Genomic DNA, 112,973 nt, shown 5'->3' with positions numbered 1-112,973 from the left:
ACGGGTTGTCACGGGGTCTCCCATCCGATGTGCTGGTCGTCCGGCAGGGTGAGCCGGACAGGGACACCCTCAGGGACGTCGGGCCGGTCGGCAACCGGAGGAGCGGACCCGTCGCGCGGGACCCGTCTCGGTCGCCCGCATCGACCCGTCCGGTCGTGGAATGTTGAATCGTCAACTATCGTTGGACCCGGTACCTCCGACCCGGAGGACGACCACCGAGGAGCGTGAGCACCATGCCTGCCGTCACCGTCGAGAACGTCCTGACCCTCCCGCGGGTCTCCGAGCCGCTGTCCACCGCGGTCCCGCGCCCGGTGCGGTCCGTGACGACCGCCCCGCAGGGCTTCGAGGGGGAGGGCTTCCCCGTCCGTCGCGCCTTCGCCGGCGTCGACCTCGCGGCCCTCGACCCGTTCATCCACATGGACCAGATGGGCGAGGTCGAGTACGCCCCGGGCGAGCCGAAGGGCACCGCCTGGCACCCGCACCGCGGCTTCGAGACCGTCACCTACATCATCGACGGCACCTTCGAGCACCGCGACAGCCACGGCGGTGGCGGCACGATCACGAACGGCGACACCCAGTGGATGACCGCCGGCTCCGGCCTGCTCCACATCGAGGTGCCGCCGGAGGAGCTCGTCGTGAGCGGTGGGCTCTTCCACGGCCTCCAGCTGTGGGTCAACCTGCCGCGGGCGCAGAAGATGTCCCCGCCGCGGTACCAGGACATCCGTGGCAACGACGTCCAGCTCCTCTCGAGCCCGGACGGTGGCGCCCTCGTGCGGGTCATCGCCGGCGAGCTCGACGGCCACGAGGGGCCCGGGATCACGCACACCCCGATCACCGTCCTCCACGTGACCGTGGCGCCCGGTGCCCGGGTGCGGCTGCCGTGGAACCCCGGCTACAACGCTCTCGTCTACGCGCTCAACGGACGTGGCACGGTCGGTCCCGACCGGCGGGCGCTCCGTACGGGTCAGCTCGCCGTGCTCGGCGGCGGCGACGTCGTCGAGGTCGGTGCGGACGAGTCGCAGGAGTCGCGCAGCCCGAGCCTGGACCTCTACATCCTCGGCGGGCGCCCCATCCGCGAGCCCATCGCCGCCTACGGGCCCTTCGTCATGAACACCCGCGACGAGCTCGTCACGGCGTTCGAGGACTTCCAGGCCGGTCGCCTCGGCACCATCCCGAGCGAGCCGCACCCGGGGCACGACGTCCTCTGACCCGGGCGTGCGCGAGGATGGCGGGATGAGCCCCGACCCCGCCGCCACCCCCACCGGTGCGCCCGCCGACGGGCCCGCCGTCGTGCGGGCCACCGGCGTCGGCTCCTGGCCGGGACGCTCGGTCCGCGAGGCCGTCCGCACCGTCCGGGACCTCCTCGTCGACGGCGACCGCCTCGGCCTGCCCTACCTGCCGGAGACGCCCGCCCGCGGTCCCGGCGCCGACATGGTCGGTCGCGCGGCGGGGATGCTCGTCGACCTCCCGGTCGACGTCCAGCCGTCCGGGTGGCGGCTCGTCGACCGTCCCGGGCGGGACGCGGGGCGGACCGCGTCCCTGCACCGCGAGGACCTCGACGAGCTCGCGGAGGCCTACGACGGGTACACCGGCCCCCTCAAGGTCCAGGTGTGTGGTCCGTGGACCCTCGCGGCCGGCCTCGAGCTGACCCGCGGCGAGCGGGTCGTCACCGACCGCGGCGCGACCGCCGACCTGCGGGCCTCGCTGGCCGAGGGCGTCCTCGCCTACGTCGCGGACGTGCGACGCCTCGTCCCCGGGGCGGAGGTCACCGTCCAGGTCGACGAGCCCTCGCTACCCGCCGTCCTCGAGGGCAGCCTGCCGACGGCGTCCGGGTACGGGCGGGTCCGCGCGGTCGACCCGCAGGTCGTCGCGTCGGGGCTGCGCGACCTCCTCGCGGCGCTCGACGGCCCCACCGTCCTGCACAGCTGTCACCCGCGGGCCCCGCTCCCGCTCCTGCGGGGTGTCGGCGCCTCGGCACTCGCCCTCGACCTCGTCGACGCGTCACCGACCCGCTGGGAGTCGGTCGCCGCCACCCTCGACGCCGGGATCGGCGTCGTCGCGGGGGTCCTCGCGACCGACGGTCCGGCGGACGGTGGCGCGGCCCGGGACCGGGTGCGGGAGGCGCTCGGTCGGGCCGGGCTGGAGCTCGGCGAGGTCCGCGGGCTCGCGGTCTCCCCGGCGTGCGGGCTCGCGGGGGCCGGGACGTCCCTCGCGCGGGACGTGCAACGGGCGAGCGTCGAGGCCGCCCGACGGCTCACCGACGACGCCCACGCCTGACCGGCACCGCACGCCCGGTGCCGCGTCGGGCCGTCAGACGACGTCGTCGTCGGCCGGCTCCCACGCGTCGGGTGGCACCGGGTCCACGACCGCCGCCGCCCGCCGCCAGGACCGCTGCGCGAGCATCCCGGCCGCCACCGAGACGACGCCGAGCACGCCGAGGGCGAGGACGCCCTCGCGCGGCGCCGCGTCGAGCCCGTCGATGAAGCGCCCCGGCGCCCACACGAGCAGCGCCACGGCGATGGCGAAGGCGCCCAGCACGACGAGCGGGTCGAAGCCGCCGGGCCGCCGCAGCAGCAGGCGCCAGACCCCGACGAGCGTCCACCCCGCGAGGACCGCCGCGACGAGGGCCACCGGGGCGAGGACGACGTCGTTCCACAGCGCGACCTCGTCGCCCGGCCGGGGGAAGAAGACGACCCGGACCCAGAACGTGACGACGAGGGCGAGGACCGTCGTCCACACGAGCGAGAAACCGATGCCGACGGCGCGCCAGACGTCGGCGACGGTGACCTGCCGCGCCGCGCGGGCGTCGAGCCGGGGACGGAGGTCCTGCTCGCTCATCCGGTCGGGGCGCTGACCTCGCGCCGGAGGATCTTGCCCGTCGGGCCCTTGGGCAGCGTGTCGACGACCCAGACCTTGCGCGGGTACTTGTAGGCGGCGATCCGCTCCTTCGTGAACGCGATGACGTCCTCCGGCGTGGCGCTCGAGCCCTCGCGCAGCGCGACGGCCGCCCCGACCTGCTCACCGAGCAGGTCGTCCGGCATCCCGACGACGGCCACCTCGAGGACGTCGGGGTGCTGGTAGATGACCTCCTCGACCTCCCGGGGGTACACGTTCATCCCACCGCGCAGGATCATGTCCTTCTTGCGGTCGACGATCGTGAAGTAGCCCTCGTCGTCCATCGTCGCGAGGTCGCCGGTGCGGAACCAGCCGTCCGGGATGGCCTCGGCGGTCGCCTCCGGCTTGTTCCAGTAGCCCTTCATGACGTTGTCGCCGCGGATCGCGATCTCGCCGACCTCGCCGACCGGCACCTCGGCGCCGTCCTCGTCGACGCAGCGCATCTCGCAGCCCGGGATGGCCAGGCCGATCGTGCCGGGCTTGCGCTCGCGGTCGGGCATGTTGAAGGAGGCGACGGGCGAGGTCTCGGACAGGCCGTAGCCCTCGAGGATGACGCAGCCGAACTTCTCCTCGAACGCCTTCATCACCTCGAGCGGCATCGCCGAGCCGCCGGAGGCGCAGGTGCGCAGCGACGAGGCGTCCATCCCGTCCGAGCTCGGGTGGTTGAGGATCGCGGCGTACATCGTCGGCACACCCTGCATGATCGTCACCCGCTCCTTCTCGATGACCTCGACGGCCGCCTCGGGGTCGAAGCGGGGGATGAGCGCGAGGGAGGCCCCGGCGATCGTCGCGGCGTTGAGGCCGACGACGAGCCCGAAGACGTGGAAGAGCGGCAGGCACCCCATCACGACGTCCTCGGCGGTCATCTGCTGGATGACATGCGCCGAGCGCATCGCGTTGAGGTGGATGTTGCTGTGGGTGAGCTCCGCACCCTTGGGGCGGCCCGTCGTGCCGGAGGTGTAGAGGATGATCGCCGTCTCGTCGTCCTCGCGGGAGGTCGGGTCGGCGATCGGCTCGCCGCCCTCGAAGTCCTCCGGGCCCATCGCGCCGGTCGTCACGACCCGGGTGCCGCTGTTCTGCGCCCCCTTCGTCGCCTCGTCGACGAAGTCCGGCCAGACGAAGGCGATCTTGGCGCCGGAGTCGGAGAAGAAGTAGTCGATCTCGCCGGCCTTGAGCAGCGGGTTCATCGGGACGACGACACCGCCGGCGAGGAGGATGCCCCAGTAGACGACGGGGAAGCTCGGGACGTTCGGGAGGATGACGGCGACGCGGTCACCCGGCTGCACCCCCTCGGCGCGCAGCGTGCCGGCGACCTTGGCGGCCATCCCGTGCAGCTGGGCGTACGTGACCCCCTGACCGCTGACCCGCAGGGCGTCCTGCTCGGGCTGCTCGGTCGCGGTGGTCGTGAGGTTCGTCGCGAGGTTGGTCATCGAGGACTCCTGTCCGGCTGCGGTGACGGACCCCCATCCTCGCCCGTCCGGCGCCGGGACGCCAGAGCCGGGGGCGGGTGTCGTCGGCCGTGCGCGCGACGGATGCGCCTGCGCGGGTGCGGGGCCGCCAGCGGTCACCGCGGTCGGCCCCCGGCGCACCCGGGTCAGCCGCCGGCGCCGGCCGAGTCGTCGACGGTGTGGGTGCCGGTCTCGACGACGTGCAGCCGGCCGACAGCCCCCTCGAGGACCTCCCGCGCCTCGCCCGGCAGCCCGGAGTCGGTGACGACGGTCTCGGCCTGCTCGAGGGTGGCCATCGAGCTGAGCCCGACGACGTCCCACTTGCTCGAGTCCGTGACGACGACGAGCCCGCCGGCCGCCGCGATCATCGTCCGGTTCGTCTCGGCCTCGAGGAGGTTGGGGGTCGTGAACCCCTTCTCCGGGTGGATCCCGTGGACGCCGAGGAAGCAGCGGTCGAGGTGGAAGGAGCGCAGCGCCGCGACGGCGAGCGGGCCGACGAGGGCGTGCGAGGGGGTGCGCTGGCCCCCGGTGAGGAGGACGGTCGTCGACTCGTGGCCGTCGTCGGCGAGCACGTTGGCGACCCACACCGAGTTCGTCACGACGGTGAGGTACGGCACCTGGGTGAGGTGACGGGCCAGCGCCAGCGTCGTCGTGCCCGCCGAGATCGCGATGGCGTCGCCCGGGCGGACGAGGTCGGCGGCCGCGGCGGCGATCGCCTCCTTCTGCGGCAGGCTGCGGCGCGACTTCACGGCGAAGCTCGGCTCGGCGGTCGAGAGCTGGTTCATCACCCGCGCCCCACCGTGGACCTTGACGAGCATCCCCTCGTCCTGGAGCGTCGTGAGGTCACGGCGGACCGTCATGTCGGAGACGCCGAGCTCCTCCGCGAGGTCGCTGACCCGCACGACGCCGTCGCGGTCGAGGGCGGCGACGATGAGCGCCTGGCGCTGGGCGGCGAGCACCGTCACTCCCGGACCACGGCGACACCACCGGCCGGGAGCGAGACGTCGGTGACGTCGGCGCCCGTGACGAGGTCGTGGCCGGAGACGGCGACCGTCGCCGGCTCGTCGCGGTGGTTGAGGACGAAGGCCCAGCGGCGGCCGTCCTCGGCCACCCGCCGCACCACCTCGACCCCCGGGTGGGGCTCCTCGGCGCGGGCCACCCCGGCGGCGTCGACGACGCGGGCGAGGAGGTCGCGCAGCGGGTCGGCGTCGAGGAAGGTCGCGAGGTACCAGGCGTGCCCGTCGCCGACCGCACGCCGGGTGAGCGCCGGGCCGCCGGGGACGGGGCCGTCGGTGAAGTGGTCGAGCACCTCGGCGTCGGTCGCCTCGAGGTCCTCGGCCCAGACCGTGCCGGTGGCACCGGAGCCGAGCCGGACCTCCTGCGCCTCGAGCAGCGGCGTGAACTCCGTCGCGCGGACGCCGAGGAGGTCGCGGAAGGCACCGGGGTAGCCGCCGAGCCGGACGTGGTCGTGCTCGTCGACGATGCCGCTGAAGTACGTGACGAGGACCTGCGCGCCCCGCCGGGCGAGCGCCTCGAGCCGCTCGGCGAGCCCGTCGCCGACGAGGTAGAGCGTCGGGACGACGACGACGTCGTAGGACTCGAGGTCGTGGTCGGGGTGGACGACGTCGATGCCGACGCCGAGGTCGGACAGGCCGGCGTGGACGGCCTCGGCCATCGCCCGGTACCGGACGTCGACGGACGGGTGGCTGTCGAGCTCGCAGGCCCACCACGCGTTCCAGTCGTAGAGGACGGCGACCCGGTTGTCCGCCCCGCTGCCCGCGACCTCGCCGACCGAGCGCAGCACGGCGCCCAGCTCGACGACCTCGCGCCAGAGCCGGGAGTCGGTGCCGGCGTGGGGGAGCAGCGCCGAGTGGTACTTCTCGGCGCCCGCCCGCGAGGCCCGCCACTGGAAGAACAGGACGGCGTCGGCGCCGCGGGCGACGTGCGACAGGCTGACCCGCAGCAGCTCGCCGGGACGCTTGGCGACGTTGCGCGGCTGCCAGTTGACGGCGCTGCTGGACTGCTCCATGAGGATCCACGGCTCGCCCCTGGCGACGCCGCGTACCAGGTCGGAGGAGAAGGCGAGCTCGCGGTGGTTCTCCGGCCGGGCCGCCTCGAGGTAGTGGTCGTTGGAGACGACGTCGAGGTCGTCGGCCCAGGAGAAGTAGTCCATCTCCTTCGTGTGCGCCATGACCATGAAGTTCGTCGTCACCGGCACGTCGGGGCAGACCTCGTCGAGCACGGCGCGCTCGTTGCGGTAGACCCCGAGCAGCTCGTCGGAGGAGAACCGGCGGAAGTCCAGCTGCTGCGTCGGGTTGGGGAAGGCGGGGGCCGAGCGCGGCGGCAGCACCTCGTCCCACTCCGCGTAGTGCTGGGACCAGAACGCGGTGCCCCACGCGTCGTTGAGCGCCTCGAGGGTGCCGTACCGGGCACGCAGCCAGTCCCGGAAGGCGGCGGCGGAGACGTCGCAGTAGCAGAGCGCGTTGTGGCAGCCGATCTCGTTGCTCACGTGCCACAGGACGACGGCGGGGTGCGAGCCGTAACGCTCGGCCATCATCCGGGTGAGCGCGGCGGCCCGCTCGCGGAAGACGGGGGAGCTGGGGCAGTACGCCTGGCGGCCACCGGGCCACAGCGTGGTGCCGTCGGCGGTGACCGGCAGCGACTCCGGGTGCGCCCGGGAGAGCCACGGCGGGGGAGAGGCGGTCGCCGTCGCGAGGTCCACGGAGATGCCGGCGGCGTGCAGCCGGTCCAGCACGTCGTCCAGCCACTCGGTGTCGTACTCACCGGGGCGGGGCTCGAGCCGGGCCCAGGAGAAGACGCCGACGGTGACGAGGTCGACGCCCGCCTCCGTCATGAGACGGATGTCCTCGTCCCAGACCTCACGGGGCCACTGCTCGGGGTTGTAGTCGCCGCCGTAGCCGATCCGCGGCCATCGAGGAGAGGTCATGGACGACACCCTTTGCCATGACGGCGGCAAAAGTCAACAGAAACCACCGGATTCGAACGGCACGGCGTGCGCTCGTGATGGATTCGTGATCGATTCGCCGCGGAACAGGGCTTGATTTTGGCGGGTCCATCGCCAATAGTGAGCGAACCTGTTCGGTTGTGTTGCTTTACGGATCGTCCGATGAGCGCACGACCGGCCGTCCGTACAGCGCCGTGCGCACCCAGGAGGAGCCCATGTCCGGCAGCCGCCCCACCCCCAGCACCACCATCCCGGCCTCGTTCGCCGCCACGAGGGGGTGGACCAGGCGGAACATGCTCATCGCGTCGGGTCTCGGGCTCGGCGGCGCGGCCCTCCTCGGTGGCTGCGGCGGTGGCGACTCCTCCGGCTCCGGCGCCTCGGCCGAGCCGGGAGCGGTCCGCTTCGGGGTCAACGAGGCCCGCGGCTCCGGCCCGGCCTTCCAGCGCAACGAGGCGATGGCGAACGCCTACGCCGCCGCGCAGGGCGTCGAGGTGACCCTCAACGCCGTCGACCACAACACGTTCCAGGAGAGCATCAACACCTACCTCCAGGGCACCCCGGACGACGTCTTCACGTGGTTCGCCGGCTACCGGATGTCCCAGTTCGCCGAAAACGGGCTCATCTCCGACGTCAGCGACCTGTGGCCGGTCGACGGCATGGGTGAGGCGTTCCAGCAGGCGTCGACGGCGCCCGACGGCAACCAGTACTTCATGCCGGCCGGCTACTACCCGTGGGCCGTCTTCTACCGCAAGTCGGTCTTCGAGGAGAACGGCTGGACCGCCCCCGAGTCCGCCGACGACTTCGACGCCCTGCTCCAGGACATGGACGGCAAGGGCATCACGCCGTTCGCGTTCGCGGCCAAGGACGCCTGGGCGCCGATGGGCACCTTCGACATCCTCAACATGCGGCTCAACGGCTACGACTTCCACATGCAGCTCACCAAGGGCGAGCAGGCGTGGGACAGCCCCGAGGTCCGCCAGGTCTTCGAGCGGTGGGCGCAGCTGCTGCCCTACCACCAGCAGAACGCCCTCGGCCGGACGTGGCAGGAGGCCGCGACCTCGATGGCCAACGGCGACTGCGGGATGTACCTGCTCGGCACGTTCGTCGTCGACGGCGTCGCCGACGTCGCGGACGACCTCGACTTCTTCACCTTCCCGGCCCTGGACGACACGATCGGCAACGACGCGCTCGACGCCCCCATCGACGGCTTCTGCGTCGCCGCCGGCTCGGACAACCAGGCCGCCGCGAAGGCGTTCCTCCAGTTCCTCGGCACCGCCGAGGCCGCCGACGCCGCGAACAGCGAGGCCGACGCCCCGATGATCGCGGCCAACTCGAACGCGAGCACCGAGGCCTACGGCGCGCTGCAGAAGAAGTCGGCGGAGGTCGTCCAGCAGGCGTCCTCGATCGCCCAGTTCCTCGACCGCGACACCAACGCCGACCTCGCGAACACGGTCATCACGGCCGCGCTCCAGGACTTCATCCGGACCCCGGACCGGATCGACGAGATCACGACGTCGATCCAGCAGCAGGCCCAGTCCATCCTCGGCACGAGCTGACCCCCGGGAGGCCCCCGTGTCGGTCGACACCGCACAGCCCACGAAGGACGACGCCAGGACGACGAGGAGGAAGCCGCGCCGGCGCAGCACGAAGGACCGGCTCGTCATCGCGACGATGATCGCGGTGCCGACGGCCCTCGTCGTCTGGCTCGTCTGGCTCCCGGCCCTGGCGTCGGTCGGCCTCTCCTTCACCCGGTGGAACGGCTTCCGCCTGGAGAACATCGAGTGGGTCGGCACCCAGAACTACCGGGACATCACGACGATCTACCCGCCGTTCTGGCCGGCCATCCAGCACAACCTCATCTGGCTGGTCTTCCTCTTCGTCTTCCCGACCGTGCTCGGCATGCTGCTCGCCGTCGTGCTCGACCGGGAGATGCGGGGCAGCCGGTTCTACCAGACGGCGTTCTACCTGCCGGTCGTGCTGTCGCTCGCCCTCGTCGGGTTCATCTGGCAGCTCTTCTACTCGACCGACCAGGGCCTCATCAACGAGGTCTTCGGCACCCGCATCGACTGGTACGGGGACCCGGACATCAACCTGTGGGCGGTGCTCGTCGCGACGGCGTGGCGGCACACCGGCTACATCATGCTCATCTACCTCGCCGGGCTGAAGGGCGTCGACGGCTCGCTGCGCGAGGCGGCGGCCGTCGACGGGGCGAACGAGGTGAAGACCTTCTTCAACATCATCTTCCCGGTGATGCGGCCCATCAACCTCATCGTCCTCGTCATCGTCGTCATCGAGTCGCTGCGCGCCTTCGACCTCGTCTGGATCGTCAACAAGGGCCGCAACGGGCTCGAGCTGATCTCGGCCCTGGTCTCGCAGAACGTCATCGGCGAGGCGACCCGCTTCGGCTTCGGGTCCGCGCTGGCGGTCATCATGATGGTCATCTCCTCGGTGTTCATCACGGTCTACCTGCGCATCGTCTTCACCCAGGACCAGGAGGAGAAGTGAGCACGAACACCGCCCCCGCCCCGGTCGAGCCGGAGACCCCGCCCACGAACAAGCACGCCGGCGGGACGGGGGTCCTCAACCGCAAGCGGGGGACGATCGCCACCGTCGTCATGGCCGTGCTGGCCTTCGTCTGGCTCTTCCCCCTGCTGTGGGCGGTCTACAACTCCTTCCGCGACTACTCCTACACGCAGGCGAACGGCTACCTGTCCTTCGGCGGGTGGACCCTCGGCAACTACGAGGAGGCCTGGACCCGCGGGCAGTTCAGCCGAACCCTGCTCAACTCGCTCTACATCACGGTCCCGGCCGTGCTGCTCACGCTGTTCCTGTCCTCGCTCGTGGCCTTCGTGCTCGCCCGCTTCTCGTACCGCTTCAACCTCACCCTCCTCGGGGTGTTCCTCGCCGCGAACCTCCTGCCGCCGCAGGCGCTGCTCATCCCCGTCTTCCGGATGTTCCGGGACATCCCGCTGCCGTCGTTCCTCAGCGACACCGGGACGATGCTCAACAGCTTCACGGCCCTCGTCCTGGTCAACACGGCGTTCCAGATGGGGTTCTGCGCGTTCGTCCTCAGCAACTACATGAAGACGATCCCGCACGACATCTACGAGTCGGCAGAGCTCGACGGCGCGAGCGTGTGGCGGCAGTACTGGCAGCTGACGATGCCGCTCGTGCGGCCGGCGCTCGCAGCGCTCGCCACGCTCCAGACGACGTGGATCTACAACGAGTTCTTCTGGGCCACGGTGCTCATCTCGCGGGGCGACAAGTTCCCGGTGACGAGCGCGCTCAACAACCTGCGCGGGCAGTTCTTCGCCGACACCAACCTCGTCGCCGCGGGGTCGGTCATCGTCGCGCTGCCGGTCATCATCGTGTTCTTCGTCCTCCAGAAGCAGTTCGTGTCCGGGCTGACGCTCGGCTCGACGAAGGGCTGACCGCGTGCCGCTCCAGACCTCGGTCCACCTCCGGTCCGGCGGTGTCTCCGTCGTGCTCGACGTCGACGGCGGCTGCCTGCCGACGCTCCTGCACTGGGGCGCCGACCTCGGCCCGCTCGACGCCGACGCCGTCGCGGACCTGCGCACGGCCGGGGTCTCCCCGGTGCTCAACAACGCCGTCGACGTTGCGCTCCGGCTCGCCCTCGTCCCCGAGACGTGGACGGGCTGGGCGGGGCGTCCCGGCCTGCTCGGCAGCCGGGGCGGGCGGGACTGGTCGCCCCGGTTCGAGGTGACCGGGGTGCGGGTCGACGGCGCGGAGGTCACCGGGCCGCTCACCGACGCCGGGACGGCGCTCGTCGAGGTCGAGGCACAGGACGTCGAGGCCGGGCTCGGGCTGCTCCTGCGGGTCGAGCTCCTCGTCGGTGGGCTGCTGCGGGTCGCGGCCGAGGTCGTCAACCACGGCGACGACGACTACGCCGTCCACGGGCTCGCGACGGCCCTGCCGGTGCCGACGGCGGCGCGCGAGGTCCTCGACCTCGCCGGCCGCTGGGCCCTGGAGCGGGTCCCGCAGCGTCGCGCGCTCACCGTCGGGACGCACCTGCGGGAGAGCCGCCGGGGCCGCACCGGGCCCGACGCGGCGACCGTCCTGCACGTCGGCGAGCCCGGCTTCTCCTTCGACCGCGGGGAGGTGTGGAGCCTGCACGTCGCGTGGAGCGGGAACCACGTCCACGCCGCCGAGCGAACGGCGTCCGGCGAGCAGGTCCTCTCCGGCGGCGAGCTCCTCCTGCCCGGCGAGGTCGTCCTCGCGCCGGGGGAGCGGTACGCCACCCCGTGGAGCTACGGCGCGTACGGGGTCGGGCTCGACGCCGTCGCCTCCCGGTTCCACACGTGGCTGCGCTCGCGGCCGCAGCACCCGACGTCGGTCCGCCCCGTCACGCTCAACGTGTGGGAGGCGGTGTACTTCGACCACCGGCTCGAGCCGCTCGTCGAGCTCGCCGACGTCGCCGCCGCCATCGGGGTCGAGCGCTTCGTCCTCGACGACGGCTGGTTCGGCGGGCGCCGCGACGACACCGCCGGGCTCGGCGACTGGATCGTGTCACCGGACGTCTGGCCGGACGGGCTGCACCCGCTCGTCGACCACGTGACCGGGCTCGGGATGCAGTTCGGGCTGTGGTTCGAGCCCGAGATGGTCAACCTCGACTCCGACGTCGCCCGGGCCCACCCCGAGTGGGTCATGGCACCGACGGCCGGACGGCTCCCCGAGGAGTCGCGCACCCAGCAGGTGCTCGACCTCGGGATCCCCGAGTGCTACGCGTACGTCCGCGACGCCGTCTCGGCGGTCCTCGCCGAGTACGACGTCTCGTACGTCAAGTGGGACCACAACCGCGACCTCGTCGAGGCCGGGGACGCGCGCACCGGGCTGCCGGGAGTGCACGCGCAGACCCTCGCGGTCTACCGGCTCCTCGACGAGCTGCGCGCCCGGCACCCCGGCGTCGAGATCGAGTCGTGCTCCTCGGGCGGTGCACGGGTCGACCTCGAGGTGCTCCAGCGCACCGAGCGGGTGTGGGCCTCGGACTGCATCGACCCGCTCGACCGGCAGGTCATCCAACGGTGGACGACCCAGCTCGTCCCGCCCGAGATGGTCGGCGCCCACGTCGCGAGCGAGCGCTCGCACACGACGGGGCGCCGGCACGACCTCGGCTTCCGGGCGGCCACGGCGGTCTTCGGCCACCTGGGGCTCGAGTGGGACCTGCGGGAGGCCTCGCCGGAGGACCGGGAGGAGCTCGCCGCCTGGATCGCGCTGCACAAGGAGCACCGCGACGTCCTGCACGGCGGCACCGTCGTCCGGGTCGACCACCCGGACGACTCCGTCGTCGTCGGCGGGGTCGTCGCGCCGGACGGGTCCAAGGCCCTCTACTCCGTCGCGACGGTGCGCCGGCCCACGACCGGTGCGCTCGGCCGGCTGCGGCTCCCGGGCCTCGACCCCGACCGCCGCTACCGGGTCCGTCCGGTCAACCCCTCCAACCCCGCGGGTCTCAAGCGACCAGCCTGGTGGGGCGACCCGGGACCGGACGGCAACGCGCCGGGTGTCGTCCTCGCCGGCCGCGCCCTCGCGGTCGCCGGGCTGGTTGCGGCGCCGACGTTCCCCGAGCAGGCCGTCGTCTACCTCGCCGAGGCGGTCGCGGACTAGCGTCGGGGCATGGTGACCCCCGAGGTGCTGCTGCGCTACTGCGACGAGGCCCTCGACGGGTACGCGCGCATCTGCCACGAGCTCGGCGACGAGCTCGTGTCCGCGCGGCTCGAGGACCTACGGGGCAGCAACAGCGCGTACGTCCTCGTCGCCCACGTGTGCGGCGTCATGGGCTTCTGGGGCGCACGACGAACCGGGGCCTGGTGGTGCCGCGGGACCGGGACGCCGAGTTCACCGCGACCGGCACGGTCGCCGAGGCGCTCGCCCTGCTCGAGGCGGCCCGGGCCCGTCTCCACGAGGACGTCCGGGCCTCGGCGCCGGACGCCCCGCCGGCGAACCCGCCCGTCGACGATCTCGACATCTGGTACGCCACCCAGGGCGACGTCCTCCTCCACGTGTACGAGGAGCTCGCCCAGCACCTCGGCCAGCTCGAGGTGACCCGTGACGTCCTGCTCGCCCGCGGGGGGACGACGTCGGGGTCCTGAGCCCTCCCGCTGTCGGTGCCGTGCGGCAGGATGAGGCCGTGAGCGAGACCCCCACCGACCCGGTCGCCGACGAGCCCGGCGACGCCGTCCCCGACGAGGTCCGGCGCGAGTGGAAGCAGCTCGCCGAGGAGGCCGGCGCCCACCAGTTCGCCTACCACGTCAAGGACGCCCCGACGGTCAGCGACGGCGAGTACGACCGGATGATCCGCCGCCTCCAGGACCTCGAGGCGGCCCACCCCTCGCTGCGTTCCCCGGACAGCCCCACCCAGCGGGTCGGCGGGGCCGTGTTCTCCACCGACTTCACCGCCGTCGACCACCTCGAGCGGATGCTCAGCCTCGACAACGCGTTCACTGCCGAGGAGCTCGCGGCGTGGGCGGCCCGGGTCGAGCGGGACGCCGGGGGAGCGAGCGTGCACTACCTCTGCGAGCTGAAGATCGACGGGCTCGCCGTCAACCTCCTCTACGAGGACGGCCGGCTCACGCGGGCGCTCACCCGGGGGGACGGCCGCACGGGGGAGGACGTGACGCTCAACGTCCGGACCATCGACGGGGTGCCGACCGCGCTCGCCGGCGACGACGTGCCGGCCCTCGTCGAGATCCGCGGCGAGGTCTTCTTCCCGCTCGAGGCCTTCGTCGACCTCAACGCGCGCCTCGTCGAGCAGGGAAAGCCCCCGTTCGCCAACCCGCGCAACGCCGCCGCCGGGTCACTGCGCCAGAAGAGCCCGAAGGTCACCGCGACCCGGCCACTGCGCATGCTCGTCCACGGCATCGGCGCCCGGGAGGGCTTCGACATCACCCGCCAGTCCCAGGCCTACGAGCTGCTCCACGGCTGGGGGCTGCCGACGAGCGAGCACTACCGGGTCCTCGACACGATCGAGGAGGTCCAGGCCTTCGTCGACGGCTACGGCGAGAACCGGCACAGCGTCGAGCACGAGATCGACGGCGTCGTCGTCAAGGTCGACGAGATCCCCGTGCAGCGTCAGCTGGGCTCGACGAGCCGGGCGCCCCGGTGGGCGATGGCCTACAAGTACCCGCCGGAAGAGGTCAACACGAAGCTCCTGCGGATCGAGGTCAACGTCGGCCGGACCGGCCGGGTCACCCCGTTCGGGGTCATGGAGCCGGTGACGGTCGCCGGGTCGACGGTGTCGATGGCGACGCTGCACAACAAGCACGAGGTCGCCCGCAAGGACGTCCGCCCCGGCGACACGGTCGTCCTGCGCAAGGCCGGCGACGTCATTCCCGAGATCCTCGCGCCGGTCGTCGAGCTGCGCCCGAAGGGGCTGCGCCGGTGGAAGATGCCGACGGTCTGCCCTTCCTGCGGCGCCGGGCTCGTCGAGGTCCGCGAGGGCGACAAGGACATCCGTTGTCCCAACACCCGCAGCTGCCCGAGCCAGCTGCGTGAGCGGCTCTTCTCGCTCGCGGGTCGGGGCGGCTTCGACATCGACGCCCTCGGCTGGGAGGGCGCGGTCGCGCTCCTGGACTCCGGCGTTCTCGACGACCCCGAGCTCGGGGGCCCGAGCGAGTCGATGCTCTTCTCGCTCACCGCCGCCGACATCGCCCGCGTCCCGCTCTACACGCGCAACCCGACGACCAAGGAGGCCAAGCACCCCGACGGCGTCCCCGCTCCCGGCATCGTCGACGGACGGGTCCTGTCGGCCAACGGGCAGCGGCTCGTCGACCACCTCGAGGCGGTCAAGAAGCAGCCGTTGTGGCGGGTGCTCGTCTCGCTGTCGGTCCGGCACGTCGGCCCGACGGCCGCCCGCGCGCTCGCCCAGCACTTCGGGTCGATGGACGCGATCCGGTCGGCGAGCACCGAGGACCTCGCGGCGACCGAGGGCGTCGGCCCCGTCATCGCCGAGTCCGTGCGTTCGTGGTTCGACGACGAGGGGTCGGACTGGCACGTGCGGATCGTCGAGCGGTGGGCCGCCGACGGGGTGCGGATGGAGGACGAGCGCGACGCGTCCGTCGACCGGACGCTCGAGGGCAGGACCGTCGTCGTCACCGGCTCCCTCGAGGGGTGGTCCCGCGACTCGGCGAAGGAGGCGATCCTCGCCCGCGGCGGCAAGGCGTCCGGCTCGGTGTCGAAGAAGACCGACTACGTCGTCGTCGGCGAGAACGCCGGCAGCAAGGAGACCAAGGCCCGCGAGCTCGGGCTCCCGATCCTCGACGAGGCCGGTTTCACCCGGCTGCTCGAGACCGGCAGCCCCGACTGACCGGCCGCGCTGTGTGGGGTCGTGGCGGTACGTCCGGGGGAAAGGACTCGACCATGACGCACGCCGCCGAGGGTGGAAAGGCCCTCCTCGTCGCGGATCTGCTCTCGCTCGTCCTCTTCGGGGCGGCGTTCCTCGTGTTCGCCGTCCCCTACGTCGGCGGGCTCCGACGAGCCCGACGGGCGGGGGACGCCTGGGCGGCCTTCGAGCAGCGGGACGACGGCCGCTGGACGGCGATGACGAGGGCTCGCGGCCTTGCACCGTTCCGCGCCCCGGCGCCGGAGCGTCGGACCTCGGCCGGTCTCGCGGTCCGCCGCGGTGCCTGGACGGTCGTCGTCCTCGGGCTGCTCGTCTACCCCGTCGTCGTCGTCGAGATCGCCGGGCTCGTCTGATGCCCGTCGTTCCGGAGCAGCCCCCAGGATGTGTCCCCGGTCCGGCCGCGAGCCGCCTCCGTGCCCACGAGCCTGCTTCCGACGGCTCGCGAGCGCACGACCGGCCTGCGAGCGCACGACCGGCCCGCGAGCGCAGTGTCGGCCCGCGATCGCACGGACGGCCCGAGAGCGCGGTGCAGGCTCGCACGCGCCGAGTCGGCTCGCGAAGCGTGGTGGCGGCGGTCAGGTCGGGGTGCGCAGCGCCCGGGGGGCGTTGAGGTCGAGCGTCACGGCGAGCACCCGGATGCCGAAGACCAGCGCCACCGCGAGCCACACCGTCACGGTCGACAGCAGGTCCAGGTGGTCGAGCAGGACGACGAAGGCCGCCCCCGCGAGCGCCGGCAGCGCGTAGAGCTCGCGCTGGAGCACCTCCGGCACCTGCCGGGCGAGCAGGTCGCGCAGGAGCCCGCCCCCGGTCGCGGTGATCCCGCCGATGATCGTCGCCGCGAGCGGCCCGGCGTCGACGTTCAGCGCGACGATCGCGCCGCTCACGGCGAACAGGGCGAGGCCCGCGGCGTCGAGCCAGCGGACGGCGCGCGTCGCGAGCCGGCGTGGCCGGGCCTCCGGGGCGCGCTCGGTGATGACGGACCAGCGCCCGTAGAAGAGGAAGACGAGCGTCCCAGCGAGCAGGGCGGCCGCGAGCAGCCGCCAGTCGCGCACCCCGACCGGGGGAGTGAGGCCGAGGAGGACGTCGCGGATGATGCCACCGCCGAGCCCCGCGACCCACGCGAGGACCATGATCCCGAAGAGGTCGAGACCCCGCCGCACCGCGACGAGCGCCCCGGACAGCGCGAAGACGAAGACCCCGCACACGTCGAGGACGACCTGCAGCGTCGCGGTGTCGGTGAGCACGCGAGGATCATGGCAGGACGCCGGTCCGGGCCGCCCGTCGGTCACCCATACACTGGCCGCCATGGCCGACCTGACCCGTGACGACGTCGCCCACCTCGCCGGGCTCGCCCGCATCGACCTCTCCGAGGCCGAGCTCGACCGGATGGTCGGCGAGCTCGGGGTCATCCTCGAGTCGGTGGCGACCGTGCAGCAGGCCCCGACCGACGGCGTCGAGCCGATGAGCCACCCGATGCCCCTCGTCAACGTGACCCGCCCGGACGTCGTCCGTCCGAGCCTGAGCCCGGACGCGGCCCTCGCCGGCGCCCCCGACGCCGAGCAGCAGCGCTTCAGCGTCCCCCGCATCCTGGACGAAGAGTGACCGCGGCCGCCCCCGCCGCCGCTCGCTCCCGCATCTCCCGAGGACACCTCCCGTGACGACCGACCTGACCCGCGCCACCGCCGCCGAGCTCGCCGACCTGCTGACCGCCGGCTCGGTGTCCTCCCGCGAGGTGACCCGCGCGCTCCTGGACCGCACCGCCGCCGTCGACGGCGCCGTGCACTCCTACCTCCACGTCGACGAGGAGGGGGCGCTCGCCGCCGCCGACGCCGTCGACCGTCGCCGCGCCGCGGGGGAGGGGCTGCACGCCCTCGCCGGGGTGCCGATCGCCGTCAAGGACGTCATGGCGACCCAGGGGCTGCCGACGACGTGCGGCTCGCGCATCCTCGAGGGCTGGGTGCCGCCGTACGACGCGACGCTCGTGGCCCGGCTGCGCGAGGCCGGCATGCCGATCCTCGGCAAGACGAACATGGACGAGTTTGCGATGGGCTCCTCGACCGAGCACAGCGCCTACGGCCCGAGCCGCAACCCGTGGGACCTCGACCGCATCCCCGGCGGGTCCGGCGGCGGGTCGTCCTCGGTCGTCGCCTCGTTCCAGGCCCCGCTCGCGATCGGCACCGACACCGGCGGGTCGATCCGCCAGCCCGCGGCCGTCACCGGGACCGTCGGCACCAAGCCGACGTACGGTGGGGTGTCCCGCTACGGGCTCGTCGCCCTCGCCTCCTCCCTCGACCAGGCCGGCCCGTGCACCCGGACCGTCCTCGACGCCGCCCTGCTCCACGAGGTCATCGGCGGTCACGACCCGATGGACTCGACCTCGATCGACGCGCCGGTCCCGCCGGTCGTCGAGGCCGCCCGCCGGGCCGACGTCTCCGGGATGCGGATCGGCATCGTCAAGGAGCTGACCGGCGAGGGCTTCCAGCCCGGGGTGCAGGCCCGCTTCGACGAGGCCGTCCAGCACCTCGTCGACGCCGGCGCCGAGGTCGTCGAGGTCTCCTGCCCGTCGTTCTCCTACGCCCTCGCCGCGTACTACCTCATCCTCCCGAGCGAGGCGAGCAGCAACCTCGCGAAGTTCGACGCGATGCGGTACGGCCTGCGGGTCAGCCCGGACGGCGTCGACGCCCCGAGCGCCGAGCAGGTCATGGCCGCCACCCGGGACGCGGGCTTCGGCGACGAGGTGAAGCGCCGGATCATCCTCGGCACGTACGCCCTCTCCAGCGGCTACTACGACGCGTACTACGGCTCGGCGCAGAAGGTCCGCCGGCTCATCGCCGACGACTTCACGCGCGCCTTCGGGTCCGCCGACGTCCTCGTCACCCCGACCGCGCCGACGACGGCGTTCCGGCTCGGCGACAAGCTCGACGACCCGATGGCCATGTACCTCAACGACATCGCGACGATCCCCGCGAACCTCGCCGGCATCCCCGGCCTGTCCCTGCCGAGCGGTCTCGCCGACGAGGACGGGCTCCCCGCGGGCTTCCAGGTCCTCGCCCCGGCGATGGCCGACGACCGCCTCTACAGCGTCGGCGCGGCGCTCGAGGCGCGGCTCACGGCGGCCTGGGGAGGCCCCCTCCTGGACCGCGCGCCCGAGATGGACGAGGTGACCCGATGAGCACGACGACCGGCGAGCGGACGCTCGGGTTCGACGAGGCGCTCGCGGCCTACGACCCGGCGATGGGCCTCGAGGTCCACGTCGAGCTCGGGACCGCGACGAAGATGTTCTGCGGCTGCCCGACGGAGTTCGGCGCCGAGCCGAACACGCAGGTCTGCCCGGTGTGCCTCGGCCTGCCGGGGGCGCTGCCCGTCGTCAACGCCGTCGCCGTCGAGTCGGCGATCCGGATCGGTCTGGCCCTCAACTGCTCGATCGCGTCGTGGTGCCGGTTCGCCCGGAAGAACTACTTCTACCCGGACATGCCGAAGAACTTCCAGACCTCGCAGTACGACGAGCCGATCGCGTTCGACGGGTACCTCGACGTCGAGCTCGAGGACGGCAGCGTGCACCGGGTCGAGATCGAGCGGGCGCACATGGAGGAGGACACCGGCAAGTCGCTCCACGTCGGCGGCTCGACCGGTCGCATCCACGGCGCGACGCACAGCCTCGTCGACTACAACCGCGCCGGCATCCCGCTCATCGAGATCGTCACGAAGCCGATCCTCGGCACCCGCGAGAAGGCCCCCGAGGTCGCGAAGGCATACGTCTCGGCCCTGCGCGACCTGCTCAAGGCGCTCGAGGTGTCCGACGTGAAGATGGAGCAGGGCTCGATGCGCTGCGACGTCAACCTCTCGCTCGCCCCGTCGGGCAGCGGCGCCCTCGGCACCCGCACCGAGACGAAGAACGTCAACTCGCTGCGCTCGGTCGAGCGGGCGGTCCGCTACGAGGTGGGCCGGCACGCCGCCGTCCTGTCCGGGGGCGGGTCGATCACCCAGGAGACCCGACACTGGCACGAGGACACCGGCATCACGACCTCCGGGCGGGTCAAGTCCGACGCCGAGGACTACCGGTACTTCCCCGAGCCCGACCTCGTCCCGGTCGCGCCGTCGGTGGAGACCGTCGAGGCGCTGCGGGCGACCCTGCCCGAGCCGCCCGCGGAGCGGCGCAAGCGGCTCCAGGCCGAGTGGGGCTACAGCGACCTCGAGATGCGCGACGTCCTGAACGCGGGCCTCGTGGACCTCATCGGCGAGACCGTCGCCGCAGGGGCCTCGCCCGCGGCCGCCCGCAAGTGGTGGTCCGGCGAGGTCGCCCGCCGCGCGAACACCGAGGGCGAGGACGTGCCGTCGTACGCCGCCCGCCTCGGGGTCACCCCGGCGCAGGTCGTCGAGCTTGAAGGACTCGTCACCGGCGGCCGACTCAACGACTCGATGGCCCGGCAGGCCTGGGAGGGTGTCCTCGACGGCGAGGGCACCCCGACCGAGGTCGCCGACGCCCGCGGGCTCGAGCTCGTCCAGGACACCGGTGCGCTGGAGGCCGCGGTCGACAGCGTCATCGCGGCGAACCCCGACGTCGCGGAGAAGATCCGCGGCGGCAAGGTCCAGGCCGTCGGCGCGCTCATCGGCCAGGTGATGAAGGAGATGCGCGGGCAGGCCGACGCGGCCACGGCCCGGCAGATCATCCTCGAGCGGCTCGGTCAGGGCTGACCAGGCGGGCCTGCCTGGTCACGGCCGAGCGGTCACCTCCGTCCTCGCGGGAGTGGGCTTCTTCGCGCCTTCGGGCAGGTCCAGCAGCTAGGGTCCGGATCGGGAACATTGGTCGGGCAGCGTGGGCGTACGGCCGCTCTGACGAGGGGATGAGGCGATGGGCGGACGCGAGCGTTTGACGGCGTACCTCTCGCCGACCATCACGATCATTCTGGTGACCAACCCGCTCTACTTCTTTCGGGATGAGCACTCGCTTCTTCACACCACTCTCAGAGGCGTGTGGTCGGCGCTGATCGTTCTGTGCCTCATCGAGATCGGTCGGAACGTCTCGAGAGACGTTCGTGGTCGACGTGAGCGCGCTGGCCGGTCGGGCCGGGCTGGTCCGCCGGGTGGAGCCACGAGCATCGCTCGGTTCGTCGCTCCGAACTCGGACCGGGACGCGGATGGCGGGGACACCGAGACGCCCGCGTCCGCTGCGGAGACCCGGCGCAGGGGCTGACGCGATCCCTCGACGGGGTGCATCATGGAGGATGACCCGCGCAGCCCGTGACCGCACCCTCGTCCTGCTCCGGCACGCGAAGACGGAGGAGTCGAACCCGGGGGGTGACCACGACCGCGAGCTGACGACCCGCGGCCGCCGCGACGCCGCGGAGGCGGGCCGCTGGCTGTGCCGGACCGGCATCGGCATCGACGAGGTCCTGTGCTCGACCGCCGAACGGGCGAAGCAGACGTGCGAGGCGGTGTGGGAGGCCGGCTGCAGCGAGGGCGAGGTGCACCACGACCGGCGCATCTACAACGCCTCGGCCGAGGGCATCGTCGACGTCATCCGGGAGGCCGACGACGACGCCGACGTCCTCATGGTCGTCGGCCACGCCCCGGGCATCCCGGCCCTCACCGAGCTGCTGGCCGACGGGGAGGGCAGCGACGAGGGGCACCGGTTGCTCGCCGAGGGCTTCCCGACGTGCGGCCTCGCCGTCCTGCACTACGCGGGCCGCTGGGGCGAGCTGGCGTTCGGGGACGCCCGGCTCGAGCGCTTCCACGTCGCCCGCGCCGACGGCTGACCGCACGGCGACGGCCGGCCCGCACCGGAAGGGGCCGGTTCGCTCAGCCGTCGAGACCGGTCGCGCCGAGCACCCACCGCAGGTGGTCCTCGACGTCCACGGGACGAGGTCGCGTCCGCCCGAGGACGTGCGTCGGCCGCGGCCGCCGGTCGTGCCAGAGCCGGCCACCGGGTGGTGTCGGCTCGGTCGCGACGACCCACACCGTGGTGTCGGCCCCGGCGGCGTCACTGCGCAGGACCGGGCGCAACGCACGGGAGAACGTCGGCAGGGACGCGTCGAGCCCGGCCGTGCGGGCCCACCCGGGATGTGTCGCGTGGACGGTGACGCCGTGCGGCGCCCAGCGCTCGGCGAGGGTGGGGAGCAGCTCGACCTGGCCGCGCTTGCTGCGTGCGTAGGCGACCGATCCGCTGTACTCGCCACGGACGTACTCGGGGTCGTGGGCGGCGAGCCGCTGGGTGTACATCCCCCCGGAGGTCACGAGCACGACGCGACCGGCCTCCGGGGCCAGGGCCGGCAGCAGCCGCTCGGTCATGAGGACCGGTCCGAGGACGTGGAGCGCCTGGGTCAGCTCGTGCCCCTGCGGTGACTCCGTGCGGGTCGGCGGCAGGGCGCCGGCGTTGTGGACGAGCGCCCGCAGCGGTGTCCCGTCGGCGACGAACGCGTCCGCGAACGCGCGGACCGCGTCGAGGTCGGCGACGTCGCATCGCCACACCCGGGCCTCGCTGCCCGCGGCCCGCACCTCGCTCGCGACCCGCTCGCCCTTCGCCATGTCGCGCACGACGAGGTGGACGGTGGCGCCGAGCGCGGCGAGGTCGAGGACGGTGCGCCGGCCGAGGCCGCCGGAGGCGCCCGTGACGGCGACGTGCCGTCCGGCGAGCACCCCGGGCCGGGGGTCGGCGGGCCAGCCGGGCAGGCGGCGCCGGACCCCGAGCCCGAGGGCGGTGAACCCCGGCGCGACGGTGCGGTCGAGGGCGACGTCGACGGCCCGGGAGAGCGTGGCCGCGGGGCCGCCGGTCACGTGAGGGACCGCATCGCGGCGGTCGCCCCGCGCAGGAAGCGCTCGACGACCTCGCGCTCGGCGGGGGAGAGGGCGGCGTCGGTGCGGGCCAGCCCCTCGAACATCGGGGCGAGCCGCCGGGCGACCTCGAGCCGACCCGCGTCGGTGATGACGACCTCGGTGCGGCGGCGGTCCTGCGGGTGCGGCCGGCGCTCGACGTGCCCGCGGCCCGCGAGCCGGTCGACGACCCCGGACGAGGCCGCGCTCGTCACCCCGAGCGCCCTCGCGAGGTCGACGGGCCCCATCGGGCTGCTCGAGAGATGCCGCAGCGCATGCAGCTCGGAGGTCGAGAGCCCGGCCTGCCGGGCGACCTCCTGGGGCAGTCGGCCGGCGACCTCGACGAGCTCCTGGAGCGCGTCGAGCGTGCTCGACCCCTCCCACGAGGGGACGACGCGAGCCATGGCCTCGCTTGCGGGACGGTGCTGACGGTCCGTAATATCACTCACCAACTTAGTCATCAGGTGAATCACCTGTTGTCTCGACTCTACCAACGGAGGCCCTCTCGTGGGACGCGTCGCCGACCTCGTCACCCGCCGGTGGGTGGCCGGCATCCTCGCCCTCGTCGCCCTGCTCGGCGCCGGCGCCGTCATCGGCGTCGTCGGCCAGCCGGAGACGCCCGACGACCCGCTGAGCGCGCTCCCGCTCGGCTCCGACAGCCGCGCCGCGGCGGAGCTGCGCCAGCAGCTGCCCGACGACCAGGGCTCGGCCGCCGTCGTCCTCTTCACCCGGGACGCCGGCCTCACCGACGCCGACGTCACCGCCGTGCAGGAGCGTGTGCGGGCCCTGCCGGGCGCCACCGGCATGCCGCCCCAGCGCAGCGACGACGGCACGGCGGCCGTCACCGTCGTCCCCGTCGAGGCCGGTGACTCGACCCGCACGGCGGAGACCGTCGCCGAGATCCGGGACGTCGCCGCGAGCGGCCTGCCGGACGGCCTCACCGCCCAGGTCACCGGCCCCGCGGCGATCCAGGCCGACCTCGCCGACGTCTTCGCCGGGGCCGACGTCCGGCTCCTCCTCGCGACGGCCTCGATCGTCGCGGTGCTGCTCGTCGTCACCTACCGCAGTCCCGTGCTGTGGCTCGTCCCGCTCACCGTCGTCGGTGTCGCCGACCAGCTCGCGGCCGTCGTCGCGATCCGCACCCTCGCCGCCATCGACGTCACGTGGGACGAGTCGACGGTCGGGATCCTCTCGGTCCTCGTCTTCGGTGCCGGGACCGACTACGCCCTCCTGCTCATCTCGCGCTACCGCGACGAGCTGCGCACGACGCAGGACCGCCGCGCCGCGATGGCCCACGCCGTCCGGCGCACGACCGAGGCGGTCGTCTCGAGCGCCTCGACCGTCGTCCTCGGGCTGCTCACCCTCCTGCTCTCGGCCTTCCCGACGACGCGCGGTCTCGGCCTCGCGTGCGCCGTCGGCGTCGTCGTCGCCGCCGTCTTCGCCCTCGTCGTCCTGCCGGCCGCCCTCGTCGTCTTCGGCCGGTGGGTCTTCTGGCCGAAGGTGCCGCGGGTCGGGCAGTCCGGGCTCGCCGACGCGCGCTCGCCGTGGCGTCGGGTCGGTGACGCGGTCGCGGCCCGGCCGGCCGGCGTCGTCACCGTCGTCGTGCTCGCGCTCGCCGTCGCCGCGGGCGGGATCACCCAGGTCCGTTCCGGGCTCTCGACCGAGGACCAGTTCCTCGACACCCCCGAGTCGATCACCGCCCTCGAGCGGTACACCGAGTCCTTCCCCGCCGGGTCGGTGGACCCGGCGGTCGTCATGACCCGGGGAGACGGCGAGGACCTCGCCGCCGCGGTCGCGGAGGTCCCCGGCGTCGAGTCGGCCCGGGTCGTCGCCGAGGGCGACGGCGTCGCGGAGGTCGACGCCGTCCTCGCGGGGGCGCCGGGCTCGGAGGAGGTCCGGCAGAACGTGCGCGACCTGCGGGCCGCCGTCGCGGACCGGCCGGACACCCACGTCGGGGGGACGGAGGCCGAGGCGGTCGACTCCGCCGACGCCTCCTCGTCCGACCGGCTGCTCATCCTGCCGCTCATCCTCGCGCTGGTGCTCGTCGCGCTCGGCGGGCTGCTGCGCAGCGTCGTCGCACCCCTGGTCCTCGTCGCGACCGTCGTCGGCACCTACCTCGCGAGCCTCGGCATCAGCTGGGTGCTCTTCACCCAGGTGCTCGGCTTCGACCGGCTCGACGAGAGCGTCCCGCTCCTCGCGTTCGTCTTCCTCGTCGCGCTCGGCGTCGACTACAACATCTTCCTCGTGACCCGCGCGGCCGAGGAGGCCCGTGAGCACGGCTCCCGCGAGGGCGTCCTCCGGGCGCTCGCCGCGACCGGCGGGGTCATCACGAGCGCGGGCGTCCTCCTCGCCGCCGTCTTCGCCGTCCTCGGGGTCCTGCCGCTCGTCGTCCTCGCCCAGCTCGGCGTCGTCATCTGCGTCGGCGTCCTGCTCGACACGCTCGTCGTGCGGACCCTCCTCGTCCCGGCGGCGGCCGTCATCCTCGGCGACCGGTTCTGGTGGCCGCGGCGGCTCGGCGGTCCGGACGTCCGCCCCTCGGTCGGTCCGCGGGACGTCCCGCAGGAGGCGGACGCCCGAACCTAGGATGACGGCCATGACCTCCACGCCGGACATCAAGCCCCGCAGCCGCGACGTTACGGACGGTCTCGAGCGCACCGCCGCCCGCGGGATGCTCCGCGCCGTCGGTCTCGGCGACGACGACTTCGCCAAGCCGCAGGTCGGTGTCGCGAGCTCGTGGAACGAGATCACCCCGTGCAACCTCTCGCTCGACCGGCTCGCCCAGGCCGTCAAGGACGGGGTGCACGCCGGCGGCGGCTACCCGCTGGAGTTCGGGACGATCTCGGTGTCCGACGGGATCTCGATGGGCCACGAGGGGATGCACTTCTCGCTCGTGAGCCGGGAGGTCATCGCCGACTCGGTCGAGACCGTCATGAACGCCGAGCGGCTCGACGGCTCGGTGCTGCTCGCCGGGTGCGACAAGTCGCTGCCCGGGATGCTCATGGCCGCAGCCCGGCTCGACCTGTCCTCGGTCTTCCTCTACGCGGGCTCGATCCTGCCCGGCATCGCCAAGCTGTCCGACGGGTCCGAGAAGACGGTGACGATCATCGACGCCTTCGAGGCCGTCGGTGCGTGCTCGCGCGGGCTCATGTCCCGCGAGGACGTCGACGCCATCGAGCGGGCGATCTGCCCCGGCGAGGGCGCCTGCGGCGGGATGTACACCGCGAACACGATGGCCTCGGTCGCCGAGGCGATCGGGATGTCGCTGCCCGGCTCCGCCGCCCCGCCCGCGACCGACCGGCGTCGCGACGGGTTCGCCCGCAAGTCCGGCGAGGCCGTCGTCGAGCTGCTGCGCCGCGGCATCACCGCGCGCGACATCATGACGAAGGAGGCGTTCGAGAACGCGATCGCCGTCGTCATGGCCTTCGGCGGGTCGACGAACGCCGTCCTCCACCTCCTCGCGATCGCGCACGAGGCCGAGGTCGACCTCACCCTCGAGGACTTCCGCCGGGTCGGCTCCCGCGTCCCGCACCTCGCGGACGTCAAGCCGTTCGGTGAGTACGTCATGACCGACGTCGACCGGGTCGGCGGCGTCCCCGTCGTCATGCGCGCCCTGCTCGACGCGGGCCTGCTCCACGGGGACTGCCTCACCGTCACCGGCCGCACGATGGCCGAGAACCTCGCCGACATCGCCCCGCCGGACGTCGACGGCAAGGTCGTGCGGGCGATGCGCGAGCCGATCCACGCCACCGGCGGCATCACGATCCTCCACGGCAGCCTCGCGCCCGAGGGTGCCGTCGTGAAGTCCGCGGGCTTCGACTCCGACGTCTTCGAGGGCACCGCCCGGGTCTTCGACGGCGAGCGCGGGGCGATGGACGCGGTCGCCGACGGCTCGCTGCAGGCCGGCGACGTCGTCGTCATCCGCTACGAGGGTCCCAAGGGCGGCCCGGGGATGCGCGAGATGCTCGCCGTCACCGGGGCGATCAAGGGCGCCGGACTCGGCAAGGACGTCCTGCTCCTCACCGACGGACGCTTCTCCGGCGGGACGACCGGGCTGTGCGTCGGCCACGTCGCGCCCGAGGCCGTCGACGAGGGTCCCATCGCGTTCGTCCGCGACGGCGACCCGATCCGCCTCGACGTCGCGCAGGGCACCCTCGACCTCCTCGTCGACGAGGCCGAGATGGAGCGCCGCCGCGCCGAGGGGGCCACCCACCCCGAGCCGAAGTACACCCGGGGGGTCCTCGCGAAGTACCGGCGGCTGGTCCGCAGCGCGAGCATCGGCGCCGTGTGTGACTGACCCCGGGGGAGCGGTCGGGTCCGGGGGGACGGGCGGTCCGGCACTCGAGCTCGACGGGCTCGTCAAGGAGTTCCGCGGCCGCCGGGTCGTCCACGGGCTCTCGCTCACCGTGCCGCGGGGGTCGCTCTTCGGGCTCGTCGGGCCCAACGGCGCCGGCAAGACGACGACGCTGTCGATGGCGACCGGTCTCCTGCGACCCACCGCGGGGGTCGCCCGCGTCCTCGGGCTCGACGTCTGGGCCGACCCCGCCGCGGCCAAGGCCGTCATGGGTGTCGCGCCCGACGGGATGCGGCTCTTCGAGCAGCTGTCCGGCCGCGAGCTGCTCCACTATGTCGGCGGGCTGCGCCGGATGCCGCACGAGGTGACGGCGGCGCGGGCGGAGGAGCTCCTCGGGGTGCTCGACCTGAGGACGGACGCCCGGACGGTCGTCGCCGACTACAGCGCCGGGATGGTGAAGAAGATCGGGCTCGCCGCGGCGCTCATCCACGCCCCACGGCTGCTCGTCCTCGACGAGCCGTTCGAGGCCGTCGACCCCGTCTCGAGCGAGACCGTCCGCACGATCCTGCGCCGCTACGTCGCGACCGGCGGCACGGTCGTCATGTCGAGCCACGTCATGGAGCTCGTCGAGGGCCTGTGCGACCGGGTCGCGGTCGTCGCCGACGGCCGGGTCCTCGCCGACGACACCGTCGCCGCACTCACCGCCGGCGGCAGCCTGCACCGGCGCTTCCTCGAGCTCGTCGGCGCCCGGGAGGGGGTCGGGGACGGTCTCGGCTGGCTCGGCACGGCGCCGGAGCCGTGAGGTGACCCTCCTCGTCGTCCGCCTCCGGCTCGCGATGTGGCGCTCTGCGATGACCCGCAGCGCCCTGCACCTCACCTCCTCCGTGCTCGGCGGGCTCGGCGCCCTCGCCGTCGTCGCGGTCCTCGGCCCGGCCATCGCCCTCCTCGTCCTCCAGCCGGAGCGGGTCGTGGCCCTCACGGTGCCCCTCTTCGCCTCGCTCACCCTGTTCTGGACCGTCCTCGCGCTCGCGGCGGCCGGGGTCGACAACGTCCTCGACCCCACGCGCTTCGCCGTGCTCCCGGTCCGCGCGTGGCCCCTGTCACGGAGCCTGCTCGCCGCGTCGTTCACCGGGATCCCCGCCGTGATGCTCGTCGTCCTGGCCCTCGCCCAGACGGTCGCCTGGACCCGCGGTCCGGGGACGGTGCTCGCCGCCCTGCTCGCCGCGGTCCTCGGCTGCCTCACCGCGGTCCTCGGGTCACGGGCGGCGACCTCGGTGCTGGCCGCCGTCATGGGCGGACGGACCGGCCGCCTCCTCGGCGCCGTCGTCGTCTCCCTCGTCACGGTGCTCCCGCTCGGCCTCAACCTCGTCGTGTCCCGCGGGGGCCTGGTCACCGACCTCGCCTCGTTCGACGCCCGGGGTGCCGCGGTCGCCGCCTCCTGGACCCCGGTCGGCTGGGCCTGGGCGCTGCCCTTCGACGTCGCGACGGGCCGCTGGGGGCCGGCGGCCGCCCACCTCGTCCTCGCCGTCCTCCTCGTCGCGGGCCTGTGGTGGGTCTGGGCGACCCGGCTGGCCCGGGTGCTCACCTCCCCGCTCACGACGAGCGGCGGCCAGCGCATCGGCCGGGGGCGGCTGCTGCCGGTCCTGCTCGGCCGCTCGCCCGTCGGGACGGTCGCGGCCCGCCGGGTGAGGGCCTGGTACCGGGACAGCCGGCTCGTGAGCATCGCCCTGCGCACCGCCGTGCTCCCCGTCTTCTTCGTCCTCCAGGCCGTCGTCACTGACCTCGGGGTCTTCGCGGGGATCGGGGTGGTGAGCCTCGGTGTGTTCGCCGGTCTCACCCTGATGAACGACCTCGCATTCGACGGCGAGGCCTGGTGGCTGCACGTGAGCACCGGTCTGCGCGGCCGGGACGACCGGCTCGGCCGCGTCGTCGCCTCCGTCGTCGTCTTCGGGCCCGTCGTCGCGCTGACGTTCGGCGTGTCCGCGGTCCTGGGCCTCGTCGACCCGGTCGTGCCGTGGCTCACCGTCACGGTGACGGCCTTCCTCGCCAGCCTCGCGCTCGCGACCCTCGTCGGCGCGGTGCTGCCCGGGACGGCGCCCCGGGTCGGGGGCAACCCGTTCGCAGCCTCCTCCGGCGGAGCCGCCCAGGGCTGCGCGCTCGCGCTGCTGTCCTTCGTCGGGCCCGCCGTCCTCGTCCTGCCCGTCCTCGTCCCCGCCGTGCTGACCCGCGGGACGGCGGGGGAGTGGGTGGTCCTCGTGGTCGGGGTCCTCTACGGGCTCGTCCTGCTCGCCGGCGCCGTCGTCCTCGGCGGCCGGTGGCTCGAGCACCGGGCCCCGGAGATGCTCGGACGCCTCGCGCACGCCCAGCTCTGACCTGCCGATCCCTCCGGGCCGGTCGGAGGCGGCGTCGTCGGTGTCGCCGTCAGCGGGCCTGCCGCAGGCCGGCCGGGTCCGCAAGCCGTCGCACGGCCGCCACCGGCGCCCACCGGTCGTGGAGGGTGACGAGGAGGGAGAGCAGGGTGAGGAAGAACAACGCGTCCCCCAGCGGGATCGACCCCGCCCCGAGGAGCATCCGGGCGAGGAGCACGAGCCCGACGTTGACGGCGAGCCGGGCGCCGAAGGCAGCGACGACCCCCTCGCGGCTGCCGATCCGCCGGACCGCGGCGAGGGTGACGGCGGTGTTCACGACGGTGTAGAAGCCGGTGAAGAGCAGGACCTCGAGGGGGGTGGCGTCGAGGTCGGGGAGGATCTGGCCGTAGATGACGCAGAGCAGACCGACGAGGAGCACCTGCTCGACGGTCGCCCAGGACCGCACGCGACGGTTGGCGATGATCCAGGAATCGCGCTCGTGCGCCTCGTCCATCTCCTCGGGGACCGGCTCCGCCGTCAGCCGCAGTGTGTGGTCCGGGGCGGTCAGCCGGGGGCGGACGAGGAGCAGGTACCCGCCGAGCAGCGCCGCGAGGAGCAGGACGAGGGCCGGGGTGAACCACGGGACGTCGCGCATCGTGTCCGTGAGGTCGAGCTGCGCGATGTGGATCCAGTACTCCTGCGGGATCTTGACGACGACCCACACGAGCGCGGCCGCGGCGAGCCACCACCGGGGGGAGTGCCGCTGCGGGTCCCACCGGGTCCGGACCGCCTCGTAGACGATGAAGAAGTACTCGAACGCGTTGGGGAAGAGCAGCAGCAGTGGGCGCCATCCGGTGAGCTCGAAGGCGACGACGCCGACCATCCGGTAGAGGAAGAGGAACCGGGCGATGTCGGCGGCGGCCGAGCGGGTCCAGTTGCGCATCGAGGCGAGGAAGGCGATGGCGAGGTAGTAGACGTCCATCGCCTTGTCGTAGCCCTGGTAGCCGGGCGGGTCGAAGCCGAAGGTCTGGAAGACCGTCTGGTCGACCCCGTCGACGACGAGGCAGCCGAGGATCGCCGGCAGCGGGTAGCGGGGGATCGCGAGCGGCAGGAGGAAGCGGACGGCCACGACGACGAGGAAGACGACGGTCTCGGTGGTCACCGGAGCCACCTCCGCTCGGGCCGGTGCGGACGGCACCGAGGCTAGACCCCGGGAGCGGACCCGCGCAGTCGCCCGACCGGCCGAGCCCGGACGAGGCGTCGGTCGGGCGTCCAGGGGTGCCCGACGGCACGGTCCCGGATCGTGGGACCGGGTGTCTCGCCGGTTGACACGGGGGCGGTCGGGGGAGACAGTGATCGCGTGGCTCGAGTCCTCGTACTTCGACAGCGCGCCTGACCGCACCACCAGGCGCGCTCCCTCCGACGTCCCCGCGCGGGACGGGAGGGTTTTTTTGTGCGCGGACCCGGACCCACCCCATCGGCGAGAGAGAACGGTGAGATCGTGAGCGACACCCGACCGGTGACCCCGGCAGCCCTGCACCCGGCCCCCACCCCGGCGCAGGTCGCGCAGCAGGCGCGCGCCCGCACCCCCGTCGAGGTCACCGGAGCGCAGAGCCTCGTCCTCTCGCTCGAGGCGATGGAGGTCGACACCGTCTTCGGCATCCCCGGCGGCGCGATCCTGCCGGCGTACGACCCGCTGCTCGACTCGGTCAAGGTCCGGCACGTCCTCGTCCGGCACGAGCAGGGCGCCGGGCACGCCGCCGAGGGCTACGCGTCGGCCACCGGTCGGGTCGGGGTGTGCATGGCGACCTCCGGCCCCGGGGCGACGAACCTCGTCACCGCCCTGGCCGACGCCTACATGGACTCCGTCCCCGTCGTGGCCATCACCGGGCAGGTCGCCTCGTCCGCGATCGGCACCGACGCCTTCCAGGAGGCGGACATCCGGGGCATCACGATGCCGGTCACGAAGCACAACTACCTCGTCACCGACCCCGCCGAGATCCCGCGGGTCATCGCCGAGGCCTTCCACATCGCGAGCACCGGCCGGCCCGGCCCGGTCCTCGTCGACATCTCCAAGGACGCCCTCCAGGCCCGGACCTCCTTCGCCTGGCCGCCGCGGATCTCCCTCCCCGGCTACCACCCGGTGACCCGGCCGCACGGCAAGCAGATCCGCGAGGCCGCCCGGCTCATCGCGGCCGCGAAGCGGCCCGTCCTCTACGTCGGCGGCGGCGTGATCCGCGCCGAGGCGTCCGAGGAGCTGCGCCGCTTCGTCGAGCTGTCGCAGATCCCGGTCGTCACGACGCTCATGGCCCGCGGCGCCCTGCCGGACAGCCACGAGCTGCACCTCGGCATGCCCGGCATGCACGGGTCGGTCTCGGCGGTCACCGGCCTCCAGAAGTCCGACCTGCTCATCGCGCTCGGCGCCCGGTTCGACGACCGCGTCACCGGCCAGCTGTCGACGTTCGCGCCGGACGCCAAGGTGATCCACGCCGACATCGACCCGGCGGAGATCAGCAAGAACCGCAAGGCCGACGTCCCGATCGTCGGGGACTGCAAGGCCGTCCTCACCGACCTCGCCGAGGCCGTCGAGAACGACATGGACGCCGGCACCGCCGGCGACTACTCGGCGTGGCGCTCCCGCGTCGCCGGCTGGAAGCGCACCTTCCCGGTCGGCTACACCGAACCGGCCGAGGAGGGCGCGCTCGCCCCGCAGTACGTCATCGAGCGGCTCGGGGCGATCGCCGGGCCCGAGGCGGTCTACGTCGCCGGGGTCGGCCAGCACCAGATGTGGGCCGCCCAGTTCGTGCAGTACGAGCGCCCCAACTCCTGGCTCAACTCCGGCGGGCTCGGGACGATGGGCTACTCCGTCCCCGCCGCGATGGGTGCCAAGGTCGGCGAGCCCGACCGCACGGTGTGGGCCATCGACGGCGACGGCTGCTTCCAGATGACGAACCAGGAGCTCGCGACCTGCGTCATCAACAACATCCCGATCAAGGTCGCCGTCATCAACAACAGCAGCCTCGGCATGGTCCGGCAGTGGCAGACCCTCTTCTACAACGAGCGGTACTCCAACACCGACCTGCACACCTCCGTCGGCTCCCGCGTCCCCGATTTCGTCAAGCTCGCCGACGCCTACGGCTGCGCCGGGCTGCGCTGCGAGCGGCCCGAGGACGTCGACGAGACGATCCGGCAGGCGATGGCCATCGACGACCGGCCGGTCGTCGTCGACTTCGTCGTCGAGCGGGACGCGATGGTGTGGCCGATGGTCCCCGCCGGGGTGAGCAACGACCTCATCCAGGTCGCCCGCGACACCGCCCCGCAGTGGGACCGCGAGGAGTCCGAGGCGGTCCCGCAGCCCACCGACGCCGACCACGACGGTCGCTGACCCGACGAGCCAGGAGCACCCCATGTCGAAGCACACCCTCTCCGTCCTCGTCGAGAACAAGCCCGGCGTCCTCGCCCGGATCGCGGCGCTCTTCTCCCGACGCGGCTTCAACATCGACAGCCTCGCGGTCGGCGAGACCGAGCACCCCGAGGTGTCCCGGATGACCGTCGTCGTCGACGTCGAGGACCTGCCGCTCGAGCAGGTGACCAAGCAGCTCAACAAGCTCGTCGAGGTGCTCAAGGTCGTCGAGCTCGAGGCCGACTCCGCGGTCCAGCGCCAGGTCATGCTCATCAAGGTCCGTGCCGACGCGGCCACCCGCAGCCAGGTCCTCGAGTTCGTCCAGATGTTCCGCGCCAAGGTCGTCGACGTCGCGACCGACTCGCTGACGATCGAGGCGACGGGGACGAGCGACAAGCTCACCGCGCTCCTCGAGGTGCTCGAGCCCTTCGGCGTCCGCGAGCTCGTCCAGTCCGGCATGGTCGCCATCGGCCGCGGACCCCGGTCGATCACGGACCGGGCACTGCGGACCGCCTGAGCGCCGAGCACCTAGAGTCCCCACCAGACCCCTCAGCACCATCCCCGAGATCGAAGGAGAGGCCGCTCCGATGGCCGAGATGTTCTACGACGACGACGCCGACCTGTCGGTGATCCAGGGCCGCAAGGTCGCGGTCATCGGCTACGGCAGCCAGGGCCACGCCCACGCCCTCAACCTGCGCGACTCCGGCGTCGACGTCCGGGTCGGGCTCGCCGAGGGCTCGCGCTCGCGGGCCAAGGCCGAGGCCGAGGGGCTCACCGTCACCTCCGTGGCGGACGCCGTCGCCGAGGCCGACCTCGTCGTCGTCCTCGTCCCGGACCAGGTCCAGCGTGGGCTCTACACCGCCGAGATCGAGCCGAACCTCAAGGAGGGCGCCGCGCTGCTCTTCGGCCACGGGTTCAACATCCGCTTCGGCTACATCCAGGCGCCCGCCGGCTCCGACGTCCTCATGGTCGCCCCGAAGGGCCCCGGCCACATCGTCCGTCGCGAGTACGTCGACGGCCGGGGTGTCCCGGTGCTCCTCGCCGTCGAGCAGGACGCCTCCGGCTCGGCCTGGGACCTCGCCGCCTCGTACGGCAAGGCGATCGGTGGCCTGCGCGCCGGCGGCATCCGCACGACCTTCACCGAGGAGACCGAGACCGACCTCTTCGGCGAGCAGGCCGTCCTCTGCGGAGGGGCGAGCCAGCTCGTCATGTACGGGTTCGAGACCCTCGTCGAGGCGGGCTACCAGCCCGAGGTCGCCTACTTCGAGTGCCTCCACGAGCTGAAGCTCATCGTCGACCTCATGATCGAGGGCGGCATCGCCAAGCAGCGCTGGTCGGTCTCCGACACCGCGGAGTACGGCGACTACGTCTCCGGCCCGCGCGTCATCGACCCGAGCGTGAAGCAGAACATGGCCGCGGTGCTCGAGGACATCCGCAACGGGGCCTTCGCGAAGCGGTTCATCGACGACCAGGACGCGGGCGCCCCGGAGTTCCAGCGCCTGCGCGCCGAGGGCGCCGCCCACCCGATCGAGAAGACCGGCCGCGAGCTGCGCGGCCTCATGGCCTGGATCGACACCGACCAGGACAGCGACTACGTGGAGGGCTCCGCCGCGCGCTGACCCGTGCGCCACCACGACGGTGGCCGGACACGAGGGGTGACGCCCCGCCGAGGACCGCACGGTCCGTGGCGGGGCGTCACGCCTTTCCGGTGCGCTGAGAGGGGCCTCAGGACCGCTCGGGCGGACTTTCCCGGGTTCCGCGGGCGGAATTGGATGCGCATTCCTACGGTGTGCGGCACAGGGGCCAGAGAGGGCTCCCGGGGTGCCGCAGGGGCGACGGCGGGCACCCGTCCCACGACGTGACAGGAACAGTCATGAACGCATCCACCAAGGGGATCCTCGCGGCCGGCGCGGGGGTCCTGCTCCTCGCCGGGGGCGGCGGCTCCCTCGCCTACTGGAACGCAGAGGGGACGGTCCCCGGCGGCAGCGTCACGAGCGGCCGCCTCGCCCTCACCGACCCGAGCGGCGGCTCCTGGACCCTCAACGGAACGCCGGCGGCCGGCACCGTCGTCATCGTCCCCGGCGACGAGCTGCGTTACGCGGGCTCGTACACCGTCGTCGCCGAGGGGGACACCCTCGAGGCGACGATCGGCCTGAGCGGCGGCGCCGGGTCCGGGACGCTCGCCGACGCCGTGACGACCGACGTCGACGCGACGATCGACGGCACCCCCGTGACGACGATCAGCAGCGCCGACGACGGCAGCACGCTCGAGGTCGGTGTCGACATCGACTTCCCGTTCGGGGACACGGTCGACAACACGACACAGGGTCTGACGCTCGACCTGTCGGCCGTCGTCGTCACGGCGACCCAGACCGACGCGACCCCCTGACGGACTCCTCGATGACCTCGTCCCGGGGTCCCCGACGCGTGACGACATGGCTCTCCTGGGCCGTGACGGCGGTGGGGGCCCTCGTCCTCGTCGTGCTCGTCGCCGTCCCCCGGGCGACGGGCTCGACGCCCTACGTCGTCCTCACCGGGTCGATGGAGCCGGCGATCTCGCCCGGCGACGTCGTCGTCGTGCGCCCGACACCGGCGGAGGACCTCGGCGTCGGCAGCGTCGTCACGTACCAGCTGCGCTCCGGGCGACCCGAGGTCGTGACGCACCGCGTCGTCGGCCAGGGCGTCGCGGACGACGGCGAGGTGTCGCTGTGGACCCGGGGGGACGCGAACGACGCCACCGACCGTGAGGTCGTACGCGAGGTCCAGGTGCGTGGCGAGGTCTGGTACGTCGTGCCGTGGGTCGGCCACGTGACGACGGTCCTGGACCGAGGGCTGCGGCGGGCGCTCACCGTCGCGGCGGCACTCGCGCTGTTCGGCTACGCCGCCGTCATGCTGCGGCGGGGGGCCCGGACCGCCGCCCACCGTCGCCGGGGCCGCCACCGCGAGGGGGTGGCCCGCCCGTGACGACCGTCCGGGACGACCCGGCGTCCGGCGAGGAGCGGCGTCCACGCGTCCGCGTCCCCGCCGGGACGGTCGCGGCGTGGGTCGTCCTCGCCCTCGTCCTGCTGCTCGCCGCCTCGCCGACCCACGCCCGGTGGCAGGCGGAGAGCACGTCGGTCGTCCCCTCCGTCGGGTCGGGGGTTCTCGACCTGCGCGTCGACGGTGCGCTCGCCGGGGCGGGCGGCACGGTCGACCTGGCGGGTGCGGCGCTGGACCCGGGCGCGGTCCCGGGGGAGTCGGTGGCCGTCGCGGTGAGCGTCGCGAACGCCGGTGACGCGCCCTTCGCGTGGACCGCGACCGGGACCTCGGGGGGTGCCCTCGCCCCGTGGCTGCTCGTCGCCGTTCACCCCGGAGGCGCGGCGTCGAACACCGTGGCCCCGGCGACGGGGATGCGCCAGGGCGCGTGCACCGGGACGGCGACCTTCGGCCCGGCGGCGCTCACGGCCACGGCCACCGACGTCTCGGGAGGCGGCCGCCGCCTCGATCCCGGCACGTCCGGCTCGCTGTGCCTCGTCGTCGCCCTCGCGACCACGGCCCCGACGTCGGTGCAGGGGACGACGGGGCGCCCGACGCTGGTCCTCACCGGTCGCCAGGTCGCCCGATGAGCACGCGCCGCGCCCTCGCCGTCCTCGGCGGCGTCGTCCTCGCGGGCCTCCTCGCGCCGCCCGCCTCCGGCGTCTGGGACGACGTGGCCGGGGTCCGGGCCGGCGTGTCGTCCGCGGTGGTGCTCACGCCCCCACCGACGACGCGGTGCACCTCGACCCTCACGACGGCGACGGTCTCGTGGGACGCCGTCGACCCCCGGTACCGCTACACCGTGACGCTCTACCGCACCGGCACCCCGCGGACCGTCGTCGAGGCTGCGACCCTCCTCCCCGCCGGGCAGACCTCGGTGACCTACGGCTCGCTCCTCAGCCTCGGCAACCCCTTCGAGGTGGAGGTGCGATCGGCCGTGGCGGGCACGGCGTGGACGTCGGCCGCGGCCACGACGTCGGGCCGGTTCAACACCGGTCTGCTCGGCGGCTGCCGCTGACGTCTCGCTGACGGGTCTCCTTCCGCGCGAGGTGCCCTCGGGACCCGGCGTAGGCTGGGAGCGTGCAGGACCTGGTCTCGGGGTGGCCCTTCTGGGTCGTGCTGCTCGCCTTCTGGGCGGGCGCCGTCGCCCGGGGCTCGGCGACATACGCGATCGGTCGGGCAGCGCGTGCCGGCGGGGCGCGTTCGCGCTGGTCCCGCCACCTCGAGCGGCCCGCCGTGCGGCGGGCCGAGCGGTGGGTCGGCCGGATCGGTCCGCCGGCGGTGACCCTCGGCTTCCTCACCGTGGGCCTCCAGTCCGCCGTCAACGCCTCCGCCGGTGCGCTGCGCATGCCGCTGCGCCGGTTCGTCCCCGCGGTGGTCCTCGGGGGCCTGCTCTGGGCGGTCCTCTACACGACGGTCGGGCTCGCCGTCGTCGACGCCTGGCTCGGCCGGCTCTCCTGGGGGTGGGTGCTCGCGGCGGTGGGCGTCCTGGGGGTCGCGACGATCGTCGGCCGGCGCCTCACGCCGCCGGGGGTGCCCGACGAGGTCGAGCGCCGGAGCGCGTCGGATCCCCGCTGACCGACCGCATCGTGGTCACCGCCGTCCACATGGTGGCGCGCCCCTACGATGGTGGGCGCCCCGGGCCCGGCGCCGTGCCCCGGCACCGTCCGGCCCCTCGGGCCCCCTCCACCCACACGAAAGCAGGCATCTGACGTGACCAAGCCCGTCGTGCTCATCGCCGAGGAGCTCTCGCCCGCGACCGTCGACGCCCTCGGACCCGACTTCGAGGTCCGGACCACCGACGGCGCGGACCGCTCCCGGCTGATCCCCGACCTCGCGGACGTCGACGCGGTCCTCATCCGCTCCGCCACGAAGATGGACGCCGAGGCGATCGCGGCCGCGAGGAGCCTCAAGGTCATCGCCCGGGCCGGTGTCGGACTGGACAACGTCGACGTGGACGCCGCGACGAAGGCCGGCGTCATGGTCGTCAACGCGCCGACGTCGAACATCACCTCGGCGGCCGAGCTGGCGATCGGCCTGCTCCTGGCGTGCGCCCGCAACATCGCGCCCGCGAACGAGGCGCTCAAGGGTGGAACCTGGGCGCGCAGCCGCTACGGGGGCGTGGAGCTGCTCGAGAAGAAGGTCGGGATCGTCGGCTTCGGCCGCATCGGCCAGCTCGTCGCCGAGCGGCTCAAGGGGTTCGGCGTCGAGATCCTCGCCTACGACCCCTACGTGTCGGTCCAGCGCGCGGGTCAGCTCGGCGCGCGTCTCGTGACGCTCGACGAGCTGCTCGCGGAGTCCGACTTCATCACGATCCACCTGCCGAAGACGCCCGAGACCCTCGGCCTCATCGGGACCGAGGCCCTCGCCAAGGTCAAGCCGTCGGTGCGGATCGTCAACGCCGCCCGGGGCGGGGTCCTCGACGAGGAGGCGCTCGCCACCGCCATCGCCGAGGGCCGCGTCGCGGGGGCCGGACTCGACGTCTACGCGAAGGAGCCGTGCACCGACAGCCCGTTGTTCGCCCACGAGTCCGTCGTCGTCACCCCGCACCTCGGCGCCTCGACCGAGGAGGCCCAGGAGAAGGCGGGCGTCGCCGTCGCGAAGTCGGTCCGGCTCGCCCTCGGGGGCGACCTCGTGCCCGACGCGGTGAACGTCTCCGGCGGGGCCGTCGCCGAGGAGGTCCGCCCCGGCATCGACCTCGTGGAGAAGCTCGGCCGGGTGTTCTCCGCCGTCGCCGGCGCCGTGCCGGTCCAGCTCGACGTCGAGGTCAAGGGCGAGATCACCCAGCACGACGTGTCGATCTGGGAGCTGTCCGCCCTCAAGGGCGTCTTCACCGACGTGACCGAGGACCCGGTGACCTACGTCAACGCGCCGCTGCTCGCGAAGGAGCGCGGCCTGGAGTCCCGTCTGGTCACCGACGCCGCCTCCGAGGAGTTCCGCAACGTCACCACACTGCGCGGGACGCTCGGGGACGGGACCGTCGTGTCCGTCGCGGGCACGCTCACCGGACCGAAGATGGTCCAGAAGGTCATCGGCGTCAACGGCTACGACCTGGAGGTCCCGCTGAGCCGGCACATGGCCTTCTTCAGCTACGCCGACCGCCCCGGCGTCGTCGGGGCCCTCGGCCGGCTCCTCGGGGAGGCCGACGTCAACATCGCCGCGATGCAGGTCTCGCGCCAGGACGAGGGGGGCGACGCCCTCGTCGCGCTCACGGTCGACAGCGCGATCCCGGACTCCGTCGTCGCAGCCATCGGCGCCGAGATCGGGGCCGCGACCGTGCGGGTCGTCGACCTGGCCTGACGCAGGGCCCACGACGGCGGGTCCCCGGCCACCCCCGGGGGCCCGCCGTCCTGCGTGTCGCGGACGGCTCCACGCGATCCTCCGTCCAGGCGGTCCACATCGCGGAAGGGCGCTCCCGGATGCTAGGACGTCCTCGTATCGTCGACGGCATGCGGCAGGTACTCCTCATTCCCGGCCGCGGCGGGGCCCGACAGGTCAGCACCCTCGCCGCGGAGACCCCGCGACGTCGCTGACGGCTCGCCGGCCCGACCGCCGGCTCGAGCACGACGACCCCCAGGACACACCGGACCACCGACGGCGGAGCCGTCGAGGATGCGAGACAAGCATGAACACGGACAGCGGCACCGAGTACGACGAGGCGACGGCGGCGCGCCAGGCGCTCCAGGAGTCGATGGACCTGCGCGACCAGGGCCACACCGACTGAGCCCCCCGACGGTACGGGCCGTCCCGCACCTTCCAGGGTGTGGGACGGCCCGTCCGCATCTCGGACGACGTTCGTACAGTGACGGCATGACCGACGCCTCGCACACCGCCGCGCCGACCTCCCTCGACCTCGCCGTCATCGCCGGCGACGGGATCGGCCCCGAGGTGGTCGGCGAGGGACTCAAGGTCCTCGAGGCCGCGCTCGGTGAGGGCGGTCCGTCCGTCACGACGACCGAGTACGACCTCGGCGCCCGCCGCTGGCACGCCAGCGGCGAGACGCTGCCGGACTCGGTGCTCGCGGAGGTCACGGAGCACGACGCGATCCTCCTCGGTGCCATCGGCGACCCGGGGGTCCCGAGCGGGGTCCTCGAGCGCGGGGTGCTGCTCCCGCTGCGGTTCGCCCTCGAGCACTACGTCAACCTCCGCCCGGCGAAGCTCTACCCCGGCGTCGAGTCCCCGCTCGCCGTCGAGCGCGTCGCCCCCGAGGGGATCGACTTCGTGGTCGTCCGGGAGGGCACCGAGGGGCCGTACGCCGGCAACGGCGGGACGCTGCGGACCGGCACCCCGCACGAGATCGCGACCGAGGTGAGCCTCAACACCCGCTTCGGCGTCGAGCGCGTCGTCCGCGACGCCTTCGCCCGCGCCCAGGCGCGTCCCCGCAAGCACCTGACGCTCGTCCACAAGCACAACGTGCTCACCCACGCCGGGCACCTGTGGCGTCGCACCGTCGAGGAGGTCGGCGCCGAGTTCCCCGACGTCGAGACCGCCTACCAGCACGTCGACGCCGCGACGATCTTCCTCACGACCGACCCCGGCCGGTTCGACGTCGTCGTCACCGACAACCTCTTCGGCGACATCATCACCGACATCGCGGCCGCCATCGCCGGCGGCATCGGTCTCGCCGCGAGCGGCAACATCAACCCCGAGCGGCGGTTCCCGAGCATGTTCGAGCCGGTCCACGGCTCGGCCCCGGACATCGCGGGCCAGGGCCTCGCCGACCCCACCGCGACCGTGCTGTCGGTCGCGATGCTCCTCGCCCACGTCGGCCTCGACGACGCCGCCGGGCGAGTAGAACGGGCGGTGGCCGCCGACCTCGCCGAGCGCGGGAGTGCCCCGCGCTCGACGAGCGCCGTCGGCGACGCCATCGCCGCCCGTCTCTGACGCCTTCCTCCGCGCGCCCGGCGCGCCTCCGGCGGTCCGCCGCCGCCCCCTTCCTCGCCGCCACCACGCGGCTCACGGTGCCGCTCCGCCGCGCCGTGGGACGCCCGTGCCGTGGCGGGTACCCTCACGGGACGCACCGTCGCTCCCCGTGGAAAGGACTGACCCGTCCCATGAGTCTCACCTTCGACATCCACCGCCGCCCCGACCCGGCGACCGACGAGCGACGTGCCGAGATCCTCGCGAACCCCGGCTTCGGTCAGCACTTCAGCGACCACATGGCCACTGCGACGTGGACCAAGGGCGAGGGCTGGCACGACGCCGTCGTCGAGCCGTACGGGCCGATCAGCCTCATGCCGAGCGCCGCCGTCCTGCACTACGCCCAGGAGGTCTTCGAGGGCCTCAAGGCCTACCGCCACGAGGACGGCTCGGTCTGGTCCTTCCGGCCCGAGGCCAACGCCGAGCGCATGCAGCGCAGCGCCCGCCGCCTCGCCCTGCCCGAGCTGCCGACCGACGACTTCATGGCCTCGCTCAAGGCCCTCGTCGAGACGGACGTCGCGTGGGTCCCCGCCTTCGGGACCGGCGAGACGAGCCTGTACCTGCGGCCGTTCATGTACGCCTCCGAGCCCTTCCTCGGGGTGCGGCCCGCGAACGAGGTGACGTACTCGGTCATCGCCTCGCCGGCCGGCGCGTACTTCCCGCGCGGCCTGGAGCCGGTCACGCTGTGGATCTCCGAGGGCTACGCCCGGGCCGGCCGCGGCGGCACCGGCGCCGCGAAGACCGGGGGCAACTACGCCTCCTCGCTCGCGGGCCAGCTCGAGGGCATCGAGCACGGCTGCGACCAGGCCGTCTTCCTCGACTCCGCGACGCACACCGCCATCGAGGAGCTCGGCGGGATGAACCTCTTCTTCGTCACCGACGACGGGCGCCTGCTGACGCCCGAGCTCACCGGGACGATCCTCGAGGGCGTGACCCGCAGCTCCATCCTCGAGCTCGCGAAGGACCTCGGCCTGGAGCCGGAGGAGCGGCGGATCGAGATCGAGGAGTGGAAGCAGGGGGTGCGCGACGGCAGCATCCGCGAGATCTTCGCCTGCGGGACGGCCGCGGTCGTCACGCCCGTCGGTGAGCTGCGCTGGGAGGGCGGCTCCGCGCCCTCGACCGCCGGGGACGAGGGTGGCGAGGTGACGCGGTCCATCCGCAAGGCCCTGCTCGACGTCCAGTACGGCCTCGCCGAGGACACCCGCGGCTGGCTGACCCGGCTCGCCTGAGCAGCCGGACCGAGGCCCCGCACCGACCGGTGCGGGGCCTCGCCGGTGGTTGACGCGGGCCCGGACCGGGTAGCCGACGGGGCAGACGGGCGATCGCCCGTCGTCGTCGCCCCTCAGGAGCACCCATGGGTACCGGAACCGTCGTCGCGATCGTCGTCGTCGCACTCGTCCTCCTCGTCGTCGTCGGCGTGATCCTGCGCCAGGGCGGGTCCCGCAAGGAGGCCGCGGAGCGGGACACCGCCGCCGACCTGCGCGAGGAGGCCGTCGCCCACGACCGGGAGCTGCGCGAGCGGGAGGCCGAGGCCGCCGAGGCGCGGGCGCAGTCCGAGCTGGCTGCCGCGGAGGCCGAGAAGCAGCGCCTCGAGGCCGAGCGGCTGCAGGACGAGGCGCAGCAGCGGACCACCGCGGCCGGGGGAATGCGCGAGGAGCGCGAGGAGACGCTGCGCGAGGCCGACCGCCACGACCCGGACGTCCGGACCGACGACGAGGGGCACCGCGTCGACGAGCAGGGCAACCGCATCGCGATGCCCGGCGGTCCCGACCCCGTCGAGGGAGGGGCCCGGCCCCTCGAGGGCGAGCGTGCGCACCAGGCCGAGGACCCCTCGCAGGAGCGCCCGCCGCGGAGCTGACCGCAGCGTGGGAGCGGCGCCCGTGGCGCTCCGTCCCGCGGGCATACTCGCGCCCATGACCGACCTCCGCAGCGCCCGACCCCACGGCCCGGCGCCCCTCGTCGGGGTGACCTGCCTCGTCGCGAGCGTCGACCGGGCGCTGTGGGTCGGGCAGCACAGCGTGGCCCTGCCCTACCGGTACGTCGCCCACGTCGAGTCCGCGGGTGGGGTCGCCGCCCTGCTCCCGCCCCGCGAGGACGTCGACGACGTCCTCGCCGCCGACGTCGTGTCCCGCCTGGACGCCCTCGTCGTCGCGGGCGGGGTCGACGTCGACCCGGGGCTGTACGGCGAGGCCGCGCACCCCGAGACCGAGCCGCCGGAACCCGCGCGTGACGCCTGGGAGTCCGCCCTCGTGCGCGCGGCGGTCGCCGCCGACCTGCCGCTGCTCGGGATCTGCCGCGGGATGCAGGTCATGGCCGTCGTGGCCGGCGCCGGCCTCGAGCAGCACCTGCCGGACCGGGTGGGGCACGACGCCCACAACCCGACCCCCGGCCGCTACGCGACGCACCCCGTCGTCGTCGACCCGGGGACGCTGCTCGCGGAGGTCGTCGGCGACGGTGTCCTCGACGTCCCGACCCATCATCACCAGGCGGTGCTCGAGGACGGGCTGCACGGGACGGGGTGGCGCGCGTCCGCCCGGCACGCCGACGGCACCCTCGAGGCGATGGAGTGGCCCGGCGCGGCCTTCCGGCTCGCGGTCCAGTGGCACACCGAGGAGGGCACCGACACCTCGCTCGTCGCCGCGCTCGTCGGCGCCGCCCGGGAGCGGCGTGCCGCAGGGGTCGCCGCAGGACCCTGACGCCGTCACCCAGGCGTCGAGATCGGGCAACACGCAGACGGGAACGGCGTGTGCCCTGCGTATTGCCCGACCTCGACGGGTGTCGGGCAGCTGGTGCGCCTCGGGACGGGCGGCCGTCAGCGGTGGCCGCGGGCGACGCGTCGCCGCCGGCGCGGGGTCCGCACGACGTCCGGCCAGCGCAGCACCCCCGCGGGGTGGGAGACGAGTCCGGCGTCGACGGCCATCCCGCGGTCCGCGATGGCGCCCTTGACCTCGAGCCGGTGGTCGGGGGAGGCCGCGAACCGCGCGGCGATGGCGGCGGGCTCGACCTCGTCGGTGTGCGGCATCCCCTCCGCGTGGAGGGCTCCGAGCACCTCGTGCTGCGGGAGGAACCGGCGCCCGGTCCCGGGCAGCCCGAGGACGCCCTCGCTCGCGGCGTAGACGTGGAAGCGGGTGGGCCGGACGCCGCCGGTGAGGACGAGCGGGTAGTGACCGGCGCGCAGCTCCACCCGGTCGTACCCGCCCTCGGTCGCGTCGATGGCCGCGAGCTGCTCGTCGTCGACGAGCTGGAGGACCACGGGGGTGCGCGCCCGCGAGCGGTGGACCGGCGCCGCGGGGACGTAGCCGCCCCGCGAGACGTATGCGGTGTGGCCGATCGCGAGGTTGCGCACGACACCGGTGAGGAGCGGGACGACGCTGGAGACACCGACGCGGGTCAGCTTGTGGCGGATGACGGACGCGGCGGCGTTCGAGCCGACGGCGAGCAGCGGGGTGCGCTCGGCGAGCGGGGCCGCCCCGAGCCGGTGGAGGGTCCGGTCCAGGGAGTCCGCGCCGGAGCCGACGGGAACCTCGCAGCGACGACAGCCGCCGGAGCGGGCCGAGCCGAGCCCGCGGGACCGCCGCGGTCGGACGGTGTGGGCGCAGTCCCCGACGACGAGCCGGGGTCCCGCGACGGGCACCCCCGGGTACTCCAGGGGTGCGCGGGTGAGGTCGCCGCCGTGCTCGTCCATCGTCCTCTCCGGGTCGGGGGCGGTGCCCCTCCACGATATGGGGTTCGGGTCGGCCGACGCCGGGGGTGACAATGGGGAGGTGACGACGTTCAACCGGCTCGCGGTCGCCGCGGGCGCCGCCGGAGCCCTCGGTGCGCTCGCCGTCGCCGGCCGGGGCGTGCCCGCAGCCCTCGGGGCCCGGGCGACCGGCCCGAGGCTCGCGCGGATGCAGCGCTCGCCCCACTACCGGGACGGGGCCTTCCACAACCGGCTCGCGTCCGCCCGCGCGATGCCGGCGGGCCAGCGGGAGTTCGTCGACCGCTTCCGCGAGACCGCCGAGACCCGGCGGCCCCCCGGCGCCGTCCCCGTCGTCAGCGCCCTGCGCGAGCCGGCGACCACCGGCCTGCACGTCACGTGGTTCGGGCACGCGAGCGCACTCGTCGAGCTCGACGGGGTGCGCCTGCTCCTCGACCCGGTGTGGAGCGAGCGCTGCTCACCCAGCCGTCACGTGGGCCCCCGGCGGTTGCACGCCGTGCCCGTCCCGCTCGAGCGGATCGGGCCCGTCGACGCCGTCGTCGTCTCGCACGACCACTACGACCACCTCGACATGGACACCGTGCAGGCGCTCGCGACGGCCACGGACGCGGTCTTCGTCGTCCCGCTCGGTGTCGGGGCTCACCTCGAGGCGTGGGACGTGCCCGCCCACCGGGTGCTCGAGTGCGACTGGGGCGAGGGCCACGAGGTGTCCGGGGTGCGCGTCACGGCCGTCGAGTCCCAGCACTTCTCGGGACGGGGCGTGCGGCGCGACGGCACCCTGTGGGCCTCGTGGGTCGTCGCCGGCGAGGCCGGCCGGGTGTTCTTCAGCGGCGACACGGGCTGGTTCCCGGGCTACGACGCGATCGGGGCGGAGCACGGCCCCTTCGACGTCGCCCTCATGGCCGTCGGGGCGTACGACGACTCGTGGCGCGACATCCACCTCGACCCGGAGGAGGCCGTCGCGGCGGTCCGTGAGATGGGCGGGGGACTGCTCCTGCCGATCCACTGGTGCACGTTCGTCCTCGCTCCGCACCCGTGGGCCGAGCCCGTGGAGCGGCTGCTCGTCGCCGCCGCGACCCAGGGCGTCGAGGTCTGCGTGCCCCGCGTCGGTGACAGGGTCGACGTCTCGGCGCCTCCGCCGCTCGAGGCGTGGTGGGAGGCCGCGGTGCAGCCTGCGGGGTCCGCCTGAGCCGTGCGGCGACGTCTCGTCGTGGTCACGATGTGGACGGACCCTGCGGGGAGGGGCCCCGGGCGTGCGATGCTGACGCCGTGACGTTCCGTGACGCGGCCACCACCGCGATCATTATCGGCTAGCGCGACGAGACCTTCCTCGTCGCGCAGACCTCCCGTACCCGGGGGGTCTTTTCGTTTGGTCGGGGTCGTCACCACGCGTGGAGGGCGACACCGGCCGGCGACGGCGGGCCGCCCCCCACCCCTCGGGCGGCCCGGGCAGCGCCGGTCGATGACGGAGAACGGAACGACACGCGTCGACGCCCCGGCCCGCACGGGCCGGGGCCCGGACGCCGGGTGACCGGCACGACCGAGGATGGACCGATGACCGACCTGCACGTGTACGACACGACCCTGCGCGACGGCGCGCAGCAGGAGGGGCTCAACCTCTCGGTGGCCGACAAGCTGGCCATCGCGTCCCACCTCGACGAGCTGGGCGTCGGCTACATCGAGGGCGGCTGGCCGGGGGCGAACCCGAAGGACACCGAGTTCTTCGCCCGGGCCGCGCGGGACCTGCGGCTGCGGAACGCCACGCTCGCGGCGTTCGGCGCGACCCGCCGCGCCGGGGGCCGCGCCGACGCCGACCCCCTCGTGCGGGCGCTGCTCGACAGCCAGGCCCAGGTCGTCACCCTCGTCGCGAAGTCGCACACCGGCCACGTCGAGCGCGCCCTGCGCACGACCCTGGCGGAGAACCTGGCGATGATCCGCGACACCGTCTCGTTCCTGCGGGCCGAGGGCCGCCGGGTGTTCCTCGACGCCGAGCACTTCTTCGACGGATACCGCACCGACCGCGACTACGCCCTCGAGGCGGTCCGGGCCGCGGTCGAGTCCGGTGCCGAGGTCGTGGCCCTCTGCGACACGAACGGCGGGCTGCTGCCCGGCGAGGTAGGGGCCGTCGTCGACGACGTCGTCTCGAGCACCGGGGCCCGGGTCGGCATCCACTGCCACAACGACACCGGGTGCGCCGTCGCGAACTCGATGGCGGCGGTGGAGGCGGGGGCCAGCCACGTCCAGGGAACGATCAACGGCTACGGCGAGCGGACCGGCAACGCCGACCTGCTGACCGTCGTCGCGAACCTCCAGCTCAAGCAGGGCCGCGACCTGCTCGACCCGCACCGCCTCCAGGACGCGACCCGGATCGCGCACGCCATCGCCGAGGTGACGAACGTCCCGGCGTACTCGCGGCAGCCGTACGTCGGCTCGAGCGCCTTCGCGCACAAGGCCGGGCTGCACGCGAGCGCGATCAAGGTCGACCCGGACCTCTACCAGCACCTGGACCCCAAGCACGTCGGCAACGACATGCGGATGCTCGTCTCGGACATGGCCGGCCGGGCGTCCATCGAGCTGAAGTCGCGCGAGCTCGGGCTCGGCCTCGACGCGTCCGACGAGGGCGACGCCGCCACGCTGCAGCGGGTGCTGGCGGCGGTGAAGGAGCGGGAGCTGCGCGGGTACACCTTCGACGCCGCCGACGCCAGCTTCGAGCTGCTCCTGCGCCGCGAGATCGAGGGCACGCTGCCGGCGTACTTCGAGGTCGAGTCCTGGCGGGTCATCACCGACGCCCGTGGCGACGCCGACGCCCTGTCCGAGGCGACCGTGAAGGTCCGGGCGGCGGGGGAGCGGCACGTCGAGACCGGCGAGGGCAACGGCCCGGTCAACGCCCTCGACCACGCCCTGCGGACCGCCATCGCGACGACGTACCCGGAGGTCGCCGGGCTCGAGCTCATCGACTACAAGGTCCGCATCCTCGACGCGGCGCACGGCACGGACGCGGTGACCCGGGTCCTCATCGAGACCTCGGACGGGACGACGTCGTGGACGACGATCGGTGTCGCGGCGAACATCCTCGAGGCGAGCTGGGACGCGCTGCTGGAGTCGGTGACCTACGGTCTCGTCAAGGCGGGCGTCGACCCACGCTGACCCGAGCCCGGACCGCGGCGACGGCCCGGCCCATCAGGCGAGCGCACCCGGTCGGAGCAGGGCCGCGAGGTGCATGGCGATGCGGTCCCGCTCGTCCTCGGGGACCTGCTCGCCGGCGGCGTCCGGCCCGAGGAACCGGAGGACGCCGGGACCGCGGGAGTCGTCGGGCAGGTCGGCCGGGCGTGGCACGAGGTGGACGTGGAGGTGCCCGAAGCCCTCGGCCTCGGAGAACTGCATGACGTAGGTCTTCGCGCAGCCGGTGTGGGCCCGCAGCGCGGCGGTGAGCCGGCCGAGCAGGTCACCGAGCTCGGCGTGGGCAGCGGGCGGCAGCTCGTCGAGGGCGGTGACGTGCTCACGGGCGTCGAGCACGAGCCATCCCGGCAGCGAGGTGTCGAAGGCGTGCGCGACCCGCCAGTGGTCGGTGACGACGACCCGGTCCCGGGGCGGCAGGTCGGGGCGGGCGTTCTCGGTGCACACGAAGCAGTCGGCCATGGACCTCGACGCTAGCGGCCGTGACGGGGTACGGGCGGACCGGCCGCCGGATCAGCGCACGCGGTAGCTCCTGCGGGCGAGGAGGACGGTGACGAGGGAGACGATCGCGATGCCGACGAAGTAGATGCTCGGGGCGGTCGGTGACCCCGTCACCTCGATGAGGAAGGTGAAGATCGCACCGGTGAACCCGCCGAAGACGAGGACACCGAGGTTGTAGCCGACCGCCATCCCCGTGGTGCGGACGTTGGTGGGGAAGAGGTCCGCGTAGAGCCCGGGGAGCGGACCGAAGTACGCGGCCATGAGCGCACCGAACACGACCTGGACGACGGTGAGGACCGCCACGGTCGGCACGGCCACGACGAGCTGGAACAGCGGCCAGGCGAGGACCGCCGCCGCCACGGCGGCGACGACCATGACCCGGCCCGGACCCACCCGGTCGGCGAGGCGTCCGACGAACGGCGTGCCGACGAGCGTCACGACCCCGGCGATGATCCCGCCGAGGAAGCCGGCGTAGGCCGGCAGGCCGAGACTGTCGACGGCGAAGGTCGGCATGTAGAGGATGAGGTAGACCGACAGCGACGCGAGGGCCACGGCCCCTGCCGCCGCGAGGACCCGGACCAGGTGCGTCGAGAGGGCCGTGCCGATGGGCGACGACACCTTCTCGGCGGTCTCGAAGTCGTGCGTCTCGCTCATCCGGCGGCGGATGTACCACCCCACGGGGCCGATGAGCATCCCGAAGAGGAACGGGACGCGCCAGCCCCACGAGTAGAGGTCCTCCCGGGAGAGCGTCGTCGTGAGCCCGAGCCCGAAGGCTGATGCGAGGACGAGGGCGGCGCCCTGGGTGGCGACCTGCCAGCTGCCGTAGAAGGCCTTGCGGTCCGGGGCGCTCTCGATGAGGAACGTCGTCGCCGAACCGAACTCCCCGCCGGCCGAGAAGCCCTGGACGAGCCGGCTGCCGAGCAGCCACAGTCCGGCGGCGACAGGTCCGACGACGGCCGCCGTGGGGGCGGCGGCCATGAGACCGGTGCCGAGGGTCATGAGGAGGATCGTGAAGGACAGCGCACGCTTGCGCCCGTGCCGGTCGGCCCAGTTCCCGATGACCGCCGCGCCGAGAGGGCGCACGAGGTAGGACACCGCGAACGTGAGGAAGGTGAACATCAGGGCGGCGAACCCCGACACCTCGGGGAAGAACAGCTCGCTGATGACGACGGCGAAGCTCGAGTAGACGATGATGTCGAACCACTCGAGGGCGTTGCCGACGGAGGAGGCGATGACCGCCTTGCGGGCGGTGCGCACCTCCTCGGGGGTCGGGGGGGACGCTCGGGCCTTCGGCTGTGTCGTGTCCGGTCACGGTCATGACCTCCACGCTCGCACCGGCGTGGGCGTTCAGGGGGCGCAGGTGCGTACCGATCCCTCGAGGACGTCGAGGAGCCGGCGCCGGAGGGCGTTCGAGCGGTCGGTGAAGGCGCGCTGTCGTTCGAGGTACTCGGCCTTGCCCTCGGCCGTCTCGACCATGACCGGCTCGTAGCCGAGGTCGCGCAGGTCGTACGGCGAGGCCCGCATGTCGAGCACCCGGATCTCGTGGGCGAGCTCGAAGGCGTCCGCGGTGAGGTCGCTCGGGACGAGAGGGGCGAGCTTGAACGCCCATTTGTAGACGTCCATCCCCGCATGGAGGCACCCGGGCTGCTCCAGCGCGGTCTGGCGCTCGCGGGTGGGGGTGACGGTGTTGCGCGGGGCCGCGCTGTCGGTGAAGAACCGGTGGGCGTCGAAGTGCGTGCAGCGGACCGTGTGCCGTTCGAGCACGTCGTCGGTGGCCTCCGGACCGAGCCGCAGCGGCCAGCCGGGGTGGCGGACGTCGTCCTGCGGGAGCCGGTGCACCATCGCCCACTCGTGGAGCCCGAAGCAGCCGAGGTGCGGCGGCCGCGAGAGGGTCGCGGTCAGCAGCTCCCGGACGAACGCCACCGCCGGACCGCGCTCGGCGAGGAAGCCCTGGACGTCGACGGACACCTCGTCCCCGTCGACCCGGTAGTGCCGCCACCCGGCGTGCTCGGTCCCCGCCGCGTCGGCGAGGACGATCCCGGCGCCGGGGTGCCACCGCCGCAGCTTGGCGGGGGAGTGTCGGTAGTAGCGGAAGAGGAAGTCCTCGACGGGGTGGGCACGCCCGTCGGCGCGGCGCTCCCGGTGCCCGGCCGTGGCGGCATCGACCCGGGCCGCGTGGGCGGCCGCCCGGGCGGTCCACGTGGCGCGGTCGAGGCAGGTCATCGGCGCCACGGTACGACCCCGCGGACCGGGGCCGGAAACGCGGCGCGGACCTCGTACGTTGAGGTCGGACGACGCCCGACATCCCGGAGGACCCCCGTGACCCGCCTGCTCACCGCATCCGCCGCCGTCGCCGCGCTCCTCCTCGCGGGGTGCAGCGGCGAGGCGGAGGACGACAGCGCCGCCCCGTCGACGCCGACGACGACGGCCGCGAGCCCGAGCCCGTCCGCCACCGAGACCGAGGCGGGTGGTCCCACCTACCTCGCGCTGGGCGACTCGCTGGCCGCCGGGTACCAGCCGGGCGGGACCGAGCTGCGGGACAGTGCCTACCCGGCGCTCGCGGCGAACCTGCTCGACGGGGCCGACCTCGAGGTCGAGAACCTGTCGTGCAGCGGGGAGTCGACGCAGACCCTGCTCGACGGAGGGCTGTGCGACTACGAGGCGGGGAGCCAGCTCGAGCAGGCCGAGCGGCTGCTCCGAGAGCGGGACGACGTGGCGCTCGTGACGATCGACATCGGCGGCAACGACCTGCTGGGCTGCGTGGGCCCGGAGCTCAGCGTGGACGGGCCGTGCGTCACCGACGGGGTCGCGACCGTCGAGGAGAACCTCCCGGCCATCCTCGAGCGGCTCAGCGCGGCGGCCGGGCCCGGCGTGCCGGTCCTCGTCGTCGGGTACTACAACCCCTTCCTCGCGGCCGGCTACCTCGGCGAGGGCGCCGCGCAGCTCGACGCGGCGACCGAGGGTTTCGACGCCCTCGACGCGGCCGTCGAGGCGGCCGCGGGCGGGTCCGGGGCGCGGTACGTCCCGCTCGCCGACGCCTTCGCCCTCGACGACGAGACCCCGACGCAGCTCGGGGGACAGGAGGTGCCGACGAACGTCGCGCAGGTCTGCACGCTCACCTTCATCTGCTCCGACCGGGACATCCACCTCACGGGTGAGGGGGCCGCCGTCGTCGCCGGCGAGGTCGCCACCGCCGCGGAGGCGGCGGGAGTCGGGGGCTGACGCGGCCGTAGGCTGCTCGTATGCGCATCGCGAGGTTCACCACCGGGGACGACCCCGTCTACGGCCTGGTCGACGGCACGGGGGAGAAGATCGCCGAGGTCACGGGCGATCCGCTGTACCAGCGGATCGAGCTGACGGGCGCCACCCACCTCGTCGAGGACGTCCGGCTGCTCGCCCCCGTCATCCCGCGGAGCAAGGTCATCGGTATCGGCCGCAACTACGCCGACCACGCCGCCGAGATGGGCACCGAGGTCCCGGAGGAGCCGCTGATGTTCCTCGTCCCGAACACCTCGGTCGTCGGGCCCGGGGACCCGGTCGTCCTGCCCCCGCAGACCTCCGAGGTCAGCTACGAGGCCGAGCTGGCCGTCGTCATCGGCCGCATGTGCAAGGACGTCGAGCCCGACGACGCACTCGGGGTCGTCTTCGGCTACACGTGCGCCAACGACGTGACGGCCCGCGACCTGCAGCGGACCGACGGCCAGTGGGCCCGTGCCAAGGGCTTCGACACCTTCACCCCGCTGGGTCCGTGGGTCGAGACGGACCTCGACGTGAGCGACCTCGGTGTCATGGCCCGGCTGGACGGCGAGACCGTCCAGGACGGCACGACGGCCGACATGGTGCACGGCGTGGGGGCGCTGGTCTCCTACGCGTCCAAGGCGTTCACCCTCCTGCCCGGGGACGTCATCCTCACCGGGACCCCCGCGGGCGTCGGGCCGATGGTCGCGGGCCAGCGGGTGGAGGTCGAGGTCGAGCAGATCGGCGTGCTCGCCAACCCCGTCGTCCGACACTGAGGGCCCCGGTCCGCCCCTCCCGCGCACACCCCCTCTGACCTGTGCCTACGGTGGAGGCGACCGCCCGCACCGGCGGGCCCCGCACCGAGGAGGAACCGTGAGCGAGCACGCCGACACCCCGCAGGAGCAGGACGCCGCCGCCGAGGCCGCCCAGAACGTCGTCGACGAGGCGACGTCGTGGGAGTACAGCGCCGAGAAGGACACGATCGACGAGGCCGTCGACGAGGGTCTCGACGAGGCCGGGGTCGAGATGGACCCGTCCGAGAGGCAGCGGGTCGTCGACGAGATCGACGACGTCAAGGACGGCGAGGACGAGGGGTCCCCGACCGTCGACCCCGACGCCGTGACGCCCGCCGACGACGAGCGCTGAGCGCCCCGACCGGACCCGACCTCCCGGGTCGGACGGGGTCGCTCGCGCAGGACGGGGACACGAGCCCGTCCCGCCGCGAGCAACCCCGGCACCGGCGTGACCGCCGCGTCACTACGCTGGGCGCATCATGACCGAGCACACCCCCACGAGCCCCGCCGGCGACCTGCCCGGCACCGTCCGCCTCCGCGTCGCGCCCTCGCCGACCGGCGACCCGCACGTCGGGACGGCGTACATGTCGCTGTTCAACCTCGCCTTCGCACGCCAGCAGGGCGGACGGTTCGTCCTCCGCATCGAGGACACCGACCGCAGCCGGTTCCGTGAGGACTCCGAGCAGCAGGTCTTCGACACCCTGCGCTGGCTCGGCCTCGGCTGGGACGAGGGGCCGGACGTCGGGGGGCCGGCGGCGCCGTACCGGCAGAGCGAGCGCCTCACGACGTACCGCCCGTACGTCGAGCGCCTCCTCGCCGACGGGCACGCCTACCACTGCTGGTGCTCGACCGAGCGCCTCGCCGAGATGCGCGCCGAGCAGCAGCGGCTCAAGGAGCCGACCGGCTACGACCGGCTCTGCCACGGCAGGACCGAGGAGGAGCGGCGGGCCCTGCCGGGCTTCAGCGAGCAGCCCGTCGTGCGGATGCTCGTACCCGACGACGTCGAGCTGCACTTCGACGACCTCGTCCGGGGGCGGATGTCCGCCCCGCGGCCCGACGACCAGGTGATCCTCAAGGCCGACGGCTTCCCGACGTACCACCTCGCCGTCGTCGTCGACGACACCGAGATGGGCATCACCCACGTCGTCCGCGGCGAGGAGTGGGTCAGCTCCACCCCGAAGCACCTCCTGCTCTACCGCTGGTTCGGCGTCGAGCCGCCCCGCTTCGCGCACATGCCGCTGCTGCGCAACGAGAACAAGAGCAAGATCAGCAAGCGCAAGAACCCCGAGGCCAGGCTCACCTGGTTCCAGGAGGAGGGCTACCTGCCCGAGGCGCTCGTGAACTTCCTCGGCCTGCTCGCCTACCCGCCGGCCCAGGACGCCGAGGGAAACGACGTCGAGGTGTTCACCTTCGACGAGTTCTCGCAGCGCTTCGACTGGTCCGAGGTCAACCCGGTCGGCCCGATCTTCGACCTCAAGAAGCTCGACTGGATCAACGGCGTCCACATCCGCGCCCTCGACCTCCAGGACTTCGCCTCCCGCCTCCTGCCGTTCCTCCAGACCGACGGGGTCCTCGGTGACACCCCGACGCTCGAGGAGCTCGACCGGCTGGAGAAGGTCGCCGACCTCGTCCAGACCCGGATCGCCCACCTCACCGAGGCGAGCGACCTCGTCGGGCCGTTCTACGTCGCCGACGACCGGGTCGAGGTCGCCGACGACGCCCGCGCGCAGCTCAAGGACGACGCGGGTGACGTCCTCGACGCCGCGACGGCCGCCCTCACCGGCATCGGCGACGACGCGTGGACGGCGGAGGCCGTCGAGGGCGCCCTGCGCGAGGCGGTCGTCGACGGGCTCGGCATCAAGCCGAAGTTCGCGTTCGGGCCGCTGCGCACGGCGGTGTCCGGGCGGCGGGTCAGTCCGCCGCTCTTCGAGTCGATGGAGATCCTCGGTAAGGCGTCCACGCTGACCCGGCTCGCCGTGCTCCGGGCGTCGCTGTGAGCGCCGTCCCGGGACCGGAGGTCCAGGCCGTCCTCCTCGACGCCGACGACACGGTCTACGACACCCGGTCGGCGATGCACGCGGCCGGCGCCGCCGCGGCCGCCGCGCTCTGGCCGGACGCCGACCCGGACCGCCTCGCCGACGCGGGCGTCCGCTTCCGCAGCGACCCCGAGGGCCACTTCACGGCCTACACCCGCGGCGAGATCGAGTTCGACGAGATGCGTCGCGCCCGCGTCACCGAGCTCGCGCACTGGCTCGACCAGCCGGTCGACCGGGACTGGTGGGACGCGTTCGAGGAGCACTACGAGCACCGCTTCCTCGGGGGCCTGCGGGCCTTCGACGACGTCCGACCGACGGTGACGGCCCTCCGTGGGCAGGGCGTCGCGGTCGGCGTCCTCACGAACTCCTCCGCGGAGTACACGGGACGCAAGATGCGGGCGTGCGGGCTCGGTGACCTCTTCGACGTCGTGTGCACCCGGGACACCCTCGGCTACGGCAAGCCCGACGAGCGGGCCTACGTCGAGGCGTGCCACCGCCTGGGCGCCGACCCGGCGCGCACCCTGTACGTCGGGGACGAGCTCTCGAACGACCCGCTCGGGGCGAGCGACGCCGGCCTGCGCGCCGCGTGGCTCGTGCGCGACGGGGCGCCGGACGAGCGCGGGCTGCGGCTCGTGCGGGCCCGGGGGATCCCGGTCGTCACGGGCCTGGAGGGCGTCGTCGACCTCGTCGCCGGCCCGTCCGGTCTCGCCTCCTGACGATTTGGGCGGCCCGGTCGGGCCCGGTAGTATCGCGTCTCGGTTCGCCGCCCGGCCTGGTCACAGGAACCGGCGGTATACCCCTTGGGGTATGGTGTAATTGGCAACACAGGTGATTCTGGTTCATCCGTTCTAGGTTCGAGTCCTGGTACCCCAGCCATCGCCCCCGGCCCGCCGGGGACGATTCGGAGAAATCCCCGCCGTTCGGTAAGGTTCTCTCCCGTTGCCCGGCACGTCAGCGTGACCGGACGACACCCTGGCCCCGTTGTGTAGTGGCCTAGCACGCCGCCCTCTCAGGGGGGAGGCGGGGGTTCCAACCCGGGGGGGGAAACAGCGGTCCCCGCCCGGGCCCCCCCGCCCGGGCCCTTCGACGTGTCCGTGTGGCCCGTGCTCAGCGCTCGCGGCTCACGGCCTCCTGGGCGACGCGGCGGAGCGCGATGAGCACCGGGTCGAGCAGCGCCGTGCCGAGCACCACCGTGCGCACGGCCGCCGCCGCGTCCTCGGCGTCCTCCGTGAGGTCGAGGTCCACCTCGGCGACGTCCCGGGCCGCGTGCGCGTACTCCACGAGCCGCCGGTGCTCGAGGTGCAGGCCCGCCGCGCGCGCCGCGCCGACGGTGGCGGTGAGCGAGCGCATCCACGGTCCGTCCGGCTCGACCGTCCAGCCGAGGTCCGCGACGAGCTCGCGGACCTCGTCGGAGACCTCGGCGTCCCCACCGGTCGCAGGGACGGTGCGCTGGGCCACGCCGAGCAGCTCCGCGCGCGTCCCGGGCGGGTCCTCCAGGGCGGCGACGACCCGGCGGGCGCCGTCGATGCCGACGCCGGCGTGCTCCACGAGCGCCCGGAGGAGGTGCACGCGGCGGACGTGGTCCTCGTCGTACTCCGCCCGGGTGCGGCTCGTCGCGACGCCCGGCATGAGCAGGCCCTCGCGGAGGTAGTACTTCAGCGTGTGGACCGGGACGTCGGTCCGCTCGGCGAGCTGGGAGATCCGCATCGGCGACCCCTTGACATCGGATAGTGCCACTCTCCATCATGGCCATGACAGATAGCGACACTATCCGACGGAGTGGACGATGGACCGCGTGACCCACGCCTACGACGGGCCCCTGGCCCTCTTCCTCATCGGCCTGCGGGTGCACAAGCCGTGGCACGTGCGCACCGTCCGAGCGGCCGGAGCCCCCATGGGCCGGATGATCGCCGAGCTCGAGCGCAACCGGGTGGCCGCGGCCCGTGGCGAGGCCGAGGACCTCGGCTACCTCGGCAGTCGCACGACGCTCGGACTCTCCGGCGTCACGATGATCCAGTGGTGGCGCTCGACGGAACAGATCTACGCCTACGCGAACGCCGTGCAGCGCGAGCACCGGCCGGCGTGGCTCGCCTTCTACCGGGCGGCGGCCGACGACCCGGACGCGGTGACGCTGTGGCACGAGACGTACGACCTCGCCGACCAGGGCGTCGAGAGCCTCTACGCCGGACCGCGACCGTTCGGGCTCGCCGACCTCGCCGGGGTGGTGCCGGCTCGGCGCCGGGGGGAGACCGCGCGCGAGCGGCTCGGGGGCCGGGTCGGGCGCTGAGGCCTCAGGCGGGACCCGCCCGGCGGGTGCGGACGGAGGCGGCGAGGTCGCAGATCCGGGCATCGACGGCGGGGTCGCCGCTCGCCGCGTGGAGGAGCCAGGCGTCACGCAGGTCCGCGGCGGTCGGCCAGCGGTCCTCCCAGCTCACGAGGTGCTCGACGAGCAGGTCGAACACGTCGTCGCACAGCCGGGGGGCGTAGACGGTCACGGGGGTGCGGGACCGGGTGAGGGCGGCCGCGCGCCGGGCGGCCACCTGTCCTCCGCCGACGACCACCGCCCTCCGGTCCGGCCGGGGCAATGCCAGCAGGCGGGTGCGGTCGAGGGTGGGCGGGCTGAGGGTCGGTGGCACGGTCCCCTCCTTCGGGCGGTCGAGTCGACGTGCCGAGGGTGCCGGACCGATGTTGCCACGACGTGCCTCCGTCGTGACGGACGTGTGTCGTGAGCCGGGCCACGCCGTCGAACCGGTCGAGGGGTCACGACCCGCGCCAGGGTCGGTGCTCGTCACGGCGTGTCACGCCCCCTCGACACCGAGGACGGACCAGCCCGTCAGACGGTGTTCTGGGCCTCCTGCTGCGCCGCGTGCCGCGTGAGGACCTCGGTGAGCTTGTTCGCGCCCGCCATGACGGTCGCCGCGTGCAGTCGGCCGGGCTGCTTCGACAGCCGCTCGATGGGCCCGGAGATCGAGACCGCGGCGATGACCCGGCCGCTGGGGGAGCGGACCGGCGCGGAGACGGACGCGACACCCGGCTCGCGCTCGCCGACGCTCTGTGCCCAGCCGCGCCGGCGCACCCCCGACAGGGCCGTCGCCGTGAACGCGGCGCCCTGGAGCCCGCGGTGCAGCCGGTCCGGCTCCTCCCAGGCGAGCAGCACCTGGGCGGCGGAGCCCGCACGCATCGAGAGGGTGGCGCCGATCGGGATCGAGTCACGCAGGCCCACGGGACGCTCGGCCGCGGAGACGCAGACCCGGTAGTCGCCCTGGCGGCGGAAGAGCTGGGCCGACTCGTTCGTGTGGTCCCGCAGGGCGCCGAGGACCGGGCCGGCGGCCGCGAGGAGGCGGTCCTCCCCGGCCGCAGCGGCGAGCTCGGCGAGGCGGGGGCCGAGGACGAACCGCCCCTGGAGGTCACGCGTCACGAGCCGGTGGTGCTCGAGCGCGACGGCCAGGCGGTGGGCCGTGGGCCGTGCGAGCCCGGTGGCCGTGACGAGCTGGGCGAGCGTCGACGGGCCCGCCTCGAGGGCGGAGAGCACGACCGCCGCCTTGTCGAGAACGCCGACCCCACTGGTGTTGTCCATGTCTTGATATTGACGTCTCATTGCCTGAGACGCAAGTTCGCACGCCGTGGGGCCGTGCGAATCTCGGGAGACACGCAGAGGCGCACCCAGCCCGCGCGACCGTGCAACCGTCCGGACCGCGTCATCCCGGTCCGTCACTGGAGGTGTCGACCATGGCCGGAACCCTGGCCGAGAAGGTGTGGGGCTCCCACGTCGTCCGACGAGACGAGGGCGAGCCCGACCTGCTGTACATCGACCTCCACCTGCTCCACGAGGTGACGAGCCCCCAGGCCTTCGACGGACTCCGCGAGGCGGGCCGCCCCGTCCGGCGCCCCGACCTCACCCTCGCCACCGAGGACCACAACGTGCCGACGACCCCCGGGCCGATCACCGACCCGGTGAGCCGGACCCAGGTCGAGACGCTGCGCCGCAACTGCGACGAGTTCGGCGTGACGATCTACCCGATGGGCGACGCCGAGCAGGGCATCGTCCACGTCGTCGGTCCGCAGCTCGGTCTCACCCAGCCCGGCATGACGATCGTCTGCGGCGACAGCCACACCTCGACCCACGGCGCCTTCGGCGCACTCGCCTTCGGCATCGGCACGAGCGAGGTCGAGCACGTCCTCGCGACGCAGACCCTGCCGCTCTCGCCGTTCCGCACGATGGCCGTGACCGTCGAGGGCGAGCTGGCCGACGGCGTCACCGCCAAGGACATCGTCCTCGCCGTCATCGCGAGGATCGGGACCGGCGGGGGCCAGGGCTACGTCATCGAGTACCGCGGCAGCGCCATCCGGGCGCTGTCGATGGAGGCCCGGATGACGGTGTGCAACATGTCGATCGAGGCCGGGGCGCGTGCGGGGATGATCGCCCCCGACGAGACGACCTTCGAGTACGTCCGCGGCCGCGACCACGCCCCGACCGGGGCCGACTGGGACGCCGCCGTCGAGGCGTGGAAGGACCTGCGCAGCGACGACGACGCGACCTTCGACGCCGAGGTGGTCCTGGACGCCGCCACCCTCACCCCCTTCGTCACGTGGGGGACCAACCCCGGCCAGGGCAGCCCGCTCGGCGAGGCCGTCCCCGACCCCGAGCACATGGGTGACGACAACGACAAGATCGCCGCCCGGCGGGCGCTGGAGTACATGGGGCTCACCGCCGGGACCCCCCTGCGCGAGATCCACGTCGACACCGTCTTCGTCGGCTCGTGCACGAACGGTCGCATCGAGGACCTGCGGGCCGCCGCGGCCGTCATCGAGGGCCGCCGGGTCGCCGAGGGCGTCCGGATGCTCGTCGTGCCCGGCTCGGCCCGGGTCCGCCTCCAGGCCGAGGAGGAGGGGCTCGACGCGGTTTTCACCGCCGCCGGTGCCGAGTGGCGCCTGCCCGGGTGCTCGATGTGCCTCGGGATGAACCCCGACCAGCTCGCCCCCGGCGAGCGCAGCGCCTCGACGTCGAACCGCAACTTCGAGGGCCGGCAGGGCAAGGGCGGTCGTACCCACCTCGTGAGCCCGCTCGTCGCGGCCGCGACCGCCGTCCGGGGCACGCTGTCCAGCCCCGCCGATCTCGAGCCCGTGGAGGCGATGGCCTGATGGAGAAGTTCTCGACGCACACCGGCATCGGGGTCCCGCTGCGCCGCAGCAACGTCGACACCGACCAGATCATCCCGGCGGTCTACCTCAAGCGGGTCACCAAGTCCGGGTTCGAGGACGGGCTGTTCGCCGCCTGGCGCGGGGACGAGACCTTCGTCCTCAACGACCCGAGCTACACGGCCGGCTCGGTCCTCGTCGCCGGACCGGACTTCGGCACCGGGTCCTCGCGCGAGCACGCGGTGTGGGCGCTGATGAACTACGGCTTCCGGGTCGTCATCTCCTCGCGGTTCGCCGACATCTTCCGCGGCAACAGCGGCAAGCAGGGACTGCTCACGGCGCAGTGCAGCCAGGACGACGTCGAGCTGCTCTGGAAGCTGCTGGAGAACGAGCCCGGCACGTCCGTCACGGTCGACCTCGTCTCGCGCACCGTGACGGCGGGTGACCTCGTCGCACCCTTCCAGGTCGACGACTACACCCGCTGGCGGCTCCTCGAGGGGCTGGACGACATCAGCCTGTCGCTGCGCCACGCCGAGGACATCGACGCCTTCGAAGGCGGGCGACCGGCCTGGAAGCCCCGGGTCCGCGTCTGACCGAAGGGCATTGCCCAGGGCCCTGACCGGCGCACACGTCCGTGTCGGGGTTTACCCGGGGTTCTCCGTGGGCATAGCGTCGGCGGGTGGCCGGTGCACGGCCGACCACGCCGACCAAGGCCGCCGGTGACCCATCGGCGGCCCAGCGATGGAGGCAGACGTGAACAAGGCAGACCTCGTCCGGGAGCTCGAGAAGACGCTCGGCAGCAGGCAGGCGGCCGTGCAGGCCCTCGACACCGTGTGCGACACGATCGTCCGCGAGGTCGTCCGGGGCGGGAAGGTCGCCATCACCGGGTTCGGCACCTTCGACCGCGTCGAGCGGGCCCCGCGCACCGGACGCAACCCCCGGACCGGGGACGCCGTCCGCATCTCGAAGACGACCTCACCGCGCTTCCGCCCGGGCACGGCCTTCAAGGACTACGTCCGTACCCCGAGCACGCTGCCGAGGACCGGGACGGCCACGGGGCGGGCGCCGGCCGGGTCGGCCGCCACGGGGACGACGAAGAAGGCCGCCGGCACGAGGAAGGCGGCCACGACGACGAGCGGCACGAAGAAGGCCGCGACGACGAAGAAGGCCGCGACGACGAAGAAGGCCGCCGGCACGAAGAAGACCGCCGCGAGGAAGGCGGCCGGGAGCTAGGCGACCAGGACCGGCGACCGGGTCCTGCGGACGGACGGCGACGAGGCCGTCGTGGCCCTCAGCCGACCGGCCGGCCGGGCCCGATCCCCGCGATCCACGCGCGGCGGCAGGTGCGGCCGTCGTCGTCGAGCTCGACGGTGACCCGTTGCCCGACCCGCAGGTGCAGCAGCCCGCTGTCGGCGAGGCTCTCGCGCGGGACAGCCACCTGCGTCCCGTCGTCGAGCAGCGCGCTCCCGCCGTGTCCCTGCTCGTCCGGAGCCCGGTGGATCGTCGCCTGCACGCCCGGCAGCGTAACGCGGCGCAGGGCGGCCCGGGTGGCGTCGCCGACACCGAGGCGCAGGGCCCGGTGCAGCGACGGCGCGTCGTCGACGTCGGTCCGCAGCCCCGGCAGGTCGAGGTCCACGCGGCGGTGGCCCAGGGCCTCGTGCGCCGCCGCGCTGCCCGGCCCGAAGGCCGTGACCGGCAAGCCCGCGTCGAGCGCCACGAGCAGCAGCGCCGTGCCGGTACCGTCCGCGTCCGGGACCACGGCAGGGCCGGGGTGGCCCACCGCCTCGGCGAGCTCGCCGGGGCGCAGCGCCGGGTGGTCGCCGAGCAGGACCGCGGCGCGCCGGTGACCCCGCGAGCGCGCGTACCCGAGGCCGGAGCGGACGGCGGCGTCCAGACCTCCGCCGGGGTCCCCGACGACCTCGGCGAGGTCCCCGCACCACGCCGCCGTGCGGGCGTCGCCGGTGACGACGACGAGCAGGGCGTCCGGCAGGTCCGCGACGACGGCCGCGAGGGTGTCGCGCGCGAACGCCTCGGCGAGCCGGACCCGGACGCCCGCGGGCAGGTCGAGGCGCGACTTCGCGAGCGGGCCGCCCTTGAGCGGCACGACGACGGCGAGGCTGCCCGACCCGGTCACGGGGCCGATCCTGCCAACCCGCGCCGACGTCCTCGACATCGCCCACCGCGCGGACCACAATGCGGTGACCCCGACCACGGAAGGCCCGAGGTGAGCACGCCCACGGACTCCTCACGTCCCTTCGGATACCGGCTCGCCGTCCGGCTCCTCCGCCCGCTCCTCGTCCTGCTCGCGCGGAGGGAGTGGTCCGGCACCGAGCACCTGCCCCGCGAGGGCGGCTGGGTCGTCTGCCCCAACCACGTCTCGCACCTCGACCCGCTCGTCTTCGCGCACTTCATGGTCGACCAGGGACTCGCGCCACGCTTCCTCGGCAAGCGGGAGGTCTTCGACGTGCCGCTCGTCGGGGCGGTCCTGCGCTCCGCGGACCAGATCCCCGTCGAGCGCGAGTCCGGCCGCGCCGGAAGCGCCTACCACGCCGCGGTCGCCGCCGTCCGTGCCGACAAGTGCGTCGCGATCTACCCCGAGGGCACCCTCACCCGGGACCCCGACCTGTGGCCGATGCGGGGCAAGACCGGGGCCGCCCGGGTCGCCCTCGAGACGCGCTGCCCCGTCGTCCCGGTCGCGATGTGGGGGCCGCAGGAGGTGCTCCCGCCGTACGCGCACCGACCGCGGCTGCGCCGACGCCGCACGATGCGGGTGCGTGCCGGTGCGCCCGTCGCGCTCGAGGACCTCTACGGTGCTCCCGTGACGACCGAGCTGCTCACCGAGGCCACCCGACGGATCATGGACGCCGTGACCGCCGAGCTCGAGGTGCTGCGGGGCGGGACCGCCCCGGCCGAGCGCTTCGACCCGCGCCGCGCCGGGGTCAGCGTGACCGGCCGGCCGCGCCCGCTGCGGGACGCCTCGTGAGCCGCGCGGCCGTCTACGGCACGGGCAGCTGGGGCACCGCCTTCGCGGCCGTCCTCGCCGACGCCGGGACCGAGGTGACGATGTGGGGCCGCCGGGCCGAGGTCGTCGAGCAGGTCAACGCCGGTGTCAACGAGGCCTACCTGCCCGAGCTGCACCTGCCGGACCGCGTCCGGGCCACGACCGACCCCGCCGAGGCCTGCGACGGGGCGGACGTCGTCGTGCTCGCCGTCCCGTCCCAGACGTTGCGCGACAACCTCGCGGCGTGGGGCGGGGTGCTGCCCCGCGAGGCCGCCGTCGTCTCGCTCATGAAGGGCGTCGAGCTCGGCACGACGAAGCGGATGTCCGAGGTCGTCACCGAGGTCGGCGGGGTCGAGGAGGAGCGCGTCGTCGTCGTCTCCGGACCGAACCTCGCCCGCGAGATCGCCGCCAAGCAGCCGGCCGCCTCGGTGGTCGCCTGCCGCGACCACGCGATGGCCGAGCGGGTCGCGGCCGCGTGCGCCGCGCCCTACTTCCGTCCGTACACCGGGACCGACGTCGTCGGCACCGAGATCGCCGGGGCGGTGAAGAACGTCATCGCGCTCGCGGTCGGCATGGCCGAGGGGCTCGGGATGGGGGACAACTCCAAGGCCTCGATCATCACCCGCGGGCTCGCCGAGACGATGCGCCTCGGGACGGCGCTCGGCGGGGAGGCGGTGACCTTCGCCGGGCTCGCCGGCGTCGGCGACCTCATCGCCACGTGCATGTCGCCCTTGTCGCGCAACCACTCCTTCGGCGTCCGGCTCGGCCAGGGCATGACCGTCGACGAGGTCGTCGCCGTGACGCGGCAGACGGCCGAGGGCGTCAAGTCGTGCACCTCGATCCTCGAGCTCGCCCGCAAGCACGACGTCGAGGTACCGATCATCGAGCAGGTCGACGCCCTCATCGAGCACGGACGGACCATCCCCGAGGTCGTCTCGACCCTCCTGGCCCGGCCCCGCAAGGCCGAGACCGGCTGAGGCCGGAGGCGGCCGAGGTCAGGCCCGGTCGAGCGCGGCGGACAGGTCCCGCCACAGGTCCTCGACGTCCTCGACGCCGAGGGAGAGGCGGACGAGGTCCTCCGGGACGGTCGCGGGCTCGTCGGGGTGCCGACGCCGACGCTCGAGCATGCTCTCGACCCCGCCGAGGCTCGTCGCGTGGACCCACACCCGGGTGGAGGCGCACACCCGCTCCGCCGCGGCGGCCCCGCCGGCGACCTCGAGCGAGACGATCGCGCCGGTGCCCGGGTAGCGCACCCGGGTCACCGCGGGGTGCCCGGCGGCCCGCTCGGCGACGACCGCCGCGTTCGCGCAGGCCCGCTCCAGGCGCAGGTGCAGCGTGCGCAGGCCGCGCAGGGCGAGCCACGTCTCGACCGGTCCGGCGATGCCTCCGTGCAGCTGGCGGTGCCGCGCGAGCCGGGCACGGCGGGCGGTGCCCTCTTCGCTCGCGGGGGTGACGAGGACACCGAGGAGCAGGTCGCTGTGCCCCGAGAGGTACTTCGTCGCCGAGTGCACGACGACGTCGGCCCCGGACTCCAGGGGCCGCTGGAGGAGGGGGGTGGAGAAGGTGTTGTCCACGGCGGTGAGGACGCCGCGGGACCGGGCGGCGGCGGTGAGGGCGGGCAGGTCCGCGACCTCGAGCAGCGGGTTGGTCGGGGACTCCAGCCACAGCAGCTCCGCGCCGTCGAGCGCGGCGACGACCGCGGCGGTGTCGGTGACGTCGACGCGGCGCACGGTGGCGGCGCCGTCCGCCTCGAGGGCGGCGACGGTCGCCATGACGCCGTTGTACGCGGCGTCCGGGACGACGACCGTGCCGCCGTGGGGCAGGAGGGAGAAGACGGCGGCGACGGCCGCCATCCCGGAGGACACGACGAGGGCGTCGCCCCCCTCGAGCGACCCCACGGCCTCCTCGAACGCGGTCCACGTCGGGTTGCCCCCGCGGGCGTAGGACACCGGGCCGTCGGCGTGGTAGGTCGAGGTGAGCACGAGCGGCGCGCCGACCTGGGCGCCGGGTGCGACCGGCTCCCGGCCGAGCGTCACGAGGCGGGTCTGCGGCGTGAGGTCGTCGGCGGGGGAGGAGGGCTCGTCGGTCACGGTGGCCCAGCCTACGGCCGCTAGAGTCGTCCGGGATGAGCCAGTCCACCCCGCCGATCCGCATCGCCGTCGTCTTCGGCGGCCGCTCCTCGGAGCACGCCGTCTCCTGCGCCACGGCCGCGAGCGTCCTCGAGGCGCTCGACCGGGACCGGTACGACGTCGTCCCCGTCGGGATCGCCAAGGACGGCCGCTGGGTCCTGGCCGCCGACGACCCGGCGCCGCTGCGGCTCACGGCCGACCGGACCCCCGAGGTCGACGGGGACGGCCCCGGCGTCGTCGTCCCGACGAGCACGAGCGACCGCACCCTCGTCGTCCAGGAGCCCGGCCGGCCGCCGCGCACCCTCGGCGAGGTCGACGTGGTGCTCCCACTGCTCCACGGACCCTTCGGCGAGGACGGCACGCTCCAGGGCCTGCTCGACCTCGCCGACGTGCGCTACGTCGGGTCCGGTGTCGCGGCGTCGGCGGTCATGATGGACAAGGCGCTCATGAAGAGCGTGCTCGCGGCGGCCGGGATGCCGGTCGGTCCGTACACCGTCGTCACCGACCGCGAGTGGCGCCGCGACAAGGCGGCCGCGATGGACGCCGTGCACGCCCTCGGGTGGCCGGTGTTCGTCAAGCCGGCCCGCGCCGGGTCGAGCATCGGCATCACGAAGGTCTCCCGCGCCGAGGACCTCGAGGCTGCCGTCGAGGCGGCGCGCGAGCACGACCCGAAGGTCGTCGTCGAGGCCGCCGTCGTCGGACGCGAGATCGAGTGCGGCGTCCTCGAGGGGCGCGGCACCGAGCCCCCGCGCACGAGCGAGCTCGGCGAGTGCGTCGTCCTCTCGGGCCACGACTTCTACGACTTCGAGGCCAAGTACATCTCCGGCGACGACGTCCGGCTCACGACCCCCGCCGACGTCCCCACCGAGGCGGCCGCGCGGATCCGCGAGCTCGCCGCGCAGGCCTTCGAGGTCGCGGGGTGCGAGGGGCTGGCCCGGGTCGACTTCTTCCTCACCGACGACGGCCGCGTCGTCGTCAACGAGGTGAACACGATGCCGGGGTTCACCCCGAGCTCGATGTTCCCCCGGATGTGGGCCGCGAGCGGCATCGCCTACCCGCAGCTCATCGACGAGCTCGTCGAGCTGGCGCTGGAGCGGCGCACCGGGCTGCGCTGACCGGCCGGTCGCCGCCTATCCTGGACGGCATGTGGCTGTTCCGGCTCCTCGTCATCATCGCGGTGGTCGTCGCCGTCTGGTACGTCGTGCGCGCCGTCCGGGCCGGGGGTGGCATCGGCGCGATCACCGGGACCTCCGACCTCAGCTTCACCCCCGTCGAGGAGCTGCCGCGACCGGAGCGTCTCCTGCTCGACGACAAGCTCGAGCAGGGTGACGTCGGGGCGGCGATGAAGCACTACCGGGCCGCGACGGGAGCCACGCAGGCGCAGGCCAAGGCGGCCGTCGACACCTATCGCTGGAAGATCGGGGAGGGCGGCGAGCAGTGACCCGCCTGCCGCTGTACGGCACCCAGGGGAAGCTCACCTTCCGGTTGCTCGCGATGACCCTCGTCGGCCAGGCGGTCCTGCTGTCCTTCTTCGCGCTCGTCGCCCGCGGTCTGGCCATCGCCGACGGCCGCGAGGGCGACGCCGACCTCCTCCTGTGGGCCGGTCTCGGGCTGGCCCTGCTGTCCCTCGTCGCGGGAGGCCTCATGCGCCGCCCGTACGGCATCACCCTGGGCTGGCTCGTCCAGGTCCTCACGTGGGCGAGCGCCGTCGTCGTGCCCGCGATGGTCGGGGTCGCGCTCGTCTTCACCGCCGTGTGGCTGCTGCTGCTCGTCCAGGGGCTGAAGGCCGACGAGCTCGTCGCCGGCCGTGCGGCGGGGAGCACGGCGGGGAGCGACGCGGGACCCGCCGCCGGCGCCGACTAGGGTGTCGGCGTGACCACCGAACGCTCTCTCGTCCTCGTCAAGCCCGACGGCTACGCCCGCGGCCTCACCGGGGAGGTGCTGCGGCGGATCGAGGCCAAGGGGTACCGGCTCGCGGCCCTCAAGGTCGTCTCCGCCGACACCGACATGCTGCACCGGCACTACGCCGAGCACGAGGGCAAGCCTTTCTTCGAGCCTCTCGTCGCCTTCATGTCCTCCGGCCCCGTGTGCGCGGCCGTCGTCGAGGGCGACCGGTGCATCGAGGGCTTCCGCACGCTCGCCGGCTCGACCGACCCGACCGGCGCCGCGCCCGGCAGCATCCGCGGCGACCTCGGCCGGGACTGGGGCAAGAAGGTCCAGAAGAACATCGTCCACGGCTCGGACTCCCCGGAGTCGGCCGAGCGCGAGATCGGGATCTGGTTCCCCGAGCTCTGAGCCGCCGGCCGGCGGCTCAGCCGGCGCGGAGGCGGGCGTCGACGCCCTGGGCCAGGGTGCCCAGCGCCTCGAGCGGGGGCAGCCCCGCCGGGTTGAACCCGACGAGCGCGACGAGCGTCCCGCCCCGGCGGAACACCGTCACCTGGGACACCGCGCCCGCGTCGGCGACGAAGGCCACCGACACCGAGGCGTCACCGACGGTGGGGGCCTGCTTCGCGGCGAACACCCGCCCCTCGGCGTCCCGTCCCTCGGCGACGCAGCGCTCGACGGCGGCGGCGAGGTCGGTGACGACCTCCTCGGCGACCCCGTCGGGGAGCACGTAGGTGTACTGGAGGACGTAGGGACCGGCGTCGGACTGCTCGTAGAGGTGCAGCGACGCGCCGGGCGCGGTCTCGCGCTCGAGGGCGACGCCGCAGTACTCGGGGTCGCCGGGGTACTGCGGCAGCTCGGCGGTGGGGTCCACCTGCGTCCAGCCCTCGGGCAGCGCCTCCGGGGCGGGGAAGGCGCCGGTGGCGACGCGCTGGGCGGCCGGGTCGTACGGCTCGGGCGGGCTCGGGACCGGGTCGGTCGACGGGGTGGGGTCGGGCGAGGGGTCCGGGGCGGCGGGGGTGCTCGTCACGGGGGTCTCCTCCGGGGTGGACGGTGCGCAGCCGGCGAGCAGGACGCCGACGAGCGCGAGCGTGGTGAGGCGTGCGACGCGCACGGTCATCCCCCGTTCCGGATCCGGTCGGCGATCAGGTCCGCGATCCTACGGTGACCCTCGTCGTTCGGGTGGAAGCTGCCGTTGCTCACCGGCCGGCCGCTGTCGAAGTCGTCCCCGAAGCCGACCCGCAGGCCGTTCATGCACGAGTCGGCGGTGCCGATCTCGCACCCGGCGAAGGCGTCCCGCGGGTCGACGAACTCGAACCCGGCGTCGGGTCCGCCGGCGTCCTCGACGGCCTCGGCCAGGGCGTCGTTGAGCGCCTCGACCCCACCGTTGATCCAGCGCTGGTCGTCCGCCTGGATCATCGAGCTCACCCCGCTGGGGTCCGCGGGGAAGAACTTGGGGTAGCCGACGACGATGATCCGCGCGCCGGGGGCGCGCTCCCGCGCGTCGGCGAGGAGCTGCGTGAGCCGTTCGGCGGTGTCGGGGATGCGGCCCCGGGCCTCGGCCGCGACGTCGGAGTCGGCGCACGAGGAGGGCGGTGCGCCGCTGATGCCGTCGTAGAAGGAGATCGCGGTGGCCTTGACGCACTCGGTGAGCACGTCGGCGAACCCCACGTCGTTGCCGCCGATCGAGAAGGTCACGAGGCTCGTGTCCTCGGTGAGCGAGTCGAGCTGGGCGGGTTCGTCCTCGTTCTGCCGGTTGGGACTGTCCGCGTTGTGGTTCTCGTGGTTCGGCCGGTAGAAGTCGTCGATGACGGCGCCGCTGCACGCGGCGAACCCGAAGCCCTTGAAGGTCAGGCCCTGGTCGGCGTTCACCCGCTGCGAGTACGCCGCGGTCGAGCGGTGGCACATGTTCTGCCGGACCTCACCGGGCCAGAGGCCGTGCTGGTCCCACCACTTCTTCCACTGGTTGTCCTCGTCCGTGCCCGGCTCGTAGGCGCTGCCGCCCTCCCCGGACGAGTAGCTGTCGCCGAGCCCGACGTAGCGGCCGGCGGTGGCGCGCTCCTCAGGGGTGAGCGCGGGGTCGGCGAACCACGGGAGGTCCTCACCGGCCGCCGCGGCGGACCCGGTCCCGCCCCCGGAGCAGTCCGACCCCGAGTCGCCGGTGACGAGGCACCAGGCGCGCGCGACCTCCGGCTCGAGGCGCGGCCCCAGGAAGACCCCGACGGCGGCGACGAGCGCCGCGACCGCCAGGGCGATCCCGATGTACTCGAGGCCGGACGACCCCCGCTCCCGCCCCGTCCGGACTCCCATGGGCCGACAGCACACCGCACCGGCGACCGGGTGGCATGGGCCCTCGGGCCCGATCCCGGGCCCAACGGGACGGGCGGTCAGCGGGTGGCGAGGAAGAGGCCCCAGCCGAGGGCGAGGACGACGAGGCGGACGACCGCGCCCGTCCGCGGGGCCCGCCGGCGCAGGACGAGGCCGGCGACGAGCGCCACGACGACGGCGGGCGACAGGGTGAGGAAGAGCCGTTCGCCCGTGCTGCTGCCGGCCTCCGGGTCGAGGAAGCCGGTGCCCCAGTACGTGACGAGCCCGCCGAGGCACGCCACGAGGGTCAGCCACGTGAGCACCGTCGCGGACACCCGCAGCGGCCGGCCGTCGTCGGTGTCGGTCACCTCGTCCCTCCCCTCGTCGGACCCCACGCTAGCGCGGTGGGAGGCCCGGTCTCGCGTCCCACACGTCACATCAGTCCCGTCCGTCACGGGATCGACCGCCCCGCGTCGCTCCGCGGCGTTGCCTCCCGGGGCCGGGGACGCCGCGGACCTACCCTTCCCGGCATGAGCGGCTGGGCGGCGGGATGGCTCCGGGGGAGGGACCTCGCCGTCGACCTCGGCACCGCCAACACGGTCGTGTACGAGCGGGGCCGCGGTGTCGTCCTCGACGAGCCCTCCGTCGTCGCCGTGCGGGCCGGCACGAGCGACCTCCTCGCGGCGGGCACCCGCGCCAAGGACATGCTCGGTCGCACCCCGGACACCGTGACGGCCGTCCGGCCGCTGCGCGACGGGGTCATCTCCGACGCCGACGTCACCGAGCGCATGGTCCGCTGGTTCGTCGACCGGGTCGCCCCCTCGCGCCTCGTCCGTCCCCGGGTCGTCGTGTGCGTCCCGAGCGACATCACGAGCGTCGAGCGCCGGGCGCTCGAGGACGCCACGCTGCGCTCCGGGGCCCGCCGGGTCTACGTCATCGAGGAGACGATGGCGGCGGCCATCGGGGCCGGGCTGCCGGTCGAGGAGACCCGGGCGTCGATGGTCGTCGACATCGGCGGCGGTACGACCGACGTCGGCGTCATCAGCCTCGGCGGCATCGTCACCTCCCGGACCGTGCGCATCGGGGGCGACGAGATCGACGACGCCCTCGTGAGCCACGTCAAGGCCGAGTACTCCCTCCTCCTCGGCGAGTCCAGCGCGGAACGGCTCAAGATCGCCGCGGGCTCGGCCTTCCCCCTGCGGGAGGAGCTCGCCGAGCGGGTCCGGGGCCGCGACCTCGTCACCGGGCTGCCGCGGACGGTGACGATCGGCTCCGCCGAGGTGCGCCGGGCCATCGAGACCCCGGTCGCCTCGATCGTCGACCTCGTCCGGTCCGTCCTCGACGTGTGTCCTCCTGAGCTGGCCGGCGACGTCGTCGACCGCGGTGTCGTCCTCACGGGGGGTGGGGCCCTGCTGCGCGGCCTCGACGAGCGGCTGCACCACGAGCTCGGCGTGCCGGTCCGGGTCGCCGAGGACCCCCTGCGGGCGGTGGCCCGGGGCGCCGGTCGCTGCGTCGAGGAGTTCGGGACGCTCGAGCGCGTGCTCGTCACGAGGTCATGAGGCGGCGCGCGGTCCTCGCCGCGGTGGTGCTCACCGTCCTCGCCGTGCTGCTCGACGTCTCCGGCGCCGTCGACCTCGCCCCGGTCCGGCACGTCGCGGCCGCCGCCCTCGGTCCCCTCGAGCGCGCGGTGGGGCCGGGCGCCGACCCCGCTGCCGAGCGGGCGGCCCGGTCGGCGGCCGACGCCGTCCTCGCCCCCGCCGTGGGTGACCCGGAGGTCGCCGCCCTCCTGGGATCACCGGGGATCGATGGCGCCCGTGTCGTCCTCGCCCGCGTCGTCGGCGTCGGTCCGCCCGGGCCCTCCGGTCCGGGCCGGGTCACCCTCGGCGTCGGGTATCGGGACGGCGTTGAGGCGGGCGGCACCGTCCTCGCCGCGGACGGTCTCGTCGGCCGGGTCGTCGACGTCGCGCGGTGGACGAGCGACGTCGAGCTGCTCGGGGCGCCCGAGGTCACCGTGGCGGTCCGGGTCGGGGAGCGCGGCGTCCTCGGGCACGCGGGTGCGGCGGCCGCGCCGGGGGCCTCCACGCCCGGTCCCGGCGAGCTCTCGCTCGCGCTCGTCGAGCAGGGCACGACGCACGCGGGGGACGCCGTCGTCACGCTCGGGTCGCCCGGGGGACGTCCCTTCGTCCCCGGCGTCCTCGTCGGCACCGTGACCGCGGTCGACGACGTCGCCGGCCGGCTGGCGCCGACCGCGACGGTGCGCCCGGCCGTCGACCCGAGCACGCTCGACGTCGTCGCCGTCGTCGTCGGGGGCGCACGCACCACGCCCCGACCGGTCGTCACCGGGGGGCCCGGCTGATGCCCGGGGCGATGCTGGTGCGCGGCCTGGCGCTCGTGCTCGCGGCGCTCGCCGCCGCGACCCTCGGCGCCCGCGGGGTGGCCGTCGGCCCCGACCTCGTCGTCGTCCTCGTCGTCGCCTGGGGCCTGTTCCGGGGCCCGTGGGCGGGAGCGGCCGCCGGGCTCGCCGGCGGCTGGGTCGTCGACCTCGTCCCGCCGGGCGCCGAGCCGCTCGGTGCCCACGCGCTCGCCTACGCCGTCGCGGGACTGCTCGCCGGGCGCCTGCGTCATGCGGGGCCGACCCCGGCGCCCCGGGTGGCCGGGGTGACCCTGCTCGGCGCCGCGGTCGTCGAGGCGGTCGAGGTGCTGCGGGCCCTGACCCTCGGGGCCCCGGTCGACCTCGCCCCGCTCGCGGTGCGGGTGCTCCTCACGGCGACGGTCGCGGCCGTCCTCGTCCCCGTCGTGGTCGGGGCGGAACGGGCCGCGGTGCGGCGGCGGTACGGATGAGGTCCGCGTCGTGAGCGGGGCGCACCGGGTCCACGGGCGGCTGCTCGCCGTGCTCGTCCTCGTCCTGCTCGCCTTCGGCGGGCTCGTCGGACGGCTCGGCCAGGTCCAGCTCGCCGGGGCGGAGGGGTTCACCGACGGCGGCGCCGACGCGACGGCGCTCGACACCCGCACCCTCGTCGTCCCGGCCCTGCGGGGTCGGATCCTCGACCGCGGTGGCCGGGTCCTCGCGGAGAACCGGACGAGCACGGTCGTGACCCTGGAGCGGCGGGTCGTCGCCGACGACCGCGCCCGCGCCGAGGCCCAGGTCCGGGACGTCGCGCGCGTGCTCGGGGTCGACGCCGGGCCGCTGCTCGGGCGGACCTGGCTCTGTGGCGAGGAGGGTGCCCCGCCGGCCCCGACGTGCTGGTCGGGCTCCCCGCAGGTGCCGGTCCCGCTCGTGGAGGGGGTCGACGCCGCACGGGCCCTGTCCCTCGTGGAGCAGCCGGGACGGTTCCCCGGCGTCGCGGTCACCTCGCGCCCGGTGCGGCACTACCCGCGTCCCGACGGCGTGTCGGCCGCCCAGCTCGTCGGCTACCTCGGACCCGTGACCGCCGAGGAGGTCGAGGCCTCGGACACGCTCGTCGGCGACGACCTCGTGGGGCGGGCGGGGCTGGAGCAGCAGTACGACGCGGCACTGCGCGGGGTACCCGGACGGACGGTCGTCGCCGTCGACGCCCGGGGGCTCGTCACGCACGTCGTCTCGCGGACGCCCCCCGTGCCGGGCCGGGACCTCGTCACCTCGCTCGACGTCCGCGTCCAGGCGTCGGCGGAGCGGGCGCTGCGCCGCGAGATGCGCCGCGCGCGGGCCCGCGGCTGGGCCGCCGACTCCGGGGCCGTCGTCGTCCTGGACCCCCGCGACGGCGCCGTCGCCGCGCTGGCGAGCGCCCCCACGTACGACCCGAACGTGTGGACCGGCGGGATCTCGCAGGCGGACTACGCACGGCTCACGGACCCGGACCGGGGGACGCCCCTGCTCTCGCGGGCCACGGACGTCGGGTTCGCCCCCGCGAGCACGATGAAGGTCGCCTCGGTCGCCGCCGCGGTGGCCGACGGGCGGTCCCTCACCGCCGACTACGACTGCCCGTCCCGGTACCGCATCGGCGACCGCTGGTTCCGCAACTACGAGACCCGCGAGCACGGGGCGATCAGCCTCGCGACGGCGCTGGAGATCTCGTGCGACACGGTCTTCTACGACCTCGCGTACGCGTCGTGGCTGCGGCAGGGCGGGCTCGGTGCCGCCGCGGACGTGCGCGACCCGTTCGCGGCGACGGCCCGGCGCCTCGGGCTCGGCCGCCCGACCGGCGTCGACCTGCCGCACGAGGACGCCGGCCGGGTGCCGGACCGCTCCTGGCGCCGCGCGACGTGGGAGGACCAGCGCGAGCAGCTGTGCCGCCGCGCGGACACCGGCTACCCCGAGGTCCGGGACCGGGAGCGCCGCCGGTTCCTGCGGGCGGTCGCCGAGGAGAACTGCGCCTCGGGCTGGCAGCTGCGGGCCGGTGACGCCGCGAACTTCTCCGTCGGGCAGGGTGACGTCCTCGCGACCCCACTGCAGATGGCGGTCGTGTACGGGGCCGTCGCCAACGGCGGCTCGGTCCTGACGCCGCGGGTCGGGACGGCCCTCGTGGACCCCGCGGGCGGGGCGGAGCAGGCAGTCGAGGGCGGCCGGACGCGGCGCGCACCGATGAGCCGCTCGACGGTCCGGTACGTGCAGGACGCGCTGGCGCGGGTGCCGGTGACCGGGACGGCCGCCGGGGTCTTCGCGGACATGCCGCGGGACTGGCCGGTCGCCGGGAAGACGGGCACGGCCGAGGTCGTCGGCAAGCGGGACACCTCGTGGTTCGTGTCCTACGCGCCTGCCGGCGCGCCGCGGTGGGTCGTCGCGGCCGTCGTCGGTCAGGGAGGGACCGGGTCCTCGACGGCGGCCCCGGTCGCCGAGTCCGTGCACCGCACCCTGCGCGCGCTGGGCTGACACCGCCGGGGCCGGCGGGCACCGATAGGCTTTCCGCCATGGCTGACTTCGACGTCGTGGTGCTCGGTGCTGGTCCTGGTGGTTACGTCGCGGCGATCCGCGCGGCGCAGCTGGGGAAGAAGGTCGCGGTCGTCGAGAAGAAGTACTGGGGCGGGGTCTGCCTCAACGTCGGCTGCATCCCGAGCAAGGCGCTCATCAAGAACGCCGAGCTCGCCCACACGCTCGCTCACGACAAGGAGCTCTTCGGCATCGAGGGCGAGGTGTCGATGAAGTACGGCGCCACCCACGCCCGCTCCCGGAAGGTCTCGGCGGGCATCGTCAAGGGCGTCCACTTCCTCATGAAGAAGAACAAGATCGAGGAGATCGACGGCTGGGGGACCCTCACCGGCTCGACCTCGATGGACGTCGAGCTGAACGACGGCGAGTCCCGCAGCCTCACCTTCGACCACCTGATCGTCGCCACCGGCGCCGTCACCCGGATGCTGCCCGGCGTGGAGGTGTCGCAGAACGTCGTGACGTACGAGGAGCAGATCCTCGACGAGAACCTGCCGGGCTCGATCGTCATCGCCGGCTCCGGCGCCATCGGCGTCGAGTTCGCCTACGTCATGACGAACTTCGGCGTCGACGTGACGATCGTCGAGTTCCTCGACCGGATGGTCCCGACCGAGGACGAGGAGGTCTCCAAGGAGCTCCTCAAGCAGTACAAGAAGCTCGGCGTGAAGGTCATGCTCGGCACGAAGGTCGAGTCCGTCGAGGACACCGGGTCCGGGGTCAAGGTGACCGTGTCCAAGGACGGCGAGCAGGACGTCCTCGAGGCCGACAAGCTCATGTCCGCCATCGGGTTCGCCCCGCGCGTCGAGGGCTTCGGGCTCGAGGCGGCCGGGGTGCAGCTCACCGAGCGCGGCGCCGTCGCCATCGACGAGTACTGCCGCACGAACGTCGAGAACGTCTACGCCATCGGCGACTGCACGGCCAAGCTCATGCTCGCCCACGTCGCCGAGGCCCAGGGCGTCGTCGCCGCCGAGCACCTCGCCGGCGCCGACACGATGCCCGTCGAGTACGACTTCGTCCCGCGCGCGACGTACTGCCACCCGCAGATCGGCTCGTTCGGCTACTCCGAGGCCCAGGCCAAGGAGAAGGGCTACGACGTCAAGACGGCGAAGTTCCCGTTCAGCGCCAACGGCAAGGCGATGGGCCTCGGCGACGGGGTCGGGTTCGTCAAGGTCGTCGCCGACGCCGAGCACAACGAGATCCTCGGCGCGCACATGATCGGCCCCGACGTCACCGAGCTGCTCCCCGTCCTCACCCTCGCCCAGAAGTGGGACCTCACCGCGGACGAGGTCGCCCGCAACGTCTTCGCCCACCCGACCCTGTCGGAGTCGGTCAAGGAGGCCATCGAGGGCATCGCGGGGCACATGATCAACCTCTGACCGGGCCGTCGGCGGCGTCGTCCCTGTCCTGACCTGCAGCGACGGGGATAGGGTCGAGCATGGCCCTCACGCTCTACGCCGGCATCCCCGTCTCCGACCTCGCGCGAGCGCTCGACTGGTACGGACGGCTGCTCGGCGACGACGACCCGTACGTCATCGAGGACGACGAGGCCGTGTGGGACCTGGCACCCGGCCGCAGCGTCTACGTCGTGCGTGCGCCCGACGAGGCGGGCCGGGCCCTCGTCTCGATGTACATGGACCGCCCGCAGGAGCTCGCCGACTGGCTGACCCGGGTGGCGTCCGAGGGCCTGGAGCCGGTCGACGACGAGACCTACCCGAGCGGGGTGCGCCGGGTCGCGTTCCACGACCCCGACGGCAACGAGATCGTCCTCGGCGGGATGCCCGGCCCCGGTTGAGGACGACGGTCCACAATGGCGGCATGACCCCCGATGAGTTCCGCGCCGCCGGCCACGCCCTCGTCGACTGGATCGCCGACCACCGTGAGCGGGTGCCCGACCTGCCCGTCGCCGCGCAGGTGCGGCCGGGCGAGGTGCGGGACGCCCTGCCGCCCTCCGCGCCGGAGGTGCCGGAGCCGTTCGCGGCGGTGCTCGCCGACCTCGACCGGGTCGTCGTCCCCGGCGTCGTGCAGACCCAGCACCCCGGCTTCCACGGCTGGTTCCCGAGCAACGCCTCCCTCGCGTCGGTGCTCGGCGACATCGCCTCCGGCGGGGTGGGCGCGCTGGGCATCACGTGGCAGTCCGCGCCGGCGCTCACCGAGGTCGAGCAGGTCGTCACCGACTGGCTGCGTGACCTCTGCGGGCTGTCCGGCGAGTGGCGGGGCGCCATCCAGGACACCGCCTCGACGGGGTGCCTCGTCGCCCTGCTCGCGGCTCGTGAGCGGGCCAGCGACGGGTCGGAGCACCGGGGCGGGCTCCAGGGGCACGACCGCCCGCTCGTCGTCTACAGCTCGCCCCAGGCGCACTCGTCGGTCGTGAAGTCGGCCCTGCTCGCGGGGTTCGGCGCCGACAACGTCCGCGAGGTCGCGGTCGACCCGGTGACCTACGCGATGGACCCTGCGGCGCTCGCGGCGGCGATGGAGCAGGACGTCGCGGCGGGGCGGACCCCGGCGGTCGTCGTCGCGTCGGTCGGGACGACGGGCACGACGGCGATGGACCCCGTCGACGCCGTCGTCGACGTCGCCGCCCGGCACGGCGCCTGGGTGCACGTCGACGCGGCGATGGCCGGGGCGGCGATGCTGCTGCCGGAGATGCGACACCTCTTCGAGGGGGTCGACCGCGCGGACTCGCTCGCGTGGAACCCGCACAAGTGGATGGGCACGATCCTCGACTGCTCGCTGCTCTACGTCCGCGACGTCGACCACCTCGTGTCGGTCATGTCGACGACGCCGAGCTACCTGCGCGCCGCGACCGACGGCGAGGTCGTCCAGTACAAGGACTGGGGGATCCCGCTCGGCCGTCGGTTCCGGGCCCTCAAGCTGTGGTTCCACCTGCGGCTCGACGGGGTCGAGGCGATCCGGTCGCGGCTGCGTCGGGACCTCGACAACGCCCGGTGGCTCGCCGCGCAGGTGGAGGCCGAGCCGGACTGGCGGGTCGTCGCGCCGGTCGCCCTGCAGACGGTGTGCGTCGTCCACGAGCCCGACGGGGTCACCGGGGAGGACCTCGACGCCCACACCCTGGCCTGGGTGGACGCCGTCAACGCGAGCGGTCGGGCGTTCCTCGGCGCGAGCCGGCTCGACGGGCGCTGGATGGTCCGGGTGTCCATCGGGGCCGAGGCGACGGAGCGGGCCGACGTCGAGTCGCTGTGGGACCTGCTGCGGGAGAAGGTCGCGCGATGAGGGGGAACCGAGGGCTTGCGGTGGCTCTCTCGCTCCTCGTGCTCCTCGCGGCGGGCGCGGTGCTCGCGCTGTGGCTCTGGTGGCTCACCCGGGTGGACGGTCTGACCCGGGTCCTGTGGCTCGTCCTCGGTGGCGTCGTCCTCTGGGGGGTGCTGCCCCGGTCGGAGCGGGCGCCGAAGCACGCCCGGCTCCTCGCGGTCGACGAGGCCGCCGACCTGCACCGGCTGGTGGGCTCTGTCGCGACGGCGGTGGGGGCCCGCACCCCGCGACGGATCGTCGTCGACATCGGCTACCGGATCCAGGTCCTCCCGACCGGCTACGTCGGTGGGAGCACGCTCGTCGTCGGCCTTCCGCAGTGGAGCGTGCTCACCCCGGACGAGCGGGTCGCCGCCCTCGCGCACGAGCTCGCCTGCGCCGAGACCCGTCGCCGTCCTCCCGGGCTCCTGGGTCGGCTCGCGAACGACGTGCTCGTCGGCCTCGTCTCCGTCCTCGCACCGGTTCCCAACCCGCTGAGCACCGCGTCGACGGACCGCCTCGACCTCCTCGTCGGGAAGCACGGCGGGGGCGACACGATGATGGAGGGACGGATCGGTCGCGGTCTCGCCCGGGGTGCCGGCAACGCCGGCCTGGCGCTGGTGGGGGCCCCGGTCCGCGGCGTCCTCGGCCTGCACACCCGGCTGTGGCGGCCCGTGCTGCAGCAGTCGGCTCTCGACGCCGACCGCGCCGCCGCGGACGTCGCCGGGGCCAAGCCCCTGCGGTCGGTGCTGCTCAGCACGGTCGGCGTGCCCTTCGGGGTGTCCGCGGCCGAGAACGCCGCCCGCACCGGGCACGACCCCCTCGTCGCGCTCGAGGCGGCGGAGCGGCCGGACCGCTCCGAGCTCGACCGCCGGGTCACCGTGGCGGGGGACGCCGCGGTCGACGCCCTCCACCCCCCGACCGCGCGGCGGCTCGAGGCCCTCGCCGGCCACGCGGGCGTCGCCTCGGGACGTGTCGACCGCGCCGCGGACCTGGGGGCCGACGCCGACGTGCGACGGGTCCACGACGACCTGCGGGACTGGCTCGCCGACAAGCTGCGCGGCGGTCGCTGAAGCAGGGGCGTCAGCCCGAGAACGTGGCGCCAGACTCGATGACCGAACGGAGACGGTTGAGGAACGTTTGGATCTCCGACTCCATGTCGTGGCGCACCTCATCCTCCTTGCCTATGAGCAAGTTCAGGGACACTCGGAGCTGCAGTGTGGTGGGACCATCGGGCGGGCCCGAGAGTGCGAGTTCCTGCCGGATGTCCATGGGTCCTGTCCGGAGTACCGACTCGATAAAATCGAGACGGTCAAATCCTGTCGTCTCATCGATGTGTGCATGCAGGCGGTTTGCATCCCGGGTCACCGTGCACGTCTGACTTCCCACCCCCTCCGTTGGGGTCCCAGGGACGACGAACGCGCGAACGACGTCATCACGAATCAGATGAGCGGCCGCGGGGTTAGTCACCACAGACCAGACGCGCTCACGATCCGCGGCCACCACGACGCACGCCGTGAACGCGCTGTCGACAGTGACCCCTTCGCGTCGATCCCATCGACGCCCCATCCACTTCAGCAGTGCCACAGATTCATTCTGCGGACGCGAGGTGCTGGTCGTGAGCGATTTCAAAGACCGCTTCGCCGTCGCCGTGCGAGGCCAGTCTGCGATAACCCCGTTCCGTCAGTCCGCGAGCGGACCGGGCAGCGGGTCGGTGTGCACGACCGTCAGACCGGTCACCGCACGGGTCAGCACGACGTAGAGCCGGCGCAGCCCGGTGCGCTCGTCGGGCTCGGCCGCGGCGATGGCGGCGGGCTCGACGACGACGACGCGGTCGAACTCCAGGCCCTTCGCGACGCTCGCGGGGACGAGCTCGACCTGGCGGTCCTCGTCGTCGCCGTGCCCCTCGTCGAGCCGGCCGTGCGGGACCTCGGCCCGGGTCAGCGCCGCGGACATCGCCGTGACGAAGGCGTCCGGGACGATGACGCCGACCGACCCCTCCTGCGCGCTCGCCTCCCGGACGGCGTCGACGACGGCGGCGGACCGCCGGTCGGGCTCGACCCGCAGGACGTCGAGGCGGCCCGGGTCGTCGCGGACCGACCGGGGGGCCCCGAGCCCGGGCGCCATCGAGGGCAGCAGCCGCGCCGCGAAGTCGATGACGAGCCCGGGGACGCGGAAGCCCCGGTCGAGGACGACGAGCTCGTGGTCCTCGCGGGCGAGGTGGCCCATCGCGGTGTCCCACGAGTCCGTCGCCCACGACGTCGTGCCCTGTGCGATGTCGCCGAGCACCGTGAGGCTGCCGGTCGACGCACGGCGCCCCACCGCCCGCAGCTGCATCGGGGAGAGGTCCTGGGCCTCGTCGAGGACGACGTGCCCGAGCGAAGGGGTCCGCTCGAGGAGGTCGGCGGCCTCGTCGAGGAGCGCGAGGTCGGCGCGGGTCCACCGGGCCGCGCCCTTCGTCCGCGGCGGGCTCGACCAGCGCAGGACGGCCTGCTCGTCGTCGGTGAGGATCCCGGCGGCGGCTTCGGCGAGCGCGTCGGCGTCGGACAGCAGCCCGAAGAGCACCGCGGCGGGGTCGAGGGCGGGCCACAGGCCCTTGGCATAGGCCTTGACCGGAGCCGAGCGGGCGATGGAGTCCTGCACCCGGTCGCCGGGGAAGTCGCCGGAGCGCTCGATCCGGAGCATGACGAGGTGGGCGATGCGCTGGGGCAGCAGCTCGCGGGCAGCCTCGTAGCGGACCCCACGGGCGACGAGGGCGTCGACCTCGTCCTGCACGTCGTAGCCGGGGACCCGCCACTTCCGCGAGCCGCGGGGCACGACGAGGGCGTCCTCCGCCCGTCCGACCCGCGACCACACGGCCCGGCGCAGCACCTCCGCCATCCGGGCGTCGCCCTTGAGCATCGCGGCGTCGGGGGAGTCCTCCGCGCGGACCCGGCCGTGGTCGAGGAGGGTGTCGACGGTCGCGTGCGAGACACGCACCTCGCCGAGCGAGGGCAGGACGGCACCGATGTGGTCGAGGAAGGCCCGGTTCGGTCCGACGACGAGGACACCGGACCGGTCGAGCCGGCTGCGGAAGGAGAAGAGGAGCCAGGCGGCCCGGTGGAGGCCGACGGCCGTCTTGCCGGTGCCCGGCGCACCCTGGACGCAGATCGTCGTCGCGAGGTCGGAGCGGACGATCTCGTCCTGCTCCGGCTGGATCGTCGAGACGATGTCGCGCATCGGCCCCGAGCGCGGGCGCTCGATCTCGGCGGCGAGGATGGCGCTGCGGTCGGTGACGTCGCCGCGGTCGAGCCGCTCGTCCTCGTACGCCGTGAGCCGGCCTCGGTCGACCCCGAACCGCCGGCGCAGGCGCACGCCCATCGGCTCGGTGGGGGAGGCGCGGTAGAAGGCGGTGCTCATCGGGGCGCGCCAGTCGACGACGACGGGGTCGCCGTGCTCGTCGCCGACGTGCCGCCGGCCGATGTGCAGGACCTCGCGGCCGGCGTCCTCGGTGTGGTCGATGCGTCCGAAGAAGAGGGTCGTGCGGGGGTCGTCCCGCAGGGACGCGACCCGGCGGGCGAGGGCGCCCTCGAGGTAGGCGGCGTTGAAGGCGTCGGCGGCGGTGCCGGCGTCGAGGCTCTCGGCCGACTCGCGCATCCGGCGCAGCTGGTCGCGGGCGTGCTCGAGGTGGGCCTGCTCGGCCGCGAGGGTGGGGTCGGCCGTGTCGGGCGTGGGGGCGGGCACGGCGGGACCATCCTCCGTCGGTCGTGGGGTTCGGGGGTGGCCGGGGACTCGTGGGGAGCTCATACCGGCGAATCGAGGATGCTAGCACCGGGAGACCTGTCCGAGCCACGCCGATCCGGTCGCCAGGTCCGCACGCGAGGGGTGGCTCTGGGTCGCCCAGGGAACCCGTTCCCACCACTCCTCAGTGCTGTCGTATGCGCAGCACTGACGTCACTGCTGGCGAGCGTTCAGCACTGACGTCCCTGCTGGTGTGGGCGCAGCACTGACGTCCCTGCTGGTGGGGGCGCAGCACTGACGTCACTGCTGCGTGGGGTGCAGCACTGAAGAGGTGCGGGACAGCGGAGGGGACCGGGAGCGGCCACGGCCGGACCTGCCCGTGCGGGTTCCGGGGTGGCATGTCCCCACGGAGAGCGGGTAGACCGGAGGGACGCCCGCACGAGCGAAGGAGGACCGATGACCGTGACCCCCGACCCCGACGACGCCCCCGTGGTCCCCGACGAGGACGTCCTGCTCGAGCAGGATCCGGCCGGGGTGCCCGTCGAGGCGAACGAGGCCAACGTCGCCGACCAGCGTCGGCCCGTCCCGCCCGAGGACGACGAGCAGGACGCGCAGGCGTGACCCGGTCCGAGGACGTCCGCGCCCTCCTCGACGAGCACGGACGGACGTTCGCCGCCGAGGCGGGGATCACCCTGCGGGACAAGCCGTCCCCGCTGTTCCGGCTGCTCGTGCTCAGTCTGCTGGCCTCGACCCGGATCTCCGCCGACATCGCCGTCGCGACGTCTCGCGAGCTGTCGCGGGCCGGCTGGCGCACCCCGCAGCGGATGCTCGACACGACGTGGCAGCAGCGGGTCGACGCTCTCGGTCGCGGTGGCTACCGGCGGTACGACGAGAGCACGGCCACCAGGCTCGAGGGGCTGTGTCGCCGTCTGCTCGAGGAGTACCACGGGGACCTGCGGGCGCTGCGCCCCGGCGACGACGGCGACCTCACCGCCCTGCGCGAGGGCGTCACCGGGTTCACCGGGATCGGCCCGACGGGCGCCGACATCTTCTGCCGCGAGGTCCAGGCGGTGTGGCCGCAGGTCGCGCCGTTCTTCGACGCCCGCTCGCTCGCCGGGGCCGAGGCGTCCGGGCTGCCGACCGATCCCGCCCGGCTGGCGCGGCTCGCGCCTGACGGGCGCGTCGCCGAGCTCGCCGCGGCGTTGACCCGCGTGGCGTGACCGCCTCCGGCGCCCGCGGCGCCTTCGCGCAGGACCTTCACATGTCGCGCACACGCCCGCCCTCGTGCAGGCCCTAGCGTCGCTCCCATGATCAGCGTCCGTGGGCTCACGAAGGACTTCGGCCCGGTCCGGGCCGTCGACGACCTGACCTTCGACGTCGGGGCCGGTTCCGTCACCGGCTTCCTCGGGCCGAACGGGGCCGGGAAGTCGACGACGATGCGCATGCTCCTCGGTCTCGACCGCCCGACGGCCGGGACGGCGACCGTCGGCGGCCGTGACTACCGGGAGCACCCTGCTCCGCTGCGGGAGGTCGGGGCGCTGCTCGACGCGGGTGCCGTCCATCCCGGGCGCACGGGCCGGACGCACCTGCGGATCGCGGCCCGGAGCAACGGCATCCCGATCGCCCGGGTCGAGGAGGTCGTCGAACGGGTGGGCCTGGGAGCGGCCTCCCGGCGGCGGATCGCCGGCTACTCCCTCGGCATGCGCCAGCGTCTCGGCATCGCGACCGCGCTGCTCGGCGACCCGCCGGTCCTCGTGTTCGACGAGCCGGTCAACGGCCTCGACCTCGAGGGCGTGCGCTGGATCCGCTCGCTCTTCCGCGAGTGCGCCGAGGAGGGGCGCACGGTCTTCGTCTCGAGCCACCTCATGAGCGAGGTGCAGCTCGTCGCCGACCGGGTCGTCATCATCGGCAGGGGCCGGCTCGTCGCCGACGCCGAGGTCGGGGAGATCGTCGGGTCCCGGGGCAGCCGGGTGCTCGTCCGCAGCCCCGACGTCGACCGGCTGGCGGCGGCCCTCGCCGGCGAGGCGGAGGTCCGGCGCCGCGGCCCGGGCGAGGTCGAGGTCGTCGGGCTCCCCGAGGCGCGGGTGGGCGACGCCGCGCACGCCGCGGGGGTCGCGGTCCACCACCTCGCGACCGTCGAGGAGTCGCTCGAGGCCGCCTACTGGTCGCTCACCGAGGACGCGGTGGAGTTCCGCGGCGGCCACGAGCGGGCGGGGGAGGCGTCATGACGACCGGCTCGACGCTCGCCCGGACGGTGCGGGCGGAGTGGCTCCGGCTGTGGAGCGTGCGGTCCACGTGGGTCCTCGTCACGCTCCTCGCCCTGTTCGTCGCCGGTCTCGGCGCGGTCGCCGGCTGGGACGCCGCCGGCGGCGGCGGGTTCGACGCCCCGTCCCGCACGGCGTGGGAGGACGCGCGGTTCACGATGCTCTTCCTCCTCTTCGGGCTCGTCGCCCTCGCGTGCGTCGCGACGGCCGCCGACTACGGCACCGGGGGCATCGTCCCGACGCTGCAGTGGACACCTCGGCGGGGCGTCCTCCTCGCCGCCCGCGCCGTCGTCGTCGTCGGTGCGGCCGTCCTCGTCGCGGCGGTGCTCCTCACGGTCGCGGCGGCGCTCGTCGCGGTGCAGGTGCCCGGCCTCGCGATGCCGCCGGGTGCCGGAGCGTCCACGCTCGGCGACGCCGCGCTCGTCGTCGGATCCGGGGCGCTGCTCGGCGTCGGCCTCGGTTTCCTCACCCGCAGCACCGCCGGGTCGCTCGTCACCGCCGTGGGCCTGCTCGTCGTCCTGCCCCTCGTCCTCGGCAACCTGCCCTACGCCTCGCTGAAGGCGGTGGCGGAACACCTTCCCGGGGCGGGAGCGATCTTCGTCGTGTTCGGGCAGGGGATGAGCGAGGACATGACCCTCGCCTCCGCCCGGGTCACCCTCCTCGCGTGGGGCGTGGGTGCGGTGACGCTCGGCGGGCTGCGGCTGCTGCGCTCCGACGCCGGCCGGTGACCCGCTCCGGCGCCGGCCGGTGACCGGGGCCGGGGCGGGGTTCCGGTCGATTACGCCGCGGGGCGTCGCCGCTGGTAACCTTGCTCACTGCCGTCACGACGGCCGCGGACCCAGAGAGCCCCGGTGAACCAGCCCGGGAGCGCCGCGCAGCAGATCACGAGAAGGAGAGTCGTCGCCCCATGCCGCTGAGCACCGACGTCAAGAAGCAGATCATCGACGAGTACGGCACGACCGAGGGCGACACCGGCTCGCCGGAGGTCCAGATCGCGTTGCTCACGCAGCGCATCCGTGACCTCACGGAGCACAGCCGCCAGCACGCGCACGACCACCACTCCCGTCGTGGCCTGCTGCTCCTCGTCGGCCGCCGCCGCCGGCTCCTCCGCTACCTGGAGAGCATCGACGTCGAGCGCTACCGCTCGCTCATCAAGCGGCTCGGCCTGCGTCGTTGAGACTTCCGAGAGGGCGGTCCTCACACCCCGTGTGAGGACCGCCCTTCTCGCGTGAGCGGGCCCCGCGCCCGCCCCGAAGAACCCACAACTGAACATCGCATCACGACCCGGTGGCCCCACGCCCCGGGTGAACGACACGCCCGTGCACAACGACGATGCACGCGGTGGCACTGACACGAGAGAAGGAGGGCCCATGGAGGGTCCCGAGATCACCGCGACCGAGGCCGTCATCGACAACGGCAGCTTCGGCACCCGTACCGTCCGGTTCGAGACCGGACGCCTGGCCAAGCAGGCCGGAGGCGCCGTGAGCGCCTACCTGGACGAGGACACGATGCTCCTGTCCACCACCACCGCGGGCAAGCACCCGCGCGAGGGGTTCGACTTCTTCCCCCTCACCGTCGACGTCGAGGAGCGGATGTACGCCGCGGGCAAGATCCCCGGCTCGTTCTTCCGCCGTGAGGGCCGCCCCTCGACCGACGCCATCCTCACCTGCCGGCTCATCGACCGGCCGCTGCGCCCGACCTTCAAGAAGGGCCTGCGCAACGAGGTCCAGGTCGTCATCTCCGTCCTGTCCCTCAACCCCGACCACCAGTACGACGTCGTCGCGATCAACGCCGCCAGCGCCTCGACCCAGATCTCCGGTCTGCCGTTCTCCGGCCCGATCGGCGCCGTCCGGGTCAGCCTCATCGACGGCCAGTGGGTCGCGTTCCCGAACTTCTCGGACATCGAGCGCTCGACGTTCGACATGGTCGTCGCGGGCCGCGTCGCCGGTGACGACGTCGCGATCATGATGGTCGAGGCCGAGTCGACCGAGTCCACCTGGGACCTCGTGAAGACCGCCGGCAAGACCGCCCCCACCGAGGAGGTCGTCGCCGAGGGCCTCGAGGCCTCGAAGGCGTTCATCCGCGTCCTGTGCGAGGCGCAGGCGGAGCTCGCCGAGAAGGCCGCGAAGCCGGTCGAGGAGTTCCCGATCTTCCTCGACTACGAGGACGACGCCTACGCCGCGGTCGAGGAGGCCACGACGGCCGACCTCACGAGCGCCCTCCAGATCGGCGGCAAGGCCGAGCGCGAGGACCGCATCGACGAGATCAAGGAGTCGATGAAGGCATCCCTCGCCGACCGCTTCGAGGGCCGGGAGAAGGAGCTGTCCGCCGCGTACCGCTCCGTGCAGAAGGCCCTGGTCCGCCAGCGCATCCTGCGCGACAAGGTCCGCATCGACGGCCGTGGCCTCAAGGACATCCGCGCCCTCTCGGCCGAGGTCGAGGTCCTGCCGCGCACGCACGGCTCGGCGATCTTCGAGCGGGGCGAGACCCAGATCATGGGGGTCACGACGCTCAACATGCTCCGGATGGAGCAGCAGCTCGACACGCTGTCGCCGGTGACGCGCAAGCGCTACATGCACAACTACAACTTCCCGCCCTACTCGACCGGTGAGACCGGCCGCGTGGGCTCCCCGAAGCGCCGCGAGATCGGCCACGGGGCGCTCGCCGAGCGGGCCCTCATGCCGGTCCTGCCGACGCGCGAGGAGTTCCCGTACGCGATCCGCCAGGTCTCCGAGGCGCTCGGGTCCAACGGCTCGACGTCGATGGGCTCGGTCTGCGCCTCGACCCTGTCGATGCTCAACGCCGGTGTGCCGCTGCGCGCGCCGGTCGCCGGCATCGCGATGGGCCTGGTCTCGGCCGAGGTCGACGGCAAGACCGAGTACGCGGCCCTCACCGACATCCTCGGTGCGGAGGACGCGTTCGGCGACATGGACTTCAAGGTCGCCGGAACCCGGGAGTTCGTCACGGCCATCCAGCTCGACACCAAGCTCGACGGCATCCCCGCCGACGTGCTGGCCGGCGCGCTGACCCAGGCCCGCGAGGCCCGGTTCCACATCCTCGACGTCATGAACGAGGCGATCGACGCCCCGGACGAGATGTCGCCGTACGCCCCGCGGGTCATCTCCGTGCGGGTCCCGGTCGACAAGATCGGTGAGGTCATCGGCCCGAAGGGCAAGATGATCAACCAGATCCAGGAGGACACCGGCGCCGACATCTCCATCGAGGACGACGGCACGGTCTACATCGGCGCGACCGACGGCCCGTCCGCCGAGGCGGCCCGCGCGGCGGTCAACGCCATCGCGAACCCGCAGATGCCGGAGGTCGGCGAGCGCTTCCTCGGGACCGTCGTGAAGACGACGACCTTCGGGGCGTTCATCTCCCTCCTGCCGGGCAAGGACGGCCTGCTGCACATCTCCGAGGTGCGCAAGCTCGTCGGTGGCAAGCGGATCGACGCGGTCGAGGACGTGCTGTCCATCGGTCAGAAGATCCAGGTCGAGCTCAAGGAGATCGACCCGCGCGGCAAGCTGAGCCTCGCCGCGGTCCTCGCCGAGGGCGAGGGCGGCTCGGACGCTCCGGCAGCGCAGGCCCCGACGCAGGACGCGCCGGCCGTCGACGCCGGGTCCGACGACGCCGGTGACGAGGACGACGAGGGTGACGAGGGCGGCGAGCGCTCCGAGCGCGGCGACCGTCCCCGTCGCAACCGTCGCCGCCGTGGCGGCCGCGGTCGGGGCGAGCGCTCCGACGAGGGCGCCGGCAGCGACGCCTGACGAAGATCACGCCCACGACGAGGGCCCCGCACCGTTCGGTGCGGGGCCCTCGTCAGTGCGTGGCTCAGGCGGCGGCGCGCGGCCGCAGCTGGTGCGGTGCGCTCCAGCGCATCTCCATCCGCGTGCGTCCCGAGGTGTCGACGACCGGGACCCAGCGCATGGCCAGACCGGTTCGCGTCGTCGTCGTGGCGACCTTCTTCATGGGAGCCCCCTTCCGGCTCGTTCACCTTCTGTTCACCTCCAGGTTAGCAGGTGGGCGAACGGAAGGTGAACGAACGGTGAACCGACGCGTCACGGACGCCGTCGGAGACCACCGTCGCGCGTGGCTAGAGTGACGGAATGAGCTCGACGAGGGTGGCCGTCATCGGTGCTGCGGGACGTATGGGCGGGGCCGTGTGCGGCGCGGTCGAGGCCGCCGACGGCCTCGAGCTCGTCGGCCGGTTCGACGCCGGGGACGACCTCGGCGACCTCGGCGGGGCCGACGTCGTCGTCGAGTTCTCCGTCCCCGACGCCTCGCCCGGGAACGTCGCCCACTGCGTCGAGCGTGGGGTCCACGTCGTCGTCGGGACGACGGGATGGGACGAGGCCCGGCTCGCCGACCTGCGCGACCGGCTCGCCGGTCATCCGGAGGTCGGGGTGCTCGTCGCCCCGAACTTCGCGGTCGGCGCGGTCCTCATGATGGAGCTCGCCCGCCGCGCCGCCCCCTTCTTCGAGTCGGCCGAGGTCGTCGAGCTGCACCACCCCGACAAGGTCGACGCGCCGTCGGGGACCGCCGCCCGGACCGCCGACCTCGTCGGCGCCGCCCGGGCGGAGGCGGGCTGCGACCCGGTCCCGGACGCGACGACCCACGACCCGGAGGGTGCCCGCGGCGCGGTCGTCCACGGCATCCCGGTCCACTCCGTGCGGCTGCGCGGGCTCGTGGCGCACCAGGAGGTCCTCCTCGGCAACCCGGGGGAGACGCTGACGATCCGGCACGACTCGCTCGACCGCGCGTCGTTCATGACCGGGGTCGTCGGGGCGGTGCGCCGGGTGGCCGACCACCCCGGCCTCACCGTGGGTCTCGAGCACTACCTCGGGCTCGGCGACGCGTGACGAGCCTCGTCGGCCTCGACCTCGCCGGACGGCGTGTCGTCGTCGTCGGGGCGGGGGCCGTCGGCGTGCGCCGCACCCGGAGGTTCCTCGAGGACGGCGCACGGGTGGTCCTCGTCGACCCCGACCCGTCCGACGACGCCCGCCGGATGGCCTCGCACGGCGACGTCGACCTCCTCGAACGGCAGGTCGCCGAGACGGACCTCGACGACGCCTGGCTCGTCGTCGCGGCGACCGCGGACGACACCGTGAACGCCCGGGTCTCGGCGTGGTGCGAGGACCGGCGGACGTGGTGCGTCAACGCCTCCGACGCCCGGACCGGCTCGGCCCGGGTCGCGGCGACGGGACGGCACGGCGACCTCGCGATCGGGGTCGTCGGGGTCGAGGCGCCGGACCCTCGGCGCGCGGCGACCGTCCGCGACGCCCTCGTCCGGCACGTCTCGGCCGGGCAGGTGGACCTGCGGCGCCACCGACCGGGGCACGGGCGGGTCGTCCTCGTCGGCAGCGGGCCCGGCGACCCCGACCTCCTCACGACCGGCGGCCGGGAAGCGGTGCGCACCGCGGACGTCGTCGTGACGGACCGGCTCGGGGCCACGGGCATCCTCGACGAGCTGCCCGACGACGTCCTCGTCGTCGACGTCGGCAAGAGCCCGACGAACCACCCCGTGCCCCAGGAGGAGATCAACCGGATCCTCGTCGAGCACGCCCTCGCGGGTCGGACCGTCGTCCGGTTCAAGGGGGGCGACCCGTACGTCTTCGGCCGCGGCGGTGAGGAGGTGCACGCCTGCCGGGCCGCGGGCGTCGAGGTCGAGATCGTCCCGGGCATCACCTCGGCCTTCTCCGTGCCCGCGCTCGCCGGCATCCCCGTGACCCAGCGCGGGGTCGCGACGTCGGTGCTCGTCACGTCGGGCCACGCCGGGGCCGACCCAGCCACGACGGGGGCGCTCGCCGCGGGCGCGACGGTCGTGCTCCTCATGGCCGTGACGTCCCTGCCGGACATCTGCGCCGCGGCCCTCGCGGACGGCGTCGACCCCGACCTCCCGGTCGCCGTCGTCGAGCGGGGATCGACCGCGCACGAGCGGGTCACCCGGGCCACGGTGGCCACGGCCTCGACCGTCATGGCCGACGCGGGAGTGCGCCCGCCGGCGATCGTCGTCATCGGCCGCGTCGCGGCGGAGGGGTTCCTCGACGACCCGGTCTGCGCGACCGGGCCGTCGCGGCGTCGGCACGATGGCTGACCCGGCCCTCGTCGTCTGCGGGCACGGCACCCGGGACCCACGCGGCCGGGCGGCGATCGCGGCGGTCGTCGACGAGGTGCGCGGGATGCTGCCGGGGGTGGCGGTCCACGAGGCGTACGTCGACGTCCACGGTCCCGAGGTCGGCGACGTCGTCGCGGCGCTGCCCCGTGCGGCGGACGGCGGACGCTCGGGGGTCGTCGTGCCGCTGCTGCTCGCCGCGGGGTACCACGTGCGGGTCGACCTCGCGGAGGCGGTGCGCGAGCGGCCAGACGTCGTCGTCACCGGGGCGCTCGGGCCGGACGACCGGCTCGTCGACGTCGTCCTCGACCGGCTGTCCGAGGCGTCCGTGCTGCAGGGAGCGTCGGTCGTGCTCGCCCCCGCGGGCTCCAGCGACGAGCGCTCGCAGGCCGCCTCGCGCGAGACCGCCCGCCGACTCGGGCAGCGCTCCGGCGCCCCGGTCCGGGTCGGCTACGCGGCCGGTCCCCGTCCGCCCGTCGCCTGCGCCGTGACGGCGGCCCGGATCGACGGGGCGGCTGCGGTCGTCGTCGCCTCCTACCTGCTCGCGCCCGGCTTCTTCCAGCGACGTCTCGAGGGATGCGGCGCCGACGTCGTCACCGGCCCGCTCCTGCCGGACCCCCGGGTCGCCGAGATCGTCCTGGACCGCTACCGCGCCGCCGTGCGCTGAGCTGCCGACACCGTCGCTTCCCGGCCGATCACCACACCCGTCGCACGAACCCCGCGCGTCCCAGCGAGCTCGCGGGAGGTGTGGGGTGCGCGGACACCGGGAACCGGGCGCGTCACGCCCAGCCGAGGAGGCGCAGCAGGGCGGCGGTGAGGGCGGCGCCGGCGACGACGAGGAGGAAGTCGGCGCGGACGAGGAGCAGGGCCGCCGCCACGGCCAGCGCCGCGAGCCGGGCGTCGACGGTCACGGCGCCGCCGTCGCCGACGAGGGTCTGCACGGCGACGAGACCCGCGAGCAGGGCGACCGGCAGGAGCGTGACGACACGCGACCGACGCTCGCCCTCGACGACCGAGGACGGGACGAGGTAGCCCGCGAGCTTGAGGGTGAACGCCGCGAGGCAGGCGAGCAGGACGGTGGTCCACGTCGTCACGACGCGCCTCCCGACCGCCGGGTCCGGCGCAGCAGGCCGACGGCGACGGCGGCGAGGGCGGCGAGGATCACCGGCACCCCGGCCGGCAGGACCGGGCTCGCCACCAGCGCGACGCCGGCCGCGAGGACCGCCGTGGCGGCGGCGTCCCCGGCCCGCAGGCGCGGCCAGAGCAGGGCGAGGAACGCCGCCCCGGCCGCCGCGTCGAGCCCGTACGTCCGCGGGTCGCCGATCAGCGTGCCGACGACGGCGCCGAGCAAGGTCATGAGGTTCCACCCGAGGAACACCGCGAGGCCGGTGAGCCAGAAGCCCCGCCGCCGCGCGGCGGGCTCCGGCTGGGCGATGCCGACCGCCGTCGACTCGTCGATCGTCAGCTGGGCGGCGGCGAGCCGCCGCAGCCCGCTCACCCCGAGGAAGCGGGAGGTCTGCAGGGCGTACAGCCCGTTGCGCACCCCGAGCAGGGTGGACGTCGCGACGGCCGAGGCCCCGCTGCCACCCGCGCCGAGGACGCCGACGAGAGCGAACTGCGACCCGCCGCTGAAGAGCAGGAGCGAGAGCACCTGGGTCTGCCAGACGTCGAGACCGGACGCCACGGACAGCGCCCCGAAGGACACGCCGTAGGCCCCGGTGGCGACGCCGACGGACAGGGCCTGGCGGGTGACCTCCCGCCGCCGGCCCGCGGGGAGGACGGCCTCGGCGCTCGTCACTCCGGCTCGTCGGCGATGCGTGTCACGAGCCGCACCTCCCGCAGGGTCGAGCCGTCGGGGGAGACGACCCGGTCCCGGAACGCCCCGTCCGGGCCGAACCCGGAGGCGGCGAGGAAGGCACGGGTGCCCTCGTCGTCGGCGGGGAGCCACAGGGCCACGGAGTCGGCCCCGAGGCCGCCGACGACGTCGACGGCCGCGTTGAGCAGGCGGGAGCCGTGGCCCTGGCGGCGCGCGTCCGGGTGCACCGCGAGCAGGGAGACCTCGGCGCGGGTCTGCTCGGCGTCGGGGTCCTGTGAGGGCCCGGTCGCCGCGGCGCCGACGACCTGCTCACCGGCGCACGCCACGAGCAGCCGGTAGGCGCCCTCCGGCGGGTTCGCGAGGCTCTCCCGCCAGGCCCGGGCGAAGGCGTCCGGCTGGAAGGACTCGAGCACCTCGTCCGGCAGCACCGACCCGTAGGCGTCCCGGAAGACGACCGCCTGGACCATGCCGACGGCCGGCGCGTCGTTGGCGCGGGCCGCGCGGACGCTGGCGTCGGCGACGGGCCCCGTCGCGTGGTCGTGCGGGTGGTCGTGGTCGTGCGGGTGGTCGTGGACGTGGTCGTGCGGCTCCATCAGGCTCCCTCGAAGACGGGCGGTCGGCGCTCGGCGAAGGCGGCGCGTCCCTCGACGAGGTCCGCGCTCGCCCAGGCCCGGGCGAAGGCGGCCTCGTAGCGGGAGACGCCCGCGTCGTCGTCCGCGGGGACCCCGAGGCCGAGCTTCGACCCGGACTGGGTCAGGGGGGCCAGGTCGGCGGCCCGGGCGGCGAGCCCCAGCGCGTCGGGCAGCCCACCGCGCACCTGGGCGGCGCCGAGGCGCCACGCGTCGTCGGCGTCGAGGACGGCACCGGTGAGCACCATGTGCCGGGCGGCGCCCTCGCCCCAGAGGCGCGCGAGGCGGTCGAGCGTCCAGTGGTCGACCATGAGGCCGAGCCGGGCCACGGGCACGGCGAAGCGCGCGTCGTCGCCGACGACCCGCACGTCGCACGCGAGGGCGAGCTGCATCCCGAGGCCCATGCACGCCCCGTCGACGGCGGCGACCGTCGTGAACGGGAGGTCGGCGAGGCGGGTGAGGATCTCCGCGAGCCGCTGGGTGAAGGACACGTCCTCGAGCGTGATGAGGTCGGCGCCGGCGCAGAAGTGGCCGGAGGCACCGGTGAGGACGAGGGCGCGTGCGTCGGGCGCGGCCGCGTCGACGTGGTGGTGCAGCTCGTCGAGCGTCGCGAGGTCGACGGCGTTGCGGCGTTCCGGCCGGTCCAGCGTCACGACGGCGACACGGTCCTGCCAGGTGGTGGTGACGGGCACGGCCCCGACAGTACCGACCGCCCGCCGGGACGGCCCGAGAAGGTCAGGCGCGCTCGTACGTGACCCAGGCGAAGCCCTCGCGGGGCTCGCGGGCGGCCTCGCGCCACTGCGCGGCGTCGATGTCGGGGAAGGTGACGTCCCCCTCGGGCTCGGCGTCGACCTCCGTGACGAGCAGCCGCTGCGCCCACGGCATCGCCTGGCGGTAGACCTCGCCGCCGCCGACGACGAACACCTCGTCGGCGGGCCCGGCGAGCGAGAGCGCCTCCTCGAGCGACCCGGCGACCTCGACCCCGGGGTGGGACCAGCCCTCCTGCCGGGTGACGACGATGCTGCGCCGGCCCGGCAGGGGACGGCCGATCGAGTCGAAGGTGCGCCGGCCCATGACCATCGGGTGGCCCATCGTCGTGCGCTTGAAGTACGCGAAGTCCTCGGGCAGGTGCCACGGCATCGCGTTCCCCGCGCCGATGACCCCGTTGCGCCCGACCGCGGCGATGAGCGAGATGCGCGTCATACCGCGATCGGCGCCTTGATCGACGGGTGGGCGTCGTACCCGACGAGCTCGAAGTCCTCGAGGTCGTAGGCGTCGATCGAGTCGCGCGGGGTGATCCGCATCGTCGGCAGCGGGCGGGGCTCGCGGGTCAGCTGGAGCACCGCCTGCTCGAGGTGGTTGGAGTAGAGGTGGGCGTCGCCGAGCGTGTGCACGAAGTGCCCCGGGCGCAGGTCGGTCTGCTGCGCGACCATCATCGTGAGCAGGGCGTAGGACGCGATGTTGAACGGGACGCCGAGGAAGACGTCGGCGCTGCGCTGGTAGAGCTGGCAGTCGAGGAAGGACGGCCCGCCGTCGGCCGCCGGCCGGACGTAGAACTGGAACATCGTGTGACACGGCGGCAGCGCCATGTCGTCGACGTCGGCGACGTTCCACGCCGAGACGACGTGCCGCCGCGAGTCCGGGTTCGTGCGCACCGACTCGACGACCTTCGCGACCTGGTCGACGGTCCGGCCGTCCGGGGTCGGCCAGGAGCGCCACTGGTGCCCGTACACCGGCCCGAGGTCGCCGTCCGCGTCGGCCCACTCGTCCCAGATCGAGATCCGCCGCTCCTGGAGCCACCGCACGTTGGTGTCCCCGCGCAGGAACCACAGGAGCTCGCCGATGATGGAGCGCAGGTGCAGCTTCTTCGTCGTGAGGACCGGGAAGCCCTCCTGCAGGTCGAAGCGCATCTGGTACCCGAAGACGCTGCGGGTGCCCGTTCCGGTGCGGTCGGACTTCTCGACGCCGGTCGTCATCACGTGGTCGAGCAGGTCGAGGTACTGGCGCATGGCCGACAGCGTAGGTGTCCCGCAGCGCCGTCCGGGGGAGCGACCGGCGGTGACCGGAGCGGCGGACGGGTCCGCACGCGGGGAGCACTAGGCTGGAGCCCATGACGACCAACCCGTTCGGCCGCGTCCTCACGGCGATGGTCACCCCGATGGGCCCCGACGGGGCGGTCGACGGCGCGGGTCTCGACGCGGTCGTCGAGCACCTCCTCTCGACCGGGCACGACGGCCTCCTCGTCAACGGCACGACCGGCGAGGCCTCGACGCTCAGCGACGAGGAGAGCATCGGCGCCGTGGCCCGCGTCGTGGCGCAGGTCGCCGGGCGGGCCTCCGTGCTCGCGGGCGTGGGCTCGAACGACACCGCCCACGCGGTCGCGATGGCGCGCCGTGCGGCCGAGGTCGGGGCCGACTCCCTGCTCCTGGTCTCGCCGTACTACAACAAGCCGACCCAGGCGGGTCTCGTCGCGCACTGCCACGCCGTCGCCGACGCCACCGACCTGCCGGTCATGCTCTACGACATCCCCGGCCGCACGGCCACCCCGTTCGGCGTCGACACCCTCGTCGCGCTCGCCGAGCACCCGCGGATCGTCGCGGTCAAGGACGCCAAGGGCGACCTCGCCGCCTCGACCGCCGTCATGGCGCGCACCGACCTGCTGTGGTTCAGCGGCGAGGACGCGCTCAACCTGCCCCTGCTCGCGATCGGCGCCGTCGGTGTCGTGTCCGTCGTCGGACACGTCGCGGGCGCCCAGTACCGGGCGATGGTCGAGGCCGTCGACCGGGGCGACCTCGACGAGGCGCGCCGGCTGCACCGCGGCCTCGTCCCCGTCGTCGACGCCCTCATGACGACCTCGCAGGGCGCGATCATGGCCAAGGCGGCCCTCGTCGAGCTCGGTGTCATCGAGCACGCCAGCGTCCGCCTCCCCCTCGTCGAGTCGCCCCCGGAGCACCTCGAGCTGCTCCGGGCAGCCCTCGCCACCCTCCCGACCCCGAAGGACGCATGAGCCACCCCCACCCCGACCTCGACCTCCCGAAGCCGCTCGCGAAGGGCGGTGTCCGGGTCACCCCCCTCGGCGGCCTCGGGGAGGTCGGCCGCAACATGACCGTCGTCGAGCACGACGGCCAGCTGCTCGTCATCGACTGCGGCGTCCTCTTCCCCGACGACCACCACCCGGGGATCGACCTCATCCTCCCGGACTTCTCGAGCATCGAGGACCGCCTCGACGACGTCCAGGCGATCGTCCTCACCCACGGGCACGAGGACCACATCGGCGCCGTCCCCTACCTGCTGCGCCTCAAGCCGGACATCCCGGTCGTCGGGTCGCAGCTGACCCTGGCGCTCATCGAGGCCAAGCTCAAGGAGCACCGGATCACGCCCTACACCCTCGGGGTGAAGGAGGGCGGCCGGGAGCGGCTCGGCGTCTTCGACTGCGAGTTCGTCGCCGTCAACCACTCCATCCCCGACGCGCTCGCCGTCTGCGTGCGCACGCCGGGCGGCACGCTGCTGCACACCGGGGACTTCAAGATGGACCAGCTGCCGCTCGACGGTCGGCTCACCGACCTGCGCGCGTTCGCCCAGCTCGGCGAGGAGGGGGTCGACCTCTTCCTCACCGACTCCACGAACGCCGAGGTCCCCGGCTTCACGACCCCGGAGCGGGAGATCGGCCCGGCGATCGACAAGGTGTTCCGGGACGCACAGCGGCGGATCATCGTCGCGTGCTTCTCCTCCCACGTGCATCGCGTCCAGCAGGTGCTCGACGCCGCCGCGACGTCCGGCCGCAAGGTCGCGATGATCGGGCGCTCGATGGTGCGGAACATGGGGATCGCCGCCGACCTCGGCTACCTCCACGTGCCGGACGACGTCCTCGTCGACATCAAGCAGCTGAACGACCTGCCCGACCACAAGGTCGTCCTCGTCTGCACCGGCTCCCAGGGCGAGCCGATGGCCGCCCTGTCCCGGATGGCCAACCGGGACCACCGGATCGAGGTGGGGGAGGGCGACACCGTCCTGCTCGCCTCCTCGCTCATCCCGGGCAACGAGAACGCCGTGTACCGGGTCATCAACGGGCTCATGCGCCTCGGCGCGACCGTCGTCCACAAGGGCAACGCCCGGGTGCACGTCTCGGGCCACGCCAGCGCCGGCGAGCTGCTCTACGTCTACAACATCGTCAAGCCGCGCAACGTCATGCCGGTGCACGGCGAGTGGCGTCACCTCGTGGCGAACGCCGAGCTCGCGAAGCGGACCGGCGTCCACCCCCGCGGGGTCGTCCTCGCCGAGGACGGGGTCGCCGTCGACCTCGTCGACGGCAAGGTCCGCATCGCCGGGGCCGTCGAGTGCGGGTACGTGTACGTCGACGGCTCGTCGGTGGGGGAGGCGGACGAGACCCTCCTGAAGGACCGCCGCATCCTGCGCGACGAGGGCTTCGTCAACGTCGTCGTCGTCGTCGACACCTCGAGCGGCAGGATCGTCGCCGGTCCGGAGATCACCGCCCGCGGCTTCGTCGAGGACGACGTGGTCTTCGACGAGATCAAGCCGCGGATCGAGAAGGCCCTCACCGACGCGACCGCCCAGGGCGTCACCGACCCCTACCAGCTCCAGCAGGTCATCCGGCGCACGATCGGGACCTGGGTCGGGCGCAAGATCAAGCGGCGTCCGATGATCATCCCGACGGTCATCGAGGCCTGAGCGAGCGCTCGCCGCACGCCCCGTCGGCCTCGCTCGTCACCTGCCGTCACACCCGTACCCACGCGTCACATCACGGCCTCGGCCGTTCGGTCGACATGTCGTCGCCGGGCGTGGAATCGCCGGCGAGAAAGGTAAAGGGTTCGTAAAGTAGTCGTCAGTTCGAGGTCAAGGTCTGGCAGGGCCGCAGACCTCGGAGAGCCACCAGGCGACCACCTCGGGCCCGCGTTCTCGCGGCCCGCCCGGCGCCTCCGGCCGGTGCGCAGGGCACCGGTCGGAGGTCCAGGGCGGGTCGGGCCCGTCCGGTCGCCGGCAGGCCACCGGCCGCTCCGCGGCCCGGACCGACGCGGTGGGCCGCTCGATGACAGGGGTCGGGCGGGCCACCGCGTCGGCACGTCGGCGCAGCCCTCGACCTCCCCGGATGCGCGTGTGACGCGTGAGTCCCGTGGGATTCCTGCGTAGTCTGCGGCCATGGCGACACGTACGTCCTCCGCGTCCCGGACCCGGGGCTCCTCCACCCGGCCGAAGAGCCGGACCTCGACGGCGCGCCCGCGCCGCTCGTCGGGCGGGGCCCGGTCCGGGGGGCTGCCGCTGCCGCTGCGGGCCGCCCGGACGACGTGGATGGGGATGGCGCACGCGACCGGGGCCGTCGCCCGCAAGGTCGGGGACACCGGCCGCGACCTCGACACCGAGCACCGTCGCGACGGGCTCGGTCTGCTCCTCATCGCCCTCGCCGTCGTCGTCGCGGCCCGCGAGTGGTGGGGCATGCCCGGCGCCGTCGGGGTCGTCACCCACGCCGTCGTCGCGGGCACCTTCGGCGTCGTCGCCTACGCCGTCCCGCTCGTCCTCCTCGTCTTCGGCGTCCGGGTCCTGCGCGCGCCGAAGGACGACGCAGCCACCTCGCGCGCCGCCGTCGGCACCACCGCGCTCACGTTCTCCGTGTGCGGGCTCGTCCACGTCCGGGCCGGTGTCCCGCTGCCCCCGGACGGGGCCGACGGGATGCGCTCCGCCGGCGGCATCATCGGTTTCCTCGCCTCGAGCCCGCTCGAGGCCGCCGTCTCGGTCTACGGCGCCGCCGTGCTCCTCGTCCTCCTCGGCCTGTTCGCCGTGCTCGTCCTCACCGCCACCCCGGTGCGCGAGGTCCCGACCGCTCTGCGCGACCTCGCCGACCGGCTGACCGGCCACCCCGCCGAGGAGGCCGAGGAGGCCGCCGAGGCGCCGCGCCGCGCGCCGCGTCGCTCCCGCGCTGCCGCGCGGCCCGAGGAGCCGATGGACGGCGACCAGCCGTTCGAGCAGGCGGTCGCCGTCGATCCCCGGACGGGCAAGAAGCTGCGCCCGGGCCAGAAGCGGCCCGACGCCGATGCACCCACCGGGACGCGGGCGCCCGCCGCGCCGACGTCCCCTGCCGTCGCCGCGCCCGCCGAGAGGTCGGCGGAGAAGCCGGCCCTCGAGGCACCGCCGACGACCCAGCTGCCGGCCCGGGTCGAGCAGCTCTCGCTCGCCGGGGACATCACGTACACGCTCCCGGAGTCCCAGCTGCTCAAGCCGGGGACCCCGCACAAGACCCGCAGCGCCGCGAACGACCACGTCGTCGACGCGCTGACCCAGGTCCTCGACCAGTTCGGCATCGACGCCCAGGTCACCGGCTTCACCCGCGGCCCGACGGTCACCCGCTACGAGGTCGAGCTCGGCCCGGGGGTCAAGGTCGAGCGGGTCACCGCGCTGAGCAAGAACATCGCCTACGCGGTCGCGTCCGCCGACGTCCGCATCCTCAGCCCGATCCCGGGCAAGTCGGCGATCGGCATCGAGATCCCGAACACCGACCGCGAGAACGTCAGCCTCGGCGACGTGCTGCGCAGCCAGGTCGCGCGGGGGACCGAGCACCCGATGGTCATGGGGGTCGGCAAGGACGTCGAGGGCGGCTACGTCGTCGCCAACCTCGCGAAGATGCCGCACATGCTCGTCGCGGGCGCGACCGGCGCCGGCAAGTCGAGCTTCGTGAACTCGATGATCACTTCGATCCTCATGCGCTCCACGCCCGACGAGGTCCGGATGGTCCTCGTCGACCCCAAGCGCGTCGAGCTCACCGCGTACGAGGGCATCCCGCACCTGATCACCCCGATCATCACGAACCCGAAGAAGGCCGCCGAGGCCCTCCAGTGGGTCGTGCGCGAGATGGACACCCGCTACGACGACCTCGCGATGTACGGCTTCAAGCACATCGACGACTTCAACAAGGCGGTGCGCGCGGGGAAGGTCAAGCCCCCCGCCGGGTCCGAGCGCGTCGTCGCCCCCTACCCGTACCTCCTCGTCATCGTCGACGAGCTCGCCGACCTCATGATGGTCGCGCCCCGCGACGTCGAGGAGTCGATCGTCCGGATCACCCAGCTGGCGCGCGCCGCCGGCATCCACCTCGTCCTCGCGACGCAGCGCCCCTCGGTCGACGTCGTCACCGGGCTCATCAAGGCCAACGTTCCCTCCCGGATGGCGTTCGCGACCTCGTCCCTCGCGGACAGCCGGGTCGTCCTCGACCAGCCCGGCGCCGAGAAGCTCATCGGCCAGGGCGACGCGCTCTTCCTCCCGATGGGCGCGAGCAAGCCGATGCGCGTCCAGGGCGCCTGGGTCGCCGAGTCGGAGATCCAGGCGGTCGTCGGGCACGTCACCGGCCAGCTGACCCCGACCTACGTCGAGGACGTCGTCCCCGTGGCACCGAAGAAGCAGGTCGACGACGACATCGGCGACGACCTCGACCTGCTGCTCCAGGCGACCGAGCTCGTCGTGACGACGCAGTTCGGCTCGACCTCGATGCTCCAGCGCAAGCTGCGCGTCGGGTTCGCCAAGGCCGGCCGGCTCATGGACCTCCTCGAGTCGCGCGGCGTCGTCGGGCCGTCCGAGGGGTCCAAGGCCCGCGACGTGCTCGTCAAGCCGGACGACCTGCCGACCACGCTCGCGCTGCTGCGCGGCGAGGACGTGCCGGAGGAGACCCCGTTCGACCAGGCCGACGACGGCACACCGATGGACGGCGACGCCCACGCCCGCGCGGGCGAGAGCAGCAGCACCGACGAGGCCCCGGCGCTCGTCGGCGACACGACGGAGGTCCCCGTCCGGCAGTACGGCCAGGACGCCGTCGCCGCCGACCTCGACCGCTACCCGCAGGTCGAGGACGACGGGTCCGGCGAGGACGCCTGGGAGCTCACCGGCCGCTGACGCGTGCCGCGACCACGTGGCACCGACGCGGCCGGTCTCCCCGAGCCCTCGGGGCCGGCCCGGCTACCGTGTCCCGCATGACGATGATGTGGGAGGACCTGCGCGAGCCGCCCTCGACCTGGGGCCGGTGGAAGGCGACGCTGCGCAAGCAGCCGTCGGCGTTCCTGCTCCTCGTGCAGGTGCTCGTCATCCTGCTCCTGCCGTTCCTCGCGCCGACGTTCTACGGGCGGGCGGTCATCTCGCTCATGAGCCTGTTCGCCGTGACGATCGCGGTCTTCACCGTCCGCAGCACCCCGGCCCTGACCTGGCTCGGCGCGACGCTCGGCCTGCCGGCCGTCGCGTTCGAGATCTGGAGCCTCTTCGACACGGGCAACAGCACGATCCTCGTCATGGCGCACCTGTTCCTCGCCGTCTTCTACATCTACACGGCGTACGCGCTCATCTCGTACATGTTCGAGGACTACTGGGTCACCAAGGACGAGCTCTTCGCCGTCGGCGCCTGCTTCACCGTGCTCGTCTTCGCCTTCGCCTACCTCTTCCTCGCGATCCAGGAGATCTGGCCGCGCTCGTTCACCTCGTTCGACGGTCCCGGCCAGCGCAGCTTCCTCGAGCTGCTGTACTTCTCCGGCGCCAACCTCACGAGCGTCGGTCTCTCCGACGTCGGGCCGATCCGCCCGCAGGCCCGGGCGCTCGTCACCGTCGAGCAGCTCGGCGGCGTGCTCTACGTCGCGATGGTCATCTCGCGGCTCGTGGCGCTCACGGTCATCCGCGCCCGTCAGTGACCCCGGGCCGGCCGGTGACCGCCGTCCGCCGGTGGGCCCGGCGGGGCGGTCCGCTCAGCCGGCCGCCCCGTCGAGGTCCTCGATCGTGGCCAGGCTCGGGCCCCGCGTGGCGGCGACGTCCGCCGCGCGCTCCTCGACGTCGCCGAGCAGCCGCAGGACGTTCCCGCTCGTGAGCATGCCGAGCTCGGCGTCGCTCCAGCCGCGGTCGGCGAGGGCGGCGAGCAGCCGTGGGTAGCCCGAGACGTCCTCGAGGCCGACCGGCAGCACGTCGCACCCGTCGTAGTCCCCGCCGAGCCCCATGTGCTCCACCCCGGCGACCTCGCGGACGTGCTCGCAGTGACGGACGACGTCCTCGACGGTCGCCTCGGGCATCGGGTGCTCCTCGCGCCAGCGGGTCGTGAATGCGGAGTACGCGAGGTGGTCCGCGGAGGACACGCCCTCGGCCGCCGCGGCGTCGGTCGCCTCGAGGTCCCACTCCCGGACGGCGGGGGAGACGAACTTCGGGACGAACGTCACCATGCAGACGCCGCGGTTGCCGGCGACCCGGGCCAGCACGTCGTCCGGGACGTTGCGCGGGTGGTCGCACACGGCCCGCGCGGAGGAGTGCGAGAAGAGGACCGGGGCCTCGGTGACGTCGAGCGCGGCGCGCATCGTGTCGGCCGAGACGTGCGAGAGGTCCACGACCATCCCGAGCCGGTTCATCTCCCGGACGACCTCACGGCCGAAGGGGGAGAGCCCGCCGAGCACCGGCTCGTCCGTCGCGGAGTCGGCCCACGGCGTGTTGTCGTTGTGCGTCAGCGTCAGGTACCGGACCCCGAGCGCGAAGAGCATGCGCAGGGCCCCGAGCGAGGAGTCGATGCTGTGCCCGCCCTCGGCCCCGATCAGGGAGGCGATCCGGCCCCGGGCCATCGCGTCCTCGACCTGTGCGCGGGTCGTCGCGAGCGCGAGGTCGCCCGCGTACCGCCGCACCATCGTGTGGACGGCGTCGACCTGCTCGAGGGTGGCGGTGACGGCCTGGTCGCCCTGGAGCGTCGAGGGGACGTAGACCGACCAGAACTGGCCGCCGACGCCGCCCGCGCGCAGCCGCGGCAGGTCGGTGTGGGTCGGCCGACCGGCGAGCCCGACGTCGAGGCGGTCCCAGTCGTAGCGGACGAGCTCGCGCGCCGCCCACGGCAGGTCGTTGTGGCCGTCGAGCACCGGGTGGCGCTCGAGCAGCGCGCGGACGCGTGCTCCCGTCGTGCCGCTCATGGCGGCGACCCTACCCGGGGGTGGCGGTGGCCTCGACGGATGCGCCTTAGAGTGGGGGGATGACGTCTCCGGCAGCCCGCGGCAGTGTCGCGGTCGTGACCCTCGGGTGCACGCGCAACGAGGTCGACTCCGAGGAGCTCGCCGGTCGCCTGGCTGCCGACGGGTGGACCCTCGTCGACGACGCGGCCGCGGCCGACGTGGCGCTCGTCAACACCTGCGGGTTCGTCGAGCAGGCCAAGAAGGACTCCATCGACACCCTCCTCGAGGCCGCGGACCTCAAGGAGACGGGGCGGACGCAGAAGGTCGTCGCCGTCGGCTGCCTCGCCGAGCGCTACGGCCAGACGCTCGCCGACGAGCTGCCCGACGCCGACGCCGTCCTCGGCTTCGACTCCTACGCCGACATGTCGAGCCACCTGCGCTCCATCCTCGACGGGGCCCGGCCGGCCTCGCACGTCCCCTCGGACCGCCGGCGCATGCTGCCGCTCACCCCGGTCGAGCGGCCCGCGGCGTCCGAGGGCCTCTCCCTCCCCGGGCACGACGCGACCGTCGTCCGCAGCCGGCTCGGGGACCGCCCGTGGGCGCCGCTGAAGATCGCGAGCGGCTGCGACCGGCGGTGCTCGTTCTGCGCGATCCCGATGTTCCGCGGGTCCTTCGTCTCCCGCCGCCCGTCCGACGTGCTGAACGAGGCCCGGTGGCTCGCCGACCAGGGCGTGCGCGAGCTCTTCCTCGTCAGCGAGAACTCCACGTCCTACGGCAAGGACCTGGGGGACCTCACCCTCCTCGAGACGATGCTCCCGGAGCTCACCGGGATCGAGGGCATCGAGCGGGTCCGGGTGTCCTACCTCCAGCCCGCCGAGGTGCGGCCCGGCCTCCTCGAGACGATGGCCGCCACGCCGGGCGTCTCGCCCTGGTACGACCTGTCCTTCCAGCACGCCTCGACCCCGCTGCTGCGCCGGATGCGCCGGTTCGGCGGGACCGAGCCCTTCCTCGGTCTGCTCGAGGGCGTGCGCTCGCGGCAGCCCCTCGCCGGGGCGCGCAGCAACGTCATCGTCGGCTTCCCCGGGGAGACCGAGGCCGACGTCGAGGAGCTCGAGCACTTCCTCACCGAGGCCCGGCTCGACGTCGTCGGGGTCTTCGGCTACTCCGACGAGGACGGGACCGAGGGCGAGCGGCTGGACGGCCACCTGCCCGAGCACGTCGTCGCCGAGCGCGTCGAGCGGCTCACCGCTCTCGTCGAGGAGCTCACCGCCCAGCGCGCGCAGGAGCGGCTGGACGAGGAGGTCACCGTGCTCGTGGAGTCCCACGACGAGGACGACCCGGGCGCCGTCGTCGGTCGGGCCGACCACCAGGGGCCGGACGTCGACGGGGTCTGCCACGTGCGGCTGGGCGACGGCGTCCCGCTGCCCGCCCCGGGGTCGTTCGTCGTCGGACGGGTCGTGGGGACCGAGGGGGTCGACCTGCTCGTGGAGCCGCGATGACCCAGGGCACCCCCGAGCCGAGCCCCTGGAACGTCGCGAACCTCCTCACGGGGGCGCGGATCGTCCTCGTTCCCGTCTTCGGCTGGCTGCTCCTCGGCGGCGGGGAGTCCTCCGCGCTGCGCTGGGCCGCCTTCGGGGTCTTCGCCCTCGCGATGGCCACCGACCGGGTCGACGGCGACATCGCGCGACGCCGGGGCCTCGTCACCGACCTGGGCAAGGTCCTCGACCCGATCGCGGACAAGGCGCTCGTGACGATGGCCCTCGTCGGGCTCTCGCTCCTCGGCGAGCTGCCGTGGTGGGTGACGGCGATCGTCCTCGTCCGCGAGTGGGGCATCACCCTCATGCGGTTCTGGGTCATCCGGCACGGCGTCATGGCCGCGGGCCGCGGGGGCAAGCTGAAGACCGTGCTCCAGACCGTCGGCATCGGGCTGTTCCTCATGCCCCGGGACGCGATGTTCTGGACCCCACTGTGGGACGTCCTCGCGTGGGGATTCCTCGGGGCGGCGGTCGTGCTCACCGTGCTCACCGGTCTGGACTACCTGCTCAAGGCCGTACGCCTGCGTCGCACGAGCGACCGCGCGGCGCAGAAGCGGTCGGACCGAGAGGCCCGGGACGGATCGGGCGCGTGACCCCCGCGGACGTCGTGGGCCGGTTGCGGGAGGCCGGGCTCACCGTTGCCACCGCGGAGTCGCTCACCGGCGGTCTCGTCGCGGCGGCGCTGACCGACGTCCCCGGTGCGTCCGTGGTCGTCCGCGGCGGTGTCGTCGCGTACGCCACGGACCTCAAGGCCTCCGTGCTCGGCGTCGACAGGGGGCTCCTCGCGCGCCGGGGGGCGGTCGACCCCGATGTCGCCGGGCAGATGGCCGCGGGGGTGCGGCGCGCCCTCGGGGCCGATGTCGGCGTCGCGACGACCGGCGTCGCCGGACCGGACCCGGCGGACGGGCGCCCCGTGGGCACGGTCTTCGTGGCCGTCGTCCACGACGGGGGAACAGCGGCCCGCGAGCACGCGTTCACCGGGTCGAGGACGGACATCCGGGCCGCGAGCGTCGCGGCCGCCCTCGACCTCCTCGCCGCGACAGTGCCGAACGTACGAGACGGCGACGGACCCAGGAGGTAACGTGGGACCCGTTCTGACCGACGACGCACCGGGAGGAGGCGCCATGATCCTGTTCCGCCACGAGCTCGGGGAGGCGCTGCGCGACGTCCGCCAGGACCAGGGGCGCACCCTGCGTGACGTCGCCGCCTCCGCGTCGGTCTCCCTCGGCTACCTCAGCGAGATCGAACGCGGCACCAAGGAGGCGTCCTCCGAGTTGCTGGGCGCCGTGTGCGACGGTCTCGGAGTGCCGCTCTCCGAGCTGCTCGGTCTCGTCCAGCGGCGCGTCGCCCGGGTCGAGTCGATGACCGCACCGGTCACGCTCCCGGTGCCGGCCGGCCCCGACGAGGTCTCCGCCTCCGCCGCCTGACCGGCTCCCGACACACGGCCCACCCCGGTGGTGCGTCCCCCGGACCGCCCGTCGCGGCTTCGAGGTGTCCCGGTGCGCCCCGCGGTCACGGTCGTCTGCGGTACGTTCCCGAGGCTCCCGGCGTGCTGCCGAGGGGTCGTTGCGGCCGTCCGTCGTCGGTCGGCGCGAGCCCGCCCTGGCACGTCGGACAGGAGAAGATCGTCCGCTCCCGCGGAGCCCGTCCCGCCATCGCGACGCGCACGGTGTCGCCGCACCGCCGGCAGGGCCTGCCGGACCGGGCGTGGACGTAGGCCTCCTGGCCGGAGCGCTGGATGCCGGTCGTCATCTGCCAGCCGGTCCGCACGGCGGCCTCCATGAGCCGTCGCAGCCGGGCGAGCAGGGCGTCGACGCGGCTCTCGTCGACCTGACCGGCCGGGGTCCACGGGTGCAGGCGGTCGAGGAAGAGGATCTCGCTGGCCCAGAAGGTCCCCACCCCGGCGAGCACCCGCTGGTCGAGCAGCGCCTCGACGACCGTGCGGTCGTGGGCGACCAGCGCGTCCCGGGCCCGGTCGGGGTCCCAGTCCGGGCCGAGCAGGTCGGGCCCGAGGTGTCCGACGAGGTCCCGCTCGTGCGTCGTCGGGACGAGGTCGAGCATGCCCAGCCGTAGCCCGAGGGCGGACCACTCGTCGGTGAGGACGGCCGCCCGCAGGTCCTGGCGGCGCAGCGTCCGGTCGGTGCGCGGTCCTGGGTGCTCGACCCGCCACTGGCCTTCCATCCGCAGGTGGGTGTGCAGGGTCGAGCCCGTGTCGAAGCGGTGGAGGACGTGCTTGCCCCGGGCGAGGACCTCGAGCGTCGTCGCGCCGCGCAGGTCGACGTCGGGCGCCGACGGCCAGCGCAGGTCGGCCCTCGTCACCGGCCGTCCGGCGAGCGCCCGGTGCAGCCGGTCGGCCGTCCGGTGGACGGTGTCACCCTCCGGCACGGGTCACCGCCGCATCCGCAGGCCCCGCGGGGTCAGGTGGAAGCCGGCCTCCTCGAGGGCCTCGAGCACGGGGTGGTCGCTGCCGAGCAACCGGCCCCCGTCGGCCTTCTCGACGGTGATCCGGCCGAGGTGGCCGCGCCGGACCTCGTCCGCGAGCGCCGCGGCCGCGGGTCGCAGGACCTCCGGGTCGTCGGACCACGTGAGCAGGGTCTTCCCGCCCCGCTCGACGTAGAGCGCGAGCACGCCGCCCACGAGGACGACGACCGCGCCCGCCTTCCGGCCCGGCTGGTGACGACGACGGCGGCCATCACCCTCGGTGTCGTCGTCGGTCGACGGCTCGGCGGCGCGCTCGGGCCACGGCAGGGCGCCGCCGTAGGGGTTGGCCGGGTCGGACGCGGCGAGCACGAGCGCTCCGTCCGGGCCGTCCGGGCGTCCCGACGCGCGGTCGGAGGACCCGGCGCGGAGGCGGTCGACGGCGCCGGAGGTCCCGAACTGGGACGCGCCGAGGCCTTCGACGAAGTAGCCGCGCCGCACCCGGCCGCTCTCCTCGGCGGTGCCGAGCACCCGGTACACCGCCGCGAAGCCGCCGGGGACCTCCTCGGCGACGACCGACCCGCGGGTGACGATGCCGTAGCGATCGAGCAGCAGCTCGGCGGTGGCGACGGTCCGGACGGTGGCGTCCTCCTCGACCGGGGGCAGGAGGGACCAGCGACCCGTGACGCGGGCCGGCCCGCTGCGGGAGGGCATCGCCGGTCGCGACGGTGCCGAGCCGAGCGCGCCGAGTGGCCCGCGGCGCGCCCCGTAGCGGGTGCGGCGGGGACCGCTCGCCGCGCGCTTGTGGGTCGTGCGCCCTCCGGCGAGGAGGGCCCGGACCGGGGCGAAGGTGTCACCGGTGACCCGACCGGCCCAGACGAGGTCCCACAGGGTGGTCGTGAGCGCCTCGTCGTCGGTGCTGCCGACCCGGTCCGAGAGGGACCGGAAGAAGTGCGCCCCGCCGCCGGCGAGGGCGTCGAGCACGGCGACCGCCTGCTCCGGCGGCACCTCCTCGAGGTCCGGCCCGGGCAGGGTGAGGTGCGCCGAGTCGGCCAGGTGCAAAGAGACCCAGCCGTCGTCGCCCGGGAGGGACCCGTGCCCGCACCACAGCACCTCCCCGCTCGCCATGAGCTCGTCGAGCATCGAGGGGGTGTAGTCGGCGACCCGCGCCGGCAGGACGAGCGACTCGAGGGCGCTCGCGGGCAGGACGACACCGCACAGCTGCTCGACCGCGCGCACGACACCGTCGCGGCCGCGCAGCCGGCCGCCGACGCCCTGCCACCCCGTCGTGAACCGGGCGAGCTCGACGGGGGTGACCGGCTCGACCTCGGCCCGCAGGGCGGCGAGCGAGCGGCGACGCAGCATCCGCAGGACCTCGGCGTCGCAGAACTCGGTGGAGCCGCCGCCGGTGGGCAGCAGCTCGCCCTCGACGATGCGGCCCGAGGAGGTGAGCCGGGCGAGCGCCGTCGCCGCGACGGCGACCCCGATGCCGTAGGCGCGGGCGACCTCGGCGGTGTGGAAGGGGGCGTGCGTGCGGGCGTAGCGTGCGACGAGGTCGCCGAGCGGGTCCTCGGACGGCTCGAGGAAGGCCTGCGGTACCCCGGGCGGGAGGGAGACCCCGAGGGCGTCCCGCAGCCGCGCGGCGTCCTCGACGGCGGACCAGCGGTCCTCGCCGGCGACGCGCACGCCGATGGCCTGACGGGAGGACTCGAGGCCGGCGAGCCAGGACTCGACGTCGGCCCCGCTCGTGCCCTCGCGGCACCGGGCGAGGACGGACTCGACCGACAACGGGCCGAGCACGCGCAGCAGGTCGAGCACGTCGTCGGCGTCCCGGGCCGCGCGCTCGGGGGTGAGCCGCTGGAGCTCGGCCTCGGTCCTCGCGACCTGTTCGGCGTCGAGGAGGTCGCGCAGGGCGAGCCCCTCGCCGCCGCCGAGCAGCTCGGCCATGAGCGAGGGGTCGAGGGCGAGTGCGGCGGCGCGCCGCTCGGCGAGCGGGCTGTCGCCCTCGTAGAGGAACTGGGCGACGTACCCGAAGAGCAGCGACTTGGCGAAGGGGGAAGGCGTGGAGGACTCGACGTCGACGACCGTGACCCGTCGGTTCTCCACGTCGCGCATGAGGTCGGTGAGCCCCGGCACGTCGAAGACGTCCTGGACGCACTCGCGGACGGTCTCGAGGACGATGGGGAAGCTGGGGTACCGGCTCGCCACCTCGAGCAGCTGCGAGGCCCGCTGGCGCTGCTGCCAGAGCGGCTGACGTCGGTCCGGCCGGCGGCGGGGGAGCAGGAGGGCCCGGGCGGCGCACTCGCGGAAGCGGCTCGCGAACAGGGCCGACCCGCCGATCTCGTCGGTCACGAGCCGGCGGACGTCGTCCGGCTCGATGACCACGAGATCGAGGAGCTCTCTGCCGACCCCACGGCGGTCGACGCCCTCGACGTCGTCCCACTCCAGGTCCGGCAGGCGCAGCACGGTGCCGTCGTCGCCGTGCATGGCCTGGACGTCGACCCCGAAGCGCTCGCGCATCCGGGCGCTCACCGCGAGGGCCCACGGGGCGTGCACCTGGGCCCCGAAGGGGGAGTGGACGGCGATCCGCCAGTCGCCGAGCTCGTCGCGGAACCGCTCGACGACGACGGTCCGGTCGTCGGGGACGTGGCCCGTCGCCTCGCGCTGCTCGCGCAGGTACGTGAGGAGGTTGTCGGCGGCCCACGCGTCGAGCCCGGCGTCCATGACCCGCGCACGGGCGGCGTCGGGAGAGAGCGCCTCGACCTCGCGGACGAAGGCCCCGACGGCGCGGCCGAGCTCCGCGGGACGTCCGAGGGAGTCACCCTTCCAGAACGGCAGGCGGCCGGGCTGGCCGGGCGCCGGGGTGACGAGGACGCGGTCGTGGGTGATGTCCTCGATCCGCCAGGTGCTCGTGCCGAGGGTGAAGACGTCGCCGACCCGGGACTCGTAGACCATCTCCTCGTCGAGCTCGCCGACCCGCCGGCCCGGGCCCTCGCCGGTCGCGAGGAAGACGGCGTACAGCCCGCGGTCGGGGATGGTCCCGCCGGAGGTGACGGCGAGCCGCTGCGCCCCACGACGGCCGCTCAGGGTGTCGGCGAGCCGGTCCCACGTGATCCGGGCGCGCAGCTCGGCGAAGTCCTCGCTCGGGTAGCGGCCGGCGAGCATGTCGAGGACCGACTCGAGGACGGAGCGGCTCAGGGTGGCGTACGGTGCGCTGCGGCGGGCGAGCGCGAGGACGTCGTCGACGGTCCACTCGTCGAGGGCGCACATCGCGACGACCTGCTGGGCGAGGACGTCGAGCGGGTTCGTCGGGACGTGGAGGGCCTCGATCTCGCCCGCGAGCATCCGTTCGACGACGACGGCGGTCTGGACGAGGTCGCCGCGGAACTTCGGGAAGAGGACCCCGCGCGAGACCGCACCCACCTGGTGCCCGGCGCGGCCGACCCGCTGCAGCCCCGACGCCACGGACGGTGGGGACTCGACCTGGACGACGAGGTCGACGGCACCCATGTCGATGCCGAGCTCGAGGCTGCTCGTCGCGACGACGGCCGGCAGCCGGCCCGACTTCAGCTCCTCCTCGATCTGGGCGCGGTGTTCCTTGCTCACCGACCCGTGGTGGGCCCGGGCGATGACCGCGGGTGCGCCGGAGGACCCTCCGGACTGGCCCATCACCTCCGCCGGCGGGCGGGAGAGCCTCGCGGGTCGGGGTTCGGCCCCGTCGGCGCCGACGGTGTCCTGGCCCTCGGCGGTCTCGACCCGCTCCTCCCAGATCTCGTTGAGCCGGGTCGTGAGCCGCTCGGCGAGCCGACGGCTGTTGGAGAACACGAGCGTCGAGGTGTGGTCGGCGACGAGGTCGACGATGCGCTCCTCGACGTGGGGCCAGATGGAGGCCCGCGGCTCCTGCCCGGACGCCGCACCCGCGAGGTCGCCGGTCGGCTGGCCGAGCTCGGACATGTCCGGGACGGGGACGACGACCTGCAGGTCCCACTCCTTCGTCGAGGGTGGCTGCACGACGTCGACGGGGCGGCCCCCGGCGAGGTAGCGGGCGACCTCCTCGACGGGGCGGACGGTCGCCGAGAGCCCGATGCGCTGCGCCGGGCGCCCGAGCAGGCCGTCGAGCCGCTCGAGCGACAGCGCGAGGTGCGCCCCCCGCTTCGTGCCGGCAAGGGCGTGGACCTCGTCGAGGATGACCGTCTCGACCCCGGCGAGCGCCTCCCGCGCCGCGGACGTCAGGAGGAGGAAGAGCGACTCGGGCGTCGTGATGAGGACGTCCGACGGGGTCCGCGCGAACGCACGTCGGTCCTCGGCGGGGGTGTCGCCCGAGCGCACCGCGACGGTGATGTCGGGCGGGGTGAGCCCGAGCCGGTCGGCGGCGTGCCCGATACCGACGAGCGGGCTGCGCAGGTTGCGCTCGACGTCGACGGCGAGGGCCTTCATCGGGCTGACGTAGAGGACGCGGCACCGGCGGAGGCGTTCCTCGGGGACCGGCTCCGACGCGAGCCGGTCGAGCGCCCAGAGGAAGGCCGAGAGGGTCTTGCCGGAGCCGGTGGGGGCGACGACGAGCGCGTGGTGACCGCTGGAGACCGCCTCCCAGGCCCCCGCCTGCGCCGCCGTGGGCGCGGAGAAGCTGCCGCGGAACCAGGCGGCGGTGGCGGGGGAGAACCGGTCGAGGACGTCGTCGCTCATGTCGCCGTCAGCCTCTCACCCGGCACCGACACCCCGGGGCTCCCGGTCACCCCGAGCGTTCCTCCGGCTCCTGCTGGGTCACCGAGTGCAGGCCGCCGCCCCGGTCGAAGACCGCGCGGGCGTCGACGCCGACCACCCGACGTCCGTCGTACAGCCGGCGCAGGAGCACGTGGGCCTCCCGGTCCCGGGCGTCGTCGAAGGCGGGTGCGACGACGCCGCCGTTGACGACCGCGTGGCTCACGTAGGACCACGACACCCAGTCGGTGCCGTCCTCGAGGGTCGACGGCGCGGGGACGCGGACCACCTCGAGCGGGACGCCGCGGACGTCCCGGGCGCCGGAGAGCAGCCCCTCGAGCTCGAGCGAGACCGCGTGGTCGGGGTGGGCCGGGTCGGGCTGCCAGTGGAGGAGGACGGTGCCGGGGGCGGCGAAGGCCGCGACGAGGTCCACGTGTCCCCGGGTGCCGTGCGCCCCGTGGTCGGCGGTGAGGCCGCGGGGGAGCCAGACGCACGTCGTCGCCCCGACCGTGCGCGCCAGCTCGTCCTCGACGTCGGCACGCACGAGTCCCGGGTTGCGGGCCGGGTCGAGGAGGACGGACTCGGTGAGCAGGACGGTGCCCGCCCCGTCGACGTGCAGGGCCCCGCCCTCGGCGACGAGCGGGGAGGGCACACGCTCCGCTCCCGCCCGGTCGGCGACCGCGCTCGCCAGGTGACGGTCGTGCTCCCACACCGCCCAGTCCTGCCCGCCCCAGCCCTGGAAGACCCAGTCGACGGCGCCGAGCCGACCGTCGCGGCCCAGGACGAAGGTCGGTCCGGTGTCACGCATCCACGCGTCGTCCAGGGCGGCGCTCACGACGTCGACGCCGAACGCGGTGGGACCGCCCCGCATCGACCGGCGGGCGTCCGCGACGTCGGCGGGGTCGGCGACGAGGGTGACCGGCTCGAAGAGGGCGACCGCCCGCACGACGGTGGCCCATGCCGTCCTGGCCTCGGCGAGGTCCTCGGCGGCGACGCCGTCCGCGTGGCCCCCGGTGGGCCAGGCGATCCACGTGCGACGGTGGCGGGACCACTCGGCGGGCATCCGCCACAGCTCTCCGGTGCTCACACCGCCCCCCGGCGGCGTCGCGCGGGCCGGCCCCCGGCCCTGTCCAGGTGCATCACGCCAGTATGCCGGGGGTGTCCGACTCCGCCGCCGGGGTTCGTAGGATCCTGACGTGCGACATTCCACCTTCTGGGAGCTCATGGGCGACGAGTTCGGCACGGCCTACGCGCCCTCGCTGGCCCGCTCGCAGGTGCTCTCCGCCCTCGGTGACCGCACCGCGAGCGAGGCCCTCGACGCGGGAGAGGACCCGCGCGAGGTGTGGCTCGCCCTCTGCGACGCCATGGACGTCCCGGACTCGCGGCGATGGGGACGGGACCGGGCGCCGCGCCGGGACTGACCCACGCCGGGACCGGCCCCCGCGAGGGCCGGTCCGTGCGGGGACCGCGCGCGTCCGCTCAGGCCGCGTCGCCCTCGATGACGAGCTGGAAGGTCACCGGCCGGGCGCCCGGGAAGGCGACCTCCCCCGCGGCGTCGGTCAGCTTGAAGCGGACCATGCAGAAGTCGTCGCCCGCGGGGACGGTGACCGTGGTCGACACGTCGACCGTCGCGCCGGGGCGGGTGGCGGCGACCGGTACGGCCGAGATGGTCTGGCACGTCCCGGCGCCCCCGGGGTCGAGCCGGGTGAGGTGGTAGCCCACCCACGGCCTCGTGCCGGCGTTGCGCAGCCGCCACGTCTTCTCGACCCGGGATCCGGCGTCGACGACGGAGCAGTCGGGGAGGGTCGCGTCCCCCACGAAGACCGCGAGGTCGCCCTCGTGCCGGGGTGGGGCGTCCGGGGCCGCGGGCTGCTGGACGGGACAGTCCGCACGGCCGTGCTCCTGGGGCAGGAGGGGGACGGCGTCGGTCGCGCTGGCCCGCTCGCCGGAGTCCGCGCCACGCCACACCGTCGCGCCGACGGCCACGAGGAGCACCGCGACGGCCGCCGCGCTCGTCGCCGCCCACCGCCGTGCCGAGGCGCGGGGCCGACGCGGCGCCGTCGCGGGGTCGTGCCCGGGGTCCCGGGCGTCGGGCGTGGTCGGGGCCTCCGGGTCGGTGGGGAGGACGGGGTCGCCGGGATCCGAGGCCCCACCACCCGCGTCCGGGGGCGTGGATCCGGGAGCCGCCGGGTGGGCGGGCCGCTCGTCCGCGGGCCGCGGACGCGGGGGCCGGTGGTCCGGCTGGTCGAGGGTCGCGCGGGCGCGGGCCCACAGGGGCTCGACGGGCCCCGGGTCGGCGCCGAGGGCCCGCACGAACTCGACCGTCGTCTCCCACGTCGGGAGCCGGTGGCCGGCGACCGCCTCGTGGAGGGTCGTGTGCGAGATGGCGCCGGACCGTGCGGCCATCGCCCGGAAGGACGGGGTGCCCGCGGCGGTCCGCATCGCACAGAGGTGCTGCGCGAGCCCGTCGATCGCCTCCTGGCGACGTCGTCGGCCGGCCGCGTCCATGTCCTCGGCTCCTTCCACGGTGCCGCGACGGCCGTGCGCCGCCGGGTCCGGCCCGGGTCGAGCCGGTACCGACGAGCCTAGGCCGGACCGGGTCGGAGCGACATCCGGGAGGACGGGGAGGACTCCCCGTCACCGGGGTGGTGACGGGGAGTCCTCCGGGGCCGTGCGCGGGTCAGCCGAACGAGATCCCGCTGTAGTAGTCGCGCAGGATGCGGCGGTGGCCGAGCCCGGCGTTCGCCTTGTCGCGGGAGCCGTACTGCGACATCCAGTTCCCGTCCGTCCAGGCGCTGCAGGCCGTCCGGGTGGCGCAGTAGTGCGCGCGGAGCACCCTGCCGTCCCGGGTCATCCGGGTGCCCCACGTGGCGTCGACGGCGGCGTTGGTCGAGGTGGTCGCCGTCCCGGGCCGGTAGACCTGGTCGCCGGTGTCGTCGCGCACGTCGTAGCACTGACCCCACGGGGTGTCCCGCGTGGAGTTCAGGGCCCAGTACCAGGCGTAGCTCTTCACGGCCACCGCCCCGGCCCGCAGGGACTCCTGCGGCCAGCTCGTGATCCACTCGTTGGGGAGGACGTTCTTGACGTAGGACTTGAAGGGCACACGGTCGACGCGGCCGGCGCCGACCCGGTAGACGAGGATCGTGCTCGGCAGGGTCGTGTTCGTCCCGTCGGTCTTGCAGCCGAGGTCCCCGCCGCCCACCCCGATCTTGTGGGAGGCGTTGTTGTTCTTCATCGTGGCGTCGAGGTTCTTCTTGGCGCCGGCGGCGAAGTCCTGGTAGGCGCGGCTGCCGTCGTAGCCGGTGTTGTAGTAGACGCGGACCTTCTTGCCGGTGCGGTTCCACACGGAGGCGGCGTCGTTCTTGATGCAC

General features: G+C 74.0%; 111 protein-coding genes and 1 tRNA gene (1 of these 112 running past the window's edge). 75 read left to right on the top strand and 37 right to left on the bottom strand.

Features of this window, described 5'->3' with window-relative positions:
• Positions 1–12: the 5' end (the start) of a S8 family peptidase gene (locus tag KC207_RS14860; protein WP_211604098.1), read on the bottom strand. The gene continues 1,506 nt to the left of window position 1, outside the view; only the first 12 of its 1,518 coding nucleotides appear in the window; its start codon is at positions 10–12; its stop codon lies beyond the left edge, outside the window.
• A 221-nt stretch (positions 13–233) separates the two neighbouring features.
• Here KC207_RS14860 and KC207_RS14855 point away from each other — a divergent pair, with 221 nt between their 5' ends.
• Both KC207_RS14855 and KC207_RS14850 read left to right on the top strand, forming a co-directional pair.
• Positions 234–1,208 carry a pirin family protein gene (locus tag KC207_RS14855; RefSeq protein WP_211604097.1) on the top strand — a complete coding sequence of 325 codons (975 nt, stop codon included), beginning with the start codon at positions 234–236 and terminating at the stop codon, positions 1,206–1,208.
• A 25-nt stretch (positions 1,209–1,233) separates the two neighbouring features.
• The gene (locus tag KC207_RS14850; protein ID WP_211604096.1) at positions 1,234–2,277 is read left to right on the top strand and encodes a uroporphyrinogen decarboxylase/cobalamine-independent methonine synthase family protein; all 1,044 of its coding nucleotides are present in this window, start codon (positions 1,234–1,236) and stop codon (positions 2,275–2,277) included.
• A gap of 33 nt (positions 2,278–2,310) precedes the next feature.
• On the opposite strand, the gene KC207_RS14845 is transcribed toward KC207_RS14850, so the two are convergent.
• The 5 genes from KC207_RS14845 to KC207_RS14825 form a co-directional block, all read right to left on the bottom strand.
• Positions 2,311–2,838 (bottom strand): hypothetical protein, encoded by a 528-nt coding sequence (locus KC207_RS14845; RefSeq protein ID WP_211604095.1) that lies wholly within the window; start codon positions 2,836–2,838, stop codon positions 2,311–2,313.
• Positions 2,835–4,325, bottom strand: coding sequence for a long-chain-fatty-acid--CoA ligase (locus KC207_RS14840; RefSeq protein ID WP_211604094.1), 1,491 nt, complete (start codon positions 4,323–4,325; stop codon positions 2,835–2,837). Before KC207_RS14840 ends, KC207_RS14845 begins: the two co-directional genes overlap by 4 nt.
• Before the next feature lie 164 nt (positions 4,326–4,489).
• Positions 4,490–5,308 carry a DeoR/GlpR family DNA-binding transcription regulator gene (locus KC207_RS14835; protein ID WP_367616053.1) on the bottom strand — a complete coding sequence of 273 codons (819 nt, stop codon included), beginning with the start codon at positions 5,306–5,308 and terminating at the stop codon, positions 4,490–4,492.
• Complete coding sequence (locus tag KC207_RS14830) at positions 5,305–7,290, bottom strand: beta-galactosidase (protein ID WP_211604093.1); 1,986 nt, start codon at positions 7,288–7,290, stop codon at positions 5,305–5,307. The genes KC207_RS14835 and KC207_RS14830 overlap by 4 nt, the downstream gene beginning before the upstream one ends.
• Positions 7,291–7,456: 166 nt before the next feature.
• The gene (locus KC207_RS14825; RefSeq protein WP_211604092.1) at positions 7,457–7,609 is read right to left on the bottom strand and encodes a hypothetical protein; all 153 of its coding nucleotides are present in this window, start codon (positions 7,607–7,609) and stop codon (positions 7,457–7,459) included.
• On the opposite strand from KC207_RS14825, the gene KC207_RS14820 reads away from it, so the two are divergent.
• The 7 genes from KC207_RS14820 (at position 7,602) to KC207_RS14790 (ending at position 16,017) form a co-directional block, all read left to right on the top strand.
• On the top strand, positions 7,602–8,864 hold the full coding sequence (locus KC207_RS14820) for an ABC transporter substrate-binding protein (RefSeq protein ID WP_211604091.1): 1,263 nt from the start codon (positions 7,602–7,604) through the stop codon (positions 8,862–8,864). The two genes, KC207_RS14825 and KC207_RS14820, sit on opposite strands and share 8 nt — an antisense overlap.
• A 16-nt stretch (positions 8,865–8,880) precedes the next feature.
• Positions 8,881–9,813, top strand: coding sequence for a carbohydrate ABC transporter permease (locus KC207_RS14815; RefSeq protein ID WP_249138767.1), 933 nt, complete (start codon positions 8,881–8,883; stop codon positions 9,811–9,813).
• On the top strand, positions 9,810–10,739 hold the full coding sequence (locus KC207_RS14810; RefSeq protein WP_211604090.1) for a carbohydrate ABC transporter permease: 930 nt from the start codon (positions 9,810–9,812) through the stop codon (positions 10,737–10,739). Before KC207_RS14815 ends, KC207_RS14810 begins: the two co-directional genes overlap by 4 nt.
• Positions 10,740–10,743: 4 nt before the next feature.
• Entirely contained in the window at positions 10,744–12,930 is a 2,187-nt protein-coding gene (locus KC207_RS14805) for an alpha-galactosidase (protein ID WP_211604089.1), read from the top strand.
• 203 nt (positions 12,931–13,133) lie between these two features.
• Positions 13,134–13,415 (top strand): mycothiol transferase, encoded by a 282-nt coding sequence (locus tag KC207_RS14800; protein ID WP_211604088.1) that lies wholly within the window; start codon positions 13,134–13,136, stop codon positions 13,413–13,415.
• Positions 13,416–13,453: 38 nt separating this feature from the next.
• A complete protein-coding gene (ligA, locus tag KC207_RS14795; protein WP_249138766.1) occupies positions 13,454–15,628 on the top strand; it encodes an NAD-dependent DNA ligase LigA in 2,175 nt (724 codons plus the stop codon).
• A 53-nt stretch (positions 15,629–15,681) separates the two neighbouring features.
• On the top strand, positions 15,682–16,017 hold the full coding sequence (locus KC207_RS14790; protein WP_211604086.1) for a hypothetical protein: 336 nt from the start codon (positions 15,682–15,684) through the stop codon (positions 16,015–16,017).
• A 222-nt stretch (positions 16,018–16,239) separates the two neighbouring features.
• Here KC207_RS14790 and KC207_RS14785 read toward each other — a convergent pair whose 3' ends face one another.
• Positions 16,240–16,908, bottom strand: coding sequence for a trimeric intracellular cation channel family protein (locus tag KC207_RS14785; RefSeq protein ID WP_249138765.1), 669 nt, complete (start codon positions 16,906–16,908; stop codon positions 16,240–16,242).
• A gap of 61 nt (positions 16,909–16,969) precedes the next feature.
• Here KC207_RS14785 and gatC point away from each other — a divergent pair, with 61 nt between their 5' ends.
• From gatC to KC207_RS14765, 4 genes are all read left to right on the top strand, one after another.
• Positions 16,970–17,266, top strand: coding sequence for an Asp-tRNA(Asn)/Glu-tRNA(Gln) amidotransferase subunit GatC (gene gatC, locus KC207_RS14780; RefSeq protein WP_211604084.1), 297 nt, complete (start codon positions 16,970–16,972; stop codon positions 17,264–17,266).
• Positions 17,267–17,318: 52 nt separating this feature from the next.
• The gene (gene gatA / locus KC207_RS14775) at positions 17,319–18,836 is read left to right on the top strand and encodes an Asp-tRNA(Asn)/Glu-tRNA(Gln) amidotransferase subunit GatA (RefSeq protein WP_211604083.1); all 1,518 of its coding nucleotides are present in this window, start codon (positions 17,319–17,321) and stop codon (positions 18,834–18,836) included.
• The gene (gene gatB / locus KC207_RS14770) at positions 18,833–20,359 is read left to right on the top strand and encodes an Asp-tRNA(Asn)/Glu-tRNA(Gln) amidotransferase subunit GatB (protein ID WP_211604082.1); all 1,527 of its coding nucleotides are present in this window, start codon (positions 18,833–18,835) and stop codon (positions 20,357–20,359) included. The genes gatA and gatB overlap by 4 nt, the downstream gene beginning before the upstream one ends.
• Before the next feature lie 530 nt (positions 20,360–20,889).
• The gene (locus tag KC207_RS14765; RefSeq protein ID WP_211604081.1) at positions 20,890–21,420 is read left to right on the top strand and encodes a SixA phosphatase family protein; all 531 of its coding nucleotides are present in this window, start codon (positions 20,890–20,892) and stop codon (positions 21,418–21,420) included.
• Positions 21,421–21,463: 43 nt separating this feature from the next.
• Here KC207_RS14765 and KC207_RS14760 read toward each other — a convergent pair whose 3' ends face one another.
• Together KC207_RS14760 and KC207_RS14755 are read right to left on the bottom strand one after the other, a co-directional pair.
• Positions 21,464–22,438 (bottom strand): SDR family NAD(P)-dependent oxidoreductase, encoded by a 975-nt coding sequence (locus KC207_RS14760; RefSeq protein WP_211604080.1) that lies wholly within the window; start codon positions 22,436–22,438, stop codon positions 21,464–21,466.
• Positions 22,435–22,878 (bottom strand): MarR family winged helix-turn-helix transcriptional regulator, encoded by a 444-nt coding sequence (locus tag KC207_RS14755; RefSeq protein ID WP_211604079.1) that lies wholly within the window; start codon positions 22,876–22,878, stop codon positions 22,435–22,437. The genes KC207_RS14760 and KC207_RS14755 overlap by 4 nt, the downstream gene beginning before the upstream one ends.
• Before the next feature lie 103 nt (positions 22,879–22,981).
• Between KC207_RS14755 and KC207_RS14750 the strand changes: the two genes are divergently transcribed.
• The 4 genes from KC207_RS14750 to KC207_RS14735 are packed head-to-tail and all read left to right on the top strand — an operon-like array spanning position 22,982 to position 29,137.
• Positions 22,982–25,057, top strand: coding sequence for an MMPL family transporter (locus tag KC207_RS14750; protein WP_211604078.1), 2,076 nt, complete (start codon positions 22,982–22,984; stop codon positions 25,055–25,057).
• A 1-nt stretch (position 25,058) separates the two neighbouring features.
• Positions 25,059–26,768: a dihydroxy-acid dehydratase gene (ilvD, locus tag KC207_RS14745; RefSeq protein ID WP_211604077.1), complete on the top strand. Its 1,710-nt coding sequence runs from the start codon at positions 25,059–25,061 to the stop codon at positions 26,766–26,768.
• Positions 26,761–27,567: an ABC transporter ATP-binding protein gene (locus tag KC207_RS14740; RefSeq protein WP_211604076.1), complete on the top strand. Its 807-nt coding sequence runs from the start codon at positions 26,761–26,763 to the stop codon at positions 27,565–27,567. The genes ilvD and KC207_RS14740 overlap by 8 nt, the downstream gene beginning before the upstream one ends.
• 1 nt (position 27,568) lies before the next feature.
• Positions 27,569–29,137: a hypothetical protein gene (locus KC207_RS14735; RefSeq protein ID WP_211604075.1), complete on the top strand. Its 1,569-nt coding sequence runs from the start codon at positions 27,569–27,571 to the stop codon at positions 29,135–29,137.
• Between the two features lie 49 nt (positions 29,138–29,186).
• Here KC207_RS14735 and KC207_RS14730 read toward each other — a convergent pair whose 3' ends face one another.
• Positions 29,187–30,275: a hypothetical protein gene (locus tag KC207_RS14730; protein WP_211604074.1), complete on the bottom strand. Its 1,089-nt coding sequence runs from the start codon at positions 30,273–30,275 to the stop codon at positions 29,187–29,189.
• Between the two features lie 372 nt (positions 30,276–30,647).
• Here KC207_RS14730 and KC207_RS14725 point away from each other — a divergent pair, with 372 nt between their 5' ends.
• From KC207_RS14725 to KC207_RS14660, 14 genes are all read left to right on the top strand, one after another.
• The gene (locus KC207_RS14725; protein ID WP_249138771.1) at positions 30,648–32,498 is read left to right on the top strand and encodes an acetolactate synthase large subunit; all 1,851 of its coding nucleotides are present in this window, start codon (positions 30,648–30,650) and stop codon (positions 32,496–32,498) included.
• A gap of 22 nt (positions 32,499–32,520) precedes the next feature.
• Positions 32,521–33,033: an acetolactate synthase small subunit gene (gene ilvN / locus KC207_RS14720; protein ID WP_211604073.1), complete on the top strand. Its 513-nt coding sequence runs from the start codon at positions 32,521–32,523 to the stop codon at positions 33,031–33,033.
• Positions 33,034–33,103: 70 nt separating this feature from the next.
• Positions 33,104–34,135, top strand: coding sequence for a ketol-acid reductoisomerase (gene ilvC, locus KC207_RS14715; RefSeq protein ID WP_211604072.1), 1,032 nt, complete (start codon positions 33,104–33,106; stop codon positions 34,133–34,135).
• 254 nt (positions 34,136–34,389) lie between these two features.
• Entirely contained in the window at positions 34,390–34,905 is a 516-nt protein-coding gene (locus tag KC207_RS14710; RefSeq protein WP_211604071.1) for an alternate-type signal peptide domain-containing protein, read from the top strand.
• A 38-nt stretch (positions 34,906–34,943) separates the two neighbouring features.
• Positions 34,944–35,480 carry a signal peptidase I gene (locus KC207_RS14705; RefSeq protein ID WP_211604070.1) on the top strand — a complete coding sequence of 179 codons (537 nt, stop codon included), beginning with the start codon at positions 34,944–34,946 and terminating at the stop codon, positions 35,478–35,480.
• Positions 35,477–36,121: a hypothetical protein gene (locus KC207_RS14700; protein ID WP_211604069.1), complete on the top strand. Its 645-nt coding sequence runs from the start codon at positions 35,477–35,479 to the stop codon at positions 36,119–36,121. The genes KC207_RS14705 and KC207_RS14700 overlap by 4 nt, the downstream gene beginning before the upstream one ends.
• Positions 36,118–36,549 (top strand): hypothetical protein, encoded by a 432-nt coding sequence (locus KC207_RS14695; RefSeq protein WP_211604068.1) that lies wholly within the window; start codon positions 36,118–36,120, stop codon positions 36,547–36,549. The genes KC207_RS14700 and KC207_RS14695 overlap by 4 nt, the downstream gene beginning before the upstream one ends.
• A 62-nt stretch (positions 36,550–36,611) precedes the next feature.
• The gene (locus tag KC207_RS14690; RefSeq protein ID WP_211604067.1) at positions 36,612–37,109 is read left to right on the top strand and encodes a DedA family protein; all 498 of its coding nucleotides are present in this window, start codon (positions 36,612–36,614) and stop codon (positions 37,107–37,109) included.
• A gap of 135 nt (positions 37,110–37,244) precedes the next feature.
• Positions 37,245–38,831 (top strand): phosphoglycerate dehydrogenase, encoded by a 1,587-nt coding sequence (gene serA, locus KC207_RS14685; RefSeq protein ID WP_211604066.1) that lies wholly within the window; start codon positions 37,245–37,247, stop codon positions 38,829–38,831.
• Positions 38,832–39,156: 325 nt separating this feature from the next.
• Positions 39,157–39,255 carry a 3-isopropylmalate dehydrogenase gene (locus KC207_RS14680; protein ID WP_211604065.1) on the top strand — a complete coding sequence of 33 codons (99 nt, stop codon included), beginning with the start codon at positions 39,157–39,159 and terminating at the stop codon, positions 39,253–39,255.
• A gap of 86 nt (positions 39,256–39,341) precedes the next feature.
• Positions 39,342–40,415, top strand: a complete 1,074-nt coding sequence (locus KC207_RS14675) for a 3-isopropylmalate dehydrogenase (RefSeq protein ID WP_211604064.1) — start codon at positions 39,342–39,344, stop codon at positions 40,413–40,415.
• Positions 40,416–40,585: 170 nt separating this feature from the next.
• Positions 40,586–41,680 (top strand): branched-chain amino acid aminotransferase, encoded by a 1,095-nt coding sequence (locus KC207_RS14670; RefSeq protein WP_211604063.1) that lies wholly within the window; start codon positions 40,586–40,588, stop codon positions 41,678–41,680.
• A gap of 125 nt (positions 41,681–41,805) precedes the next feature.
• Positions 41,806–42,309 carry a hypothetical protein gene (locus KC207_RS14665; RefSeq protein WP_211604062.1) on the top strand — a complete coding sequence of 168 codons (504 nt, stop codon included), beginning with the start codon at positions 41,806–41,808 and terminating at the stop codon, positions 42,307–42,309.
• A gap of 55 nt (positions 42,310–42,364) precedes the next feature.
• Complete coding sequence (locus KC207_RS14660; protein WP_211604061.1) at positions 42,365–43,147, top strand: gamma-glutamyl-gamma-aminobutyrate hydrolase family protein; 783 nt, start codon at positions 42,365–42,367, stop codon at positions 43,145–43,147.
• Between the two features lie 116 nt (positions 43,148–43,263).
• Here KC207_RS14660 and KC207_RS14655 read toward each other — a convergent pair whose 3' ends face one another.
• A complete protein-coding gene (locus tag KC207_RS14655; protein ID WP_211604060.1) occupies positions 43,264–44,136 on the bottom strand; it encodes a hypothetical protein in 873 nt (290 codons plus the stop codon).
• 79 nt (positions 44,137–44,215) lie between these two features.
• Here KC207_RS14655 and KC207_RS14650 point away from each other — a divergent pair, with 79 nt between their 5' ends.
• Complete coding sequence (locus KC207_RS14650) at positions 44,216–45,340, top strand: MBL fold metallo-hydrolase (protein ID WP_249138764.1); 1,125 nt, start codon at positions 44,216–44,218, stop codon at positions 45,338–45,340.
• Between the two features lie 365 nt (positions 45,341–45,705).
• Positions 45,706–47,298: a citramalate synthase gene (cimA, locus tag KC207_RS14645; protein ID WP_211604059.1), complete on the top strand. Its 1,593-nt coding sequence runs from the start codon at positions 45,706–45,708 to the stop codon at positions 47,296–47,298.
• A 33-nt stretch (positions 47,299–47,331) separates the two neighbouring features.
• Here the strand turns inward: cimA and KC207_RS14640 are convergent, their stop codons facing one another.
• From KC207_RS14640 to KC207_RS14630, 3 genes are all read right to left on the bottom strand, one after another.
• Positions 47,332–47,790 carry an HIT family protein gene (locus KC207_RS14640; RefSeq protein ID WP_211604058.1) on the bottom strand — a complete coding sequence of 153 codons (459 nt, stop codon included), beginning with the start codon at positions 47,788–47,790 and terminating at the stop codon, positions 47,332–47,334.
• 51 nt (positions 47,791–47,841) lie between these two features.
• Positions 47,842–49,086 (bottom strand): MFS transporter, encoded by a 1,245-nt coding sequence (locus KC207_RS14635; protein ID WP_211604057.1) that lies wholly within the window; start codon positions 49,084–49,086, stop codon positions 47,842–47,844.
• 90 nt (positions 49,087–49,176) lie between these two features.
• Positions 49,177–50,052 carry a 3-methyladenine DNA glycosylase gene (locus KC207_RS14630; RefSeq protein WP_211604056.1) on the bottom strand — a complete coding sequence of 292 codons (876 nt, stop codon included), beginning with the start codon at positions 50,050–50,052 and terminating at the stop codon, positions 49,177–49,179.
• Positions 50,053–50,148: 96 nt separating this feature from the next.
• On the opposite strand from KC207_RS14630, the gene KC207_RS14625 reads away from it, so the two are divergent.
• The 6 genes from KC207_RS14625 (at position 50,149) to KC207_RS14600 (ending at position 54,772) form a co-directional block, all read left to right on the top strand.
• A complete protein-coding gene (locus tag KC207_RS14625; RefSeq protein WP_211604055.1) occupies positions 50,149–51,051 on the top strand; it encodes an SGNH/GDSL hydrolase family protein in 903 nt (300 codons plus the stop codon).
• A gap of 20 nt (positions 51,052–51,071) precedes the next feature.
• On the top strand, positions 51,072–51,842 hold the full coding sequence (locus KC207_RS14620) for a fumarylacetoacetate hydrolase family protein (protein ID WP_211604054.1): 771 nt from the start codon (positions 51,072–51,074) through the stop codon (positions 51,840–51,842).
• 97 nt (positions 51,843–51,939) lie between these two features.
• Entirely contained in the window at positions 51,940–52,212 is a 273-nt protein-coding gene (locus KC207_RS14615) for a hypothetical protein (protein WP_211604053.1), read from the top strand.
• Positions 52,213–52,339: 127 nt separating this feature from the next.
• Positions 52,340–53,857 carry a glutamate--tRNA ligase gene (gltX, locus tag KC207_RS14610; RefSeq protein ID WP_211604052.1) on the top strand — a complete coding sequence of 506 codons (1,518 nt, stop codon included), beginning with the start codon at positions 52,340–52,342 and terminating at the stop codon, positions 53,855–53,857.
• Positions 53,854–54,612: an HAD family hydrolase gene (locus KC207_RS14605; RefSeq protein ID WP_211604051.1), complete on the top strand. Its 759-nt coding sequence runs from the start codon at positions 53,854–53,856 to the stop codon at positions 54,610–54,612. Before gltX ends, KC207_RS14605 begins: the two co-directional genes overlap by 4 nt.
• Positions 54,613–54,697: 85 nt before the next feature.
• A tRNA-Gln gene (locus KC207_RS14600) sits at positions 54,698–54,772 on the top strand.
• A 231-nt stretch (positions 54,773–55,003) separates the two neighbouring features.
• Here KC207_RS14600 and KC207_RS14595 read toward each other — a convergent pair.
• Positions 55,004–55,603 carry a MerR family transcriptional regulator gene (locus KC207_RS14595; RefSeq protein ID WP_211604050.1) on the bottom strand — a complete coding sequence of 200 codons (600 nt, stop codon included), beginning with the start codon at positions 55,601–55,603 and terminating at the stop codon, positions 55,004–55,006.
• 88 nt (positions 55,604–55,691) lie between these two features.
• Between KC207_RS14595 and KC207_RS14590 the strand changes: the two genes are divergently transcribed.
• Positions 55,692–56,183, top strand: coding sequence for a monooxygenase family protein (locus tag KC207_RS14590; RefSeq protein ID WP_211604049.1), 492 nt, complete (start codon positions 55,692–55,694; stop codon positions 56,181–56,183).
• Between the two features lie 4 nt (positions 56,184–56,187).
• Here the strand turns inward: KC207_RS14590 and KC207_RS14585 are convergent, their stop codons facing one another.
• Positions 56,188–56,532 carry an NAD(P)-dependent oxidoreductase gene (locus KC207_RS14585; RefSeq protein WP_211604048.1) on the bottom strand — a complete coding sequence of 115 codons (345 nt, stop codon included), beginning with the start codon at positions 56,530–56,532 and terminating at the stop codon, positions 56,188–56,190.
• Positions 56,533–56,729: 197 nt separating this feature from the next.
• Positions 56,730–57,473: an IclR family transcriptional regulator gene (locus KC207_RS14580; RefSeq protein ID WP_211604047.1), complete on the bottom strand. Its 744-nt coding sequence runs from the start codon at positions 57,471–57,473 to the stop codon at positions 56,730–56,732.
• Between the two features lie 152 nt (positions 57,474–57,625).
• On the opposite strand from KC207_RS14580, the gene leuC reads away from it, so the two are divergent.
• From leuC to KC207_RS14565, 3 genes are all read left to right on the top strand, one after another.
• Positions 57,626–59,038, top strand: a complete 1,413-nt coding sequence (leuC, locus tag KC207_RS14575; RefSeq protein WP_211604046.1) for a 3-isopropylmalate dehydratase large subunit — start codon at positions 57,626–57,628, stop codon at positions 59,036–59,038.
• Positions 59,038–59,628, top strand: coding sequence for a 3-isopropylmalate dehydratase small subunit (gene leuD / locus KC207_RS14570; RefSeq protein WP_211604045.1), 591 nt, complete (start codon positions 59,038–59,040; stop codon positions 59,626–59,628). Before leuC ends, leuD begins: the two co-directional genes overlap by 1 nt.
• Positions 59,629–59,788: 160 nt before the next feature.
• Positions 59,789–60,268: an HU family DNA-binding protein gene (locus KC207_RS14565; RefSeq protein ID WP_211604044.1), complete on the top strand. Its 480-nt coding sequence runs from the start codon at positions 59,789–59,791 to the stop codon at positions 60,266–60,268.
• Positions 60,269–60,326: 58 nt separating this feature from the next.
• On the opposite strand, the gene KC207_RS16955 is transcribed toward KC207_RS14565, so the two are convergent.
• Complete coding sequence (locus KC207_RS16955) at positions 60,327–61,169, bottom strand: CofC family guanylyltransferase (RefSeq protein ID WP_249138763.1); 843 nt, start codon at positions 61,167–61,169, stop codon at positions 60,327–60,329.
• A gap of 90 nt (positions 61,170–61,259) precedes the next feature.
• Between KC207_RS16955 and KC207_RS14555 the strand changes: the two genes are divergently transcribed.
• Complete coding sequence (locus KC207_RS14555; RefSeq protein ID WP_211604043.1) at positions 61,260–62,018, top strand: lysophospholipid acyltransferase family protein; 759 nt, start codon at positions 61,260–61,262, stop codon at positions 62,016–62,018.
• The gene (locus KC207_RS14550; protein WP_211604042.1) at positions 62,015–63,013 is read left to right on the top strand and encodes an NAD(P)H-dependent glycerol-3-phosphate dehydrogenase; all 999 of its coding nucleotides are present in this window, start codon (positions 62,015–62,017) and stop codon (positions 63,011–63,013) included. The genes KC207_RS14555 and KC207_RS14550 overlap by 4 nt, the downstream gene beginning before the upstream one ends.
• Before the next feature lie 18 nt (positions 63,014–63,031).
• On the opposite strand, the gene KC207_RS14545 is transcribed toward KC207_RS14550, so the two are convergent.
• Positions 63,032–64,126 carry a trans-sulfuration enzyme family protein gene (locus tag KC207_RS14545; RefSeq protein WP_211604041.1) on the bottom strand — a complete coding sequence of 365 codons (1,095 nt, stop codon included), beginning with the start codon at positions 64,124–64,126 and terminating at the stop codon, positions 63,032–63,034.
• A gap of 35 nt (positions 64,127–64,161) precedes the next feature.
• Between KC207_RS14545 and KC207_RS14540 the strand changes: the two genes are divergently transcribed.
• Genes KC207_RS14540 through ndk form a run of 4 tightly spaced genes read left to right on the top strand, consistent with a single transcriptional unit; the run spans position 64,162 to position 66,460 of the window.
• A complete protein-coding gene (locus KC207_RS14540) occupies positions 64,162–65,280 on the top strand; it encodes a D-alanine--D-alanine ligase family protein (protein WP_211604040.1) in 1,119 nt (372 codons plus the stop codon).
• Positions 65,281–65,309: 29 nt separating this feature from the next.
• The gene (locus tag KC207_RS14535) at positions 65,310–65,606 is read left to right on the top strand and encodes a hypothetical protein (protein WP_211604039.1); all 297 of its coding nucleotides are present in this window, start codon (positions 65,310–65,312) and stop codon (positions 65,604–65,606) included.
• A complete protein-coding gene (locus KC207_RS14530; RefSeq protein WP_249138762.1) occupies positions 65,603–66,028 on the top strand; it encodes a DUF4233 domain-containing protein in 426 nt (141 codons plus the stop codon). The genes KC207_RS14535 and KC207_RS14530 overlap by 4 nt, the downstream gene beginning before the upstream one ends.
• A gap of 9 nt (positions 66,029–66,037) precedes the next feature.
• The gene (ndk, locus tag KC207_RS14525; protein ID WP_211604038.1) at positions 66,038–66,460 is read left to right on the top strand and encodes a nucleoside-diphosphate kinase; all 423 of its coding nucleotides are present in this window, start codon (positions 66,038–66,040) and stop codon (positions 66,458–66,460) included.
• 16 nt (positions 66,461–66,476) lie between these two features.
• On the opposite strand, the gene KC207_RS14520 is transcribed toward ndk, so the two are convergent.
• The 3 genes from KC207_RS14520 to KC207_RS14510 form a co-directional block, all read right to left on the bottom strand.
• Entirely contained in the window at positions 66,477–67,169 is a 693-nt protein-coding gene (locus KC207_RS14520) for a hypothetical protein (protein WP_211604037.1), read from the bottom strand.
• The gene (locus KC207_RS14515) at positions 67,166–68,359 is read right to left on the bottom strand and encodes an SGNH/GDSL hydrolase family protein (protein ID WP_211604036.1); all 1,194 of its coding nucleotides are present in this window, start codon (positions 68,357–68,359) and stop codon (positions 67,166–67,168) included. Before KC207_RS14515 ends, KC207_RS14520 begins: the two co-directional genes overlap by 4 nt.
• 77 nt (positions 68,360–68,436) lie before the next feature.
• On the bottom strand, positions 68,437–68,724 hold the full coding sequence (locus KC207_RS14510) for a hypothetical protein (RefSeq protein ID WP_211604035.1): 288 nt from the start codon (positions 68,722–68,724) through the stop codon (positions 68,437–68,439).
• 162 nt (positions 68,725–68,886) lie between these two features.
• On the opposite strand from KC207_RS14510, the gene KC207_RS14505 reads away from it, so the two are divergent.
• The 8 genes from KC207_RS14505 to KC207_RS14470 are packed head-to-tail and all read left to right on the top strand — an operon-like array spanning position 68,887 to position 77,578.
• Entirely contained in the window at positions 68,887–69,915 is a 1,029-nt protein-coding gene (locus KC207_RS14505) for a rod shape-determining protein (protein ID WP_211604034.1), read from the top strand.
• Positions 69,912–70,712 (top strand): rod shape-determining protein MreC, encoded by an 801-nt coding sequence (locus KC207_RS14500; protein ID WP_211604033.1) that lies wholly within the window; start codon positions 69,912–69,914, stop codon positions 70,710–70,712. Before KC207_RS14505 ends, KC207_RS14500 begins: the two co-directional genes overlap by 4 nt.
• An 11-nt stretch (positions 70,713–70,723) precedes the next feature.
• Complete coding sequence (mreD, locus tag KC207_RS14495; protein WP_211604032.1) at positions 70,724–71,197, top strand: rod shape-determining protein MreD; 474 nt, start codon at positions 70,724–70,726, stop codon at positions 71,195–71,197.
• A gap of 10 nt (positions 71,198–71,207) precedes the next feature.
• Positions 71,208–73,205, top strand: coding sequence for a penicillin-binding protein 2 (gene mrdA / locus KC207_RS14490; protein WP_211604031.1), 1,998 nt, complete (start codon positions 71,208–71,210; stop codon positions 73,203–73,205).
• A 38-nt stretch (positions 73,206–73,243) separates the two neighbouring features.
• Positions 73,244–74,635 (top strand): dihydrolipoyl dehydrogenase, encoded by a 1,392-nt coding sequence (lpdA, locus tag KC207_RS14485; RefSeq protein WP_211604030.1) that lies wholly within the window; start codon positions 73,244–73,246, stop codon positions 74,633–74,635.
• 59 nt (positions 74,636–74,694) lie between these two features.
• Positions 74,695–75,051, top strand: coding sequence for a VOC family protein (locus KC207_RS14480; RefSeq protein WP_211604029.1), 357 nt, complete (start codon positions 74,695–74,697; stop codon positions 75,049–75,051).
• A gap of 23 nt (positions 75,052–75,074) precedes the next feature.
• Complete coding sequence (locus tag KC207_RS14475; protein ID WP_211604028.1) at positions 75,075–76,490, top strand: pyridoxal phosphate-dependent decarboxylase family protein; 1,416 nt, start codon at positions 75,075–75,077, stop codon at positions 76,488–76,490.
• A gap of 20 nt (positions 76,491–76,510) precedes the next feature.
• Positions 76,511–77,578, top strand: a complete 1,068-nt coding sequence (locus tag KC207_RS14470; RefSeq protein WP_211604027.1) for a M48 family metallopeptidase — start codon at positions 76,511–76,513, stop codon at positions 77,576–77,578.
• Between the two features lie 10 nt (positions 77,579–77,588).
• On the opposite strand, the gene KC207_RS14465 is transcribed toward KC207_RS14470, so the two are convergent.
• Both KC207_RS14465 and KC207_RS14460 read right to left on the bottom strand, forming a co-directional pair.
• Positions 77,589–78,092, bottom strand: a complete 504-nt coding sequence (locus KC207_RS14465) for a hypothetical protein (protein WP_211604026.1) — start codon at positions 78,090–78,092, stop codon at positions 77,589–77,591.
• Positions 78,093–78,188: 96 nt separating this feature from the next.
• Positions 78,189–80,228 carry a HelD family protein gene (locus KC207_RS14460; protein ID WP_249138761.1) on the bottom strand — a complete coding sequence of 680 codons (2,040 nt, stop codon included), beginning with the start codon at positions 80,226–80,228 and terminating at the stop codon, positions 78,189–78,191.
• A 453-nt stretch (positions 80,229–80,681) separates the two neighbouring features.
• Between KC207_RS14460 and KC207_RS14455 the strand changes: the two genes are divergently transcribed.
• From KC207_RS14455 to KC207_RS14430, 6 genes are all read left to right on the top strand, one after another.
• The gene (locus KC207_RS14455) at positions 80,682–80,846 is read left to right on the top strand and encodes a hypothetical protein (RefSeq protein ID WP_211604024.1); all 165 of its coding nucleotides are present in this window, start codon (positions 80,682–80,684) and stop codon (positions 80,844–80,846) included.
• Positions 80,843–81,445 (top strand): endonuclease, encoded by a 603-nt coding sequence (locus KC207_RS14450; RefSeq protein WP_211604023.1) that lies wholly within the window; start codon positions 80,843–80,845, stop codon positions 81,443–81,445. Before KC207_RS14455 ends, KC207_RS14450 begins: the two co-directional genes overlap by 4 nt.
• 87 nt (positions 81,446–81,532) lie before the next feature.
• Positions 81,533–82,453, top strand: a complete 921-nt coding sequence (locus KC207_RS14445) for an ABC transporter ATP-binding protein (protein WP_211604022.1) — start codon at positions 81,533–81,535, stop codon at positions 82,451–82,453.
• Entirely contained in the window at positions 82,450–83,217 is a 768-nt protein-coding gene (locus KC207_RS14440) for a hypothetical protein (RefSeq protein WP_211604021.1), read from the top strand. Before KC207_RS14445 ends, KC207_RS14440 begins: the two co-directional genes overlap by 4 nt.
• Positions 83,218–83,396: 179 nt before the next feature.
• Positions 83,397–83,666 carry a 30S ribosomal protein S15 gene (rpsO, locus tag KC207_RS14435; protein WP_211604020.1) on the top strand — a complete coding sequence of 90 codons (270 nt, stop codon included), beginning with the start codon at positions 83,397–83,399 and terminating at the stop codon, positions 83,664–83,666.
• A gap of 193 nt (positions 83,667–83,859) precedes the next feature.
• Entirely contained in the window at positions 83,860–86,256 is a 2,397-nt protein-coding gene (locus KC207_RS14430) for a polyribonucleotide nucleotidyltransferase (RefSeq protein ID WP_211604019.1), read from the top strand.
• A gap of 64 nt (positions 86,257–86,320) precedes the next feature.
• On the opposite strand, the gene KC207_RS14425 is transcribed toward KC207_RS14430, so the two are convergent.
• Positions 86,321–86,458 (bottom strand): hypothetical protein, encoded by a 138-nt coding sequence (locus KC207_RS14425; RefSeq protein WP_211604018.1) that lies wholly within the window; start codon positions 86,456–86,458, stop codon positions 86,321–86,323.
• A 137-nt stretch (positions 86,459–86,595) separates the two neighbouring features.
• Here KC207_RS14425 and dapB point away from each other — a divergent pair, with 137 nt between their 5' ends.
• The 3 genes from dapB to KC207_RS14410 are packed head-to-tail and all read left to right on the top strand — an operon-like array spanning position 86,596 to position 89,268.
• Entirely contained in the window at positions 86,596–87,348 is a 753-nt protein-coding gene (dapB, locus tag KC207_RS14420; RefSeq protein WP_211604017.1) for a 4-hydroxy-tetrahydrodipicolinate reductase, read from the top strand.
• Positions 87,345–88,583, top strand: a complete 1,239-nt coding sequence (cobA, locus tag KC207_RS14415) for a uroporphyrinogen-III C-methyltransferase (protein ID WP_211604016.1) — start codon at positions 87,345–87,347, stop codon at positions 88,581–88,583. Before dapB ends, cobA begins: the two co-directional genes overlap by 4 nt.
• Positions 88,576–89,268, top strand: a complete 693-nt coding sequence (locus KC207_RS14410) for a sirohydrochlorin chelatase (RefSeq protein WP_211604015.1) — start codon at positions 88,576–88,578, stop codon at positions 89,266–89,268. Before cobA ends, KC207_RS14410 begins: the two co-directional genes overlap by 8 nt.
• A gap of 112 nt (positions 89,269–89,380) precedes the next feature.
• On the opposite strand, the gene KC207_RS14405 is transcribed toward KC207_RS14410, so the two are convergent.
• From KC207_RS14405 to KC207_RS14380, 6 genes are read right to left on the bottom strand one after another with little or no spacing between them, the layout of a single operon-like run.
• On the bottom strand, positions 89,381–89,695 hold the full coding sequence (locus KC207_RS14405) for an AzlD domain-containing protein (RefSeq protein ID WP_211604014.1): 315 nt from the start codon (positions 89,693–89,695) through the stop codon (positions 89,381–89,383).
• A complete protein-coding gene (locus KC207_RS14400) occupies positions 89,692–90,399 on the bottom strand; it encodes an AzlC family ABC transporter permease (RefSeq protein WP_211604013.1) in 708 nt (235 codons plus the stop codon). Before KC207_RS14400 ends, KC207_RS14405 begins: the two co-directional genes overlap by 4 nt.
• Positions 90,396–91,010, bottom strand: coding sequence for a GNAT family N-acetyltransferase (locus tag KC207_RS14395; protein ID WP_211604012.1), 615 nt, complete (start codon positions 91,008–91,010; stop codon positions 90,396–90,398). The genes KC207_RS14400 and KC207_RS14395 overlap by 4 nt, the downstream gene beginning before the upstream one ends.
• Complete coding sequence (locus KC207_RS14390; RefSeq protein WP_211604011.1) at positions 91,010–91,738, bottom strand: enoyl-CoA hydratase-related protein; 729 nt, start codon at positions 91,736–91,738, stop codon at positions 91,010–91,012. The genes KC207_RS14395 and KC207_RS14390 overlap by 1 nt, the downstream gene beginning before the upstream one ends.
• Positions 91,739–91,781: 43 nt before the next feature.
• Positions 91,782–92,249, bottom strand: coding sequence for a dihydrofolate reductase (locus KC207_RS14385; protein WP_211604010.1), 468 nt, complete (start codon positions 92,247–92,249; stop codon positions 91,782–91,784).
• The gene (locus KC207_RS14380) at positions 92,246–93,055 is read right to left on the bottom strand and encodes a thymidylate synthase (RefSeq protein WP_211604009.1); all 810 of its coding nucleotides are present in this window, start codon (positions 93,053–93,055) and stop codon (positions 92,246–92,248) included. Before KC207_RS14380 ends, KC207_RS14385 begins: the two co-directional genes overlap by 4 nt.
• A gap of 101 nt (positions 93,056–93,156) precedes the next feature.
• On the opposite strand from KC207_RS14380, the gene dapA reads away from it, so the two are divergent.
• The 4 genes from dapA (at position 93,157) to KC207_RS14360 (ending at position 99,721) form a co-directional block, all read left to right on the top strand.
• Positions 93,157–94,053, top strand: a complete 897-nt coding sequence (gene dapA, locus KC207_RS14375) for a 4-hydroxy-tetrahydrodipicolinate synthase (protein ID WP_211604008.1) — start codon at positions 93,157–93,159, stop codon at positions 94,051–94,053.
• Positions 94,050–95,735, top strand: coding sequence for a ribonuclease J (locus KC207_RS14370; RefSeq protein WP_211604007.1), 1,686 nt, complete (start codon positions 94,050–94,052; stop codon positions 95,733–95,735). The genes dapA and KC207_RS14370 overlap by 4 nt, the downstream gene beginning before the upstream one ends.
• A 468-nt stretch (positions 95,736–96,203) precedes the next feature.
• Entirely contained in the window at positions 96,204–98,939 is a 2,736-nt protein-coding gene (locus tag KC207_RS14365) for an FtsK/SpoIIIE family DNA translocase (RefSeq protein ID WP_211604006.1), read from the top strand.
• A 77-nt stretch (positions 98,940–99,016) separates the two neighbouring features.
• Positions 99,017–99,721 (top strand): ion channel, encoded by a 705-nt coding sequence (locus KC207_RS14360; protein ID WP_211604005.1) that lies wholly within the window; start codon positions 99,017–99,019, stop codon positions 99,719–99,721.
• Positions 99,722–99,775: 54 nt separating this feature from the next.
• Here the strand turns inward: KC207_RS14360 and KC207_RS14355 are convergent, their stop codons facing one another.
• Positions 99,776–100,969 carry a dipeptidase gene (locus KC207_RS14355; protein ID WP_211604004.1) on the bottom strand — a complete coding sequence of 398 codons (1,194 nt, stop codon included), beginning with the start codon at positions 100,967–100,969 and terminating at the stop codon, positions 99,776–99,778.
• Between the two features lie 59 nt (positions 100,970–101,028).
• Between KC207_RS14355 and rimO the strand changes: the two genes are divergently transcribed.
• Genes rimO through KC207_RS14335 form a run of 4 tightly spaced genes read left to right on the top strand, consistent with a single transcriptional unit; the run spans position 101,029 to position 103,910 of the window.
• Positions 101,029–102,447 (top strand): 30S ribosomal protein S12 methylthiotransferase RimO, encoded by a 1,419-nt coding sequence (rimO, locus tag KC207_RS14350; RefSeq protein ID WP_211604003.1) that lies wholly within the window; start codon positions 101,029–101,031, stop codon positions 102,445–102,447.
• Positions 102,444–103,076: a CDP-diacylglycerol--glycerol-3-phosphate 3-phosphatidyltransferase gene (gene pgsA / locus KC207_RS14345; RefSeq protein ID WP_211604002.1), complete on the top strand. Its 633-nt coding sequence runs from the start codon at positions 102,444–102,446 to the stop codon at positions 103,074–103,076. Before rimO ends, pgsA begins: the two co-directional genes overlap by 4 nt.
• Positions 103,073–103,564 (top strand): CinA family protein, encoded by a 492-nt coding sequence (locus tag KC207_RS14340; protein ID WP_249138760.1) that lies wholly within the window; start codon positions 103,073–103,075, stop codon positions 103,562–103,564. Before pgsA ends, KC207_RS14340 begins: the two co-directional genes overlap by 4 nt.
• Positions 103,565–103,607: 43 nt before the next feature.
• Positions 103,608–103,910, top strand: a complete 303-nt coding sequence (locus tag KC207_RS14335) for a helix-turn-helix domain-containing protein (protein ID WP_211604001.1) — start codon at positions 103,608–103,610, stop codon at positions 103,908–103,910.
• 85 nt (positions 103,911–103,995) lie between these two features.
• Here KC207_RS14335 and KC207_RS14330 read toward each other — a convergent pair whose 3' ends face one another.
• Genes KC207_RS14330 through KC207_RS14320 form a run of 3 tightly spaced genes read right to left on the bottom strand, consistent with a single transcriptional unit; the run spans position 103,996 to position 110,689 of the window.
• The gene (locus KC207_RS14330; protein ID WP_211604000.1) at positions 103,996–104,868 is read right to left on the bottom strand and encodes an Fpg/Nei family DNA glycosylase; all 873 of its coding nucleotides are present in this window, start codon (positions 104,866–104,868) and stop codon (positions 103,996–103,998) included.
• 3 nt (positions 104,869–104,871) lie between these two features.
• Positions 104,872–109,587, bottom strand: a complete 4,716-nt coding sequence (locus KC207_RS14325) for an ATP-dependent helicase (protein WP_211603999.1) — start codon at positions 109,585–109,587, stop codon at positions 104,872–104,874.
• A 46-nt stretch (positions 109,588–109,633) separates the two neighbouring features.
• Positions 109,634–110,689: an agmatine deiminase family protein gene (locus KC207_RS14320; protein WP_367616052.1), complete on the bottom strand. Its 1,056-nt coding sequence runs from the start codon at positions 110,687–110,689 to the stop codon at positions 109,634–109,636.
• A 109-nt stretch (positions 110,690–110,798) separates the two neighbouring features.
• On the opposite strand from KC207_RS14320, the gene KC207_RS14315 reads away from it, so the two are divergent.
• Positions 110,799–111,023: a DUF3046 domain-containing protein gene (locus KC207_RS14315; protein ID WP_211603998.1), complete on the top strand. Its 225-nt coding sequence runs from the start codon at positions 110,799–110,801 to the stop codon at positions 111,021–111,023.
• A gap of 58 nt (positions 111,024–111,081) precedes the next feature.
• Here the strand turns inward: KC207_RS14315 and KC207_RS14310 are convergent, their stop codons facing one another.
• Both KC207_RS14310 and KC207_RS14305 read right to left on the bottom strand, forming a co-directional pair.
• Entirely contained in the window at positions 111,082–112,110 is a 1,029-nt protein-coding gene (locus KC207_RS14310) for an NBR1-Ig-like domain-containing protein (protein ID WP_211603997.1), read from the bottom strand.
• A 172-nt stretch (positions 112,111–112,282) separates the two neighbouring features.
• The coding region (locus KC207_RS14305; RefSeq protein ID WP_211603996.1) for a SpoIID/LytB domain-containing protein at positions 112,283–112,973 on the bottom strand (691 nt) is incomplete at its 5' end.

Origin of the sequence: Phycicoccus avicenniae (assembly GCF_018139485.1) — a bacterium.
GTDB lineage: Bacteria > Actinomycetota > Actinomycetes > Actinomycetales > Dermatophilaceae > Phycicoccus > Phycicoccus avicenniae.
This window is presented reverse-complemented; position numbering and strand designations above follow the sequence as displayed.

Coding starts and splice junctions, on each gene's coding strand:
- KC207_RS14855 (WP_211604097.1), top strand. CDS start 234: ATGCCTGCCGTCACCGTCGAGAACGTCCTGACCCTCCCGCGGGTCTCC.
- KC207_RS14850 (WP_211604096.1), top strand. CDS start 1,234: ATGAGCCCCGACCCCGCCGCCACCCCCACCGGTGCGCCCGCCGACGGG.
- KC207_RS14845 (WP_211604095.1), bottom strand. CDS start 2,838: ATGAGCGAGCAGGACCTCCGTCCCCGGCTCGACGCCCGCGCGGCGCGG.
- KC207_RS14840 (WP_211604094.1), bottom strand. CDS start 4,325: ATGACCAACCTCGCGACGAACCTCACGACCACCGCGACCGAGCAGCCC.
- KC207_RS14830 (WP_211604093.1), bottom strand. CDS start 7,290: ATGACCTCTCCTCGATGGCCGCGGATCGGCTACGGCGGCGACTACAAC.
- KC207_RS14820 (WP_211604091.1), top strand. CDS start 7,602: ATGCTCATCGCGTCGGGTCTCGGGCTCGGCGGCGCGGCCCTCCTCGGT.
- KC207_RS14825 (WP_211604092.1), bottom strand. CDS start 7,609: ATGAGCATGTTCCGCCTGGTCCACCCCCTCGTGGCGGCGAACGAGGCC.
- KC207_RS14790 (WP_211604086.1), top strand. CDS start 15,682: ATGACGCACGCCGCCGAGGGTGGAAAGGCCCTCCTCGTCGCGGATCTG.
- gatC (WP_211604084.1), top strand. CDS start 16,970: ATGGCCGACCTGACCCGTGACGACGTCGCCCACCTCGCCGGGCTCGCC.
- gatB (WP_211604082.1), top strand. CDS start 18,833: ATGAGCACGACGACCGGCGAGCGGACGCTCGGGTTCGACGAGGCGCTC.
- KC207_RS14765 (WP_211604081.1), top strand. CDS start 20,890: ATGACCCGCGCAGCCCGTGACCGCACCCTCGTCCTGCTCCGGCACGCG.
- KC207_RS14755 (WP_211604079.1), bottom strand. CDS start 22,878: ATGGCTCGCGTCGTCCCCTCGTGGGAGGGGTCGAGCACGCTCGACGCG.
- ilvD (WP_211604077.1), top strand. CDS start 25,059: ATGACGGCCATGACCTCCACGCCGGACATCAAGCCCCGCAGCCGCGAC.
- ilvN (WP_211604073.1), top strand. CDS start 32,521: ATGTCGAAGCACACCCTCTCCGTCCTCGTCGAGAACAAGCCCGGCGTC.
- ilvC (WP_211604072.1), top strand. CDS start 33,104: ATGGCCGAGATGTTCTACGACGACGACGCCGACCTGTCGGTGATCCAG.
- KC207_RS14710 (WP_211604071.1), top strand. CDS start 34,390: ATGAACGCATCCACCAAGGGGATCCTCGCGGCCGGCGCGGGGGTCCTG.
- KC207_RS14695 (WP_211604068.1), top strand. CDS start 36,118: ATGAGCACGCGCCGCGCCCTCGCCGTCCTCGGCGGCGTCGTCCTCGCG.
- KC207_RS14680 (WP_211604065.1), top strand. CDS start 39,157: ATGAACACGGACAGCGGCACCGAGTACGACGAGGCGACGGCGGCGCGC.
- KC207_RS14675 (WP_211604064.1), top strand. CDS start 39,342: ATGACCGACGCCTCGCACACCGCCGCGCCGACCTCCCTCGACCTCGCC.
- KC207_RS14670 (WP_211604063.1), top strand. CDS start 40,586: ATGAGTCTCACCTTCGACATCCACCGCCGCCCCGACCCGGCGACCGAC.
- KC207_RS14665 (WP_211604062.1), top strand. CDS start 41,806: ATGGGTACCGGAACCGTCGTCGCGATCGTCGTCGTCGCACTCGTCCTC.
- KC207_RS14660 (WP_211604061.1), top strand. CDS start 42,365: ATGACCGACCTCCGCAGCGCCCGACCCCACGGCCCGGCGCCCCTCGTC.
- KC207_RS14655 (WP_211604060.1), bottom strand. CDS start 44,136: ATGGACGAGCACGGCGGCGACCTCACCCGCGCACCCCTGGAGTACCCG.
- cimA (WP_211604059.1), top strand. CDS start 45,706: ATGACCGACCTGCACGTGTACGACACGACCCTGCGCGACGGCGCGCAG.
- KC207_RS14640 (WP_211604058.1), bottom strand. CDS start 47,790: ATGGCCGACTGCTTCGTGTGCACCGAGAACGCCCGCCCCGACCTGCCG.
- KC207_RS14630 (WP_211604056.1), bottom strand. CDS start 50,052: ATGACCTGCCTCGACCGCGCCACGTGGACCGCCCGGGCGGCCGCCCAC.
- KC207_RS14620 (WP_211604054.1), top strand. CDS start 51,072: ATGCGCATCGCGAGGTTCACCACCGGGGACGACCCCGTCTACGGCCTG.
- gltX (WP_211604052.1), top strand. CDS start 52,340: ATGACCGAGCACACCCCCACGAGCCCCGCCGGCGACCTGCCCGGCACC.
- KC207_RS14595 (WP_211604050.1), bottom strand. CDS start 55,603: ATGCGGATCTCCCAGCTCGCCGAGCGGACCGACGTCCCGGTCCACACG.
- KC207_RS14580 (WP_211604047.1), bottom strand. CDS start 57,473: ATGGACAACACCAGTGGGGTCGGCGTTCTCGACAAGGCGGCGGTCGTG.
- leuC (WP_211604046.1), top strand. CDS start 57,626: ATGGCCGGAACCCTGGCCGAGAAGGTGTGGGGCTCCCACGTCGTCCGA.
- leuD (WP_211604045.1), top strand. CDS start 59,038: ATGGAGAAGTTCTCGACGCACACCGGCATCGGGGTCCCGCTGCGCCGC.
- KC207_RS14540 (WP_211604040.1), top strand. CDS start 64,162: ATGAGCCAGTCCACCCCGCCGATCCGCATCGCCGTCGTCTTCGGCGGC.
- KC207_RS14535 (WP_211604039.1), top strand. CDS start 65,310: ATGTGGCTGTTCCGGCTCCTCGTCATCATCGCGGTGGTCGTCGCCGTC.
- KC207_RS14520 (WP_211604037.1), bottom strand. CDS start 67,169: ATGACCGTGCGCGTCGCACGCCTCACCACGCTCGCGCTCGTCGGCGTC.
- KC207_RS14515 (WP_211604036.1), bottom strand. CDS start 68,359: ATGGGAGTCCGGACGGGGCGGGAGCGGGGGTCGTCCGGCCTCGAGTAC.
- KC207_RS14505 (WP_211604034.1), top strand. CDS start 68,887: ATGAGCGGCTGGGCGGCGGGATGGCTCCGGGGGAGGGACCTCGCCGTC.
- KC207_RS14500 (WP_211604033.1), top strand. CDS start 69,912: ATGAGGCGGCGCGCGGTCCTCGCCGCGGTGGTGCTCACCGTCCTCGCC.
- mreD (WP_211604032.1), top strand. CDS start 70,724: ATGCTGGTGCGCGGCCTGGCGCTCGTGCTCGCGGCGCTCGCCGCCGCG.
- lpdA (WP_211604030.1), top strand. CDS start 73,244: ATGGCTGACTTCGACGTCGTGGTGCTCGGTGCTGGTCCTGGTGGTTAC.
- KC207_RS14480 (WP_211604029.1), top strand. CDS start 74,695: ATGGCCCTCACGCTCTACGCCGGCATCCCCGTCTCCGACCTCGCGCGA.
- KC207_RS14475 (WP_211604028.1), top strand. CDS start 75,075: ATGACCCCCGATGAGTTCCGCGCCGCCGGCCACGCCCTCGTCGACTGG.
- KC207_RS14455 (WP_211604024.1), top strand. CDS start 80,682: ATGACCGTGACCCCCGACCCCGACGACGCCCCCGTGGTCCCCGACGAG.
- KC207_RS14445 (WP_211604022.1), top strand. CDS start 81,533: ATGATCAGCGTCCGTGGGCTCACGAAGGACTTCGGCCCGGTCCGGGCC.
- KC207_RS14440 (WP_211604021.1), top strand. CDS start 82,450: ATGACGACCGGCTCGACGCTCGCCCGGACGGTGCGGGCGGAGTGGCTC.
- rpsO (WP_211604020.1), top strand. CDS start 83,397: ATGCCGCTGAGCACCGACGTCAAGAAGCAGATCATCGACGAGTACGGC.
- KC207_RS14430 (WP_211604019.1), top strand. CDS start 83,860: ATGGAGGGTCCCGAGATCACCGCGACCGAGGCCGTCATCGACAACGGC.
- KC207_RS14425 (WP_211604018.1), bottom strand. CDS start 86,458: ATGAAGAAGGTCGCCACGACGACGACGCGAACCGGTCTGGCCATGCGC.
- dapB (WP_211604017.1), top strand. CDS start 86,596: ATGAGCTCGACGAGGGTGGCCGTCATCGGTGCTGCGGGACGTATGGGC.
- KC207_RS14410 (WP_211604015.1), top strand. CDS start 88,576: ATGGCTGACCCGGCCCTCGTCGTCTGCGGGCACGGCACCCGGGACCCA.
- KC207_RS14395 (WP_211604012.1), bottom strand. CDS start 91,010: ATGGAGCCGCACGACCACGTCCACGACCACCCGCACGACCACGACCAC.
- KC207_RS14385 (WP_211604010.1), bottom strand. CDS start 92,249: ATGACGCGCATCTCGCTCATCGCCGCGGTCGGGCGCAACGGGGTCATC.
- KC207_RS14380 (WP_211604009.1), bottom strand. CDS start 93,055: ATGCGCCAGTACCTCGACCTGCTCGACCACGTGATGACGACCGGCGTC.
- dapA (WP_211604008.1), top strand. CDS start 93,157: ATGACGACCAACCCGTTCGGCCGCGTCCTCACGGCGATGGTCACCCCG.
- KC207_RS14370 (WP_211604007.1), top strand. CDS start 94,050: ATGAGCCACCCCCACCCCGACCTCGACCTCCCGAAGCCGCTCGCGAAG.
- KC207_RS14365 (WP_211604006.1), top strand. CDS start 96,204: ATGGCGACACGTACGTCCTCCGCGTCCCGGACCCGGGGCTCCTCCACC.
- KC207_RS14360 (WP_211604005.1), top strand. CDS start 99,017: ATGACGATGATGTGGGAGGACCTGCGCGAGCCGCCCTCGACCTGGGGC.
- KC207_RS14355 (WP_211604004.1), bottom strand. CDS start 100,969: ATGAGCGGCACGACGGGAGCACGCGTCCGCGCGCTGCTCGAGCGCCAC.
- rimO (WP_211604003.1), top strand. CDS start 101,029: ATGACGTCTCCGGCAGCCCGCGGCAGTGTCGCGGTCGTGACCCTCGGG.
- pgsA (WP_211604002.1), top strand. CDS start 102,444: ATGACCCAGGGCACCCCCGAGCCGAGCCCCTGGAACGTCGCGAACCTC.
- KC207_RS14335 (WP_211604001.1), top strand. CDS start 103,608: ATGATCCTGTTCCGCCACGAGCTCGGGGAGGCGCTGCGCGACGTCCGC.
- KC207_RS14325 (WP_211603999.1), bottom strand. CDS start 109,587: ATGAGCGACGACGTCCTCGACCGGTTCTCCCCCGCCACCGCCGCCTGG.
- KC207_RS14310 (WP_211603997.1), bottom strand. CDS start 112,110: ATGGACGCGGCCGGCCGACGACGTCGCCAGGAGGCGATCGACGGGCTC.